Here is a 115,343-nt window from a genome sequence, read left to right as displayed (position 1 = left end):
CGAAGTCGCCCAACCGCGCGTCGAGGTCCTCGGCGACGACCTTGATGCCCGGCTGGACCACCAACGTCAACTCGCTGCCCAGGCCCAGATCGACGTCCAGGTGCACCGTGTCGACGTCGATGACCGCCTCGGTGAAGTCCAGCCGCACATTACCCGCGGTGAGACGGACCTCGATCCTGCGGGAAACGATCCACGGCCCTTCGCGCACGACGGTGCCGAAGCGCCGGTCGATGCGCATCAGGTCGCGCGTCACGCTGTCCGGCTCGGCGACCGGGGCGAGTAGGTCCGCCACCCCGTGGAGCAGCGCCGCATCGGTCTTGGCGAGCGTGTCGGTTCCGGTCCCGGCGTACGTCGTGATTCCCATGCCCATGACGCTACGAAGCGTGGAACCGGGACGGTATCTGCCTGAGCCCACGGTCGGGTGGGTCTAGCCCCACTCAACCATGCGTGCGGGTGCGGGTCGGAGGCGTGCAGGGCGACGAAGATGAGGAGCAGCCTCACGCCGAGCACCGAGCACCGAGCACCGAGCACCGAGCACCGAGCACCGAGCACCGAGCCGATCTGACTGGCCGGGTTGACCACGGCGCTGCCCGCACTCCCCCAGAGCCGCGGCCGGAGCACTGCTCGACGCCGCCACCTGCGTATCGACATCCGCCCAGGGAGTGACGAACTCGTAGGGCCGGATGTCGCCGGCCTGCGGCCAGGGCCATGACAATATATGCGAACGAACCGGAAGAATTGGATCTCAACGGTTTCGCTGGGGCGGCGAAGCACGGTGGGCGCGCGGTGCGGCTGATCGCGTAACTGATCACTGGGACGCGATGCGGCGGTACCGTGTCCGTTCGGGCGGCGCGGCCTCGACGTCTCGGGTGAAGGATGCCGCTGGGGCGTCTGCGAGAAAGGAATGGCCGTGAAGTACATGATCTTGACCTTCGCATCGCAGCAGGACTACCAGGCGATGACCGGACAGGGGTCGAGCCAGCCGGTGTGGACGCAGGAGGACTACGCCGCACTGGGTGCGTTCATGGACGCGTTCAACAAGGAGCTGCTCGACTCGGGCGAGTTGGTGGAGACCAGGGGCCTGAGTACCCCCGTGCACTCCAGGCGGGTTCGGCTTCAAGAGGGCGTCCCGGTGGTGACCGACGGTCCCTACGCCGAGTCCGAGGAGGTGCTCGCCGGGTACTGGGTGGTCGAGTGCGCGAGCTTTGACCGGGCGACCGAGATCGCGTCCCGGCTGGCCAACTGCCCCGGCCCCGATCACCTGCGGGCACGAGCGTACGCGGATGTCCGTCCGATCGACGAGCACCAGCCCGACTTCGAAGGCTGAGCTGAGGCAGGCGGGCCGCGATGGCCAGTCTCGAGGTCGAGGACCTGCTGCGTCGCCTGACGCCGCAGGTCCTCGGCGCGGTGGTGCGCCGCTACGGGCATTTCGACCTGGCCGAGGACGCCACCCAGGAAGCGCTGCTGGCGGCGGCGACGCAATGGCCCCGGGACGGGCTACCGCACGACCCCAGGGCGTGGCTCGTCACCGTCGCCGCGCGGCGGTTGACCGACCTACTACGCGCCGAGCAGGCCCGCCGCCGACGCGAGGAGATTGTCGCCCAATGGGCGCTCACCGAGATCGAGCAGCCCGGAGCCGACCAGGACCGCCCGGCGGATGGGGACGACACGCTGGTCCTGCTGTTGATGTGCTGCCACCCCTCGCTGTCGATGGCGTCCGCGATCGCCTTGACACTGCGAGCGGTCGGGGGCTTGAGCGTCACCGAGATCGCCCGTGCCCTGTTGACCTCCGAGCAGACCATCACGCGCCGGATTACCCGCGCCAAACAGTCGATCAAGAACAGCGGGGTGCCGTTCGCCCTGCCAGCCGGTGACGCCGGTCGCCTCGATGCGGTGCTGCGGGTCCTGTACCTGATCTTCAACGAGGGATACGCCAGCACCGTCGGCACCCAGCTGCTCCGGGTGGACCTGGCCGAGGAGGCGATTCGCCTCACCCGAACCCTGCACGCACTTCTGCCCGGCGACAGCGAGGTGGACGGGCTGCTGGCGCTGATGCTCCTCGTCCATGCCCGGCACCGGGCCCGCACCCGTGCCGACGGTTCACTGATCCCGATGGCCGAACAGGACCGCGGTCTGTGGGACCGGACCGCTATCGAGGAGGGCGTCGCCCTGGTCACGGCCGCGCTGCCGCTGGGCCCAACCGGGCCGTACCAGCTTCAGGCGGCGATCGCCGCGCTCCACGACGAAGCCGGTAGCGCCCAGGCGACGGACTGGGCGCAGATCGCCGCTCTCTACGGCGTACTGCTCCGGCTGGACGACAACCCGGTCGTCGCCCTCAACCACGCCGTCGCGGTCAGCATGGTCGCCGGACCACGTGCCGGCCTGACCCTGCTCCAAGGGCTGGAGACCGACAGCCGGATGACGACGAGTCGCCGTTTCCACGCCGTACGTGCCCACCTCCTTGAGCAGAGCGGCGACCAGGCGGCCGCCCTGGCCGCGTACCAGACCGCCGCCCGGTGCGCCACCAACACCCAGCAGCAGCGCTACCTCAATCAACAGGTCGCCCGGCTGCAGAACCCGACCTGACCCAGCAACAGCTCCGCCATCGCGGGCGCACCTCGTGGACCCAACCGTCCCACCAGCGAGCGGAGCGGCCGGTCAGACGAGCGCCCGAGTCCGCGGAGCCAGGGTCCGGCCGAACCAGCACCGATCGCGCGACGGCATTCGGCCCCGCGCAGGGGTCCGATCCGGATGATCAGACTCGGCGGGGCCGGATGCGATTGCTCTCAGACGTTGCGGACCGGTTGCTTGAGCGACTGCGGGATCAGCCGAAGCAGTTCGGGACGGCGAAGCTGCTACCCGTGCAGTTGTTGGGACGGTTGGCGACGATGACCGACGTCTGATCCACGATGACCAGGGAGTCGCTGGTGAAGATCCCGCCGGCCGTGACCGTCGCGGAGTTCTCGGTGACCTGGGTGGCCGTGAGGGTGACCCTGCCGGACGTGTTGGAGATCCCGCCACCCTGCGAGGCCGTACCGATGGCCTTGTTCAGGCTCACGTGACTGCGCCGCAGCACAACGGTGGAGAGTCGGTTGGCGATCCCGCCGCCGTTGCCGCCGGTGGCGGTGTTCTCGTTGACCTCGCTGTCCTCGATGACCGCGAAGGCTGGCCCGCCGCCGAGGGGGAGAGTGAAGGTCAAGATACCGCCGCCGCCGTCGGTGCCGCCGGCCGTGTTGCGGTCGACCTTGCTGCGTTGCACGTAAACGGCGGCCCCCGACACGCAGAGGATGCCGCCACCGCTGGTACCGGCCGTGTTGTTGGAGACGGAGCTGTCCGTGAGCTTCGTGATGGCGCCCAGAATGGTGGAGATCCCGCCGCCGCCGGCCCCGGCCGTGTTGTTCTCGATTCGGGTGTTTGCGAGTACGGAGGTCGCCAGGTCGCTGAGCCCGCCGCCCTCGGCGCCGCTGTGGTTGTAGCTCACCTCGACGTTGCTGGTGGTCAGGTGACCCTCGTTGTAGATTCCGCCACCGCCGGCCTGGGAGCTGTTGCTGTCAACCTTGCCGAGGACCTGCGCGGTGCCCGTGGCCGTGGTCGATCCACCGCTCTGACCGCTCGATGGCGCCTGCGTCGGCCCGTTGGCGGGTGCGTTGTTGGGCGCGCTGCTGTTGGTCCCCGAGGTCCCGCCGGAGCCCTCGGCTTGACCGAGGACCGTGGTGATGCCGTAGTTGGCGATCCCGCCGCCGACCGCGGTGCTCTGGTTGCGGGCGACAGTGGTGTTGCGGAGGGTGGCCTGGCCCCCGGCCTGGACGAGCAGGCCGCCACCGCCATCGGAGTTGGGTGCGAAGCCGCCGGTGATGGTGAGGTTCTGCAAGGTCAGGTCTCCGCCGGCCGCGACGTTGAGGATGCGGAAGTTGGCGGCGTTGGCGGCGCGCACGATCGTGGCGCCCTGGCCGTCGATGGCGATCGGTTGGGTGATGACCGGCAGACCATCGGTGCCCTGCGTCGCGGTGAGGGTGTACGTGCAGCGAGCGGCGAGCGTGAGCTGAGCCCCGCCGGCAGCGTTCGCGCGCCCGATCGCCGTGATCAGCTTGTCGGAGTCGCAGGGCACCGACTGCGCCGTGCCGTACTGGTCATTGTCGGCCGCTCCGGCTACCCCACTGAACGCGGCGAGAGTGGCTACTCCGGTCACTCCGGCCAGTCCGGCCAGTCCGGCCGCGTACCACCGCCCCCGTTCGCGTCTACGTGGCGGTGCTGGCCGGGCTGCTTCAGCTTCGCTGACAGCCCGGTGTTTCGGCGGATAGTTGGACATCGCTGTTCCTCACCCTCTCGGTAAGCACCATGGGCGCACCACCAAGTTGCGGCGCGGATAGCCGTGAAACGGACGCAGCTATCAAAACCACCATAACGTCAGAATCATTCGCATAGCGCGTCTACCTGAATGAGACGCACCTTTGAGGGAGAAAGTCGTGCACCGACTACTACTTCGGGGACGCCTACGCGGTTGCCCGCGCCTCGCGGGATCAGCCGAAGCAGTTCGGGACTGCGACGGTGCTGCCGGCACAGTTGGTGGGACGGTTAGCGGTGATGACCGACTTCTGGTCCAACGTGACCAGGCTCCTGTTGCTGGCGACTCCGCCAGGCGCAACCGTTGAGGAGTTTCCGGTGACCCGGGTCGCCGTGAGGGTGACGGCGCCGCCTTGGTTGGAGATCCCACCGGCCTGCGAGGCGGTCCCGACGGCCCTGTTGAGGCTGACGTCGCTGCGCCGTAACACCAGGCTCGAAATCCGGTTGTTGATCCCGCCGCCGCTGCCGCTCGCGGTGTTCCCGCTGACCTCGCTGTCCTCGATCACGGCAGCGCAGACCCCGGGCGGAAAGATAGCGGACGCCTCGCCGTCGATCCCGCCGCCGTCGCCGGTCGCCGTATTGTGGTCGACCTTGGTGCCCCGCAGATAGATGGTGCTCGCCTCACAGGCGATGCCGCCGCCGTCCGCACCGGCGGTGTTATCGGAGACGGAGCTGTCCTCAACCTTCGTGATGGCCGAGAAGCTGGTGATACCACCGCCGGCCGCTCCGACAAAGTCGCCGGACGCTGCCGTGTTGTGGTCGACCCGGGCCCTCGTCAGTGCCGCGTTTCCCACGTCGGTGAGCCCTCCGCCCCCACCGCCACTGTGGTTGTAGTCCACCTCGACGTTGTCGCCGGTCAGGCGGCCCTCGTTGTAAATCCCCCCGCCGGAGCTCGCGGTGCTGTTGTGGTCGACCTTGCTGCCGGCCTGCCCCGTACCCGCGTTCCCGGTCGATCCGACGCTCTGACCGCCGGGCGACGCCTGCGTCGGGCCGTTGCCGGATGCCTTGTTGGGCGCGCCGCTGCTCCCTGATCCCTGGCCAGCGCCGCCGTCCTGCCCAAGGATCGTGGTGATGCCGTAGTTGGCGATCCCGCCCCCGACCGTGGCGCTCCGGTTGTCGACAACGGCGGCGTTGCGGAGGGTGGCCTGGCCGCCGGACTGCACCAGGATGCCGCCACCGCCCGGTGAGTCTGGCGCGAAGCCGCCCGCGACGGTGAGGTCTTTCAGCGTCAGATCTCCGCCGACCCCGACGTTGAGGATGCGGAAGTTCGCGGCGTTGGCCGCGCGCACGATCGTGGCGCCCTGGCCATCGATGGTGATCGGCTGGGTGACGATCGGCAGGCCATCGGAGCCCTGCGCTGCGGTCAGGGTGTACGTGCAACGCTCGGTGAGTCTGAGATTCGCCCCACCGGAAGCGTTCGCGCGGACGATCGCCTCGATCAGCCTGTCGGCGGCGCAGGGCACCGATTGTTCGTTGCCGAGGGGGCCCGTCCCGGCTTGCTGGCCGCCGCCAGTGGCGCCCTGGCCGGCGGGCGAGTCACCGTCCACGCCGTAGGCGGCGAGGACCTGCCGCTCGGCGGACGACAAGATGAGGCCGTGCGCTCCGGTCACCCCGGCTACGCCGGCCATGCCGGTCAGTCCCGCCAGCCCGACCGCGCACCATCGCACCCGTCCGCGTGTTCGTGGCGGCGCCGGCCGGGCTGCCACGACTTCGCTGACGCCCTGGCGGTTCGGTGGATCGTTGGACATCGAAGTTACCTAACCCTCTCCGTACACAACGTCGGCGCACGACCCCGAGGCAGCGCGGATAGCCGTGAAACGGACTCAACTGTCGCATACCACCGTAACCATAATATTTTTCGCCTCGGGTCCGGACTCGCTCGAGCAACGCTTTCGGGCCGAATACCCGCCAGGCGGGCGCCGCGAACGCCCAGACGCTGACCACCGGGCGCGCCAGTTGACCGGCGGCGCGATGCCCCCACGGTTCAGGTGCTCAGCGTGGTGACCAGCTTGATGATCTCCGTGGCGATCGGTGCCACCGTCGCGAGCCCCTGGGCCAGCGACCGTAGCCCGTCGGCGTAGGTGGCGACCAGCCTGCGGTTCGGGGCGTCCTGGGTGGCGTTGGCGATCAGGTCGCCCGCGGCCGCGGCGACCGCCTCACCGTCGGCGCGCTGGTCGGCCGGCAGCCCGTCCAGCGCCTCGGCCAGCCGGTCGGCCAGCCGCGACAGCTCCTGCCGGGTGTCGTCGGCGACGCCGCTGGAGTTGATGATCTGCCGGACGTTACGCAACGAGGCGTGGACGTTGAGGTTGGAGTTGGTCACGTTGCCCACATTGATCTGATCGCCCATGGTCGTCCCGCCCAGGTGGAGGTGGATTTCTGGCGCGCCGGCACGGTGCGGCACCAGTTCGGCATCGAGCAACCGGCCCACGGTGGCCACGACGAAGTCGGCACCGCCGGCGGTCTGAACATTCGGCTCGAGGTCCACGAGGGTGCGCCCGGACCCGCGGGCGTGCCGTTCAACCAGTTCCAGCGCGCGTTTGCGGCTGAGATGGCGCAGCACCAGGCGGGTGCCGTCGGCGAGCGTGACGACCACACCGACCGCGCGGAACCGCTTGAAGTACAGGTCGAGCACCGTGCGCACCGCGCCGATGCCGCTGAACGCGAGAGAGAACGCGAACGCGTACGTGGCCGCCTGCAGGTACTGCCGGTCGTGGCGGTACCCGCCGGTGGTGTGTTCCTCGATCGCCGAGGTCGTCGCGGCGGCGAGCGCCTCGGCGGCGGCCGTCGCTTCCTGGGCGGGCATGGGGCCGAAGGGGTTCGCCCGGGCGGAGAACCGGCGCACGCCCGGTTGTCCCACCAGCCCGTACGGCGGCTCGGTCAGCGCGTTGTCGTCCAAAAAAATCTCGTGCAGCCCCAGCGGCCGCAGCCCGGCGGCGGAGGTGAGCCGGTTCCCGGACAGGTCCAGCATCCGCAGCCGGCGCAGGGTGGCCAGCCCCGCCGGTACCTCGGTGAGGGCGTTGTTGGACAGGTCCAGCTGGTACAGGGTGTCGGCGCAGCGCAGGGCGGGCAGCGTAGTGAGCCGGTTGGTGGACAGGTCCAGCCGGACGATCCCGGGCAGCGCCGCCAGCACACCCACATCGGACAGTGAGTTGTCGTAGAGGCTGAGGGTGCCCAGCCGGGTGCAGCCGGCGAGCTGCGGGGGCAGCGTGGTGAGCCGGTTCTCCGAGACGTCCAGGCGGCGCAGCCGGGTGAGCCGTCCGATCGCGGGCGGTAGTGTCGTCAGCCGGTTGGCGGCGAGGTCCAGGCACGTCAGTTGGGTGAGCTCGCCCAGGTCCGGAGGCAGCTCACGCAGCCGGTTGCCGGACAGGTCGAGGACGCGTACGTCACGGGCCTCGAACACCCCGGCGGGTACCGTGCGCAGGCCGAGCCCGCGCAGGTCGAGCACGCCGTCGGCGACCCACCGCCCGGACTCGACGATCTGGGTCGCCCGGGCCACGGACTGGTCGGTCATCCGGCGGACCGTCTCGACCCAGCCGACCCGGCCGACCCGGCCGGTCCGTCATCGGGGCCGGCGAGCGCGCCGGCCGCGCCCAGCAACGCGGCCAGTTCGGCCCGCCCGTGCCGTTCGGCCAGATCCAGCGGGGTACGCCCGTCGTTGGTCTCCTCGTCGACGTCGGCGCCCGCGGCGATCAACGCACGGACGGTGTCGCCGGCCACCTCGGCCGGGCCCACCACGGCCAAGTGCAGCGCCGTCACTCCCAGCGCGGTGGCAGCGTCCGGGTCCGCGCCCCGATCCAGCAACTCGCTGGTCAGCAGGCTATGGCCGGCATCGACGGCCTCCATCAGCGGCGTGAGCCCGGCATGGGTGGGCGCGTCGAGATCGGCGCCGTGGGCCAGCAACTGCCAGGCGATGGACGGGTGGCCGCGGCGGCACGCCATGTGCAGCGGCGTGCGTCCCTCGGCGTCGGCGCGGTCCGTGCGGGCCCCCGCCTCGATCAGCCGTGCCGCCACTTCTATCTGGTCGGCGTCGATCGCGGCCAGCAGCGGGGTGACGCCGGCGCCGGCGGGATGGTCGAGGTCCGCGCCGAGGTCGAGCAGGAACGTCACCAGGTCCGCGTCGCGGGACGCGGCATCGGTCAGCAGCGTGCCGCCGCGCGCGTCGATGGCGGCGTCGAGATCGAGCCCGTGGCCACGCAGTTGAATGAGGGTCGAGCGGCACGCGTCGGCGTTCGAGCTCAGGCACAGGATGCGTTCCGTGGTGCGCAGCGCTCCGGTGACGATGCCCAGCTCGCGCAGCAGCGGCGAGGCGTGCTCACCGCGGGCACCCCGCTCGATCGCCAGGCGGGTGGCCGCGGGGTCGCCGCAGCGTACCCCCAGGGCCAGCAGCTCGTCGGGGTCGGGCGTCTCGGGCGCGTCCTCGCTACGCAGCCGCATCAGTCGCGCGATGTCCTCCACGTGCCTGACGTCGTCGCTGTAGAAGGCGGACCTGGGCGGGTGGAGGCCGATCGCCCGGTAGAGATCAGTCTCATCCCGGCCGAAACGGCCCTCGCGCCACAGCTCGTCGAGCCACCGCGTGGCGTCGGCGGCGGAATCGGATGCCGGGGTGGCCGACCCACCGGGCACCGGCTCGTCGGCGAACCCGACGTGGAACACTCCCCGGTCTGAATACGCGGTGGCCACGCGTGACGGTGCCACGCCGAACACCCGCAGGGCACGCAGAGCGCACCGGGCGGCGGCGGTCAGCCGGATCGCTCCGTTGGCGCTGAACGATAGGTGAGTGCAGACGGTGCCGGCGATGCGGTCCCGGCTGCACAGGACCGTCAGGCCGTCGCTCAGCTCGTGGCGGCGGGGGTCGTCATGGCCGCGCCACGGCTGCCCGATCAGCCCTTGAGCGGTGTCCAGCATGGCCGGTAGGGCCGCCTCCAGAGCATCGACCGTCCTGGCCGTGCTGCCCCCTTCCCGCCGCGAGCTGATGTGGTGGCCGACCTCGTGCAGGGCCGCGCCGGCGAACGCGCCGCTGGAGTGGCGGATCACCTCGCGGCCGACCTCGAATGTGGTGTCCATGTTGCGACCGTCGACCACGCGGGCGCTCGCGGCCATCTGCTGGGCCGCCGAGTGCAGCTGCGCGCTCAGGCTGTACCCGGTGTGGTCGAGTACCAGGCTGCGGTAGGCGAGGACGTCGAGCAGCATCGCCCGCAGCGCCTCGTGCTGGGTCGGCGTGTCGCGCTCCACCAACGACTGGAAGCGGCGAAACGCTCTGTCGTAACCGGCGTCGCCGGCCCGCTCGGAGTACCGGTCGGGCAGCATCAGTCCCTGATCGACCAGCAGCCAGGGGTAATAGCCCAGCGCGTAGGCCCGGGCGATCGCCGGCATCTCGGCGTTCACCAGGTCGGCGGGCACCGCGACGTCGGGTACCGGCGGCCCGTCGGGCTGGAGCTGCTCGGCAACGACGGTGGCCAGCGCGAGGACCGCGGCGAGGTCGCGGTCGAGGGCGAGGGCGCGCAGCGTGCCCAGTGCGCTGGTCGCGGCGGCCCGTCCGGGCGAGTGGAGCACAAGGTCGATCAGAGCGGGGTAGGCCATGAACCATCCCAACGGCCGACAGCAGCCTATGCCGTGGAGTATGGCCAACGCGTTCGGAGGTTGTCGATCGCACATTCGGACGCCGCTACCCCGGCTGTCGGGATGGCGGGATGAACCCAAGCCCCGGAACCGCACAGATCGACATCGAGGTGTTGACGCATGCGAGGGCCTTGAGGGTCAGTCAAGTCGGTAGAGAAGCGAGTCGCGCTGGTCCTGTTCAACCTCGGCGAGTGTCAGGTCGGGGTCGCGTTGGTGAGCGAGTGCGACCTCAGCTGCCGTCGGCTGGTCCTCCTTGCGGGGCCACGCCTCAGGTCGCCACATCTTCGCCCTGACGAATGCCTTGGGACAGTGGACATATACCTCGTCGGCCCGCACCACCAGCGCGGTCTTCGGCGGCTTACCAACCGGGGTCAGTCGAACCAGCAGGTCTTCCTCGGCGGTGATCCAAGCAGCACCGTTCACGCGTAGCGTGGTGTCCCGACCCGGGATGACAAAGTTGAGTCCGGCGTGTCCATTGGCGAGGACATTGCGATAGCTGTCCAGCCGATTGTTGCCGGTCGCATCGGGGATCGCCACATGACGCTCGTCGAGGACCGTCACGAAGCCGGGGGTTCCACCGCGAGGGCCCACGTCACAGCGCCCCTCGGCGTCACTGGTAGCGACAAACACCACGGGCGAGACCGCGATGAGCCGGCGCGACATCTCGTCGAGGTGGTCAAGCTCCTTGCGTACCGCCCGCTGCTTGGGATTCGCGTACAGCTCCCGAAGCTGCGCCTCGCTGGTCAGGGCTCGGAACATCAATGGGTCAGCCACTCTGGTGACCATAGCGTGGCGCGTGAGCAGGGTGCAACGCCATTGTCGATCGCGCTGCTCGCGGGGCGGCGGCGACAGTCCACGGCTCGCCGCGCCCCGCTGTCGCCGATGCTGGCTCATAGCGCGAAGAGTGGGCCCGCCGCGGCCGACCGGCACAGTCCGCGGGTCTCCCCCGTCCACTGTGTACGTGAACGTCGTCGAGGCCCTCATGATTAGAGTATATACCGTGTGACGGTATATACTCTGGCTATGGAGTCGCTAAGTGAACAGTCGTTCCTTATTCTCGCGGCGCTCGCTGACCAACCTCGCCACGGATACGGCCTGGTCACGGAGGTCGCCGCGATGTCTGACGGCCGCGTCCAACTACGCGCGAGCACCCTGTACGCCGCCCTGGAACGCCTTGCCGCACGCGGCCTCATCGCGCCCGACCGCGACGAGGTCGACAACGGCCGGCTGCGCCGCTACTACCGCCTCACCGACACCGGGGCCACCACGGTAGCCGCCGAGACGCAACGCATGACCGACCAGGCCCGCGCGGCAAAACGCCGACTGGCCAAACGTGACCGGCAGGCGGCACCGCGGTACGGAGTGACCGGATGAACCCGCTGGAGCGCCGCTACCGTCGCCTACTGAATCTGCTGCCCGCCGACCATCGCGTCGCCCGTGGTGAGGAACTGCTCGGGCTGCTCCTCGACCTCGACCACGGCCGTACCCGGCCGACCATCCGGCAGACCGCCGGCATCCTTGGACTGGCCCTGCGCCTGCGCCTGGGCGCAGCCGGCTCACTGCTGCTGACCGCGTTCGTTGTCGCGGCCTGCACCGGCGTCTCGGTCAACCTCGGCTGGTACCTCATCCCCAACGACCACCTGACCGTGGTACTGCGCGACGGGCGGGGCCCGACCATGGCGCGACAATGATGCTCCTGGTTCCCTCCCTCGCGTGGTGCGCCGTCGCGATAACCTGGACCCTCGGCGCCTATCGGACCGGACTGGCCGTCTTCGCCGCCCTGATCGCTTACCATATCTACGGCCTCGGCTGGGGCTGGTCGCTCTACGGTCTCAACGACGGCTCACTCGCCCTGACCATCGCGATCCTCGCGGCGCTGGCCGCCGCAGCGCGGTGGCGTTGGACAGCACCGCAGCCGCGCACACCGCTACTAGCCACGATTCCCCTCGCGCTGCTGCTGTGGGCCCTGTGCGTCCCGTGGGGATACCACGCGATCTCCCATCCAACCGTCGCCGCGGGATGGGGCTGGGCGCTCGCCGGCATCGGCGCTCTCACCGGCGTCTACCTCGCCCGCCACCGGCGTCGGCCAGTCATAATCGCGATACTCGTCGTCGCGCTGGCCGCCGGCCTACTCGCGCCCGCGATCCTGCTACACCTGATCGACGGCGTGACCGGCGGCTGGCTCCTGTCCATCACCGCGCTCACCGCCCTGCTCGCCGCCATCGGCAGCAACGTCCTTCACTCCCACTCCTCTCGCGACCGCGACCGTCCCACGAGTCTCGACGACCAACACAGAACTGCGAACACCTGAACGGGCCGGCTACCGGGATCGGGCCGGGCGCGGTCACCCACCCGCCCGGTCCTCCCCCACCACCTCCACCCGCCGCGGCGAACCCGGCACTGCGGGCGGTGAAGCTCTACGCCGCCAGGTCGGCCGCCGCCCGTGCGGGCACGGCACGCTCGCGGGTCGCCTGGCGAAGCATCGGTACCGCGAACACCCCCGTGACAATCAGCCCGAACCCACAGGTCGCCGCGATGGTCAGGCGTACCGGCAGCACGTCCAGCAGGATGCCGCCGGCCAGGATGCCGACCGCCTGCGCGCCGTTGCCCACCGCCGCGTAGACCGCGAACACCCGGCCCCGCAGCTCCGCGGGGGTACGGCGGCTGAGCATCACGGTGGCCGCCACGTTCACCGCTCCGTTTGCCGCGCCGCCGAGCACGAACAGCGGTACCAGCGGTGCGATGGACCTGGCGGCGGACACGCCGAGGATGGCGGCGCAGGTCAGCAGGAGCGCACCGACCATCATCCGGCCCAGACCCGAGTCCGAGAGGTGACGCCTGGTCAGCACCCAGGCACCGAGGATGGATGAGCCGGTCCACACGGCGGTGAGGATGCCGTACATCGTGGTGCTGGAGTGCAGCACGCCACGGACGAAGAAGACGTCGGCCACGTTGACCGCGCTCACCGCGGCGAGCACCGCGCCGAGCAGGACGAGCATCGTCCGGACCAGGTGGTCGTCGCGCAGCCGCCAGGCGGGGACCCGCATCCGCCCGCCCGCGACCGCCGTATCGCTGGTGGCCGCTGCTCCGGCGTCGGTGGTCGCGTCCTTCACCGGGTTCACCGCGACGCCGTGTTGCCGGCGGGTACGGATGAAGAGGCCCGCCGCGACGATCGCCAGGTAGCTGACCGCGTCAAACAGCAGCGGTACCCGCAGCCCGAACTGGCCCACCAGCACGCCGCCCAGCGCGGGCGCGAGGAGCATGCCGACCGAGGTCGCGGTCTGGCCGAGCGCGCTGGCCCGAGGCAGGTCGTCCCGGCGCACCATGGCCGGCAGCAGCGCGGCGAGGACCGGCTGGGTTTGGGCGTACCCGCAGCCCAGCAGGGTGGCCAGGGCGATCAGCGCGAACACGTTCGACACGAACACCATGGCCACGCAGGCCACCGCCTGGGCCGATCCGGTGATGACCAGGAGCATGCGGCTGTCCAGCCGATCGGCAAGCCTGCCGGTCCAGCGGACGAGCACGACGGGCGGTACGGCGGCGGCGAGCAGCAGGGCGGCGACCGCATAGCTGCCGGCTCCTCGCTGCTGGAGCGCCAGCAGCAGAGCGGTGGCGGCGAGGAAGTCACCGCCGGCGGAGAGGGCCCGGGCGCCGGTTGCCACCGCGACATCGGACCAGCGCGAGTCAGATGTGAAGGACATACTTCGAAGTATTCACTTCACATCTTCAGATCGCAAGGCCGTCATGGCGTTCAACAGCCGGTCGCGCACAGACGACGCTCCCGAGCACACTCCTCGATCTGATGCCGCCAGACCTCCGCCGGTCGCCTGGTTCGCCGTGAGGCGCGCCGGATTCATCGACAGGTTGCACGGGGTCGAACGCGCCGTCCCCGCTCACCCACCAGCGCAGGTGTACGCCGCCTGGCTCTTCGAGCATCCGTCGCACCTGGTCAACGTCGTCGAGCCCGGGTGAGGTCTCCGCGACTGCCACGGCGGTCATTCCCGGATGTCGATCGCTTCGACCGGTCGGGCCCGGAGCACTCGGCGTACCGGCACGATCGTGGCCGCACCACCGAGCACGATGACGCTGCCGATCACGGTGACCCAACCGCTGAGTGGAATGTACGGCGTCGCCGTGCCGGTGATGCCCTTGACCATCGGTATCAGCGTGGCGGCGGCGATCGCTCCGCCGAGCACGAGAGACAGGCCGAGCAGTAGCGCCTGTTCCAGCCGGACCATCCGGGCGACCTGCCGGGGCGTAGTACCGGCCAGGCGCAGCACCGCGAATTCACGGCGCCGAGCCAGTGCCGCCGTGAACAGCACGTTGACCGCGGCGATGACGACGTAGACCAACAGGACGACGACGACGACCTGATTCGTCCAGGCGTTCTGTACCAGCTCCGCGCCGAGGCTGGCCTGGTAGGCGTCGCTGGTGAGCACCGATGATCCCGGAGCGAGCTCGGTGAGCGCGGTACGCAGGGCGGCATCGGTGCCGGGCCGGCCGGCGACGAAAATCGCGTCGTCGCTCTGCGCGCTCGTGTGCCCGATCAGGACATCGTGCGGAAGCGTCAGCTGCGCGAAGCCGAGACCGCGGGTGTAGATCGCCACGACGCGCAGGCGGGCCGGTGCGCCGTCGCCGTACCATCCGGTGAACGCATCACCCACCCGCAACCCCAGCCCATCCGCGGTCAGGTCGTCGACGGCCACCGTGTCGCCGCGCAGATCACGCATCGAGCCGTCGATCACACCCAGATCGAGCGTCCGTGACAGACCCTCGGTGTCCACCCCCTCGGCGGAGAGTTCGCCGAGGTCCGAGCCGGTGAACATCGTGCTGTGTACGATGCCGGTCGCTGCCGTGACGCCGTCGGTGCCCCGGATTCCCGCCACCACCGCAGACGAGGCACCCGATGCCGCTGGCGCCACGATGTAGTCGGCGAGAACGCCGGCGCGACTCTGCTGCGATGCCACGTGCGTCTCGGACCCCTGCAGGAACCACAGCGACCCGCCGAGCGCGACGGCGAGGACCACCGAACTCAGGACGGTCGCCAGCTTGCGGGCGGAGGTGGCCAGGTTCGCGTTCGCCAGCCGGCCGGTTTCTCCGAATACCCGGAGAACCTGCCCGAACGTGGCCGCGACGACCCGGATCAGCACCGGGCTGAGCAGGGCGACCGCCACGACGAGCGTGAACACCGTTGCGACCGAGATGCTGGCGGCGCTGTCGCCGTTGGCCGACACCGAGACAACGCAGACCACGATGCCGCCGGCCAGCGCGATCAGGCCCAGCAGCGTACGCACCAGACCGAGGCCTCGTCGTTCGATGGCGGTCTCCGCGAGTGCCTCACTCGGCCGGATCCGGCTGGACCGCAGGCCCGCGATCCAGGCCGCGGCGACCGCGAGCAGCACGGCCGTCGCGCCCGCGACCACCGGCGGAAGCCAGGACAGGTGGGCTTGAAAGCTGTCGGGGACCATGCCACGGGACACGAACTGATCCCGCAGCCATTTCGCGCTGAGGAGTCCGGGCCAGACGCCGGTGGCGGCCGCGAACACAGCGAGCACCGCGGCCTCCCGCACGACCAACCGCCGGACCTGGCGTGGCGTGGCCGCGATCGCCCGCAGCAGGGCGATGTCTCGGTGCCGCTGGGCGACCGACAGCCCAACCGTGCCGGCGATGACGAAAATGGCGATGAGCAGTGCCATACCGCCGAAGACACTCGGGAGGGTGATGGCGAGTACGCGTCCATTGTCGACGGCCGGCGACTCGACGCTGCCACGGTCATGACCGGCGAACACCTGCGGATAAGCGCCGGCGAGATTCTTCGGCGGTGCCGGCAGGGCGGCTCGTACCACGGTGGCCAAGTGATCCGCGGTAACGCCCGGATCGGCGAAAACCCCGATAACTCCAACCGTCCCGGGATGCCCGGACAGGGTCGCGGCCGTGGCGTCGTCGACGAACACGGTGGGCGTGCCACGTCCGGCCTTCGTCGGTGCGGCGATCCCGTACACGGTGAACGTCCGTACACCCGATGGCAACGCGATCCGCACCTGTTGTCCCGGCCGAACTCCGATGCCGGCGGCGAGGTGTTGGTCGAGGACGACCTCGCCAGCCGTGGCGGGCCCCGAACCGGCGGTCAGCGTGAACGGCGTGAGTCGCGCGGCCGACCACGGATGGATCTCGACGGCGCTGGCCGTGCCGCGGGTACTGATCTGGGCCGGAATCGCGGTGTCGGCGACGACGGCGCGGACGCCCGGGGCCGCGGAGATCTTCGGCACCAACGACGCGGCCAGTTGCCCGTGCTCGACCAGCGGAACGCCCTCCACGTCGCGGTCATCGCCGGAGCCCGTCGAGGCCTGGATGCTGGTGGTCGCCACCAGCACCGGCGCCGCGGCGTAACGCTGGACGGAACCGTGATAGCGCACGCCTGACTCGAGCATCGCCCCGCACGTCGTCACGATCGCCACGGCGAACCAGAGCGCCACGAAGGTAGCGATCATGCTGGCCGGCCGCTGCCACATCATTCGCCACGCCAGCCTCACCACTGCGACACACCGCTCTGGGCCCGGCGGCCGGCGAGGCGCACCAGCCGATCCGCGATGGCATCGATCCCGGGCGCCGACAGGTCGTCGACGATCCGACCATCGGCCAGGAACACGACGCGGTCGGCGTAGGAGGCCGCCACCGGGTCATGGGTGACCATCACGACGGTCTGTCCGTCGTCGTCGACGGCCTGCCGCAGCAGCGTCAACACCTGCGCCGCGGTGTTCGTGTCGAGGGCACCGGTCGGCTCGTCGCAGAAAATGACCTCCGGACGCACCGAGAGCGCCCGAGCGATGGCCACCCGCTGCTGTTCCCCTCCGGACAGTTGAGCGGGGCGGCGCCGCAGCCGGCCATCAAGGCCGACCCGCCTCACCACCTCCGCGACCCACGTGCGGTCCGGCCGGGAACGTGCCAGCCGTGACGGCAGCAGGATGTTGTCGCGCACGTTCAGCGCCGAGACCAGATTGAAGGCCTGAAAGATAAATCCAATCCGGGTACGGCGGAGCTTGGTCAGCCCGGTCTCGGAGAGATTCGCGAGATCGGTGCCCGCCAGGGTGACCGTGCCGGCGCTCGGCCGATCGAGACCCGCGGCACACTGCAGCAGCGTGCTCTTCCCCGATCCGGACGGACCCATCACCGCGGTGAAGGTGCCGGTACGAAAGTCGATGTCGATGCCGTCGAGGGCACGTACCTGCGAGCCGCGACGTCCGTACACCTTCTGTACCGCGCGCAGGGCCACCGCCGCCGCGGGCCCGACCGGCCCGGCCTGGATCTGGCTCGTTGCTGAGGACACCGTGGTCTGCCGCCTTCCTGGTTCCCCGGCTGGGGCGAGGATTACAAGATCGACGCTACGCAAATTGGCGTGCGGCCACGATCGTGCAGACCCGACTCTTCAACTGAGGCTAACCCCACCAGGACTACCGGCCTATTGCAACGGGCTGGTAGGGTACGGATCACCGTGACACCGGCCGAGGAGGTGAGACCCATGAATGCTGTACGACGTGGGTGCTCCCCCTTCCCGCCACGGCCGTGCGACTGACGTAGACGTCGCCGGGAGCGCTTCAACAACAAGCACTCCCGAAGGGCAATACGCTATGCATTCTCTGCAGTTCACCGCCGAGTCGTCGTCGAACGGCATGATCGAACGCGACTTCACCGTGGGCGAGGTCCCCGGCGTCCTCTGGTCCCCAGCCTCCGGCATCGAGCGGGCACCCCTGGTGTTGATGGGGCACGGCGGCGGCAATCACAAGAAGCATCCCGCCATGGCGGGCCGCGCCCGCCTCCTCGTAACCGGCCGCGGCTTCCACGTCGCCGTCATCGACGTACCCGGCCACGGCGACCGGCCGCGCACGGCACACGACGAGCGGGAGATCGCCGAGTTGTACCGGGCGAGGGCGGCGGGCGAGCCGGAAGGCCCGATCGTCGTCCGCTACAACGCCCACCTGGCACAGCTGGCCGTGCCCGAATGGCGGGCGACCCTGGACGCCCTCCAGGAACTTCCGGAGATCGGCACCGACGGGCCGGTCGGCTACTTCGGCATCAACATGGGCACCGCGATCGGGATACCGTTCGTGGCGAGCGAACCCAGGATCACGGCCGCGGTCTTCGGCCAGCACTGGCCCGACGTCCTGGCAGAGGACGCGAAGCAGATCACCATCCCGATAGAGTTCGATCTCCAGTGGGACGACGAGCACATCCCCCGTGAGGCCGGTCTCGCCCTGTTCGACGCCTTCGCCTCGACAGAGAAGTCGTTGCACGTCAATGCGGGCAAGCACAAGGAACTGCCGAGATTCGAGGCCGACAGCGCCGTCCGGTTCTTCGCCCGGCACTTCGGCCGGGCGGTCACCTCGCTGATCTGACGCGCGTCGTCGGGGCGTCCGGTTTGCCAGCCGGACGCCCCGACCGCGTACCCGGCCGGGGGGCACGGGACCGGTCGTTGGTCAGCAGCAACTCCGCCCCGTGCCGGGCCTCGCCGGCCGGGTCGGCGCTGTGCTGGACCGCTGCCGTTGCCACGGCCCCCTCGACCAGCAGGTACACCGCGTTCGCGACCCCGGCGGTGTAACCGGCCGCGGTGACGATGCCCGTGATGAGTGCGCGGAACGCCTGCTGGTGGTGATGCACCTCGGCCGCCACGGGGGCGTTGGTGGGACCGAGCTCCCCGTAGGCGTTCATCCACGGGCACCCGCGGAAATCAGGCTCATGGAACCACTCGTCGAGGTAGTCGAAGATCGCCAGCACCCGCTCCTGGGGTGCGGGCAGGTCAGCGACATAGTCCTCGATGGCGCTCATCATGCAGTCGTGGCGACGCCGCAGGAACGCGACGACCATGTCGTCCTTGCTCGGGAACAGCTGGTACACGCGCCTCATCGGCAGATCCGCGGCGGCCCGGACCTCGCTCATGTTCACCGCTTGGATACCGCGCGCGTAGAACACCCGCTCGGCGGCGTCGAGCAGTTGGCCGCGCAGGGCCTCCTGGGCCGCGGTCGTCAGTGACACGGGACCTCCACTAGCGGTGAGAATGACCATTCTCTAGACTACAGGTCGGCAGTGAGAATGACTATTCTCAGCGGGTACCCGGGGCGAGCTCCGTCAACGAGCTCGCTGACACGGCACTCTGGTCACCATCGATCGGCAGGAACCACCGGCATGAACTCTGAGAGTCCTCCCGCACCGACAGACCCGAGCATCAGCGCGCGTCGGCTGCGGCTGCTCACCTTCATCCTCGCCACCGCTTCCGGCCTGTCCGTGGCCAACATCTTCTACTCGCAGCCGCTGCTCGATCTGATCGCGCACGCGTATCACACCACCGAGAGCTCGGCAGCGATCGTGGTCACGGCGACCCAGCTGGGATACGCGGCGGGGATCATCGTTCTGATGCCGCTGGGTGACCTGATCGAGAACCGCGCCCTCGCCTCGCGGGTCCTGGTTGTGACGGCGATCGCGGCCGGGCTGGCCGCGATCGCTCCCAACCTGACCACCTTTCTGATCTTCTCCGTACTGCTCGGCTTCACGTCTGTCGTCGCGCAGATCGTGATCCCGGTCGCGGCACACCTGGCTCCCGACGCGCAGCGCGGACGGTTCGTGGGCCAGGTCATGAGCGGGCTGCTGCTGGGGATCATGCTGGCCCGTACCGCCTCCAGCCTCCTCGCGGACCTGTGGGGCTGGCGCTCGGTCTATGTCGTCTCGGCGGCGCTGATGCTGATCATGTCCGTGGTTCTGGCCACGACAGTGCCTCGACGCAGGCCGGATCACACGGACGGCTACCGCACCCTCATGGCATCGATCGGCCACCTGATACGGAAAGAACCGGCGTTGCGTCGACGCGCCGCTCTGCAGGCCCTGATGTTCGCGACGTTCTCGGCCTTCTGGACATCGATCGCCTATGAGCTGATCAAGCAGCATCACCTCACCCAGGCTCAGATCGCGATTTTCGCTCTGGTCGGGGCCGCCGGCGCCGGAGCCGCACCCGTCGCCGGGCGCCTCGGCGACCGCGGTCTGGGCCGGCCCGCCACAGGTGTGGTCTTCGCACTGGCCGCGGTCGCGATGGCGATCGCCGGGCTCGGCTCACACCACCTCATCGTGCTGGCCGGCGCCGGGATCCTCCTCGATCTCGCGGTCCAGGGCAACCTGGTGCTGAGCCAGCAGGAGGTCTACCAGCTCAGGCCGGATGCCCGGTCCCGGATCAACACCGTCTTCATCGGAAGCGTCTTTGTCGGCGGCGCGATCGGATCGGCCCTGTCCGGACTCTTCTATGGCGGCAACGGTTGGGCCGGCGTCACCGCATTGGGAGTCATCCTGTCGATCGTCGGCTTCGGCCTGTGGTGCGGCTCCGAGGTACTGCGCCGCAAGAACGCCTCGGGCGTGCCCGTCAACCTGACCGATGCGACGGCGCTCGAACTCGCCGTATCGGCAGCCCCGAGCCCGCCGACCAGACCGAACCCGACTCCGAAGGACAAGGACTGACATGCCTCTGCTGGAACGCATCAACGAGCCCGCGGACCTGCGGCAACTGAGCCCCGCGCAGCTCACCGCTCTCGCCGAGGAGATCCGGCACTTTCTCGTCCGGCACGTGGCGAAGACCGGTGGCCACCTCGGCCCGAACCTGGGCGTGGTCGAGCTGACCCTCGCACTGCATCGCACCTTCGACTCCCCTCGCGACATCCTGTTGTGGGACGTCGGCCATCAGGCGTACGTCCACAAGCTCGTCACCGGCAGAGCCGCCGAATTCTCTGGACTGCGCCAACGGGGCGGCCTGTCCGGCTACCCCAGCCGCTCCGAGTCCGCCCACGACCACATCGAGCACTCCCACGCCTCCATGGCGCTGTCCTACGCGGACGGCATGGCCAAGGCCCGCGGTCTCTCGGGGGATTCGGGACGCCACATCGTGGCCGTGGTGGGCGACGGCGCACTGACCGGCGGGGCGGCCTGGGAGGCCCTCAACTCCATCGCGGCGGCGCCCGATCGGCCAGTGGTGATCATCGTGAACGACAACGGACGGTCGTACGCCCCCACCGTGGGCGGACTGGCTCGGCACCTGGCCGCGCTCCGCACGCACGCCGGTTACGAACAGATGCTGAAGTGGGGCAAGCGGGCGCTCGACGGCGCCGGGCCCGCGGGACACACCGTCTACCGCGCGCTGCACGCCGCCAAACAAGGAATCAAGGACGCACTCGCTCCCCAGGCACTGTTCGAGGACCTGGGCCTGAAATACCTCGGCCCGGTGGACGGCCACGACATCGCCGCTCTCGAGGAGGCGCTCGAGCTCGCGAAGGCCTGTCACGCACCGGTGATCGTCCACTGCATCACCCGCAAGGGGCTCGGATACCGGCCCGCCGAGGAGGACGAGACGGACCACTTCCACGGAATCGGAGCCATCGACCCCCTCACCGGCAGCCAACTGCGCCCGAGCGGGCTCACCTGGTCCGCCGCCTTCGGACAGGAACTGGTCACGGTCGCCGCCGAGCGCCCGGACGTGGTCGCGATCACGGCCGCGATGCCCGGATCCGTCGGTCTCACCGGCTTCGCGACGGAGTACCCCGCGCGCTTCTTCGACGTCGGGATCGCCGAGCAGCACGCGGTGGGTTCGGCCGCCGGGCTGGCGATGGCCGGCCTGCACCCGGTGGTGGCGCTGTACGGGACCTTCCTCAACCGCGCTGTCGATCAGGTGCTGATGGACCTCGCGCTGCACCGACTCGGGGTGACGCTGGTGATCGACCGAGCGGGCGTCACCGGGGACGACGGCCCGAGCCACAACGGCGTGTGGGACCTGGCACTGCTCCAGTCCGTCCCGGGCCTGCGCATGGCAGCACCCCGTGACCTCCCCACGCTGCACGAGGAACTGCGCGAAGCGCTGGAGGTCGCCGATGCTCCGACGGCGATCCGATTCCCGCGCGGCGCGGTGGGCCCGGGTGTGCCGCCGCTGCGCCGCGCCGACGGGGTCGACGTGCTGCGGGAGTCACCCGGCGGAGTCCTCGTGGTCGCCGTGGGGGCCCTGGCGCGAACGGCTCTCGAGGCGGCGGACCTGTGCGCCCAGCGGGGCGTGGAGACCACGGTGGTGGACCCTCGGTGGGTCAAACCCCTGTCGCCAGAGCTCCTGCGGCTGGCCGCTCGGCATCAGGTGGTCGTCACCGTTGAGGACGGACTCCGTACCGGCGGGGTCGGAACCGTCCTCCTCCAGGAGCTCGCCGACGCCGGGGTCACCGCCGACGTCCGCGTGCTCGGGGTGACGGACGGTTTCCCTGAGCAGGGCACCCGCGCCGAAGTGCTGGCCGAGGCCGGATTGACCGCGCGCTCGATCGCCGACGCCGTTGTCCGCGCAGTCGCTTCCAGAACGGCCGCCTGAGGTTGGCCTGGAGCATTGGTGTTTGGCTGGCGCCCTATTCGCGTTTCCCCGGCTGGCTGGTACAGGGTGGGGCGGGGCGGCCGGTGAGGGAGACGTAGAGGCGGGCGCACGCCTCCTCCTCGGTGTCGAACCGCTCGCGGGCGTCGTACGTGCCGCGTTCGTAGGGACCGATCTCCCAGCCGCCACCCGGCGAGCGGCGGAGGAACCAAAAGTCGGGAGGGACCGGCACGTGCTCGTGCACGTCCTCCAGTTCGAAGGCGTCCGGAGACAGCCCGGCCGCCAGCAGCGCCCGGTATACCTGGTGCCGGTCCACTCCCGACCTCCTGTCCGCTCAGCTGCACGCGCCCGAGGGCGCCGCCCAACCATCCTGATCCACGCAGGTGCCGTCCAGGTACTCCTCGGTGATGAACTTGTGGTCGATCAGCCACTGCACGGTCACCGTGGTCGTCGCCTGCGGGAAGTACGCCTGGTTGAGCTCGAACTGGGTGCCCCCGCCGGGCTGGGCGAACCACGGTGCGATCGAGCCCGAATCCACGCTGAACGGCTTCAGGATGCAGTAGGTGTGGTAGTTCGCCAGCGGCGCCGGGGCGGTGTCCGGCGGGAACGGCGGCGTGCTCAGGTTCTGCGGCGGCAGCGAGCGAGCGTTGAAGGCCGTGCCGATCGGGGACAGGAACGTGCCTCCGGTGAAGCCGAAGCGGTCGAGGCGGTAGCCGGGGAGCAGGGTCTGTCGGGTCTTTGCCGCCTTGCCGTCGGGGCCGAGCACATAGCCGTTCTGTGGAGGGAAGAACAGCCGGACCGGGGTAGTGCTGGTCGCGGGTACGGTGTAGTTCTTCAGCCATTCGCTCTCGGACTGCGCGCCGAAGCGCTGGTAGCCGGCCAGCAGCGGGCCGACCGGCGAGGCAGTGGGCAGGTTGAGCGGGCCGAACAGCGCATTGTTGTTGTAGAACGCGGTGGTCTGCGGCGCGTTCGGCGGCGCGCCGGGATCGCAGAGACTCTGGGGCGGTGGCGGAGTCGATGTCCGCGGGGCCCCACTGACGGAGTCGCCGGCATCGGCCGCCGCTTGGGCGGTGACGGTGGACGGGCTCGCCATCGATACGGTGCTGGGGACCAGCGCCAGGACCGTGCCGAAGAGTATGGCGAAGAGCCAACGAGGTGATTTCACGTGAAACCTCCCGGTAAGGAACGATAGGCTCCTCAATCGTCCGGACAGTCATGCCCGAATGTGAGGATTTACCGCGTTCGCCACCGGAAGGGCTGACCCGCAGCGGAAGAGGCCCTCCTGCTTCGGTTGGGGCCGATCATCGGTATGTCTGGAGCTTCGGGCCGGCCGCGGAACAACCCACGCGCCAAGCAGGCGAACCCCCCGGCTACCAGGGGATTCGCCTGCTACGTCAATCAGCGACTTCGGGCTAGCTGATCAGCTTCCATGGGCCGTTGGGGTCGCCCGGAGCCTGGTTGCGGGTCCACCACTGGGCCTCGTATACGTGACCGGAGTAGGAGATCTGGTCACCGGCGGTGTATACCGTCGTCGCGGTCCAAGCGGCCGGGCCACCCTCTGGCGGCTGGGGGGCCACTTGCTCCCACGGGCCATTGGGGTCTCCTGGCTGCTGGTTGCGGGTGTACCAGCGCGCCCGGAACGTGTCGCCCTGGTAGACCGCCACGTCACCGGTGTTGAAGATCCGCGATGGCGTCCACAGCGGTACGCCGCCACTGGTTACGGCCATTTCCTGCCACGGACCGTTCGGGTCGCCCGGCTGCTGGTTCTGCGTCCACCACGAGGCCTGGTAGATCGCCCCCTGGCTGCTGACCAGATCGCCATTGTCGTACACCGCCGACGCGCTCCACGCCGGCGCGGTATCGAACTGCTGGGTGTATTGGTAGGAGTCATTGGGGACGTTCGTGTTGAAGTCCCAGGTGGCCCTCGCCGTGTCGACCTCGCTCACCGTCGCCGGCGGCGCGGAGTATGTGCAGGTGTACGGGAAGTCCGCCGTCACCAGCGCGCCGGGGTACAGCGGCGACGCCGCGATTGTGGCTCCGGTACCGCCCGTGACAACGCACTTCGCGTTCGGATCGTTCACCGAGTCGGTGACGGTCACGCCGCTCAGCGGGACGTTGTTGTGGTTGGTGACCGTGATTGTGCCGGAGACCGACCACGTGTTGGGTGGTGCCGCCTTCCCGGTCGATGAAACCGTGATGCCCGAGGGAATCGGCTGCATGGTGGCGTCCACAGTGGTCGTGGTGTTGGCCGTCACCGTGATCGGCGTCCCCGGGTGGTTGTAGCCGATGAGGGCACCCGTGCCCGGTCCACTCGTGTCGCCGTACCACGACGGTAGGTACGTGGCGTTCTGATCGATGAACTGGACGTTGTATCTGGCGCTGCCCGGGTTCACGAGCGGGATCGAGTAGGTGCCGTCACTCGCGCTGCAGGCCTGGTAGGTGGCCGGCGCGTAGTTGTTGCCCCGGTAGGTCGGCAGCGACGACGCCAGGAACACGTGTGCGCAGACGGCGGCCAGCGGGTGGCCGGCGGCGTCGGTGATCCTGCCCGCGATCACGCCGGTGGTTGGTGCGGGCGGCGCCCCGGCGACCACGGTCAGCGTGAGGGTCTGGGTCGAGGAGCCCTGGCTGTTCTGCGCCTTGAGCGTGATCGGGTAGGTGCCGGCGACGAGCGACGCCGGATCGCCCGACAACGTGGCCGTACCGTCGCCGTTGTCCACGAGGCCGACCCCGGCTGGCAACGTCCCACCGTCACCGGCGCCGGTCGCGGTCAGGCTCGCGGCCGGATCGCCGGTCGTCCGCACGGTGAAACTGTTCGCGGATGAGCCGGTATAGAAGCTCGTGTTCGCCACCGAGGTGACGGTCGGGAGCAACGGCCGGTCGAGCCCGTATCCCCATTCGAGCCGGTCGACGAAGGACTGGTTGCGGATGTGCGTGGCGTACGGGTCGTCCGTGGTGCCGCTGCCGGTGCGGGTCGCGACCGACCAGGAATCCGTGCTCCCGTAGTCCCAGTAGATGAGGCCGAGGTGGTTGGCGCGCGCGTAGTCGGTCACCGCGTACACATAGGACACGCAGTTGTTGCCGTCGCGCTGGCCGTCGAAGTTCGTGCCGCCCTCGCCGAGCCCGAACTCGGTGATCACCGTGCGGGACTCCATGCCCGCGATCTGGCCCTTGATCCACTGTGTCCAGGCTGCCTCGGTCGGGAAGTTCAGCCCGAACGAGCAGTACGGATGGTAGGAGAGCAGCGTGCCGTCGAGGCGGTGATCCTTGCCGAGCGTCAGGTAGTAGTCGTCACCGGTGCCGCCGAGGATCACCCGCCCGCGCGGGAAGTCCGAGTACCGCGTCAACCAGGCGGCGTCGAGGTCCGCGAGTTGGGTCGCGGACGGCCCCTCGTAGCCGGTCGCCGTGTCGCTGTAGCCTGCCGCCTCATTGAACGGCATGAGGTACACGTTGCCGTCGGCGGCATAGGTGTCGATCACCTTCTGCCACATCGCCCACCATGGGGCGTAGTCAGACACGGGGTAGCAGCCGTTGAACGTACCGTCCGTGCAGGGAACCGCGCTGCCGGCGCTGCCGTTGGACGGCGACCAGAAGCTCAGGACGACGTTCATGTCCAGGTCCGTCGCGGCCTGTACGACGGCGCCGTAGTTGGTCCACCACGCGCCCGCGACCGTCGCCTCGTTGAGTCCCAACCGGACGGTGTTGATGTTCAGGTTGCTCTTCAGGCTGGTGAGGATCTGGGTGGCCTTCAGGTACACCGTGTCGTAGCTGTCCGTCGCGGTGAGGCCGTCCTGGAGCAGGACCCCGGGCGTGAAGTTGTCGCCGCTGCGCTCCCAGTTCACGCCCCTGAACCGCTCGTTCAGCGGCTCGTCGGCGTGCGACGGCTGTGCGTACACGGCCGCGGTCGCGGCGCGGGCCGGTGCTGCCGTCGCGATGGACGCGAGGCCGACGAGCACCAGACAGAAGCTCAACCAGAGCGCCAGGTGCTGCTTGGCTAACCGATGATCTGCCAACGTAAGCACTCCCCTTTTTTTCCCTGAAGTGGTGCTTGGCGACGTACGGCTGTCGTAGCGGGTACGACTCCCCCGGGTGTCACGGGAGGCATCGACGGGGCGGATGAATCGCAGACGCTGGGGCGAGACGCAGCCAAGGAGAGTCGACGGCCTCCGGTACCGCCACGTGGGGGCAATTGGCGAAGTCTGTGCGATCTTGTGTGACACTGGGGGTGTGTGCGGTAACATCATCACTCCACTGTTTGTTTCGCGCAAGTGTCCAGACACTTCTACACATCAGTGGATCGGTGCGAATGGGTTGACTCGCGAATACCGCGTCGCGCGGCGATGCGGTCCAGTTCGTTGATGAGGGTGTCGGCGGTGAGGGAGCGGACGGCGCCATTGACGACGTGAGCCTGGCGCATCTCCCGCGAGGGCGTCGTTGTCCCCGACCAACCGATAGCCGACGCGGTTGCCACGGCGTCGAGCGTCTGCGACAACTGCTGCGGTCGGCGCGTCGGTTAATGCCCCAGCTCGGGCGGCCCTGTAGTCGATGACGGGATGCAGTTGCTCGATCCGGTCACGGGTGGTGAACATGGTCCAGTAACGGCCGGCGAGTTCGTCGGGGTGGACGGTGGGCAGCGCCGCCGTGGTGGGCAGGTCGAAGGCGAGTCCACCGGAGGTGAGGGCGCGGTGTCCGGCGCTGCCGATCACCATGGCGTTGACGGCGATCGTTCCGACGTAGACGCCGCCGTCCGCGACCTCGCCGTGCGACGCTCGCGTCGGCCGAGCGCGAAGTCGTCAACCCCGAGCACGCGGGGGACCCGCCAGGAATTCACTCACCGAAGGTGTGACGGCGGCCTCGGGTCGAGGTACACCAGGCGGCGGACCCGGACCTGGATTACCACCCGGCTGGATCGGCCGAGCCGACCCAGGCCGACCGGGCGTCGACCAACCGCGCAGGCGCTGCGTGATGCGCTGCCTGCGGCCGGATCGCCGCCCGGTCAACGGTTCTAATGGTTGTACTGGAACCAGGGCTGGGTCCAGCCGAGGTACGGCTTGCCCCAGGAGTCTTCGATCTGGGCGATGGTCGTCTCGGTCAGCGTGCCGTCGCCGTGGATGTCGCTGGATACGAACTTCCCGCCACCGATGGAGATCATCACGTGGCCGGCGCCGCCACCGAAGAAGGCGAGCCCGCCGGCGGGTACGGTGCGGTCGCCCGCGTGCTTGTACTTCGCCGGTACCGCCTGCCAGTGCACCAGCGCCGTGGTGGAGCCGCTGGCCGGGAACCCGTACGCCAGAGCCATCACGTGGTCGCAGCGGTTGTAGTAGTCGGCGTGGTACGCGGTCGTCTCGTGGGACTTGGCCCAGGACACGGCCGCCGCGCAGCCGTTCGGGTCGGCCAGGCCCGCCGCCGAGCACGCCTGGCCCGCGCCGCAGGCTGGCGCCACGGTGCCGTCGGAGCCGGTGTAGACGTACGTGTCGCTGACGTACCCGGTCGAGATCTTGTCCCAGATGTTGCTCTTCCCGTACGTGCCGGTGACCGTGTCGCCGGTGGTCTGGCAGCTGAAGTTGACCGTCGCGCCGTTGGCGACCGAACCGACCGCGGCGGAGGTGGTGTGCGGCCCAGAGCGCACGGTCAGCGACGCACCGGCGGTGTGCACGGTACCGGTGGCGGCGGCGGCCCGGCGAAGGCGAGCATCGCGGCCACGGTACCGGTGAGTGCGGCACCGGTGAGCTGAAGTCCGCGACGCACCCGGTTTCTATCAGGGTTCACGGGCTCTCGTCCCTCATGAAGGTTTCCCGACAGTATGCCGATCAATAGAAATATGTGGCTGGTTCGACCAGCGGGTGCGCATTGGGGCTTGGGTCTGCTCGATTCCTTCACGCGGGCCCCTCGGGAAGGTATGCTCGCCCAAGCCATCCACATACATCAATCAAATTGATCCACATGTATACACGTTGCTCTGGAGCGTTGTGGCTGCGGCGTTCCAGGGGTGCCGGGCGCGGGTGGCTCGGCGAGGGCGTCGTTGGGCGGCGGCGGATTGCTGGGTCGGGGTGTTCCCGACCCGAACCACGTCAGCGGAGCTGCGGCAAGCCCGCTTGGTTATCACCCGATCACGACGTCAGCTCCCGCCCCACAAGTTTGAAGGACCCCGGGAACCATCGATGACACAAGAAGGAGCACCCGGAATGAAGATGCTCCCCCGCGTCCTCACCGGTGCGGCGGCCCTGTTGGCACTCGCCGCGCCGATCCTGCTCTTTGCCCAGCCCGCCAGTGCGGCCTCGCGTGACGGCGTCTGCGACAGCGGCGAATTCTGCTACTACTACAACAGCAGCGAGCAGGGCTCGGTGTCGGACTTCACGAGTTCGGTCAGCGACTACGGCACGACCGAACCGACCTGCTACGACTTCAAGGGCCCGGGAAACGGCCAGGGCACCTGCATCAAGAACAATGCCGCGTCGGTGTGGAACCGCAGCAGCCAGACCGTACGCGTCTACTACAACACCAGCTACGCCGGCTCCTATCAGGACATCACCGCCGGGGCCAAGGGCAACCTCAACGCCACTCTGATGAACGAGAACGCCTCGCACCAGTTCCTCAGCTCAGGCGGCAGCACCTGCTCGACCTCCGGCCTTGGCGACCCGAACACCTGCGCCCAGGCGGTGTCCTGGGCCAAGTCGCACGAGGCCACCACCTACAACGCCGACTATTACGACCGGTGCGACCACGTGGTCGGCCTCGCGTACGGGTGGGGCGCGTCCGGCTCGACCACGGCCTACAACCACTGGCTCGCGGTGCCGTCAGCGTACAAGCACGCGGGTGACCGCAACGTCCCGGCCGGCGGTCTGGCGTTCTTCAGCGGTGGCGCGGGTCACGTGATGATCTCTATCGGCGGTGGCCAGTTCGTCTCCAGCGACATCGGCGGCAACGGCACGCTGACCGTCACCACGATCGCAACGATCGAAAGCCGCTGGGGCAAGCCGTACCTCGGCTGGACCCAGCCCTGGTTCCAGGCGAACCACTGACCGGTCAAGCAACCGGGCCTCGGCTCGCCTCCTCGGCGCGCCGAGGCCATGCGGCGGGCAGCTGGGCTACCCCGGTATGAGAGGTCGTACCGCAGGTACCAGCGGACCGCCACGTTCAGGCGAGCAGGCCGCGGCCGAACCAGTCGCGCGGGTCCTGAACTCCGGGCAGTGCGAAGAAATAGCCCCCACCGTAGGGAGAGATGTAGTCGACCAGCGGTTCGTCGACGAGCCGCTTCTGGACGGCGGCGAACTGCCGTTCCAGGTCCTGGTTGAAGGCGATGAAGACCAGTCCCATATCGAGTTGGCCGTTCGGGTCGACGCCGTTGTCGTAGTTGTAGGGCCGGCGCAGCAGGCGGGACGAGTCCGTCTGCGCAGTGCGCGGGTTGGCCAGCCGGATGTGCGCATTCGTGGGAATGGACTCTCCGCTGGGATCGTGGACGAAGTCGGGCGCGTCGAACTCGCTGCTACCGGTATTCGGGGCGCCGCTGTCCTTGCGCCGTCCGATCATGTTCTCCTGCTCACGCAGGTTCACCCGGTCCCAGAACTCGACGAGCATCCGGATCAACCGGACCACGTGGTACGAACCACCGGTGGTCCAGGCCGGTTCGCCGTCACCGCCGCGGGTCCAGACCAGCTTCGCCATGTCGGCCCCGTCGCTGGTGTCGGGGTTGGCGGTGCCGTCCTTGAAGCCCATCAGGTTGCGTGGGGTGCCGGCTGGGCGAGGGGGCGACACGAAACCACTCTGCCGCCACCGCGGTTGCATGCCACCTCGGGTGGCGCGGCTGATCTCGCGCAGCGCGTGCACGGCCGTGTCGGGGTTGTGGGCGCAGATCTGCAGCAGCAGATCGCCGTCGCACAGCTCACGGCGCAGCGCGTCGTTGGGGAAGTCCGGCATCGTGGTCAGCTTGGCGGGCCGCTGCGCGGCCAGGCCGAAGCGGGCGTCGAACAGGGATGCACCCACCGAGAGCGTGACCGTCAGGCCGTCCGCCGGCACGCCCGGCCCGAGCACGCCATTGTCGGCCGGCGGCCCACTGATGCCCAGATCGCCCGGCGCCCCACCGGCGGTCAGGGCACGGGCCCGGGCGGTGATCGTCTGGAACAACTCGGCCAGTTCGGCCCGGCTGCTCGTTGTGGCGTCGAATGCCGCGACGAGGCCGGACCGCTGCGCCGGGGTCAGGATGCCTTGCTGGTGCGGACCGTGGAACGGAAACGCCGACGGCGTCGCCGCCGCGCCGGAGACGTCCGCGTGCGCGGTCGCGCCCGTCAACGCGGTCGCGCCAAGGGCCCCGGCGCCGGCCCCCAGCACTCCGCTCAGGAACCCTCGCCGGCCGAACGGCACACCACTCATTGCGACGCCACGCGTTCGTCGCAGATCGCCGCGATCGGTGCCAGCAGTTCCACCAGGTTCTCCAGTTGAGCGTCGAGAGTCTCCCGCTGCGCCCGGGTCAGCTCGTCGAGCGGCGTCCAGGTGCCGGCATGATCGAATCCGGTCACCAGCCGCTGGGCGGCGGTGAGCGCGGCCTTGGCCGAGGACAGCTTCGGGTAGCGGTTCACCAGCAGCGCAGACAGCAGATTCAGCGTCTCATTGGCTCCGACCAGGTTGGCTCCGATGGTCGCGAGGTTGCTGTGTGAACCGGCGTCGGTCGTGCCGTTCAGTTCGAACTGGATGGCATTCTCGACGATCTCGTGGGCGCGTAACGCGATGATGTTCGGGTCGATATCAACGGTCGCGAACTGCGTGATCAGCTGATCGACCGCGTGAAGGAGGCCGGCGACGGCGGCTTGCGATGCCGGCGCGGGCGCGCCGGACCACAGCAACGCCTCGATCTTGTGGAAACCGGTCAGGTTAGTGTCCTGCGCGGCCGGCACGTCACTGGCCGGTGCCGCGTTGATGGCCGAGTCCAGATCGCCGAACGCGTCGTAGGCCGCGCCAAGCGTCTCGTAGGTCAGGTGGGCGGTCAGCCAGTCCGCCTTGGCCTTGGCCGTGTCACCGGCGGCAACGTCGCTGGCCAGCACCCCGACCTGGCTCCGGAGCACCGGCAGGCGGCCGGCGACCCACGCCTGATAGGCCTTGGCCACCGGGATGAGATCAGCCTGCGTGACCGGTCGTACCGCCGGCGTCGTGCCGGATATCCCGCTCGCGGCACCGATGGTCACGGTCGGGCCCATGACCGCTGACTCGTCGGCGGGAAAGCACTCGAAGCGGTAACGGCCGTTGCCGAGTGTCACCGTCGTCATCAGGGTGGCGCCGGCGCCGATCCCCTCCAACTCCTGATACACCGCACCATCGGAGGGGTCGGCGAGGTAGACGTCCATCGGCGCGCCGAACTTGTTCGTGACGGCGAACGTCAATGACCCACCATGCGGTGCGCTCCACGCACCACCGCACGCATCGATATTCGTATCGATAGCGATGACCGAACTGCCGGCCGACGACGACCCGCTGCACCCACCCGCGGCGAGGGCGAGAGCGAGGCCGGCCGCGAGCCCGGCTACCCGAACACCCCTCACCCTCACCACGTGGGATCCCCTTCAATGTCGAAAACCATCTGGCGCGGGCCTACTTCGCCGACGTGACCTTCACGATCGCGCTGCTGCTGGTCTGCACCGTCGCACTCCCGGCATACACGGCCTGCAACTTGTGAGAGCCCACCGCGAGCGGCGCGAGCGTCACCGACGCCTTGCCGTTCGCGAGGGTCACGGTCTTCTCCAGGATCGCACCGTCATAGATCTGGACCGTGCCCGTCGGTGTGGTGCCGCTCGCGGTGACCTTGATCGTCAGCGACGGCTGCTGCTTTGTGTTCAATGACGTGTCCGCCACCTTCAGCGTCGTCTTGGACGTGGCCTTCGCTACCGCGAGCGTGACGGTCTTGCTGGTGCTTGCCGTCACCGCCGCGCTGCCGAGATAGGCGGCGTGCAGGGTGTAGCTGCCGGCCGGAAGGCTGAGCGCGACCGTGGCCACCCCCTTGGCCAACTTCACGCTCGTGAGCAGCGTCGAACCGTTGTACACGCCGACCTTGCCGCTCGGCGTGACCTTCTTGGCGGTGACCGTGACGGTGGCGGTCACCGAATCGGGATAGGTCACCGACGGTTGCGACAGGGTGAGCGTCGTGACCGAGGCGATCGGCTTCGCCACCTGCTTCAGAACCTGGATCGTGACGGTCACCGGCGTGGCCGCGATCCCCCGGTCCGAGCCGGTGATCTGCACGGTGTAGGTGCCCGGGGTGCTCGACTCCACGCCGGTCAGGTCCACCGGGTCCAACGCGCCGGACGAGATCGAGGCCGACGTGTCGGCGAGTACCTGATCCGAGGTCAGCGTCGTCCCGGCCGTGCTCGTGATCGCGGACTGACCAACCGTGATGACCGGGATGGCCACCACTGCGATGCTCAGCGTCACCGGGGCGGCGTGCTGGGTGCCGTCCGCACCGGACACCACGACCTCGTACGTGCCGGGCTTGCTGAAGTCCACACCCGACAGGTCGAGTTCATCGAGCGCGCCGTGGGTGATGGCGGCGCCGGCGGCGGTGGCAACCTGCGCCGCGGTGGGCGAAGCGCCGACCGGATAGGACAGCGCCGGCTTGGCCAGCGTGATCACTGGTGCCGCGGACGGTCCAGCGTCCGTCACGATGACGGTCAGCGTCGCGGGGATCGCCGGGACGCCGTTGCCCCCGCCGGTGATCTGCACCTCGTGGGAGCCGGCCTGGGTGAAGTCGATGCCGGACAGGTCGGGTAGGGCCAGCGTCCCGCCGACGATGGTGGCGCCGGCCAGGCTGCGCAGGAAGGTCGGCGACGGCGCCGTACCCGCCGTCACGGTCACCGTTGAGTGCGCCAGGGTGATGAACGGCGCCACCTGCACGGTGATCGTCTGCGGGTTCATGGCGGGCACGCCGCTGTTCGGGGCGGACTGGTCGCCGTTCGCGCCGAGGGCTCCGGTGACGGTGACGCTGTAGGTGCCGACCACGTCGGGCTTGACCGAGGAGAGGTCGACCGACAGGCTGCCCGCCGTGATGGACGCGTCGACGCCGTCAGCGCCGAGGAAGTCGGCCTCGCTGGGCAGGGGGTCTTCGGCGCGCAGTGTCACCGTGTGCCGCGCGGCGGTGATCGTCGGTGCGGCGACGGGTGCGGAGGCGTCGACCGGCTTGGACGCCACCGCGCCGAAGGTCGGGTTGATGCACGTCGAGAAGTCGGTCACGCCCACACAGCTCGCGCCCGGCTTGTACATCGTCGAGTCGAGCAGCACCTCGTTGCCCTGTGGGTGGCTCCAGTCGAAGAAGTCGTCCAGGCTGTTGGCGGTCGCGTCGAACGATCCCTTGACTGCGGAGCTGTCGTCGATCCGGCCCGTCGACCAGTTGTCCTCGATGAACCGCAGCACGCTCGCCTGGGTGGTCATCACGTGGGAGACGTAGTTCTTCTTGGCATAGGGCGAGATCACCAGCAGCGGCAGCCGTTGCGAGGGCCCACACCGGCCGGCGTAGCCATCGAGCATCGGCACCCCGTCGCCCGCGGCCCGGGTGCAGATCGTGGTGTCGCCGGCGGCGCCTGACGAGGAGTTGGTGATGGTCGGGGCGACGTGGTCGTACCAACCGTCGGAGTCGTCGTAGGTCACCACTATCGCGGTCGAGGACCAGTACGGCGACTGTTCGATGTCGTTGATTTCCTTGGTGAGGAACGCCTGCTCATCCAGCGGGCCGCTGTTGCCCGGGTGGGCGTTCTCGGCCGCGGGCGGCTTGAGCATCGACACCGCCGGCAGGCTGGCGCCGTCGACGTTGTTCAGTGCGTCATCGAACAGCGACAGGTCGTACTGGTGGTTCGCCGGCCCGTCATGACCGATCTCGCTGTCGGCGGCCGGTGGGGTGTGCGCCCAGTTCTCGGTCGAGGCGTAGTACTGGAACGGGTCGTGGTGGGCGACGTAGTCCTCCTGCGCGGCACCGGCGACGTTCTGGCTCGTCTCGGATGCCGAGGCGAAGCCGCCCTGGAACCATCCCCAGGAGACGCCCTTGCCGTTGAGCAGATCGCCGATGTTCGCGCCGTGCATCGACGGCGTGGACACGCTCGCCGCGTTACCGAAGGTGTCGCCGTTGGCGTCGGCGTCGCTGTTGACGACGGCGGTTCCGGAGTAGGTGTTGCCGCTGACCAGGTTCAGGTGGCCGGGCGTGGACGGGCCGAAGACCGTGTCCCAGTTGTTGTCGCTCATCGCGTAGTTCTGGGCGTAGTTCCAGAGCCCCGTGACGGTGTTGCCGTCGTAGTAGTCCATGACGAGGCCGGGCGAGGAGAAGGTGCCCTGGGTCGTGCAGGTGCTGTTGGTGGACTGCACGAACTGGTCCAACCCGCCGGTACCCATCGCCTGCTGCTCGGGACCGTATGAGTGGTTCTGGTCGCAGGTGATGGCCTGCGATGAGGTCAGGCGGTCGGGCTGGTAGGTGTTGGGATTCGGCGCGGTGTAGAACGTGGAATCGGTCGGCAGGCTCGCGTTCGGGTTGTGCGCGGCGACCTGGGCGCCCGGGGCGTCGCCCGGCACCAGGCCGGCGTTGAGCATCGTGTTGATGTCGGTCGGCGTGCCCGCCGCGGGGGTGAACGGGGTGCCGTCGGAATTGGCGGCGTACGGGTACGTGCCGAAGTAGTGGTCGAAGCTCTCGTTCTCGTCATAGAGCACCACGACGTGCTTGATCGGCGTCGTCGTGTTCTGTGAGTTGTCCGGCAGTGCCTCGGCCTGCGACTGACCGGGCAGCGCGACCGTGACGCCGGCCAGGCCGGAGACTGCCAGCACGGCTACTAACCCGAGCTGCGGCCAGCGATGCTTGGATCCCGGGCGACGACGCTTGCTGATCATGTTCTGTCCCGCACTCTCGTTCTGTCCCGCACTCTCGTTGACGGTGGCCGGCGTGCTCTCGCGGCTCACTTGACGGCCGTTGTCGCGTCGGAGAACGCGGTGGCCGTGAGATATCCGTCCGCCGCCCCGGTGACGGCGACGGTGATTTCGGTGTTCTGGTACGTGCTGGCGATCTGGTAGGCGGCGCCCGTGGCATGCGGGATCTTCTTGCCGTCCGCGTACCACTGGTAGGAGAACGTCGGCTTCGGGCTCCACTTGCCGGTGGCGACCGTCAGGGTCTGGCCGACCTTGGCCTTCCCGATGATCGTGGGTGTGCCGGCGCGCACGGCGGCCGCCTCGGCAGTCACCGCCGCCGAGGTCACCGACGTGGTCACGTACGCGACCCGGGAGCCGACCACCCGCACGCTGACCTGCTTGCCAGCATCGGCGGCCACGAGCACGTACGTCGCGCTCGTCGCGCCCTTGATCGCCTTACCGTTACGCAACCACTGGTACTCGAAGTACTTCGGCATCGGCGACCAGGCGCCGACGGACACGGTCAACGTGGAGCCCACCGTCGCCGTCCCCTTCACCTTCGGCGTGGGCGCGGTGAACACCCCGGCCCCCACCGTCACCTTCGCCGAGGTCACCGACGCGGTCACGTACGCGACCCGGGAGCCGACCACCCGCACGCTGACCTGCTTGCCGTAGTCGGCGGCCACGAGCACGTAGCTCGCACTCGTCGCCCCCTTGATCGCGGCACCGTCACGCAGCCACTGGTACTCGAAGGTCTTCGGCGCCGGCGACCAGGCGCCGACCGACACCTTCAACGTGGAGCCCACCGTCGCCGTCCCCTTCACCGTCGGCGTGGGCGCGGTGAACACCCCGGCCGCCACCGTCAACGCCGCCGAGGTCACCGACTTGGTCGTGTAGCCCGCGCTCGCCCCGGTCACCTGCACCCGCAGCTTCGCACCGAGGTCAGCCTTGGTCGGGGTGTAGGACGCGCCGGTCGCACCACCGATGGCCACGCCGTTGCGCAGCCAGCTGTAGGCCAGCGTCGGTTGCGGTGTCCACGTGCCCGGAGTGGCCACCAGCGCCTCGCCGACCCGGGCCGTGCCCGTCAGGGTCGGCTTCGGAGCCACGAACGTGCCGGCCGCGACGGTGACCGCCGCGGAGTAGGCGGTGGTGGCCGGGAAGCCGTCGGGCGTCTCCGTCACGGCGACCTGCAGCAGGTGGCCGGCATCGGCGGCGACCGGCGTGTACGTCTTACCGGTCGCGCCGGCGATGGCCACGCCGTCCCGAAGCCAGCTGTACGACGGCGACCCGGCGGGCACCCACGTGCCGGGGTTGGCCGTCAGCTGCACACCGATGCGCGGCTGGCCCTTGATCGTCGGGGTGCCGGCGACCACCGGCGACCCTCCGCCCGATCCCCCGCCCGGACCGGTCTGCGGGTCCTGCAGGACCACGGTCACCGTGACCGGTTGGGCAGCGAAACCGTAGTCGTCGACCGCCGTGAGCGTCACGTCGTAGTCGCCCGCCTTGCTGAAGTCGACGTTCGACAGGTCGACGTCCAGCGTGCCGGTCGTGTTCAGCGACGCCCCGACGTCGGCCAGGAGCTGGTCCGAGTCGACGGGTGTGCCGGTCACGTAGTCGACGCTGGTCACCAGGGCGGTGATCGCGACGACCGGTACGACGTTCACCGTCACGGTCACGGCCCGGCTACCTACGCCGGCGGCGGTGCCGACGATGGCCAGGGCGTACGAACCGGTCTGGGTCAGGTCGGCGCCGGAGCGGTCCAGCGCCGCGGTGCCGTCCAGCGACACCGTCGCGCCGAGGTCGGCCAGGATCTTGGCGTCCGACGGGACGTTACCCACCTGGTACGCCACCGACGTCCGCGACGTGCTCACCGTCGGCACAGCCAGCTCGGGCACGGCGGCCAGCGCGGGGCGTCCCGCCCCGTCCGACCAGGCCCACACCGGGCTGGCGCTGCCGAAGTCCCAGCCCAGCTCGATGTAGCTCTGCTCGTCCGACAGGTCGCCCGCGGCGGTGGGCGTCCCGTCCTGGTCGCCGTGGCCGCTGAAGCTCGCGGCATCGCCGGTGAGATTCGCGCCCAGCGTCGTGTTCGAGCTGACCAGGTTGTCGGTCTCGACCCAGTCGCTCGCGCCGGCGCCGGTGCCTGACACGTCACCGAGCACCAGCCCGGCGAAGCCGGTTCGCGAACCGCCCTCGCTGGCGTACGAGACCGAGCCGCCGAACACCACGTTGTCCGCGAGGTGGACGGTGTTGTCGGTCGTACCGCCGGTGGTCGCCGTGCCGACCGCGCCGAGCACGCCGCCGGCCGAGACCCCGGCGCCCGGCCCGACCAGCGAGTCGCTCGTCGTGTCGACGTCGATCAGGTTCCGTTCGATCGCGACCGCACCCACGGCGGAGGCGACGAGGCCACCGACCTTCCAGCGGCCCGCGATCGAGGTCTGCGACACGCTGGTGTCCGTGATCGTGGTCGTGCCGTTGTCGGACACCGATGACCCACGGTCGGCGTAGTGGTTGGCGAACGCGTCGGCGACGAGGCCGCCGATGTCACCGGTACCTCCCGCACCGGTGGTGCTGAGCGTGGCCGCGATCACCGAGACATCACTGATCGTCGAGGAGTACACGTCGGCGGCCAGGCCCGCGGCGTCGCTGGCGCCCTGGCCGAGGACGTTGTTCACGCTGAGGTTGCGCACCGTCGCGCCGTCCAGAACCCGGAAGAACGCCAACGTGTCGCCGTCCGTGGCACCGTCGGTCGCGTACGTGAGGTTGCTGATCGTGTGACCGCCACCGTCGAAGACTCCGGTGAGCAGGTCGATCCCGCTGAAGTTGTCGCCGGCGTAGTTGATGTCCGCGGTCAGCTGATAGTGCGCGCTCTGGTAGACGGCCGGCCCGCTGTCGAGCGCGGCGACCGCGTTGTCGAGGTCGGCCCGCGAGCCGATCAGCAGCGGGTCGGCCGCGGTGCCACTGCCCAGCAGGGCAGTGACGACGATCGTGGTGTCGACCGTCGTGGTCACGCCGTTGTCCGTCGCGCTGATCGTCGCGGGGTAGCTGCCCGGCAGCTGGAAGTTGACGCCGCCGTCGGTGGGGTCGCCCAGGGTGATGCTCAGGGTGCCGTGATCGGTGACGGCGCCGAACTGCTTGAGCAGGTCGGCCTCATCGGGCTCGGGGGCCTGGGCCGACACGATGATCGACGGGCCGGCCAGCGCCACCACCGGGGCGGAGAAGTTGGCCGGCAGGTAGGACAGGATCGGGTGACTGGCCAGCCCGGCGTCCACCCAGGACCAGGCCGACGACGCGCCGAAGTCGAACCCGATGCCCTCGTAGGTGGCCTGCTGGGCCAGGGCGGCGGGCGTCACCGGGGTGCCGTTGTCCGGGGTCGCCGCGTTGGTGCCCGGGGCGAGGACCACGTTCGAGCTGACCAGGTTGTTCGTTCCGAGCGGGGTGCCCGCGGTGGCCTCCTGCCCGATCGCCGAGGTGGTGTGCGTGCCGGTACCGGTGACCGAGCCGCCGTAGATCACGTTGCCGGTGGCCAGCGCGGGTGCCCCGGAGGCCTCGACCTCACCGGCTCCCGCCCCGGCACCGCTCGTGGTCTGGGCGACGGTGGCGTTGACCAGGTTGTTCGTGAGCTTGCCGGCGCCGTTGCTGGTGAGCGCCGCGGCGTACTTGTTGCCGGTGACCGTGGTGTTCCAGACCATGCTCTGGGTGATCGTGCCCGTGGTCGCCCGGGCCAGGCCGCCGGTGAACGAGTTGGTGGCGCAGGCACCCCGCGTCATGACGACCGACGAATCCACCAGTGCGACCCGGCTCAGCGTTCCGCTGAGTGTGTCCACGACGCCCGCGAGGTAGTTCGTCTGACCGCTCACGCAGGTCACGGCGGCGTCGACGTGCGACAGCTCGAGGTTCTCGATCGTGCCGGTGACGGTGTCGAACATCGCCGTGATCGGAGACGCCGCGGTGGAGGTCGCGTACGCGATGTTGCTGATCGCGTGACCGTTGCCGTCGAAGGTACCGCCGAACCAGGCGAAGTCGGCGAAGGTCTTGGCGCCGTAGTCGATGTCAGAACTGAGCCGGTAGGTCGCCACGGCCGCGCCGGTGTGGGCCGTGTCCTGGTTGATCAGCAACGCCGCCGTGTCCAGGTCCTGGGCCGAGCCGATCAGGTACGGGTCCGCCGCCGTGCCCGAGCCGGGCAGCAGCACGTTGATCGTGGCGGGTACGGGTACGGCGGCCACGCCATGCAGCGAGCCGGTGACGTTGACGCGGTAGCTGCCGGGGGTGTCGAAGTCGACGCCCGACAGGTCCACCGACACCGTGGCCCCCGAGCTGGCATTGCTGATGCTTGCGCCGAGGGCGCTGAGCACGGCCGGTTCGTCCGGGTCGGCTCCCTCGACGAAGGTGACCGTCGGGTGCGCAACGGTGATCACGGGCGTCGGCACCGCCGTCACGGCGAGCTGGAGGTTCACCTGCGTCGCCGGCGCGTCGACCAGACTCACGCTGTAGGTACCCGGCGTGTTCTCGTCGAATCCGCTCGGGAAGACCACGCTCGGGGTGCTGCCGTCGGTCGCGGTCGCTCCCGATCCGGCGAGCACCGCCGCACCGTTGTCAGCGGTGATCGAATCGCCGGCGACGAAGCTCAGCTGCGTCGAGGTCACCTTGATCACCGGCGCGCTCGCGGCGACGACCTTCACGGTCACGGTCGTCGGGCTGCCGGCGACGCCGCGCAGGTCCGCTGTCACCCGCACCGGGTAGGAGCCAGTGGTGGCGGCACCCGCCGCGGTGTTGACGGCGGCGAGATCGCCGGTGTCAACGGCGAGCGTTCCCTGCGCGGCGGTGGCGCCCGAGCGGACGAGCAGCTGCTCCTCGGTGATGCTGTCGGTCGCGTTGAGGTCGAGGGTCGGGTCGAGCACGCTCACCGTCAAGGCGCCCGGGTCGACGATGTTGACGGTCACCGGACGGGGCATCGTCGCGACGCCGCCGTCGGTGGCGGTCACCTCGGCCGGGTAGGTCCCGGCGGTGCCGAAGTCGACGCCGGACAGATCCACGTCGTAGACCGGGGATGCGCCCTGCTGGTCGACAACCGGTGCGGCGGCGGCCAGGATCGCGGCCTTCGCCTGCGCAGCCGACTCGGCGCCGACCGCGTAGCTGAACTGGACCGTGCCGGTCAGCTGCAACAGCGGCGCGGTGCGCAGCACGGGGTGGTTGTCGATGGCGTCCCACGCCCACGGCGTGGCGCCGCCCGTGAAGTCCCAGCCGGCGCCCTCGTAGGTCGATTGCTTGGCGAGGTCGGTGGCGCTGACGGGCGTGCCGTTGCTGGGTGGCGTGTTATTGCCGTTGGTGGACGGCTGGATGGCGGCGTTCGAGCTGACCAGGTTCGTCGGGCTCGTCGCGCCCGCGGCGATGGCGTTGACGGTGTGGGTTCCGCCGGTCGCCGGGGTCGTACCCGTACCGGCGGTCACCGAGCCGCCGAAGATGACGTTGCCGGTGGTGGTCACCGTGCCCGCGGGCACCGCGTCGACGCCGCCGACGGTGGCACCGGCACCGCTGGTGGGCTGGTAGATGGTGGCGTTGACCAAGTTGTTGGTGATGACGGCGCCATTGGCCGGCGCGGCCGCGATGCCACCCGCGTACTTGTTGCCGCCGATGGTGCTGTTCCACACCAGGTTGTTCGTGATCGTCGCGGCGCCCGAGGTGATGCGGACCAGGCCGCCCACGAACGAGTTCGTGGCGCACGCGCCGGTGGTCATGACCACGGACGAGTCGATCAGTTCGACACCACTCAGCGTGCCGCCGCTCAGGCTGTTGACGACCCCGGCGTCGTAGTAGGTCGCGCCGCCGGCACAGGTCACGTTCGAGGTCAGGTGCGAGAGCACCAGGTTCTCAATCGTTCCGGTGTCGGTCGTGAACATCGCGGTGACCGGCGCGGTGTCGGTGGAGGTCGGGTTCACCAGGTTGCTGATGGTGTGTCCGGCTCCGTCGAACGTCCCACCGAACCAGGTGATGCCGGCGAAGGTCTTGCCGCCGTAGTCGATGTCCGCGCTCAACGCGTAGTGCGCCATCGCGGCACCGGTACGGGCCGCGTCGGCGTTGATCGTGGCCGTGGCGTAGTCGAGATCCGCGGCCGAACCGAGCTGGTAGGGGTCAGCCGCGGTCCCGCTCCCGGCCAGCGTGACGTTGACCGTCACCGGCACCGGCGTGGCCGACAGGCCGTTGAACGACGCGGTGACGTTCACCGTGTTCGTGGCCCCGGGCGTGGCGAAGTCGGCGGCGCCCAGCGTGCCGAAGTCGACGCCGAGCGTGCCCTTGTCGGTCGTGGCCTGAGTAGCCGCCAGGATCTGAGCCGCCGTCGGCATCGCACCCGCGGGCACCGAGATCGTGGTGATCGGGACCGAGAGGGTCGGACCCGCGGTCGGCACCGTCACCGTCACCGTGATCGGCACGGTGGTCGTGAAACCGTCCGCGGTGCCGATGAGGTACGCCGTCTGGGTGCCGGCGGTGGCCGTGTCCACGCCACTCAGATCGGCCGACAGCGTGCCCTTGTCGATGCTCGCTCCGGCCTTCGACTCCAGGGCGGCGGCGTCCAGCTGCGAGCCCTGCGTGACGGTGATGCTCTGCGTCGTCGTGGTCACCTTGGGCGCCCGCGACAGCACCGGATGCTGGGCGGTGGTGTCCCACGTCCAGGTCTTGGTGAAGTCCCAGCCGAGGCCGTCGCCGCTGCCGTCATAGGTGGCCTGCGTCGCGAGTGCGGACGGATCGGTGTACGTGCCGTTGTCACCGATGGTCCAGCACTTGCTGCCGGTGACGGGGTCGGCCGTGCCCGTGCAGTTGGTGTAGTCGTAGGGGTGATTGCCGCTCCAGCCGATGGCGAAGCTGCTGCCGTACGGCCAGTCCGCGGGTACGGCGATCGGGCTGGCGGTCAGCCCGAGTTTGGCGTCGGCCGCGATGTTGAGGCTGTTGTTGGCGTTGACCAGATTGTTCGAGATCGTGATGCCGGTGCCGGCGGAGGATCCACTGACCCAGCCGCCGTTGTAGGCGCTCGAGCCGAAGGAGCGCGTGATCGAGCCGGAGTGGATGACGTTGTCCCGGATCGCGACACCCGCGGTGCCCGTGATGCTGCGCACGAGCAGGGTCGCCGTTTCGCCGGCCCCGCTGGCGGTGTTGCTGACCGCGGCCGAGACGAAATTGTCCGAGACCGTCGAGTTCGACCCCACGTTGGCTACCAGGGCGCCGACGTACTTCAGTCCGGTCACCGTCGTGCCGCTGAGGTAGTTGTTGCTGATCGTGCTCGGGGCGGCCTGGGTGCCTGCCACCGTGTCGACGAGTCCGGCCAGCGCGGCGCTGGTGCTCCCGGTGGTCACGGAGACGGTCGAGTCGATCAGGCCGACGCCGGTGATGGTCGAACTGGTCACGGTCCCGGCGAGCGCGGCGACCGGATAGGAGTCGCTGGCCGACTGGTCGGGCGGCACGGTGCTCACCGCGTCGAGCGTCAGGTTCTGCACCGTCGCGCCGCTCAGCGTGTAGAACACGGCGCTCGCGGCGGTGGTCCCGGTCACCGTGACCGTGTTCACCAGGTTGCTGATCGTGTGCCCGTTGCCGTCGAACGTGCCGCCGAACCAGGTGAAGTCGGCGAAGGTCTTGCCCGCGTAGTCGACATCGGTGCGCAGCCGGTAGCTCGCGATCGCCGCACCGGTGTGCGCGGTGTCGGCGTTGACGGCGGCCGCGGCGGCGTCGAGGCCGGCCGCGCTGTCGATGAGGTACGGGTCGGCGGCGGTGCCGCTGCCGCTGACTCCGGCGATGGTGTCCGCCAGGGCGTCCGGTCCGGGCAGTGCCACCACGCCCGTCACGGCAAGCGCGCTGACCGCGAGCCCGGCGAGGAGGGCGCGAACGTTGAAGGACCTCATTTCACGACCCCCGTCTGTGCCGAAGTCACGGTGACGGTGGCGTAGCCGGCCTTGCTGCCGGTGACACTCACCGTGAGCCGTTCACCCTCGAACTTCGCGGCGACCTTGTAGCTCGCTGTGGTCGCGCTCTTGATCGCGTTCCCGTCCGCGTACCACTGGTAGGTCAGGGACGGCTTCGGGCTCCACGCCGCGGTGGTGGCCGTGAGGGTTTGGCCGTGGACCGCCGTGCCGGTGATCTTCGGTTTGGGCGGGGATGCGAACTGGCCGTCAACGACTCGGCTGGCGACCGAGGTCACCGCCTTGCTGGTGAAGCCGGTGGCGGAGGCGGTCACCCGCACGGTCAGTTTCGTTGCGTCGTCGGCCGCGACCACCGCATAGGTCGGCTTGGTCGCGCCGCTGATCGCGGCGCCGTTGCGCAGCCACTGGTAGCTGTACGTGCTCGGCGTCGGCGCGAAGCCGGTGACGGACGCGGTCACGGTGCTGCCGACCTGCGCTGTCCCGGCGATCGTCGCCGTGCCGGCGGTGAACTTCTGTGGCTTGGTGTTGACCGGGTTGGAGGTCGTCGGCGCGGTCGACGGGGAGGTCGTCGGTACGGTCGACGGTGGAGTCGTCAGGGCGGTCGCCGGCAGCTGGAACAGCGTCACGGCGGCGGCGTGATCGGACGGCCAGTCCGTGGAGGGTCCTCCGGGGCCGGTCCAACCGGTGTAGTACGACTCGGCGCCCAGCACGGTGAGCCCGCCCGCGTAGTCGACGTAGTCGATGCGATCGGCCGGGCCCTCGGTGCTGTCGGCGGCCACCGACGGCCAGGTCGGGCCGGCGTCGGTCGTCGGGTCGGGGTTCGCCACGCGGAACGAGTCCGTCAGCCCGGCGCTGTCGAACGCGGCGGGCACGGGCCAGTTCACCGCTCCCGCGTTGCAGTGCGCGGCCGAGGTCGCGCTCGTCCAGTCCGAGCCCGACGGAGAGGCCAGATCGCCGAGCATGATCACCGGCGTTCCGCTGCCAGCGGCGGCGGTGACGTCCGCGCCCATCGCAGACGCCACGGCCTGTGCTTGTGCGTAACGGGTCGTGCCCAGCTCGTGCGTCACGACGTCGGTCGCTCCGGAGCAGGCCCTGGTGGGGCCGTAGTCGCTCTCGTCCAGATGGGTCACCCAGACCCGAACCGGCGCTCCGTTCACGTCCAGCGTCACCGCCGCGGCCGGGACACTCGCCGTCGGCGGGGTCACGTTGCTGATCGGATACGCGCTGACGATGCCCAGATCTCCGCTGCCCTGCGAGGCGGTGGCCTGCCAGGAGTGCCAGCCCAGTTCGTTCGCCAGTTCGCTGGCCTCGAACGCGCCCGACTCCTGAACGCCGAGGACCTGGATACCTTCGCCGGCGATCGTGCTCAGCACCTTCTGCTCCGCGCCCGAGGCCGCGTTCGCGCCGGCGTCATCGAGGTTCAAGCTGGCAACCTCCAGATGCTGCGCCGCTCCGCCGGCCAGCACCGGGACGACGACCTGCAGCGAATCCGACGACGACTGTCCCGCCGCTTGCACGGTGACCACTACCGACTGGTTCGAGACATCGCTCGGCACGGTGCCGGTCACGACGCCCTCGGAGGTGACGCTCAGCCAGTCCGGGCCAGCGACCTTGACGAAGCTCAGGGGTTGATCACCGGTCCACAGCCCACGCACCGGCTGTGAGACGACGCCCCCCTGCGGCACCTGCGCCGCTGTCAGGGCGTCGACGGCGAATCCGCCGTCGGCGGAGGAACCGGACTGCGACGCGTATGCCGCGCCGACGAGGACGCTGCACGTGGCGGCCACCGCAATCGCTGAACCAGCTACGCGCAGTAGCCGAGACTTCGGAACAGGCACTTCAATTCTCCGGTCGGTGCATTATCGGGCGGAACGGAATGCGGTCGGGCTTTCGGTGGATGGTCACCGTTGATCAAGCAGTCGCGTTGACGCGCCCCGCGTAGCGGTGTCGGAACCCGCTGTCCGAGGTGTCGGTGATGATCACGTCGTAGTAGCCGTCCTGGTCGGTCGGCCAGTCCACCGTCGAGGTGGCGCCGCCCGCGACGACCACGGTCTGCGCCGTGCCCGCGTAGTCGTTCGGGGTCAGGTTGAAGACGACCTGGTTCAGGCCTTCGTTGCCCAGGTGGATCCGCAGCACCCGGTTGGCCCCGGTCACCAGTTCCGAGGTCGCGGTCGGTGCCGCGCCGATGCTCATGCCCTCGTGCCGCACCGACCCGGCGAAGGAGCGGATGAACCGGTCCGGGCCGTAGATCGACATCGCGTACTGGCCGCTGGTCACCCTCGAGTCCCAGACGTGGGTACGAGGCGTCCCCTTCACCACCGTGTACGGCGTAGCGCGCAGCGGCAGGTACGCGTCCGGGTAGACCAGCAGGCTGCAGCCGGAGTCACCGTCGTTCGACAGGGTCACCGTCACGGCGCCCGTCGAACCGTCCGCCGACATCACCGCGTTCTGCGCGTACGGAACGGGACGCCGCACCCGCCGGCTCGACGGGTCCTCTGCCGCCGGCACGGGCATGCTCTGCGATCCGACCGGCGGAGGCGCGGCGGTCGGCAGCTTCTGGTCCGCGGCCACGGCCGCGACCAGCACGGTGGCGTCGGGCAGTTCGGGCACCGAGAAGTCGGGATTCGCGAAGTCGAACCCGGACAGGAGATCGCCGCAGACGGTGCGTCGCCAGTCGGTGATGTTCGGGTTGTGGATCGTCTTCCCGCGCGCCTGCTGCAGCCACACCTCGAGGAACTGCGTCACCGAGGTGTGGTCGAAGACCTCGGAGCAGACGGCGCCGCCGTTGTGCCGGGTCCACGGCGAGATCAGCATCAGGGGGACCCGGCCGCCGGGGCCCAGCGGATTGCCCTTGACGAACTCGTCCGTGGTGCCGAGTTCGGCCATCGGCGGCAGGACGTGGTCGAACAGCCCGTCGTTCTCGTCGTAGGTGGTAATCAACAGCGTGGAGTTCCAGACGTCTGGGTTGGAGGCCATCGCCTGGATCACCCGGTAGGTGAAGGCCATTCCCCGATCGGTGCTCGCCGGGTGTTCGTCCCAGCCGTTGCCCGAGTTGATGAACGCCACCTCGGGCAGGGTGTTGTTCGCACAGGCCTCGATGAAGTCGGCCAGGATTATGTCGATGTTGGCCGGGTCGGTGGCGTTGGGCAGCAGGACCAGCGGCGGGGAGTCGACCAACTTCGCCCGCACGGCCTGGTCGCGTACCGCGGGGTCCGTCGACGTGGCTGCCGCGTGGATGCGGGCGAACGATCGCGCCCCCATGTCGTTGGCGTCGCCCGCTGCCGCCATGGCCCGCCAGTCGACACCGGCGTCCTGCATCAGGTCGTAGATCGATGTCCAGGACGGGTTACCGGAGGGCGGGTTGCTCAGCTCCGGACCACCGGCGACGCCGTTCGGGTCGATCGTTCCGCTCCACACGTAGAAGCGGTTCGGGTCGGTGGAGCCGTTGAACGAGCAGTGGTTGTGGTCGCAGATCGTCCAGTTGTTGACCAGCGCCCAGTGCCAGGGAATGTCGTCCTCGGTGAAGTACCCCATGGTCTGCGGGGTCTTGTACGTCGTCCAGGCGTTCCACGCGCCCTTGTTCCACATCGGGACGCCGTCGGTTGCCCAGCCGTGCGGCAACGAGTTCATCCCGAGCGCGTTCACCTTCCCCGAAACCAGCCGGAAGGGCAGCAGGTAGCCGCCGTCCGATCGGGACGGGTCCGGCTGGTGGAAGACGCTGAGCCCGTTCTGGAAGGTCAGTGCCTGCTTGTCCCCGAAACCACGCACCCCGGGAACCATCCCGTAGTAGTGATCGAAGCTGCGGTTCTCCTGCACGAGCACCACGACATGCTTGATGTCGGCGAGCGTGCCCGTCAGGCCCGACGGGGTCGTCCCAGGGCTGGAGCCGGTCCCGAGCCCGTTGGCCGCCGCCGCGGCCGAGTTGGCCAGCCACCCGCCCAGCGCGCCGGTACCGAGAACAGCGGCACTGGCCGTCAGGAAACCGCGACGGCTCAATCCTGGCCTGGCGATCGATGCGAGACGATCGCGGCGGGCGTCCTTGCTCGGGGCCATCTGGCTGTACTCCTCGCGTTGCGTCCGAGCTGGCGTCGAGCGGGCATGGCTCGACCTCACCCGGCTAGCTGGTTTGGCAGTCGGAGTGAATCAGCGGCAAATGAATTTGCCGTAAACCTGATCTTGCGTGTACTGCCGAATCGGAAGGCTAACCAGACTCGACCGGTGCAATAGCCAGAAACGCGATGGTGCGAGGCGCTCTCAGCCAAAATGCGAATTCCTCGGCCCAGACAGCTCGGCTCTGGCAACAGTTCCGTCTCGATGCGCGGCAAGCCCGGCCGTGGATCGCCGTCGCCGAGATCGACCCACATTCAGACAGTCCTCTTCGATGTGTCCGGACGGCCACCGTACCAACGACGGCAAGCTCGCGACTGGACATGCCTTCGGGAACCCGACCCAGATCAACCGTGTTGTTCGCGCTCGCGCAACGCGACAGAGAGCTCGTTCGTTCCGCTCTCGCGCATTTCGGTCCCGCTCGCACCGAAAGCATTTATCGACTTCCTTATCAGGTTCAATCCCTGGTGCAATCGGGTGAAGTTACTACCGATACTCCGCGCTCGATGAAGCGCTACGCGCCGCGGACCATGTGAAGTAAGACCGCCCCCTGGCACAGTCGCGAACGCGCGGCCCGTTTCCCTTATGGCCGTCGATAATGGCCCTCGCCTTTCCATCCCGTCATCAACGGATGGCCCGGCGCGGCAGACGGCCCGCACGCATTACCGCCCCAGCAGCGATTTGGTGGAATTGAGATATTCCGCGACCCTTGACAGCCGGCGGAGACCTGACTAGCGTTCTCGATTGTTACCGTTAACAAAGTTCCACTTACAAACCTTCGTTGCCAGTGACGTACGCAGTTGCTGGCTGGACCGTGGTCGCGAATAACGATCCCATCGGCCGTCGATGAACTTGGCGCCGTGACCAGTCGTGCAATCGTCCGCGCGTACCTGGGCGGCCGCGAGGACAGTCACGGCAGGGTCGCGTCGTGGAGAGTGGTGTACCGGCAGATGGCAGTGGATTTCGAACCCCACGAACTGTGGAGTGAGGCGGCGCGCCTCGACCGCCACGCCTTCTACGCGCGGGTGCGCGAGGCCGGCGAACCGGTACCGCAGACGGACCCGAACTCCGGCCAACGGTTCTGGGTCCTGGCCAGGCACGCCGATGTGCATGCGGGCCTGCGCCACCCGGACCTGGGCCATGAGGTCCGCCGGCACCAGTCGGATCCAGCGCCGGCCCGGGTACTGGTCAGCGAGGCCGAACGCCTCGACTCCCGCCAGCTCATCTGCCTCGATCCGCCCGACCACACCCGGCTGCGCGGCTTCATCAACACGGCATTCACGGCCCGGACCGTTGCCCGCCTGGAGACCAGGATCGAGGCGCTGATCGACGGGCTGCTGGCCGACGCCCGGCAGCGTGGCACCGTCGACGGGGTCGCCGACCTCGGCCACCCGGTACCGGTCGGGGTCATCGCCGACCTCGTTGGGATACCAGCGGAAGACCGCGAGCGATTCCGGGGCTGGTCCCGGGCGATGATCTCGGGTGGGCGCGCGTGGGCGGTGGCGTCCGAGCAGTTCGCGGCCTACCTCGACGACCTCGCCGCCAAGCGCCGCGCGGATCCCCAGGACGACCTGCTCTCCGCGCTCGTCGCGCTGCAGATCGCCGGCGACTCGCTCGACCGCGACGAACTCGTCGCGATGATCCAGCTCCTGCTGGTGGCCGGGCAGGAGACATCCGTCGACCTCATCGCCAACGGCATCCTGGCGCTGCTCAGCAACCCCGACCAGTGGCAGCTGCTGAAGGACGACCCGTCGCGGGCGGCCGCGGCCGTCGAGGAGATCATCCGGTACGACGGGCCGGTCGAGATCGCACCGCCGCGGTACACCTTCCGAGGCATCGAGCTCGGCGGCGGGGCCATCCCCCCGTTTGAGATCGTCGCGCTGTCGTTGCTCGGCGCCAACCGCGATCCGGAGGTCTTCACCGACCCGGACGTCTTCGACATCACGCGCTCCGACGCGAAGCACCACGTCGGTTTCGGGCATGGCATCCACTTCTGCCTCGGCGCGCCGCTGGCCCGGTTGCAGGGACGCATCATGTTCGAGAAGCTCGCCCAGCAGCTGCCCGACCTGCGGCTGCTCGCCGAACCCGACCAGTTGCGTGGCGTCAACCCGCGGCTGACCGCCCTGCCCCTCGCGGTCTGAACCGCCGGCGGGACGCCCCGGCTATGCCGCGCTCCGCGCGGCGTCGCCGGGCTGCTGGGTCGTCGCTCCTCGGCTGGGTCAACTCAGGCGAGGCAGTGCGTAGCGTCGCCACCGGTCGCGGTCGGCGGCGTCGACCGATGTGTCCGGCGAGAACCAGGTCAGGCCATCGGTGGGGTTCCAGGCGGCGAGGAGCACGTCGAGCCCGAGGGCGAGCAGGATCGGCCAGCACGCCGCCTCGGCGAGTTCGACGAAAAGCTGTCGCGCCTCGGCGACCTGAGCGATCTCATCGCTCCCGGTGTAAGCGATGCTCCAGACGTAGCGGTATCCGTCGATGACTGACTCGTCGCCGGCGTCGTCTGCAAACGCGCCGAACCCGTTGATCGCCAGTTCGCCGCCGGTCTGGGCGTCCGGTGCGGTGTGTGCCGGGCGGGCGAGGAAGAGCTTGTCGTCGACCCTGGTCTGAGCCAGCCCGAGGGTCACGGCGAGTTGCTCGGCGAGCCGGTCACGCTCGAGCTCGCTGTTGATGAATATATGTTCAAAATTCGACACGCTGTCGCCTGGTTCCTCAAGGAAGGGTGATGATGCGGCCGTCGCCCAAGATGATACGGACGATGGTGGGTAGTTTCTGGCCGGTTTGTGCGGCTTGGCCGAGCGCCCGTGCGTGGCCTCGGATAGCATCGGCCTCGTCCACGTTCGTTGCCCGGCCGTCCAGGACGACACCGCCGCCATCCGGGACCTGGCCGCCGGCGTCGAGGATGTTGCGGCGGACGCTGTTGCTGCCGTCCTTGCCCGCCAGGGTTTTGAACTCGGTGATGGTCCCTGGATCGTCGGGTCCGGTGCGGACCATGGCATCGGGGTTCGGCTGGCCGGGAACGGTGTGGTCGGCGGGGCGCTGGTTGACCTGTTCACCGTTCTGGGCGAGCCGATCGGCGATGGCGCGCTCCTTCGGGAGGAACTCGTTGCCCGGGTCGTGAACGCCGGGCTCGAAGTGGTCACCGAGCGCACCGTGCTGCATGGCGGGGTCGAAGCCGGGGTCGCCCGGGCGGGGTTCGTGCGGCTCGTGCGGCCCGCCGGGGGACTCACCGTGCCGGACGCTGAACAGCTTGTTGAGCTTCGCGATCAGCTCTTCGAGCTTCCCGATGATCGGCATGAGCCTACGCAGACTGGCCAGCAGTGCCTTCAGGTACCGGCTGATCCTCGCCGCACAGGCGGCCACCGTGGCGGTGACCTGTTCGATCACGAGGGGTGTGGCGAGCCCGAGTGACGCCCCTTCCTCGGCGGCGTAGACGATCAGCCGCGACACGCACATGGCGATGGCGTCGCGCACCAGCAGCCGCACCGTGGCGATGAGCACTCCGGTGCCCTCGGTGACGGCGGCCATCGTGTCGGCGGCCGTGGCCAGCCCGATCAGCGCGCCCTGCTGTTGCCGGGAACGAGCGCGGTACGCGTCGCTGGCCTGGCCGACCCACGCGGACAAGTCCAGGCGCACGTCACCGGCGACGGCCTCGGACTGCTGACGCAACTGACCGGCAATGTTGCGCCAGGTCAGCGTGTTCGCGGTGATCTGCGCGGGATCGCCGGCCAGCCAGTTGAGGGTCTCGGTCAGCGGCCTGACGTGCTCGATGATCCACGCCACGCCGTACTGGAGCAGCACACCGACCGGGTCGGACACGAGCACAAGCCCGTCCAGACCGGCGCCGAGCGCGCCGAGGCTGCCGTCAACCCAGGAGCCGTTCTTGACGCTGGTACAGATGCTGTCGATGTCCTCGGCGATCCAGATCCCAGCCCGTGGATCGATGTCGTCGTCCGAAACTGCGCCGAACCGGTTGCCGCTCACTCGGACCGCTCGGCCGCACGGCGGAGCTGGGCGGCGTTGGCGTCCCTCGTGTACGCGTACTGACTGCCGATTACTCTCAGCGTGTCGGCGGTGTCGTAAAGGGAATGCGCACCGGATGCGACGGCGTCCAACACAACGTCCTGCAACTGGCCCAGCATCTGCGGCACCCACTGGCAGAGCTCGCCGTACGCGCCGGTGCTCGGCCTGGCCGCATACGCGGCCCGCTTCGCCATGTCAATGGCGTTCCCGGTGGCGTCGAGGTGCCCGGCGTGACTCATCAGCTCCGACGCGCGAGCGCTGAGCTCCGCATTACCGCCCATCCGACCCGCCCGTCACACGTGCCTGAAACAACGCGGTGACCGCCCGACCCTCCGGGCTGTCCCGGCCCACGGTCTCGTCCACCGCCCCGCCGATCCGGTCAGCGAGCCGGGCGACCGCCTTCCGCGTCGTGGCCAGAACCTCCTGCGCGATCCACTGCCCGGAGTGCCGCCGGACGGCGTCGTCCATCGTCACGCCGCTCAGTAAGCCAGAGGAGTCGACCGTGATCGTGATCGACCGGTCGGCGTTCGACGCCGTCGCGGTCAGCTCGGCGACCAGCCCCGACAGAGCTCGCGCTCTCGCCGCTCGATCCTCGATCCCGGCCAGCCACCCATCCACCCGGGCACCGGCGTCATCGAGTGCCGCCTCATCACCAAACAGAGGGAACTTCGCAGCCACGAAATTGATGGTACGACGAGGTCTCGATCCGCTCGGTTGTGGCCGCGTGGTCGACCGGCGGCAGTATCGCATCGCAGTCCTCAACGACGGGTTCGGATCATGCCGAAGGCGCTACGCGCGCATCGGATCCTCACCCCAGGCACCCTGCCGCGCTGGTACCGTCGGCTGCTGGCCGCCAAGTGGCGCCAGCCCATGCCAGCTGGCCGGCGCCCACCGCATCCCGCCGCCGGCACGAGGCGACGAAACCTGGACTTTCCTGCGCGCCCAGGCCGACACACTGCTGGCGACCGACTTCTTCCATGTCGACGATGCGGGGGCGGGTCCCCTCACGCCTACGGGCGCCACGTTCGGCCTGGGCGATCCGATGCCCGCGACGATCGCTCTGGTCGTGCGAACTGATGGGCACGAGCACTAGATCCAGGCGAGCACCTTAACGGTGCCGCTCGGCGCGGCCTGTAGGGCGGAGAAAGCGGCCTTCGTACCGCCGGAACCATCTGGCGCCAGCGTGACCCAGCCATCAGCCCGCTCGGCCAACAGCCGGGTCCGATCCGGACTGACAAGCAGCGCCTTGACCGCCGGGGAACCCGGAGCGACCAGCTGCCGCAGCGTACCGGTCCAACGACCGTCCGCCTCACAAACGAGCACGGCGATAGCACCTCCCCGACCACCGGCGCCGGCGCAGGCGATCTGAGTCAGATCCAGGGCCGGGCCGTCACATTCATACGTATAGCTCGCCACCCCACCGCTCGCCGTCGGACCGAGGACCCTGGCCCGAAGCAGTTGTCGGGGGCTGGCAACGATCCGGGCCTGGGCGCCGACGCCGGCCGGCGAGAACTCGACGTCCGCGGCTCGGTCGCCGTACCCGTCGACATCGAACAGGCCTTGGTTGGCCCACACCGGCTGCGCGTGCGGGTGCGCCGGGTCGACCACCGCGGCTCCCGCACCGATACCGTTGTCATCGCCATCCCACTCGACGACAAGCTGGCCCGTCACCGATCGGAACGCCACGTCCTTCAGTCGCGAGCCACGGGGCGCGAGCTGCTCCGAGGCGAGAGTGGCGGTCCAGATGTACATATCCCCGTCCAGCTCATAGAGCATGAGGGTGCCGCTCGGGGTAATCCACGCCAGCCGTGACCAGTCCGGACTGAACTCGCTCCGGTCGAGGTCGGCGGTCGGCAGCCCGATGCTACGGACCTGTCGGCCGGTGCCCGAATCGAACAACCGCAGAGAGGGCCCGGTACCGGCCGTGACGATCGCGGCGACCGCGCTGGCCAAGACCGGTGGCGCCGGCGAGTCGGGCAGGCTCGCACTTGGCATGAGCGGCGGATCGGACCGTTGGGTACAGGCGGCTGCGGTAACCAGGGTGGCGAGGGCCGTAGCGGCAACGATCAGGGCGCGGCTCGTCGACCGGCGCGACCAAGCAGACATAGATGGAACTTCCCCGTTCTTTTTCTGTGACGCAGAACGCTATCAGAGGGCCTCCCGACTGAAGTCCGTCGGTCCGCGCGCAGGGATACGCCACCGGTATGGCGTCCAGGTCGAGCCGGCTCATCGGCCCGCCGCGGGTCGCACCCAGGAGTACTCCGACGCCGTGGCTGGCAAGCTGGATACCCTTTGCGGGTAGGGCCAGGGTGCGGGGCGAGACACTGAGCCGCGCGGCCAGATCGGTCACCGACAAGGGCGTCCCGAGTCGCTGGCCGGCCCACGCGAGCAGATCCTCGAGCGCCGAGGAGGTCTATGTGATCAGCGGCACCTTCAACGATGGCGTGCGCGACTACCCGGCCGGCACGTTCCTGCACGCCCCGGCCGGGTCGTGGCATGTTTCCGCGACCACCACCGGCTGCACGCTGTTTCTGTTCTACCCGCAGGGCTGAGACAGCCTGGGACTCCGGTCGAGGCGTTGACGGATTATCCGCGCAGCGACCGGAAGCCGGCACGGACCTCGGCCGAGAACAACTGCGGCTGTTCCCACGCCGCGAAGTGCCCACCCTTGTCCAGCTTGTTGTAGTAGACGAGATTGGGGTAGGCCTGCTGCGCCCAACTCTTCGGTGCCTGATAGAGCTCGTCGGGAAAGGCGCTGACGGCGGCCGGGACGGTGACGCCCTTGACCGCGAAGAAGGACAACGGGTTCTCCGCGTAGAGGCGAGCGGCGGATACCGCCGTGTTCGTCAGCCAGTACAGCGTGATGTTGTCGAGGATGTCGTCCGCGGTGAGGCCGACGGAACGCCCGGCGAAGGCTTCGGAGATCAACTCCAGGCTGCGCGCGTCGTGGTCGAGCAGGAAGGCCGCCAGACCGACGGGGGAATCCGCGAGCCCGGTCAGGGTCTGTGGGCGCGTGCCCATCATGAGGGCGTACGCGACATGCTTCCAGACGAAATCCAGCTGCTCGCACGCGCGCCGTTCCTCGGCTGACAGGCCGGAGGGCAGCGAGCCGAGCGCGTTGTTCGCTCCGGTGATGTCGCACTGGAACAGGTTGTCAATGTCCGGTGGTACCGCGCCGGGCATGTTGGAGTGGATGCCGACCAGTTCCGGGGGCGCCTGTACACCCATCAGGTCCGTGATGACCGCGCCCCAGTCACCGCCCTGCGCGCCGAACCGGGTGTATCCGAGTTGCCTCATCAGCTCGGTCCAGGCCTTCGCGATGCGCTGCGGGCCCCAGCCGCCCGTGGTCGGCTTGCCGGAGAAGCCGTGACCCGGCAGCGACGGAATCACCAGATGGAAGGCGTCCGAGGCCTCGCCGCCGTGTGCCGTCGGGTCGATCAACGGCTCGATGATCTTCATCTGCTCGATCACCGACCCCGGCCATCCGTGGGTGACGATCAGCGGCAACGCGTCCTCGTGCTGGGAGCGGACGTGGATGAAGTGGATGTCCAGCCCATCGATCTCCATGATGAACTGTGGGTAGGCGTTCAGTTTCGCCTCGATCGTGCGCCAGTCGTAGTCCGCCTGCCAGTACCGTGCGAGTGCCTGGATCGTCGCCAGTGGCACACCCTGCGACTGATCGGCGACGGGCTCCTTCTCGGGCCAGCGGGTCTGGGCGATGCGATCACGCAGCGCCTGCAGATCCGTCTCCGGGATCGAGACCGTGAACGGCCGCCCCGTGGTGCCTGCTGGCGCCACCGTCTTGATCGCCATGCCGGCCTCCCATTCGTCGCGATCCCGTCGCGCGTGCGCGTCGTCGTACCGGCTGACACGCACGGCACGCCCCGGCTGTCTTCCCCCCGAGGGCGCCTTCATGCGCGAAGCACCGATCCGCACCCGACGCAAGATGCCGGGACGTGAGCCCGCCTCGCCGCGGCGGGATGGGCTCGGAATCACATTCGCATCACCGCTCGCTGACCCGGTCGGCGCATCGAGGAGGGGGCGACCTGTGCGAAATCGCCGGCCGCTGCGGGCAACCCGGTGGGGGTGCCAGGTCGTGTCTGGATGAGACAAGAGTGGTGCCGTAGGGAGGCAGCGTGGCGGAGCCGGACGGATTCCGGGAGTACGTGGTGGCTCGGCAGACCGCGCTGCTGCGCACCGCGTGGCTGCTGACCGGGGATTGGCAGCAGGCAGAGGACCTGGTTCAGGCCGCTCTGGCGAAGGTATGGCCACGCTGGCAGCGGTTGACCGCCCAGGGTGAGGGCCCGGAGGGGTACGTGCGGCGAGTGATCGCCACCACGTACCTGACGTGGCGGCGCCGGCGCTGGTGGGCGGAGCGGCCCACCACCTCGGTGCCCGACGTCTCACAGACCGGGGACGTGCTGGCCGGGATCGACCTGCGTGACGCGCTGGGTCGGATACTGCGGCAACTGCCACCCGCGCAGCGCACCGTGCTGGTACTGCGGTTCTACGAGGATCTCTCGGTCGAGCAGACCGCCGCGGTACTCGGCTGCTCCGGCGGCACCGTGAAGAGCCAGACCGCCAAGGCGCTGGACAAGCTCAAGGACGTGGTGTCGATGGGAGAGCTGCGATGAACAGTGCTGATCTCGAACGGCGGGTCGCCTCGGCGCTGCACGACCTGGTCGACGACCCGGTCACCTCCCCAGCAATGTTCGAGCGGGTCGCGGATCGGGTACGCCGTGGCCGCCGTCGTCGTGCGGCGGGTGCGGCATCGGCGGTCGTGGTCGTGGCCGCCTTGGCCACCGGCGGTCTCCTGCTGCGTCCGGCCAGTGATCCGGCGACCGGACCGGCGGCCACGGCATCGTGTCCCGACAAGGATCCCGGAGCGCCACGCAACTCTCGAGGCTCGGACTCAGACGGCGCACTCGTTGCGGGCACCCCAGTGGTGGCCACCATCTGCCGGTACTACGGCCTCAACCAACCCGCACTGCCTGGGACGCTGGCTCGGTCGGCCATGGCCCGCGACGAGGCCGCGGCGGCACTCGCCTCGGCCCTCAACGGCGGCCATCGGATCCCGGAGGGCGCTCGTTACAACTGCCCCGCGGATTTCGGGGCCTCGATCCGGATCATCTTCGGATACCGCCGCGGCGCGGCGGTGACGGTGTGGGTCGACCCCGCCGGCTGCCGCACCGCGACCAACGGTATGACCGCGCTGTTCACCTCGCAGGCGGCCCAGCGCCAGTTGACGAATCTCGTGGGCGAATAACCGTCGCGAGACCCGCGGATCAAGCCGTTGCGCTGCTGTTCTCGCGCAGCAGGAACAGCGGCTCCTCCTCCGGCCGCCGCGCAAGGCCTCGCCCTCGGAGCACAATGGTGCGACTCTATCGGCGTAGACCGCGAGGAGCAGTTCGAGGCGGTCGGGGAAGTGTCAGTACATCGTGGCGTTGCCGATGCCGGCCCTGGCCCGAACCTCGGCCAGTGGAAGTTGATGACACGCCCTTCCTTAGCAGGGAGCTCCCCAGTTACGATGCAGGATAACTGGGGGGCACCCCGTTTATCTCTGTCGCCTGGTGGAGGAGATGTCACGTGTCCGAGGGAGCAAGCGAGGCCGACGTGGTCGCGAGCGCGGCGGAGGTCCACCGGCGCATTATCGAGTTGTGGAGTGCGGGCCGGCAGGCCGAGGCGCTGATACTCGTTGCCCCTGACGCGGTCGACCACCGGGGCGGCGTGCAGGGCGATCGCGTCGGGCGGACAGCTTGGCAGGACAAATGGCAACACATGCATGACGACCTGGAAGGCGTCTCGCTGACGATCGAGCAGAACGTCGCCTCCGGCGACTTCTCGGTCAACCGCTACACCTTCCGCGGCACCCATACCGTCTCAGGGCGGCGCGTCGAAATCACCGGCATAGACATGGTCCGCGTGCACGACGGCGCGCTCGTCGAACACTGGGCCCTGCTCGACTCGACCGCGATGCGCTATCAACTGGGCGCCGGCACGAGCACCTGACGAAGAACAATTGGTGAGGGTTCCGCGGTCGGCGTGTCTGCGCTGGGAACAGCGGCGCCGCCGACGATCGTCGGCCGAGTTCGACTCGGCCTTCGCCCGCATCGCGGGCCGAATCGGTCGGGCCGAGCCGCGTCGGCAGGCCGGCGCCCACCTGTCGGGCCTTCTGTCCGATGTGAACACCAATACGTGTTGGCGGTTGGCCGAGCAGGCCGGAGACCCCACGCGGCACCGGATGTAGCGGCTGCTCGGCGAGGCGGTGTGGGTCGCCGATACGCTCCACGACGACGTGCATGACTACGTCGCCCACCGGGCTGGAGTACTAAACGGTGCCGCACGCGAGCAGAGCAGCCGCCGGCAGCGCGAGCAGCCCATCAACGTCACGGTAGTCCGCGACGGTCTGGTCGTACTCTCGCCGGATCCGGGCGATCATGCTCGGCGACTGGCTTCGCATCATGAAGCCGGCCTTTCCGATGCCGTTGGCGGGTCCGCTCCACCAATCCTCCGGATCGACCCGGTGTATCCAGCTCACGACCTCGCACCGCACATCTTTGAGTCGCGCCTCGCGCAGCAGACCGGACAGCCCATCCTCGGTCCGGGCGAAATCCTTGTCTTCCGGCAGCGCCAGCATGTCTGTCGGTCGTTGAGCGCCGGCGGCGTCAAACACCTGCCCCCACAGCCGCTGCACCGGCGGTTGTGGATCTGGCCAGATCGTCACGGCGATCCGGCCACCGCGACGGACCACGCGCCGAAGCTCAGCAATCGCTGCCGCGGGGTCACCGACGTGATTGATGACGAAGTTGCTCACGGCGGCGTCGAAGCATTCATCCGAGAACGGAAGATTGGGGAGAATCGCGTGCCGCACCTCGGCTGCCGGGACGCGTCGACGGACTGCGTCCAGCATGCTCGGCTCGGCGTCGACGGCAACGACCGCCGCGCCACGCCCTATCGCCCGGGCCGCGACCGTTCCCGGACCTGTGCCAACGTCGAGCACCCGACGGCCGTCCCCGACATCGGCGGCGTCCAGCAGATGATCCGCCGGATAGGCACAGAGAGCACCAACACTGCGCTCGAAGGCTGTCGCCTTGCCCGCCCACATCGACCGTTCGTGCTCGTCGAAACTCGTTGCCATCGCGTCCCCGCCCGCCGCCCATCGAGATTGATCAACAACCGTAGCGGAGCGTCCAGAACCGCCCCCGGGCGACCCGCCCAGGGCTCTGCACGAGCCAGACGGCTACGGCTCACCCACGGGCCCCGAAACGTCGCCCGCGACGATTTCGGGATCCGCCGCGGCGGGCGCAGAATCACCCCACGACTTGACCCTCGACCTGGTCGAGGCAGCAGGGTTCCAGGGTGTGGAGAGCGATATGCGGAGCATCGGCGAGACCGCACGGGCCAGCGGGCTCAGTGTGAGCGCGCTGCGGTTCTACGACCGCGAGGGCGTGCTCGTGCCGGCTCTGGTCGATCCGGAGAACGGCTACCGGTGGTACAGCGAGCCGCAGGTCGACCAGGCTCGCCTGGTCGCCGGCCTGCGCCGGGTCGGCATGCCGGTGGCCGGCATCGTCGCGGTGCTCGGCGCCGACCGGGCAGTCGCGCACCAACTGCTGCATCGGCACCTGTGCCGCCTCGAAGACGGCCTGGCCGATGCCCGCCGCGAGCTCTCCCGCGTCCACGCCCTTCTCGACACGCAGGAGAACCCGATGACCACCGTGACCCTGTCCCGCGCCGTCCTGGCCGCCGCCCTCGACTCCGTACGCTTCGCCGTGGGCAGCGATCCCGAGCTGCCGATGCTGGCCGGCGTCCTGGTCGACGCCGAGGCCGACAGCGTGACCTTCGTGGCCACCGACCGCTACCGGATGGCCATCCACCGCGAGCCGGCCACCGCCGACGGCCCACCCACCCGGGTGATAGCCCCGATCTCCTGGGTCGACCGGCTCCGCGACCACCCCGGGCAGGACGAGTTGGTGGACCTGCACCTGGGGAGTGCGGCGATCGAGGCGTCCGGCGACGGCTGGACGGTCAAGGACACCCCGCTGGCATACGACTACCCCGACTACCGCCGGGCCATCGAGGCGCGCACCGCCGACGGCAGCCCGCGCCCCGCGCCGGTCGACGCGGCCGCACTGCGGGCCACGGTGGGCGGCGCGCCTCGGGTAGTTCACACGCACGAGGGCGTCGACCACGAGCTGGCCATACTGAGCATCGACGCCGAGGGCGGGATCGACGTGGTCGGTGCGGAGCAGTGGCGTGCCGGGCAGGATCGGCACGTCGCGGTCAACCGGGAGTTCTTGCTGGAGGCGCTGAGCGCCGGCGGTGACGGTCAACTCGTGCTCGAGCTGGACGGTCCGATCCGCCCGCTGACCATCCGCCGGCCCGCCGACGACCGCGCCTACTCGCTGCTGATGCCAGTCAAGCCGTAGGGGGTCAGAAAGGTATAAGGCGGGCGGGGTCGGCGAAATCGAGGCCCGCGACCCGGCCCGGTCGCGGCGCCGGGTCCGGACGGTGGCACCGTCCGGACCCGGCCTCGTGGACCGCGCAGATCAGCTCTCCAGGTCGCGCTGCGCTCGGGCGGCGGCGTTGACGATCGCCCGCCGCTGCGCATCGGTGTGCCGGCCGGCGCTGACCCAATCCGCCGAAAGCTGCAGTACCTGCTGGAAGAAGTCCGAGTACTTGGCGAACGGCGCCTCCGCCCAGACCCGGTCGAGGAAGGTCTCGCCGTCCTGGTCGCGTACGCCGTCGTTGGGCACCCCGGAGCCGTACGAGCCGAAGACCACCTCCGGCTCAATCCGCTGCACGTACGGGTGGTAGGCATCGTACTGGCCGGGCACCGGGTCGGAGACGTAGTACGGCCTCAGCGTGTAGCCCTGCGTGGTGAACTGCATCGGCGCCTCGGTCGGCTTGATCGAGCTGGCCAGATCACCATTGAGCTTGAGGTCGCGGTAGAACGTGAAGTTCCGGTAGCTCGGGGTCGCGTCGAGGACCACCATCAGGGTCGGGCCGTACATGATCGACTGGATCGCCTTGTTGTCGATGGCCATCTCCACCCGGAAGCTCAACGGCATCGCAATGTCGATCGTGTCGCCGCTGGCCCAGGTCCGATCGATCGTGACGTAGCTGCCGGGCTTGGCCGCGAGCGACTGCTCTTGCCCGTTGACCCGTACCGTGTAACCCTGCGTCGCCCACGAGGGCACCCGCAGCCGGACCTTCAACTGCCCGGCGGCCTGCTCGAAGATCAGCCGGCTCGCCCCTTCGGTTGGATACTGCGTTTCCTGCGTGATGACGAAGCCGCGGTCCTGCCAGTTGAGGGTCGAGGCGATGAAGAGGTTGACGTAGAGACTCTGCTTGTCATCCGAGTAGAAATAAATCGTCTCCTGGTACTTGGTGTGGTTTTCCAAGCCGGTGCCGGTGCAGCAGCTGCCGTTGCCGCCGTAGCGGCTGTACTCGATGGTGCTGCCGATCTTGCGGGAGTGACCCGGCCACATGTTCTGGTGGTACGTCACCTCGGTGGCCGTGACGCTGTCCACGTCGTGGCGGGAGCTGAGGATGTGGTTGTGCAGGGCCTTCTCGTAGTAGTCCATGTACGCCGGGTCGGGGTCGTGGAAGAAGAGGTTCCGGGTCAGCCGCAGCATGTTGTACGCGCAGCAGCTCTCGGCGTGCCTCGGGTCCGACGACGAGGTGAACCCGGCGGTGATGACGTCGCGCGGGCCGAAGAATTCGCCGCGGCCGGCGCCGCCGTTGCTGAAAATGCGGTGCGGCACCACCATCGACCAGTAATTCTGCGCCGCGGTGTGGTAGTTCTGATCCTCGGTCTGCTCGAAGATCCGCAGGTAGCCGATCTGCGGCGCCATGTACTGGTTGGCGTGGCGCCCGTTGAGCTGGTCCTGCTCGGCGATGGCCGCGTTGAAGAGTGTGCTGAAGGTGAACTTCTTCGCCGTCGCCAGATACTGCGCCTTCTTCGTCGAGTCGGTGGCGTGCGCCGAGAGCTCCGCCATCACCTCGTTCATCGACCCGGCCTCGCCGGCGCTGTAGGTGTTCCACATCTGGTCCACCTGGGCCTGGCTGTATCGGTTGAGCCGCTGATAGGCCCAGTCGCCAATCCGGAAGGCGATGTCGAGGGCTTCCTCGTTGCCGGTCAGGTCGTACGCGTTCAGCAGCCCACGCATGATCTTGTGGCAGGTGTACCAGGGCGCCCAGACCGCGTTCGGCCCGCTGTTGGGCTGCAGCATCGGCGGCTCGATGCGACTGTACTGCCCCTCCGGGAACGCGGCCAGGAACCCGGGGTAGCTGGTGCCGATGATCGTCGCGTCCCGGTGGCTGCCCGAGTAGTCGAGGGCCGTCTCGCCCTCGACGTCGAAGCGGTACCAGGCGACCAGGTCGGCCGGGGACGCGACCGCGGCCGACGGATCCTCGGCCGCGAGCGCCTGCACCTCGGTCCCGTCGAAGGCCCGACGATAGATCCGGAAGTCGTCGACGCTCGAGTTCAGCAGCGGGTCGCTGTCGCTGGGTCCCCGCCCGATCCAGTTGTTGCCGGTGGCGCCGAGCCCGGCCGGAGTGAGCGTGATGGCCGCGGTGCCGGCCTCGACCCCGTTGACGTAGAGCCGGCCGGTGCCGTCGGCGCCGGAGAGGGTGACCGCGACGTGCGCCCATTGCCCGACCGGGATCGGCACGCTGTCGCCGGCGATCCGCTGCTCGCTGCTGGAGCCGTGGCTGGTGATCGCGAAACGTGCGCCGGGGTTGGTCGCCGACACCCGTGCGATCAGCGAGAGGTAGACGTTGGCGCCGGTGCCAAAGCTAAAGATCTTGGCGTTGGTCTGCGACGCCGCGAGGTTCACCCAGGCCGCGAACGTGACGTCCGCGACGTCCGCCAGGATGCCGGCGGGGAGCTGAACGTACTGGTTGGGGTGCGGGTCGCTGAGCTGTACCGCCAGGCCCGACCGGCCCGGGACCCGACCCACCGGCCGGGCGTCCAGCGCCTGCTGGCACTTGCCCAACTCCTCGACCAGGTAGTCAAGCTTGTCGAGGAAAATCTCCTCACCGGTGTCGGCCCAACACTGCGAGAGCATCGACATGTAGTGGCCGCCGAAGTGGCCGCGTAGCAGTTGGGTCGGGGTGTCCCAACCGCCCGGCCAGGTACCCGGAGCGGGCAGACCGGCGTTGACCCGGAACGAGTACAGCATGCGGTCCGGGCCGTCGTGAACCCCGCCGGTGCCGGGATAGTTGCGGGCGTAGTTGAGCATCCGGTCGCGCTTCTGCTGGAAGATGCCGTCGTGCAAGGCGACCTGGTTCAGCGCGAAGGGCCTGACCAGCCAGTTCGGGGCCTCCCAACCCGGCCGCGGGTAGTCGCTTCCGGCGCCGCCCCGGTCGGGGCCACCGTCGGACGCTGACGCGGGCGAGGTTGGCGCGAGGGCTATCACGGCCGGGGCGGCGGCCGCCAACGCGCCGATACGCAGCACGTCACGCCGCGAGAACTGCTTGCTCACGTCAGTCTCCTTGCTTCTGCGTTGTGATGAGGTCGCTGGCCGGGACGGCACACGCCGACCGCCCCAGTCGTCAGGGTGAAATGTGAGCGCTAACATCAGAAGCCGCTCATCTCAAGATGGACTGGTCCTGAACTGGGGCAGGAGTACTAGGGGCGCGTGTTCCTCAAATGTTAGCGGTTCCATGGCTATGGTCAATACGTTCTCCCGCGTCGATGCCGTCGGGCATTCCGTCACCCGGTCGCCGGCCACCGCGGCCGGGTGACGGCGACGTGCGCGCCTCAACCAGTCGCCCCTGAGCCAGTTCGCCCCTCACGCGAAGCGGCGCGGGTCGTGTTGGTCGTCGGTCGCCCAACTACGATGAGTCCCAGCACCGTCCCAGTCTTCAGGCACATCCACCTTCCGCGCGCGAATCTGGAGGCACCTTGAAGCTCTTGCTGACGTCAGGCGGCGTCACGAACCCAAGCATCCAATCGGCGCTCGTGCAGTTGCTCGGCAAGCCGATCGCCGAGTGCCGCGCCCTCTGCGTCCCGACAGCACAGTGGGGTCACCCGATGTGCGGTCCGACATCGGTGCGGGGCTTCGTCGCCGCCAAGCCCGAGCCCGACTGGCAGTACCTGTCCGGCCTGGGCTGGGCATCGCTCGGCGTCCTCGAGCTCACCGCACTGCCCACCATCGGCGCGGAGCGATGGGTCCCCTGGGTCCGGGAGGCCGACGTGCTCCTGGTCGACGGCGGCGACGCGACTTACCTCTGCCACTGGATGCGGGAGTCCGGGCTGGTCGATCTGCTGCCCTCGCTGCCGGACACGGTCTGGGTGGGGGTAAGCGCCGGAAGCATGGTGATGACGCCCCGGATTGGGGACTACTTCGTCGAGTGGCCGTCGGCGCCGGACGACCGCACCCTCGGAGTCGTCGACTTCTCGATTTTCCCGCATCTGAACGCTTTCCCCACGAACACCCCGGCCGACGCGAAGCGGTGGGCCGCCGAGATCGGCGTCCCGGCCTACGCCATCGACGAACAGACGGCCATCAAGGTCGTCGACGGCTCCGTCGAGGTGATCTCCGAAGGGGAATGGACGAAGTTCGAGTCATAGCCGCCCGGTGCTCTGCGGCAATCTGGATCCGCGGTTTGAGCGCGTGACGGTGCGCACGCGCTCAACGGTGCGCACGCGCTCAGAGGTCGAGAACCTCGGCGGTGGTCGCCACGTGTTCGTGGGCCCGGCAGCGGCCGCCGCCCGTGGCGACGCCGCACGACGTACCGCGTTTGGTTGGGGCGCCGCAGAGCACGGCAGGGTCATGGACGTGGCAGAAGCCGGACGGTCGGGCGGTGATCGGGCAGGGCTTGCCGACCTTCGTCTTGGCGCGACACCGACCCCCATCGCCGATCACCGACGCCCGCGGCGCGGCTTGACGACGCGGCTCCGGCAGCGGCGGCACCGAGACGCCGGCCGCCTCCAGTGCCTCGCGCTGGCCGCGAGCCGCGAGCCGGTCGGCGCGTTCGTTCTCCACGTGGCCGGCGTGGCCCTTCACCCAGTGCCAGACAACCTCGTCGTGGTGGGCGACAGCGGCGTCGAGCGCTCGCCACAGGTCCTCGTTCTTGACCGGCTGGCCCTCCTTGGTACGCCAACCGTTGCGCTTCCAGTTCGCCATCCACGACATGATGCCGTTGCGGACGTACGTGCTGTCGGTGTGCAAGTCGACGACCGACGCACGGGTCAGTGCGGTCAGCGCCCGGATGGGGGCGGTGAGCTCCATCCGGTTGTTCGTCGTCGAGGTGGACTCACCGCCGCAGAGCTCCTTCTCGACCTCGCCGTAGCGCAGCAGTGCGCCCCAACCCCCGGGCCCCGGGTTGGGGCTGCACGCACCGTCGGTCCAGATCTGCACCCGCTCCGTACTCAGTTCCGCCACCCTGACAACCTACCGTGACCGTTCGGTCGTGGTCTCTCGCCAGCCCGCCGCCGGGGTTCGCGCCTCGGAGATGGCGTGTCAACGACCTGAACGACGTCCCCGGCGGCGGTCACCAGGGCTGCTCGATCTGCCGGCGTTGGCCGTCCAGCGCCAACTCCCAGACCTTACGGATCTCTGGAACGTTGTACAGCACCAGCAGGTTGGCCACGTGCTCTTCCTCCCGCCTCCGCAGTCCCCCGCGCCGCCCGACCCCGTACCACCACGGCGGGAACTCGCCGAACCCCAGATTCCCGATCCCGTCACGCCCCTCAGCGACGATCGCGGGGCGAAGCTGGCGCAGGTACCGGGACGTGACCCGAGTGAGCGGGAACCCTTTGATGACCAGGATCCGACGGTCCGTCAGCACATACCGGGTGCGGTTCAACGTCACAACACGGAACACGACCCGGCCGATGGTCCCGCACCCGACGAGCAGGATCCCGATCGGCACCAATTTCACGAAGCCCGGCGGCAAGCCTCCGGTCAAACGACCGGAGCAGCAGGCTCGTCGCGCTCAGCACGATGCCCGCTCCGTAGCTCGCGATGGCCCGCCGGTCGTACAGGCGCCACACCTGGTGGGCGACCGGGCGCCCCTCCCACCGGATCTTTTCGCCATCGAGCAGCTTGACCTCGTCGGTCCGCATGCGCCCATGTTCGCCGCCGTTGTCAATGCGGGCCCCGGTCTGCTCGGCGCTGGTGACGGCCAACGCCCAGACGCACTCCACCCGCAGCTACCCGCTGGTCGGCATGCACGCCGTCGCCAGGTGGCCAGTGCCGTCGCCGACATGGGCCAATGGTCCGCTGCTGTCACGAATAGCGCACTCTGTGGTTCCCAAAAAACCGCGAGCTCGATGTCGAGTCGGGGGGAACAGCTCCGACTTGAGAGTGCGAGGCGAGATCCGCCTCGGCACAAGCAGTCGAGCGACACCAAGGAGTAGAGCGGTATGAACACATCTGTTGAGCAGGTGCGGTCGGCCGATGGCACCTCGATCGCACTGGAGGTCGCCGGCAACGGCCGGCCGGTCGTGCTGATCGGCGGCGCGTTCAACGACCGGACAACGACCACCGGCCTGGCTCAGGTGCTCGCCCCCTACTACCAGGCGGTGACCTACGACCGTCGAGGACGCGGCGACAGCGGGGATGAAAGTGTCGACTACTCAGTCGACCGGGAGATAGAGGATCTGCAAGCGGTCATCGACCACGTTGGTGGCGCGGCGTCGCTGGTGGGCCACTCGTCGGGGGCGGTGCTCGCCTTGGAGGCCGCCAGCCGGCGTCTGCCGGTGGAGAACGTGGCGGCCTACGAGCCACCGTTCATCCCGGAGGGTTCCCGGCCGCGGCCAGCCCCAGACGTCGCCGAGCGCCTGGCTCGCCTGGTCAAGGCGGGCGACCGGGACGGCGCCGTCATGCTCTTCCAGACTGAGGTGATCGGCCTGCCATTCGAGCTGGTCGATGGCATGCGCCAGAGCGACATGTGGGGCTTCCTCGCCCGTCTGGCGCACAGCCTGCCCTACGACTACGCGCTGTTCGAGCCGGGCTGCCCGGTGCCCGCTGGCCGGTTGGCGGGCATCCAGGTCCCGACGTTGGTGATCGCCGGGTCGAACACCTTCCCGTGGCTCATGACTGCGGCAGAGGAGGTGGCGCGGGCCGTGCCGAGCGCTCGCTATCTCTCGCTCGAAGGGCAGGACCACGGCGTCCTCCACCAACCCGCCACTCTGCTGAAGTGCCTGAAAGAGTTGGTGCGCTGATGCTCTCCCGTTCACGCACGGGAATCAGCGCCGCGGTCAGCGCGTCCGGGGTCTCGGATCGGTGCCGGTGCTCAGGTGGCCCGCGGAACGAGGTAGTCGCCGTGCTCCAGGTCTTCGAGCAGGGTCCAGTGGGTGGGTGACCAGCCGAGCAACTCCTGGGTGTAGGTGCTGGAGGCGGGCGCGTCGAAGCCGTAGATGGTGGCCATGAACGGGTTGACGAAGTGTGCGACGGCCTCGTCCGGAGTCAGCGAGACGGCGGGCACGCCGAGGCCCCGGCCGATGGTCTCGGCGATGCTCCTGAAGTCGACGCCGGTCTCGCCCACGCCGTGCAGCACGCTGCCGGCGGGTGCCTTCTCCAGGGCCAGGCGGAACAGGACGGCCGCGTCGAGCCGGTTCACCGCGGGCCACCGGTTGGTGCCGTCGCCGACGTAGACCGCCTTGCCGGTTCGGCGGGCGGTGGCAACGAGGTTGCCGATGAAGGCATGGGCTGGCTCGTTGGGGCCGTGCACGGTGGGGGCGAGGCGGACAACGCTCGCGCGTACGCCCCGGTCGGCGAAGGCGAGGCAGGCCCGTTCGCCGGCGACTCGGAAGCTGGCGATTCCGTCCGCGACGGGCTCGTCCTTCTCGGTACTCACCCTGTTCGGGGGCATGACGAGCGTGCCTGACGTGATGACCAGCGGTTTGTCCGAGCCTTCGAGTACACGGCCGAGTGTCTCGATCGCGCCCGTGTCGCGCCGCTTCATATCGTCGGTGTCGGCGAAGTCGCCACCGTAGGCCAGGTGCAGGACGCCGTCCACGGCTTCGGCCTCGACCCCGAGGCGCAGGCTGTCGTGGTCGTCCAGACAGCCGCGGTGCGGCGTTGCGCCCAGCGCTTCGAGCCGTGCGGCGGCGGCATCCGAACGGGCCAGGCCGGTGACGGTGTGCCCGGCGGCGATCAGCTCGGCGACGACAGCGGGGCCGGTCTGGCCGGAACCGCCGGTGACGAAGACATGCATGAGTGATCTCCCGTTTTACGCCAGTGACTGGCGCTTCTTAGCGCCAGTCACTGACTATACGCGTAGCGCCAGTATCTGGCGCAACGTAACGCCGGTCACTGACAAATCGCGCTAACCTCAACGGGTGCCACGAAGCGGAGCCCAAGCGCGCCGCCGCCTGCAGCAGGCGGCCCTAGACCTATATCGAGAACGCGGGTTCGACCAGACCACCGCGGCCGACATTGCCGCACGGGCCGGCGTCAACGAACGCACGTTCTTCCGGCACTTCCCCGATAAGCGCGAGGTGCTCTTTGACGGCGAGGCCGACCTGCGCGCCGCATTGACCCGGTACGTAGCCGAGGCGCCCGACGGCCTGCGACCGGTCCAGGTCCTGCTGCACGCCTTCAGCAAGGCTGCCCGGATCCTCGAGGACAACCGCCCGTTCTCCGAGCCGCGACTGGAACTCATCGCCGCGACACCGGCGCTGCGCGAACGCGACCTGGCCAAAGCGGCTGCGATGGCAGACGCCGTCGCAGAGGCCCTTCGCGGACGCGGTATTCCCGACCGGCTGGCCGATCTGACCGCCCAGACCGGCTGGGCCACCTTCCATCACGCGGCCCAAGCCTGGATCGATGACCCCTCACCAGGCCTGGAGGCCCATCTCCTTCAGTCCTTCGACGCTCTGCAAGCGCTGTTCGCAGCCGCCCAACCGACGACAGCCAACCGCCAAGACTGACTCGGGCTCTGATGCGGGTAGCGACCGCCACCATGCGCGAGGGGGCCCGGCCACCAGGCCGGGCCCCCTGTCGGCACGGGAAACGATCCGCCGTGGCGGGTCGCTCCGTTGATCGCCGTCCTTCCGCAACCCGTCAACGCACGACCCTGATGGCCTTCGAGGCCGTGATCGGCGCCAGTGAGCTGGCGTCGGTGTAGGGGCGCATCGAGTCGTTCGTCACCGACACGGTCACCGTGCCGGGCCGCAGCGCGGTCAGCGTCCGGGTCTGCGGGTCGAGGATCGCGACCTTGCCGTGGTCGCGGGCCGCGTTGATGGCCGCCTTACCGCTGCCGATCGCCAGGTTCGACGAGCCACGCCAGTCGACCGACATCGGGTACTGCAGCGGCACCACCCGAGTACCGGTCGACACGCCCTCCGGCTGCACGATGCTGCCCGACAGCTGTGCGGTCTTGCCCAACCGGACCGAGTCCGGGGTGGTGAGTGTGATGGACTGCGCGAAAGCGCGCACGTCGGCCTCGATCCACTGCTGGCTGGCGTTGCGCTGCGAGTCGACCGACCAGTCGACCCACCCGGTGAAGCCGCCGCGGTCCGGCGTGCCGTACGGGTCCTTGCCCGAGGACGGCAGCACCGTGTACGGGACACCCTCGACCCGGTGGACGTTGGCGATCTGGGCGTGGGAACCGACCATCGCGGCGCCCTTGCCCGTGGAGTCACGGAAGTCCGTGAGCATCTTCTCGATCAGCGACACCTCGTCACGATCACCGAGCTGGCTCGACTTCGCCGCGTCCGGGTCGTCCACCGGGTGATGGGCGAACACCATGACGTTCTTCACCGACGGATCCTTCTCGGCGTCGGCGAGCGCCTTCTGCATCATCGGCAGCTGATCCCACGCCGTACCGTGCAACGTCCCGAGGGAACTGGCGAGCAAAATGAACCGGGTGCCCTTGTGGTCGAACGTCCGGTACGGCTGGCCGAACTCATTGGTGAAGTTCGTCAGGTCCGACTGCACATTGTTCAGACCGTAGGACTCGTGGTTGCCCGGCACGTAGTAGCACGGGATCGACCCCGCCTTCGGGTCCGGCGTGCTGTACTCCGCCGGCTCCTGACCCACGGGGATCAGGTCGCACCCGGCGTCGGTGAGCACCTGGCGGGCCAGCGCGAGGTCCTGCGGCAGGCCACGGTCGGTAATGTCACCGTTCAGGACGATCAGATCCGGCTTAGTCGCGCGGATCCGCTGGATGGCGGCCGTCGCGACCTGGGACAGCGCCGGGTTGTCGGCGGTGAACTGCACGTCCGACAGCGTGGCGAACTTCCACGTGCCGGGCCCGTTGGGCAGCGAGCCGTCGTCCGAGACCAGCGGGTCGGCCTGCAGTGGGGGCGAAGCGGGCAGGTCGATCGACGTCGGGACGTCGGCCTCGAAACGGTCCAGGACGAACGTGCCCGCCTTCTGCTGGGCGACGCTGGTGTTGATGCCCTGGAAACTCTGGATCGCGATCGGGAACGCCGTGTTGGCCGGCAGCGTCCACGTCGCGTACTGCCAGTCACTGCTCGCGGTCAGGCCGGTGCCGTAGACGCCGTTGCTCTTACCATTCGCGTCGACGTAATTGATGTAGGTCAGACCGCTGGGCACGCTGATGCTCGACTTGAGGCGCAACCGCACACGCAGCGGCTGGCCGGGCACCGGGACCCGTTGGGCCGCCGAGGCGGCCGAGATGCCCACGTTGCGCATCGCGTTGAAGTCGATCCGCAAACCGTCGGGGTCCGTGGAGAACGTCGTGGCCGCCGTGCTGTTGTTGCGCCAGCGGGCGAGCACGTCGTCGTTGAAGTCGTAGACCGTTGCGGTCTGCACGCCGATCGTGATCGGAAGCTTGACCGACTTGCCGCCGACCGTGACCGTCAGGATCGTACCCGCGTTGGTGAGCGGGGTGATCTTCAGCTGGCCGTCCACGGGCTGGATGTCGACGACGCTGTGGTCGTAGTCGAGCGAGAGGTCATGCGGGTCGATCGGAGCCGTGTAGCCCTGGTCGTCGCGGCCGGTCACGTTGATGCTGACCGCGTCGTCCGGCGTCGCGTCGGCAATCGACAAACGCTGGGACGACAGCTCAACGCTGTTGACCGGGTCGAGGACAGTGACCTTCTCCTGCGCCGACTGGTTACGCACCTGCGCCTTGACGGTGATCGGACCGTGAGGCTTGGCCGGGGCCGTGAGCGTGCCGCCCTTGATGGAGGCACCGGTCGCGGTCCAGTGCACGGTCTTCGGGTCGACGGTTATCGGCGTGTCGTGGTTGTCAACGCCCTCCGCCACGAGCGCACGGTGCAGCCCGGGGAAGATCTTCACGCCACCATCGGCCGACGCCGCACCCGGCGCCAGCTTGACGAGCAGCTGGTGCAGCTTGCCGTCGCCCTTCGCGACGAACACGCCGACGCCGTTCGGGTCGCTGCGCTCACTGCCGTCGGACGGCACGTTCCGGACGGTCGCGTCGTCCTCGCCGAGCGCGCGGGCGACCATCGTGGTCGAGCCACCACCGTCGAGGTTGACCGCGGTTTGCACGCCCATGGCGGCGAGGTCACGAGCCTCCTCGTCGATGCCGACGCCGCCGTTGCCGGTGCCGCCCGGACCGTCCCAGGTGGCGAGCACGAGCGTGTGGCCGCCGTCCTTGAAGCCGAGCGCGGTGCGCGGAGCGATCGAGGTGTCCAGGCCGCCGACGACCTTGCCGCCCGAAACGATGGTCCCGCCGTCACCCAGCGCGAATTTCATCGTCTTGGCGACGTTGTCGGCGAGCGCGTAGCTGAGTGTCACCGGGTCGCCGGGGTGCAGCGCGCGGATCGCGATCGCCGCGGCGTCGCGACCGACCAGTACGAAGCCGGCGTCCGGGATCGTCCCCGAGCCCGCGGGGCCGTTCGGGGTGACCGACACCACCTTGCCGTTTTCGACCAGGACCTCGGCGATCTGGCTGTTGGCCACCCCGGTCAGGGCGCGGTTTCGGCTGTAGTCGCCCCACGCGGACGTGTACGCGATCAGGCCGTCCGTCGGAGCCCCACCGCCGTCCGCGGCGTTGATTGACAGAACCTTGTGGTCCGTACCCGCGAAGTTCGCTGTCGCGTTGACCGTGAGGTCCACGAGTTGGGCGATGCCGTCATCACTGACGCCGACGTGCTGGCGGCCGCCGATGTCGGCGCTCTTCAGCAGCTGCCCGTCCTGGACTTCGCCGCCGAGGGCCGCATTGGAGTTGCCGATGTCGAAGAACTCGCCGTTGACCCCGGCGACGGCGCCGGCCTTGTTGGCGGACACGCTCAGCGGCCCGCCGGACGCGACCGGTCCCGAAGTCAGCAGGTCCGTGCTGACCGCACTGTTGGACAGGTCCACGGTCAGGAACTGCGCGTCGTACCAGCCCTTCTGGTCGAGCGCCTTCACGTGCTGCAGGTTGATCCCCGGACCGATCTTCTCGGCCGTGTTGACCAGGGGAAGTCCGCCGGTGACCGGCGCCGACTGGCTGCCGCTCGCGTACGCGGCGTTCGGTAGGAACGCCAGTGTGGACAGGGCGGCGACGCCCACCAACAGCGGTCTCATACTCCGATGACCCAGTGCCATCAACCTCATAGAAACCTCGACTCAGCAGAGTGGACGGGGCAGAGAGCTGCCTCGCCACGCCCAGTCCGAGCGAGGTAGCTCGAAGACCATCGAATAGATCGATTCGAAAACGAGGATGATGACATTACAAGCAGACGATGAACCTCGGCGGAATAGGCGATCTCGTCCACCCATCGACCGGGGCCCCGAACGTCCTCCGTGTTCCGGATCTCGTTGCCCAGACGTTCGCGGGCGGCGCCGGTCTGTGTGTCGTGCGCACGCCGAGCCTTCCCGGTCGATGTGACCGTCGCTCACGACCTGCCGGCACGGGACAGCGACTACGGGGCGACGGGGATCGTCTCGGGGGCCGAGAACATGGTGGCCGGGTACAGACTTCGTGCGCGCCAGCTATTCCTGGGCGGCCTGACGGCCGACGACCATCGAGGCGTAGAGTTCCGGGTCAATGGCTTCAGCGATCTGCACGTCGAGCTGCGCGCCGAGGCCGTCGAGTACCCGGGTGAAGAAGCATCGGGCGGCCGCCGCATACACCACGTCGGCGATGTCGGCATCCGACAGCCCCACACCACGGAGCTGATCGATATCGTCCTGCTCCACTGACGCAGCGTCCGTCGCGACCTTCGCGGCGAAGCGGTAAACGGCGCGATCCTGCTCATCGAGGGTCTCGCCGGACGGAGCCTGGGCGATGCGATGCAGCGAGGTTTCGTCGCCGCAGACGTCGCGGAGGAACTTCGAGTGGGCTGTGGTGCAGTACGTCGAACGCAGGGCCCGCGCCGCCGCGATGGTGGCCAGTTCAAACCGTCGGCGGTCCATTCCGCCGCGGACGGCAAGGTTGAGCGCGTTCCAGGCCTGGGCCACGTCCGGCCGCTGACCAAAGGCGCCGGCGTAGTTGGGTAGGAAGCCCCACGAGTCGCGTTGCTGTCGGTAGTACTCGGCGGTCGCCCCGGTCGCGGCGTGCTCGGGGATCGTCTCAATGAACATGGCGTCATTATGCACACGCAGCCAGTGATGGGCGTCCGCTGTACGGGTGGAGCCGTGTCGATGCGCCGCCGGTACTGGGCATCGGCAGCTACGCACCGGGGCCATCGACAGATGGCGCTGCTTCGGACCTGGCACTGTTGTGTTGCGGCGCCGCCCGGCGCCCTGCTCGCGATCACGCCGCGCGCCGGCCTGCCGCTGCCACATCACCGCTTCCGAAACCAGCCCCAACGACGAAGGAACCCCGCCACCACGCCTAGGGCGTGCTGGCGGGGACGCCCGAGAAGGACGGTGCGTCATGGGCCGATCACGAATCCTGAGACACGCCGAGTTGCCACGGTGTCCTGTTGGGGCGAGAATGGTACGAGGTTGATGACCCAGCCGACGCTCCGTAGGGAGATGGCTGGTGTCCGAAATATTTGGTAATGGTGCCCGTGCCCTAGTGCGGAGGCCCGGTCGGCCTAGTTGGTCGCAGCGGTATGTCGGGGGCGCCATCGTGATCCAGTTGGTGGGCGATTTCGATCTGTCGACGGCCGGGGAGCTGCGCCAGCTGCTGATGAAGGTCGCCGAGTCGGAGGCGACCGCGACAATTGTGTTGGACTTGTCGGGCCTACGCTTCATTGATGCCCACAGCATAGGCTTGATCGTGACCGCCTGGGCGGCCGCGAAGTGCCGCGGCCGGCAGTTGCAGGTCGACGGATTGCGAGGTGTGCCGGCGCTGATATTCGGCCTGCTGGGATTGGAGCCGCTTCTGGCGTATGAGGCGGGGAGTAACGAGGCCGGAGGGGATTCGGTTGGGCGAGGCGGAAGGGCAGGCGGCGTTGCCGCGGGCTGGGGTTCCGGTGGAGGAACGAATGCGGCGGGCTGATCTGTGGGAAGCCGGCGCAGACGAGCGAGAGCGGCTGGCCGACGAGCGGGAACGGCTAGCCGACGAGCGGGAGATGCTGGCCGACGAGCGGGAACGCCTGGCTGATCGCCAGGAACACGGGCTGGACCGGCGGGAGGCCGACCGGCCGGTGCAGGACGCACCGGCTGGCGAGGCCGACGATGAGGCTGAGGTGGCCGCGACCCAGACGGCGCTGCGCCGCGCCGAGGCTGCCGTGCGGCGTGCCGAGGCCGAGTTGGACCGGACGAGGCAGGCGGCCCTGCGGGTTCGCTCGCGCGCTACCCGCCGCGTCGCCGGGAACGAGCGCGCCGCGATGCACCGAAACGCGGAACAGACCGCCGATGCCGAGGAACGCGCCTGGTTGGGCGATCGGCGGGACTTTGTCGCCGCCGAACGCGACCGTCAGGCCGACGACCGGGACACGGTCGCCGACCAGCGCGACGAGGCCGCCGAGCTACGCGAGCGTCTGGCCGACGGTCGCGAGCACGAGTTGCTGGAGCGCGAGCGTCGTCTCGACCAGCCCCGATCGACCGGCCGTCGAGTCAGGGCGGTGCGCCTGCCGGATAACCGGGGACCGGCGACAGACCAGAACGTACGCGCCGACGAGCAGCGGCAGCGGCAGCGTGCCGCGGCCAGCCGGCGTGCCGCCGCGCAGGATCGTGGCCGCGCCGCCGCGAGCTGGGGTCCGCGGGAGTACGGGCCGATGTTGCTTGCCAGCTTCGCCCCTCTCGCCCAGCAGCTGTTCGGCACCGAGGATCCGCGCGACGCGCTCGCGCAGGTGGTGAAGTTCACCGTCGACACCGTGACCGGATGCGGCGGTGCCAGTGTCACGCTGTACCGCCATGGCGCCGTCATCGATACCGTGGCCAGCGACGCGGTCGCCGCCGAACTCGACGACCTCCAGTTCGGGACCGGCCTTGGCCCCGGCCCGGAAGCGATGCGAGGCGAAGGCCCCGTCTCCGTATCCGATCTGGCCAATTCACCACGCTGGCCGGTCCTGGCCGCCGCCGCGGCTCAGCTCGGTATGGCCAGTGCTCTGTGCCATGGCCTATTTGTCCATCGGTCGGCGCAGTGGTCGGCGCTCGGTGCGTTCACTCTCTACGGGACGGCACCTGGTGCGTTCAGTGATGAGGACCAGGAGTTCGCGTCGATCCTGGCCGCGTACATGGCCGTGGCCGTGGCCATGGCACACCGCCGCGACGAAGTCGAGCGTCGCGAGGCCGCCCTGCATCGAGGATTGAGTACGCGTGATGTCATCGGGCAGGCCAAAGGTATCCTGATGGAACGCCAACGACTGTCCGCCGGTGACGCCTTCGACCTGCTGCGCCGCGTATCCCAACGGCTGAACCGCAAGCTCGCCGATGTCGCCCAGCAGCTGGCAGAGACCGGAGAGATGCCGACCTAGCTGTCGGAGCCGCGCATCGCACCCGAGATAGCTGGTCAACCAGTCCCGCTGAACGCTGCGCGATTCCATCGAGCCAACGATTCTGATCTCTTGCTCGCTAGAGCGCGAGTTGGAACCTGCGCACAGCCTGCTCGTCCCACTCGATCCCGCAGCCCGCACGGTCGGGGACGATGAGCCGGCCCTCGTCGAGGTCGAACGGCTCGGCGAGGATCGGGTACGCCCAGTCCTCCCACTCCAACCAATGCGCGGTCTCGGTCACTCGTAGCAGGTGCGCCGACACCTCGGGGTAAAGGTGGCTGGACACCTGGATCCCAGCGGCGGCCGCGGCCGGCGCGGCGCGCAGCCACCCGGAGACGCCGCCGATGCGCATGAGGTCGAGCATCACCAGATCGCACGCGCCGGCATCGACGGCCCGCCACAGCTCCCGGGGACCGTAGAAATTCTCGCCCAGCTGGACCGGGGTGGACAGCTCTCCGGCGAGCTGCGCGGCACCGCGCAGGTCGTTGTACGCGACCGGCTCCTCGAACCAACACAGCCCACGGTCATCGAGCGCGTGACACCAGCGCAGCGCGGCAGCGAGCGACAGCCCTTGGTTGAAGTCCACCATCAGGTCGACGGCCGGCCCCACCGCCGCGCGTACCGCGTCGAGCGCGCGCAGGTCGTCGTCCAGTCGATCGCGGCCCAGGCGCAGCTTGATCGCTGTGAACCCGCCCTCGTCGACCAACTCGACCGCCTCGCGTCCCAGCCGCGAGACATCTGTCAGCCACAATCCGTTGCTGTTATATGCGGGTACGGGGCCGATCGTGCCGCCCAGGAACCGGGCCAGCGGCAAGTCCGCGGCCTTGGCGAGGGCATCCCACGCGGCCATGTCCAGGCCGGCGATCGCGATCATCGCGACCCCCTCGTACCCGACAATGTTGAGCAGCTTGCGGGACTCCGAGAAGTCGTCCAGCGGCCTGATCGGCTTGCCCGTCCGGCCCGCGGCCAGGTCCTCGATCGCGTTCACAAGGTACTTCAGCGACCGCGTCAGGTATGGCTCGAGATAGGCGCGGCCGACGACGCCCTCGGCCGTACGGAGATCGATGAGGATCAGCGGCCATTCGCGGTACACGCCGACCTTCGACACGACCGGGCGCTTGAGCGGGACGCAGACCGACCGGACCTCCACCGATTCCAGGGTGAGTTCCTGACGCGACATGGGGATCTCCCGCCCAGGGTGCGACACGGGTCTGCGGAGGCCTACCCGGCGGGACGAGCGGCTAAACCGAGCGACCAGGTCGGTGGGGCCACCGACGCTCAATGCCCGGATCGATCCGGGCATGCCTGCGGCGCGCGCTGGCCGAGCGCACACCACGGTCTCGGCTCGCCCACCCGTCCATCACGCGCCAGCACGGCGTCGAGGCGCCCCGCGTGAGACCTCCTCCAGCTGTCGAAGGGCTGGGTGCTGGTCGCGGACCGGGCTCAGCGACTCCAGCAGCGAGGCGAGATACAGGATCGTCGACTCCGCATGCCAGTCGGCGGCGACCTGCACGGCGATCGGCATTCCGTCGCTGCTGGTGCCGAACCGCATGGACAGGGCCGGCAGTCCCGTCAGGTTGAACGGGACGGTCGTCGACGACACGTGGAAGGCTTCCACCGTCTGGCCGTCGAGGGTGAACTGCCCGAGCTGGTGCGCGTGCGCGGGGATCGTCGTCACCGGGAGCAGCAGCGCGTCGTACCGCTGGAAGTACTCGGCGAAGCCGTCCCGGAGCCGCTCGATGCCCTGCTCGGCCATGACGTAGTCCTGCACGGACGTGTCGGGTGTGGAGAGCATCGTCTTCGAGTACGTGAACATCTGGTCCTCGTGGCCCGCGGTGGCCTCCCGCATCGCCGGTTTCAGCTCCATGACGTGCTGCAGGGTGAACAGTTGGAGAGGGTTGTCCCGTTCAAGAGCTGGGATGTTCACGGGCTCGACCTGCACCCCTGCTGCCTGCAGGGCGTCGGCGGCCGCCTGAACAGTTGCCGCGACCTCCGGGTCGACCGGACCGAGTCCCGAGTCGACCAGCCAGCCGAGGCGGACGGGCCGGTCCGGCGAGGCGCCCAGGCCGGTGTCGAACTCGCGCGGGACGGTGGAGAAGCCGTCGGCGCCGTCAGGACCGGACAGCAATGAGTACGCCAGTGCGAGATCGCGGATGGTGCGGGCCATCGGACCGGCGTGCCAGTCGCGGCGCGGCGCCCGCGGCCAGACCCCCGTCATCGGGATGCGCCCGTGCGTCGCCTTGAGGGCCGCGATACCGGTGTCGGCCGCCGGCCCGCGTAACGAGATGGACAGGTCGCTTCCCAGACCGAGCGGCGACATCCCCGCCGCGATCGCCGCGGACTCCCCGCCGCTGGAACCGCCGGAGCTGCGGTCGAGATCCCAGGGATTGTTCGTCCTACCCGTCAGCAGGTTGTCGGACTCGATCCAGTACGCGAACTCCGGAAGATTCGTCTTCGCCAGGAGGATCGCACCGGCGCGTTTCATGCGCGCCACGCTGGTGGCGTCCGTGTCCGGGACCCGCCCCGCGAAGATCGGCGACCCGCGCTGGGTGCGCACCCCGGCGGTGTCGAACGAATCCTTGACCGTGAAGGGCACGCCGTGCAGCGGCCCCACCTCCCCGCCCGCCGCGAGTTGCTCATCCGCCGCCCTCGCGGCCTCCAGTGCACCATCGGCGAGCGTGACGATCGCGTTGATCCTCGGATTGGTGGCCTCGATACGGTCAAGGTGCGCCTGAACCACTTCAACGGAGGAAGCCCTCCTGGTGCGGATCAACTCGGCGAGTTCGGTCGCGTCGCAGCGGTTGAGGTCGGTGGCCATCATGGATTCCTCTCTAGGCCGGCCCGCGCTGGCGAGCCCGGCAGGACAAACGACCCTGCCCTCCGCCCGAATACTCGTGCAGAGAGGCGTCGAAGAACGCCGCCATAACGATGATCAGGTGAGCGGCCGTAACCAGTTGGTGACGGCGCAGGCCGCCGCTGCGGAGTCCCTGCTGCGTGGCGGCATCCGGTCCGACCTGTCGGGGTCGGACGTCGGCTGGCTGTCGAGCATCCTGGGCCGCCGACCCCACCGCCTGGACGCGGCAGACCTGCGCCACCTGGATCGCCGCTCTCGGCCGCATGCGCGTCAACGCCTAACTTCAGCGTACCGCCGGCAGCCGGGACCGGATGGGCAAACCTTCAACCGCGGGCAGCATGGCCGGACAGGTCACCGCGCCGCGCGCGACAGCTACACGGAAATGTGGTCGCCGCCTCCGGATCGACCTCGTGACGCCGTCGATTCAGGTGGTAGCTGGAGTGGTGTTACTCCTCGCTCGGGACGACCCGACTGCGCTGCCGGTACTCGCTCGGCGTAAGCCCTACCAGCGCCCGGAAGCGGCGCGCGAAGTAGGTCGGGTCGGCCCAGCCGACCGCGGCGCCGACCTGGGCGGCCGGCAGGGTCGAGTGCGTCAGCAGCAAGGCGGCGCGCTCGGCCCGCGTACGCGCCAGGAAGTTCATCGGAGCCAGCCCGACGTGCTGGGTGAAGAGCCGGCCGAGGTAGACCATCACGGTCCGCACGTCAACGGTCGCGTCGACCCCGGCGGCCCGCGGCCGCGTGCGCGGCTCGTCCGTGCCGAACGACCAGCGCGGCGCCGGCAGCGCATCGGTCCATGGCTGCGGCCGCACGGCGAGGTCACACACCTGGTGGTGCGCATCGACCAGCACTTTCTCCTCCTCCACTCGCCGTCAGCGCCCACCACTCGCGCGCAACCGGATCCGCGGTGACCACCGCCAGGTCCGCTGCGAGGTCGGTGCCACCGCTACTCGTCGCAGGCGAACAGCAGCCCGTCACGCTCGCAGAGCCAGCGGTTCGTGAGTTGCGGCGCGCCAGCCGCTCAAGTACCGCGGGCCACCGTCCACGTGCGGCTATTGGTAGCGCTCTACCTGCTCGGGCTGAAGCCGGACGACGAGCCGCACGGTGGCCTCCCGGACGTCGTTGCCGCGATTTCGGCCCACGTAGTAATCCGATGTCCGGCAGACCGACGGTCCGCCGCGACGAGAGGCAGCACCGAGGCGGTCAGGGCGCGCAAGCTCATCAACCTGCTCGACCCGCGCCGAGGCGACCGCAGGACGATCGATGTTCGTGGCTATTGAACTGTCGTACCGTCGAACCCGAAACCGCGGCTGGCGTGGACGGATCGCGCCAGCTGACTGCCCTGTCGCATGGAGCATTCGCAAGCCACCGCTCTTGCCGTGACGCCTGCTCCCTCGGCGCCGCTTACGCCGAGGTGTCCGTCTCGATCGCGATGGCGCGAAGGGCGGCGGCGAGGCGGGCGACAGGCTCCGGTACGGGCCGAGAGAGTCGGGCGAGCAGGATGCGTCGCTGTTCTCGCGGCCCGCCGCGGACCGGCAGGATCCGCACCCCGGGCGGCATCACGGACGCGAGCGCGGTAGGTACGGTGGTGATGCCACAGCCCGCGGCCACCAGATGCAGTTTGGCCAGCCAGTCACGGGCGGTGTGCGCGATCTGCGGCCGCTCATCCACGCCGGGCCACACCCCCATCGCCTGCCGATCGCCCGGGTCGGCGATCCAGCGCTGGCCGCGCAGGTCGGCGATGTCGATGAACTCACCGCGGGCCAGCGGGTGCGTGTCGGGCACGGCGACGCGCAGGCTGCGCTCGGCAAGCGTGTGCAGTTCCAGCGGGGGCGTTTCGGTGTCGAGGGGGCGGTACGGCGGCGCCGACGCCAGCACCGCCAGGTCCAGGGTGCCGGCGCGCAGCGCCCGCACCAGCGCCGGCGTGCTGCCCTCGCGGGTGATCACAGTGATCGCCGGATGGGTCCTGCGCAGTTCGGCCAACGCGCGGGGCAGCAGCCACGCCCCCGCGCTGGCGAACCAGCCGAGCCGTACGATGCCGTGCTCCTCGGGCAGACCCGCCAAATCCCGAGCCGTGGCATCAACCTGGTCGATCACGGTGGCCGCGCGGCGCACCACGATCCGCCCGGCGGGGGTGAGCCGTACCCCGTCGTGGCGCCGCTCCAGCAGCGGCGTGCCCGCCGCCCGCTCCAACGACGCGATCTGCCTGGAGACCGCAGACTGCGTGTACCCGAGCGCGGTTGCCGCGGCGGTGAGCGTACCGCGCTCGGCCACCTCCCGGAACACCCGCAGCGCGGTGAGGGAAGCGTCGGTGAAGGCCATGACATATACGCATACCACAGTTGAGAGATTCTCGTTGGTGACATACCCTTCGGCTGCCTAGCGTGGCTGGTATGAGCTTGATCGAAACATCCTTCGGTTTCGCCAGCACCGTGGCCGACGTAGCTGCGGGCATCGATCTGACCGGCCGGCGCGCGGTGGTGACCGGCGCACCCTCGGGCCTCGGCCTGGAGACCGCGCGCGCCCTGGCCGCCACCGGTGCCGAGATCACCCTGCCCGTCCGCGACCGCGCCGAGACGGTCGAGCGCCGCAGCGCAACCCTGCACGGCGTGGCCCGCTATGCCCTAGACCCGGACAATGCCCAGCGCCTGTGGACGCTGTCCGAAACCCTGCTCGCCGCAGCCTGAACCGCCGCCCAACGACAAGGAAGAACATGACCACCACACCGAAAATCGCCCTGGTCAGCGGAGCCACTCAGGGACTGGGCCTGGCTCTGGTCGAAGGGCTCGTGGACCGTCTCGGCCCCGCGGACACCGTCTATCTCACCGGACGCGACACAGAACGCGTCGCCCAGGCCGTCGAGGCCATGCCCGGTGGCGGCGCCCAGGTCCGGGGAGAGATCCTCGACGTCGCTGACCCCGAGGCCGCCAGTCAGCTCGCGACACGGCTGAAGGAACGCCACGGCGGCGTCGACATCGTGTTCAACAACGCCGTCATGCGGGTCGGTCCCGACGACGACCCCCGGGCGATCGTCGAGGCGTACGCCGAAGTGAACAATTTCGGCACCACGCGCGTGCTGCGCGCCTTCGCCCCGTTGCTGCGCGACCACGGCAGGCTGATTGTCGTGGCCAGTTCGCTGGGCACCCTGCACTATCTGGCGCCCGTGCTGCACGACCACTTCGATCGTCTGGCGTCACTGGATGACGTGGACAAGCAGGTCGCCGCCTGGCGCGATGCCGTCAAGGACGGCAGCGCCCGCGCCGGTGCCTGGCCCGGGTTCGTGAACATCCCCTCCAAGATCGGCCAGGTCGCCGCCGTGCGTACCCTGGCCCGGCAGCGACGCGAAGACGACACCGCACGCGGCATCCTGCTCGCGTCCGCCTGCCCCGGAATGATGAACACCCCCACCTCCGCCTTGTGGTGGGACGTCAGCACCGCCCCCAGCCCCGCCCACGCCGCCGTCGCGCTGCTGGACCTAGCCCTCCAGCCAGTCAAACCCAGCCACTACGGCGAACTCGTCCGCAATGGAGAAGTCCTCCCCTGGGCGCCCAGCCGATGAAAGAGCGCGTGACCCGAAATTCGGCTGCCTGTCCTGGTCCAGGACGTGCTCACCGGGGTTGACCGCAGGATCGGTGACGGCGACGGTCGTAGCGCTACGACCGGCTCGGGCCGGCGTTCATCGTGTCGTGATGCCCAGTGGATCGTGCGCCAGGGCCAGTAGCGTGAGCCGCTCGGTGGTCGGGGTTCCTGGCATCGGCGAGAAGACGGCAAGGAGGTGCGAGCGTTGCTCGTCGAGGAGGAACTGGCAGTCGAATTCGAGCAGCCCGACTTCGGGATGCCAGATCCTTTTGTAGCGCCGGCGCAGCTCGGCGACGTCGTGCAGCTTCCAGAGCGCAGCGAATTCGGGACTTTCGGCCAGTAGGCGTGAGACCAGCGCCTGGGCGGGAGCATCACCGCGGCGCGTCACCGCGGCACGCAGATCGGCGACCAGTGCGCGGGACTCCGCGGCGTAGTCCTCGACGGGGTAGCCGGCTCGTGCGGCGGGCTCACGGAACCAGCGGTAGATGAAACTCGCCTCCGGGCCAATGTTTCCAGTGTGAGGACCGAAGACGGCACGCGCCAAGTTGTTCTGTACGAGGGTCTCGCCGAGATCGGTCATGACCTGAGCCGGGATGTCGGTCAGCGCGTCGAGGACACTGAGCAATGCCGCGGCGACATGCCGGTCGTCAGTGTGGCGTTCGGGAATACGGTGACCAGCCAGCCGGTAGAGGTGGTCACGCTCGTCTCGGCTCAGCCGTAACGCGCGGGTCAGCGAACGGAGGACCGGCTCGGATGGCACGGCGGTCGCCCGTTGCTGCTCGAGCCGGGTGTAGTAGTCGGTCGAGATCCCGGCCAGAGCGGCGACCTCTTCGCGCCGTAGGCCGGGGGTCCGTCGCCGGCCGGCCGCCGGGAGGCCGACCTCGCCGGGGCTCAATGCGTTCCGGCGAATCTTCAGGAACTCTGCTAGCAGAGGGGCATCCATTTTTACAATATACGCACCCATATACCCGCTTTGGCAGAGTGAAGCTCACTCTGCCAAAGCCGCCGGGAAGACCCGCAGGCTGGATCACGAACGATCCGACCGATCTTGGGAGCAGCACTATGTCCACCTGGTTCCTCACCGGCGCGTCCCGCGGGCTCGGCGCCCATTGGGCCGAAGCCATCCTGGAACGCGGCGACAACCTCGCCGCCACAGCCCGCGACGCCGCGACGCTGAAAGCGCTGACCGACCGCTACGGCGACCGGGTACTCGCGCTCGAACTGGACGTCACCGACCGCGCTGCCGTCGACGCCGCAGTCAATAGGGTCGAGCAGCACTTCGGTGGTATCGACCTGCTGGTCAACAATGCCGGGCACATGCTCCACGGGGCGGTCGAGGAAGTCAGCGCCGATCAGGCCCGCGCGCAAATGGACGTCAACTACTTCGGCTCGCTGTGGACCACCAAGGCCGTGCTGCCCGGCATGCGTCAGCGTCGCCAGGGCCGGATCATGCAGGTTTCCTCCCTTGGGGGCCTGGTTGCCTATCCGGCATTGGGCATCTACCAGGCGTCGAAATGGGCACTCGAAGCGATGAGCCAGTCGCTGGCCGCTGAGGTCGCCGCCTATGACATCCACGTGACCCTGATCGAACCGATCATGTTCCCCACCGGCCTGGCCGCCGCCTCACCACAGTCCACGCCAGACCCCGCATACGCACATGCCCGCGAAGCCCTCTACGCAGGCGCGGCCGGGTTCGTCCCCGGAGACCCCGCCGCCACCGCCCAAGCGATCCTCGCACTCGCCGATGCCCCGAATCCGCCGCTGCGGGTGCTGTTCGGCATCAACGGACTCGAGGCGCTGCGAACCGAGTACGCCGGCCGGCTCGCCGGACTGGAGAAATGGGAGCACCTCTCCCGCCTCGCTCAAGGCAACCCAGCTCAGAAGTGATATGACCGACGGAGCTTCCGGCCGCGCGGCGGGGACCGGCCACGTCCAGACTCGGTGAGGGTCCGGACGAGCGGGCCGGTCTTCGCGGCGCCGGCGTCGCGTCACAGGGGGATGCGGTACCGGCGTCGAGGCGCGGCGCGGACGCGTTGACGTAGCCGTTCTCGACTGCGTACGCGGCGAACGACGCGAACTCCTCCGGACCCCCTAGCCGGCGCGGGTTGAGGAACACGGCGCCCGGTGAGGCGATCTGGTCGGTGGAGGTGTAGCCGTCGAAGATGGGGGTGTCGAATCGACGCCCGGCCCCGCCGAACCGGCGACACCACCGGATCGCCGACACTCGCCGGATCGCCCGCGGCGCCCACCGCGACGGCGCCGGCTGGTCGCGCCCGCAGCACCGGTGGGTCCTCTCCTACACCCGGGGTTGCGAGGATCCGTTCTGTACGGACGGATCGTGGCCCGTGGTCGCGAACGCCCGTCGGTAGGCGGCAGGCGTCTGACCTACCCGGCCGGCGAAGAGCCGGCGGAAAGTTCCCGGGTCCGAGTATCCGACGGCGTGCATCGCCTGGTGAACGCTTGCCCCGGTCTCCAGCACGTGCTTGGCGTGCGCGACCCGCAGGTCCTGGAGATGCTCGAGGGGCGATTGGCCGCACGCTTGGGTGAAGCGGCGCAGCACCGTACGGGTACTCACGTGGAAGGCCGCCGCGAGACGGCCGAGCTGGTAGGGGTCGGCGAGCCGGGCGGCCAACCAACGCCTGACGTCTTCGGCGAACTCGTCAGCTGCGAGGTGAGCGGTTGAGTCGATATAGGGCGCTTGGCTGGTCCGGTTGTCGGGGACGAGGGTTACCCGCGCCGTGCGCCGGGCGATCCCCTCACCGGTGCAGCGGCGGATTATCTGCAGGGCCAGGTCGTGCGAGGCGCTGAAGGCGGCGGCGGTGGTCACCGGCCCGTCGGTGACCAGCATCCGGTCCGCCTCGAGCCGGACAGCCGGATAGCGCTCGGCGAAGGCCGAGGCGAACAGCCAGGAGGTGGTCGCCCTGCGGCCATCCAGCACGCCGGCCTCGGCCAGCAGGAACGCTCCCCCACACGCCGACGCCAGTCCGCTCCCGGACCGGCGCAGCCGCCGGATCAGCCGGAGTTCGGGCTTCAGGCCGGCGAGGATCGCGTCGATGTCGGCTTCGGGTACGAGGTCGAACCCTGGCACCACGAGTAGGTCACAGGTGGTGGGCGCCGCCGTCGGTGTGATCACGACATCGCCCGCGGCCGTGATCCGTCGTTCGGGCCGGGCCACGAGGATGGCCGGTTGGAATGGCTGGGGCTGGCGGGCCGAGGCGGCCACCCGGTTGGCTACCAACAGCAGATCGTGCAGCGCGAAGGTGCCTGCGGCGAAGCATCCCGGGTAGGCAAGCACGCCCACCCGCAGTGGTTCGCACCGGGTCTCGTCGATGGCGAGAATACTACCTAAACGGGGCGGTACCGCCACTAGCACGGCCGGCATTCGGTGATGGACAGTCGCGGTGTGAGGATCCGACCTCGATACGGCACCGCCCCGGTCATCACCTACGAGGATGACCTGGCCTCGGTGGCCGCCCCCGCCGTCCGCCAGCGGCTGCGGTTAGCGAAGACCGTCGCACGGTTCGGCCCCGCACAGTGGCAGGCGCCGAGCAGGTGTGCGGGCTGGACGAACCGTGACGTGGTAATCCACCTCGCCTCGGTCAACAGGTTCTGGATCCACTCGATCAACGAAGGTCGCCGTGGCACGCCGACCCGGATGCTCGACGCCTTCGACCCTGTCGCCACCCCCGCGGGCCTCGTGGCGGCCGCGGGCAATCCGTCTCCCGCGGACGTGCTGGATGCCTTCCTCGGGTCGACCCACGCACTGACGGATCTGCTCAGCACCCTGACTGACGACGAATGGTCCATGCTCGCCGAAAGCCCGCTCGGCCATGTCAGTATCTCGGCCGTCGTGCGGCATGCATTGTGGGACGCCTGGATCCACGAACGCGACATCAGCCTCGGGCTCGGCGACCTGCCGGTGGTCGAGGCCGATGAGGTCGATGCCGCGCTGCGTTGCGTTGCGGCGCTCGGGCCGGCGTTCGGGGTCCTCCTGGGCACCCTCGACGATCGGCAGCTGACAGCGACGCTGACGACCGCCGATCCCACCGTCGCATTCACCATCGCGGTGGCTCAGACGGTACGAGTAGCCGCGGGCGTCGATCCCGCCGCCCCCGTGGCGGTTCACGGCCGCGCAGTCGCGGTCCTCGAAGGGCTCAGTCAGCGGACTCCGCTAACCCTGCAGCCCGAATGGCACTGGTTGACAGCCGGCCTGGAACAGGCATTCGAGACCGGGTAGCCGGGCGGGCGTTGTCGCGTTATCGGATCAGACGACACGTTGCGCCGGTGGCGAGGCCCGAGTTCAGATCAGTTCATGATCATATCGGTCGAACCCGGATGATCGTCTTCCCATTGGTCCGCTCGGTCGGATTGAAGGCAGCGACAGCGTCATCGAGGGTCGCGACGTGGCCGATGTTCGTCCGCAGCCGTCCGTCCCCCACCCGCCGGGCGATCTCACCCAGTTGCGCGCGATCGGACACGACAACGAAATCGACCGCCAGACCGTCGGCCGGCCGCGCCTCGGCCGGGCCGGCGACGCTCACCAGTGTTCCGCCGGTTCGAACCAGACCCGCGGACCGCCTTCCGATGTCGCCGCCGAAGACATCGAACACCAGATCGACCCCGCGGACGCCTTCCAGCGCGTCGTTCTCGAGGTCCACGAACTCATGCACACCGAAGTCGAGCGCCGCCTGACGGTGGCCGGCGCGTCCGGTACCGATGACGTAGGCGCCGGTCTCACGTGCGAGTTGTGCCGCCATCGAACCGACTGCGCCGGCCGCGCCGTGCACGAGGACGCTCTGGCCGGCCCGGAGGTGGCCGTGTTCGAACAGACCTTGCCACGCGGTCAGTCCCGTCATCGCGACGCTCGCGCCCACCGTGAAGTCGACGTCGCCCGGCAGCGGCGCGAGGTTGCGCGCCTCGACGACGACATACTCCGCCAGCGTGCCGTCGCGGGTCCAGTCCGTGAGCCCGAACACCCGTTGCCCCACCGACAGCCCCGTTGCCCCATAGCTGAGGGCGGTGACCACACCGGCCACCTCGTGGCCGGGGATCGACGGTGTCCGGTCACGGCCTAGGCGATCGATCCAGGTAGATGGCCACTCCAGCTCATTCCCGGTGAATCCCGACGCATGAACTTCAACGACGACATCGCCATAGTTGGCGCCCTCAAGACTGGCGAGCCACGCCGCGTCCGGCTCGGGCCGCTGCGCCAGCGTCATCCCAGCCGTTCCCGCGGCCCGGTCCGTCACCACGATCGCTTTCATCTGAATCCTCTTTGCAACAGTCTTCGCCAACCCCGTTACGACATAACAGAGGTCCCCGTTGTCCGCGTCCTTCTGGACGAACCCGGATGGTCGTCTCGCCCTTGGCCCCTTGCGGCGGATGGAAGGCGGCGGCGACATCGTCGAGGGCCGCGACGTTGCCGATGTCCGTCCACGGCCGACCATCCGGGCCGCTGGACGGCTCGAACCATGTCTGAACGCCGGACGGCTACGTCAGGTCGTGCTCGAACGCGGCGAGCTGCTCGTCGCCCTGGGCCCCCGTGGGTTCGTGCTGGGGGTGGGCACCGGCCCCGGGATGAACCTTGTCGATGAGGTCGAGGTATTCCGGGTTGCGGGCGATGAACTCACCCACGAACGGGCAGATGATGGTGATCTTCTTCCCGCTCTCGCGGACCTCATCCAGCACCCGAGCGACGAGTTCTGTCGCCACCCGATGGTTGCGGTAGGCGTGGTTGACCCAGGTCGAGAGCAGCACGACACGGCCGCCGACGATCCGGTACGTGAGCTCGGCGATCGCGTCAGCGCCGAGGGCGGCCATCCACCGGCCGTGCTCCGCGTCGTTGATGACATCGAGCTCCCAGCTGGACTCCACCTCGCTGAGACCTGGCTTGTCCAGAGCGGCGATGAGCGCCACGTTGTTCTCTTCGCGAGTGACCGCCCCGGCGTCAAGATTGATCGTCATCGTCACACTTTCTGTCGAGGGAGGCCCTTGGCCACTCCCGGGTGTTCGGGGTCGATGAGGTCGCCGTACGCCAAGTCCTTACGGGCGAATGCGGATGATCGTTTTCCCCTTGACCCGCTCGGTCGGATTGAACGCCGCAACGGCATCATCGAGGGTCGCGACGTTTCCGATGACCGTCCGCAGACGTCCGTCCCGCACCCGCTGGACAACCTCGCTCAGTTGGGCCCGATCGGACACGACGACGAAGTCGATCGCGAGGCCGTCCGCGGGCCGCGCCGCCGGCGGGCCGGCGATCGTCACGAGTGTTCCTCCGGCTCGAACCAGCCCTGCCGACCGCGTCGCGATGTCACCGCCGATCACGTCGAACACCAGGTCGACTCCGCCGATATCTTCCAGTGCGTCGTTGTCGAGGTCGACGAACTCCTTCGCGCCGAAGTCGAGTGCCGTCTGACGGTCGGCAGCGCGTCCGGTACCGATGACGTAAGCGCCCGCCTCACGCGCGAGCTGGGTAACCGACGATCCGACGCCGCCGGCCGCACCGTGCACAAGCACGCTCTGGCCCGGCTGAAGACGACCGTGCTCGAACAGTCCCTGCCAAGCGGTCAGGCCCGAGATCGGCAGGCTCGCGCCCACCGTGAAGTCGACGTCGCCCGGCAGCGGCGCGAGGTTACGCGCCTCGACGGCCGCGTACTCCGCCAGCGTGCCGTCGCGGGTCCAGTCCGTGAGCCCGAACACCCGCTGTCCCACCGACAGCCCCGTCGTTCCATAGCCGAGGGCGCTGACCACGCCGGCCAACTCGTGCCCAGGGATCGACGGCGTCCGGTCACGGCCGAGGCGATCCGTCCAGTTCGACGGCCACGTCAACTCTCCAGGAGTGAAACCCGAGGCATGCACTTCAACGAGCACATCGTTGCCCGCGGCCTCCGGCTCGGGACGCTCGGCCAGCGTCATCCCGGCCGTTCCCGCGGCCTGATCCGTCACCACAATCGCCTTCACCCGGCACCCCCTCTATCCAGTCCTCACCGCCACACTCTCTGGACGGCTCTTTGGACTATATCGTCCAACACCACCAGGCTCTACGCCGGGCGGGGCGGCCGCCATGAAATGCCCGAGCACCCTCGGCGCCGGCACCGCCGGCGGCCGATGATCCGCATCTGGCTCCGTCAGCTGAAATCCGATCGATGGCACCACCTGGGATTCCGTCGCCTGCCGACGGATCCAGGCGCACAGGTCCAAGATCTCGACCAATCAAGCGCCCTGGTATTACCCACCGACGCCCCGTTCACCTCAGGCTTGAGCGTGGAAGCGCACGCCTTGCGCGATACGGGCAGTCTCACCACGTGGCGGCCACGTGTTCAGGCGGGCTGTCGCACCGCCGTCCCGAGATTATTGTCGATCACGTACCGCCAGAACCCATCCGCGCCGCGACGCACGACATCGCTCGCCGAGCCTTCCAGACGCACGTGCTCGCCGTCGGGCCCGGTGCCATCAATCGACCAGTCCAGCACGAGCAGGGCGGTATCGCCGGCAACGAACACGTGGCGCGCCTTGGCCTCCAGCGGCAGGCCATACTTGAGATCGGGCTCGAGCTGCGCAGCGATCTCGGCATGACCAGTGACGGTTCGTCCGTCTTTCACGACGAACACGGCCTCCGGCTCGTACAAGGCCAACATCGCGCTGACCTTGCCGGAGTTAAACCGCTCAATCAGCGACGCGACGACGTCTTCGGGTTCGGTGGGGAGTGCATAGGATTCGGACATTACGGCTTCCTGTTCGGGCTAGCTATCGGACCTCAACTGGACCAACTCGTCCAGTGTAGCAAGGGTCGCCGAGCGGGCGCCGGGGGCGAGGTCGCAGCGGGCCGGACGCCCTCGGGCGGGGAATGCGCACCATGGCTGATGGGGCGCCGCAAGGGACACCGATGGTTGAGTCGGCCTCCGACACGAAGTCGTCCAGGTGCGGCGAGACGGCCGCACCTCTCCACGAGTAGCACGGGACGGTGGAGGAGAGCTCGCGGACGGCCGCGGCCGCGCGGTTGACGGCGCGTGCGCCCAAGACGAAGTTCAAAATCGTCGCTAACGCTGCCGCCCTGATGCGGGTGCGAGGATTCGATGGAACGACTCTGGACGATGTCGTCTCGCGATCGAGGCAGGCCGGGTTCCCGGTGGTTCAGTGGCAGAGCCAGCGGAGCGGGACGGAATCCGCGTTGGCCAGATTCGCCTGACCGCCGATGACGTGCCCGTCGTCGCTGATGGTTCTTGCCCCGGAACCGACGCCGCCTATGGTCCCGGCCGGCAGCGGCAACGCAATCACCTGGCCGTTCTCCTCAACGGCCGGGTTGGACCCGGTGGAGCTGCCAGCCATCCAGCCGTACCGGTTGATGCCCCAGGAAGGCGGGCTCAGCTTGGCGGGGGTGGACTTCCCGGTACGTAGGTCCCACTGCACGATGCCGCAACGGTTGGTATGGCTGGCCCTACGGCAAAACGTAGGGACTGCCGGATGTCGATGAATGTGCGGGCCGAATAGCGTCGATACATGGAAGCGTCAACTCGAGGGTTACCAGCCATGGACCGTCCACAGTTGAGACCCGATGCGCGGATCGGCGACATCGATGCGTTGCGCGGCTTGGCACTGCTGCTCATCCTGCTCGTGAACATCGCCTTCTTCGCCTCCGGGTACCCGTTCCAGCTGGTACACGATCCGGCGGACAACGGCTTCGATCGAACAGTGTCGCTCGCGGTCGAGCTGCTGTTCGCGATGAAGGCGTACCTGCTCTTCTCGTTCCTCTTCGGCTACAGCTTCACGTTACAGCTCGAGTCGGCCGCCCGGCAGGGCGTCGAGTTCACGCGGCGGTTCCGGCGCCGGCTGTTGGGGCTGTTCGTGCTCGGCGCCCTGCACGCGGTGCTGCTTTTCCAGGGTGACATCCTCACCACCTACGCACTCCTCGGTCTCGTGCTGCTCGCCGCCCGACGCATCCAGCCCCGCACCGCACTGATTGCCGCGGCCTGGATCGTCGGCATCATCGCGTTCTTCATCGGAGTGGCCGCGGTGCTCGGGGCCACCCTCGTACCGGACCAAGCCGCCGCGATCGAAGCCGGCGCCCGCTCCACCGCGGCGCTCCAGGGCGGCCTCGGCGACGTCATCGGGGAGCACCTGCGCTCGCTACCCGCCATGCTCGGCACCCTCCTCGTCCAAGGACCACTCGCCCTGTCCGCATTCCTCGTCGGGCTCGCGGCCGGAAAGCGGCGGATGCTGGCCGACCTCCCCAGCCACGCGTCCCTGCTACGTTGGGCCGAACGTGTCGGCTACCCGGTCGGGCTGGCCGGCGCAACGGTGTTCGCGATCGGGGGCGGCACCGACAATGTGACCGGCCTGATGGTCAGCGTCATCACCGCCCCGTTCCTCGCCGCCGCCTATGCCTCGACGGCATTGCGCCTCTTCCAACGGCGATCTCGGATCGCGCACACGCTGGCAGCCGCGGGTCGGATGTCGCTGTCCAACTATCTCGGCCAGTCCCTCGCCGGTGTCCTCATCTTCACCGGCGTCGGGGCCGGACTCGCCGGCCGCACGTCCCCCGCACAGGCCGTCCTCATCGCGTTGGCCGTCTACGCAGTCCAGGTCGCCCTGAGCGTGTGGTGGGTGCGCCGGTTCCGGTACGGGCCAGTGGAATGGCTCCTTCGGGCCTGGACGAACCGCGAACGACCAGCGATGCGGCGCTGACCGTCAGATCGCCGTCGAGGGCCGGCGGATGGCGCTGGCCCTCGCGGGGTCACTGCGATCAGTGACCCGGGTCGCGAAAGCGTTCGCGCCGGCGGCGCCCGCCGGGGATGCTCAGCATTGTTCGATTGCCCGAGGGATGCCTCGCGCATCACCGGGATGACCTGGATCAAGCCGTCGTTCCGGTGGCTGATGCATCGCAGCGACTGGGCCCGCAAGGCCAACCAGGAGCGCATTCTCGCCGTACGGATCACCCGTCAGGGTTGGGAACTGGCACTGTCCCTGTCGGTGCCGACCGTGCCCAGCGCCGGAAGCGAGGAACGGGGCAGGACACTTGCCGGTGCCGCCGTACATGTCCAGTGGGATCCCGAGCGGTCATTGCGCGGTGCGGCCTTGCACCACTACAGCATCCAGCTAGTGCCGTGTCAGCGAACCTTCGCCCTGTCGCAGTGATCGGTGCTGCACGAATGTGGCTTGAGCTGGGTATTCGTGGTCGTGGGCGGATGTTGTCGTACCCGTGTGGTGGAGTGCCTGATGTGCCGAGGCGTCGCGGTCCGGATGCTGTTCGGGTGGTGCATCGCACCGCCCGCGTTGGTCTGCGGCTGACTCGTGGGCAGCGGCGGCGGTGTTTCGGGTTGCTGCGGTCCGCGGGTGATGTGTGGGCCTGTCTGTTGGAGATCAATCAGTGGCGGTGGCGTCGTCAGGCACCCCCGTTGGTCGGGTATCAGGAGTTGTGCCGGGAGTTGACGGCGGCGGGTTCGGGCACGTTCGGTGAGCTGTGCACGGTCGGGGCGCGGTCGGTGCTGCGCCGGTTTTCCGACGCCTGGTTCGCGGCGGCCAAACGCCGCCGCGACGGCGACACCCAGTCACGGTTCCCCCGCCGGCGGCGTGGGTTGATGCCGGTGCGCTGGTATCACGGCACGTTCACCCTGGTAGGGCGGCGGCTACGGGTGCCGACCGCGGCCGGGTGCCCCGCGTTGTGGCTGCGGCTGGACCGGGAGATCCCCTACCCGGCCGAGCAGGTCAGGTCGGTGACCCTGCTGTACGCGCAGGGTCGGCTGGTCGTGGAGGTCACCGCGGAAGTACCCGTGGCCGCCTACCCAACCGGCCAGGGGCCGGACCCGGCCCGGGTGGCCGGGGTTGACCTGGGCGTCATTCACCCCTATGCGGTCGCCGGCCGTGACGGTGCGGGGCTGTTGGTGTCCGGGCGGGCGATCCGCGCCGAACACCGCATGCACCTGACCGATACCCGTCACCGTAACCGGGCGGTCGCCGCCCGGGCACCGAAACCGGGGCAGCGCGGCTCCCGGCGGTGGCGCCACTACCGGCGTCGCCGCCACCAGGTCGAAGGCGCGCATCGGCGTCGGGTCCGTCAGGCCCAGCACGAGGCCGCGAAGACCGTGATCGGCTGGGCGGTGCAACACCGGGTTGGCACCCTGACCGTCGGCGACCCCCGCGGCGTCCTTGAGCAGTCCGCGGGGCGGCGGCACAACCTGCGGCTGCGTCAGTGGCAGATCGGCCGGGCGATCGCGGTGCTGCGGGACAAGGCCGAACTCGCCGGGATCACCGTGCACCTCGTTGATGAACGCGGCACTTCGTCAACCTGCCCCACCTGCCGCAGGCGGATCAGGAAACCGAGGGGCCGGACGATGACCTGCCCCCACTGCCAGACGACCGGGCACCGCGACCTTGTCGCGGCGGCCATCATCGCCACCCGCACCCCGGGCGGCGGAACTCCCACCTCCGGCAGCATTCGGCTGCCGGAGGTGATCACGCACCGTCGAGCCGGCCGGCACCTGCCCGGTGTCGGCCAGTCCCGGCGTGACCCCCGCCGCCGCACCCTAGCGCCGGCACCAGGGTCCGTTGGCCAGCCGTGGCCCGCCCCACCACCCGTGGTGGGGAGTCGCTCGACCGCCACCAGGCGGCGAGGATCCACAACCCCCACCCGAGAGGGCAAAGGTTAGTGGATACGGCACTAGGCATCGGACGCGCGCTGATCCGCGAGTACGCCGAGCAGTTCGTGGCTGCGGGTAGCGATCGGTTGGCCCACGAGGTCCTGTCCACACCGGGGGCCTCAGTCGATCCCCGGCTGAGCCCCCAGGGTCGGAGCCGGTCCTTCCTCCGGGACACCGCCGCCCCCCGCCTCCGCCACCGGGAGCCCGCCAGTCGACCGGATCCGTCCCCACGGCTTGAACACGGCAAGCAACAGCGCGACGATCAGCGCGATCGGCGAGACGATCGGCGGGTAGATCATGCCGTGCAGCGCCGCGTCCACGTGCTGCCCCGCGGCCAGTTCCCGACCCACCCGGGCCAACTGGGCAAGGCCCGGACGCAACGCGAGCAGGACCAGCCCGGTGAGCAACAGATTCAACGCCAGCTTCGTGGCGACCCACCAGTACCGCAGAAGCCCATACTTACTACCGAGCCCAAGCAGCAGACCGGTGGCGAGGCACACCAGGCCAGCCGCGAACAACGGCCAGACGGCGACCAGTTCCAGTACCTGATAGCACAGCGCCACGGTCGCGGTGTCGCCCCTGCTGGCCAGCGAGGTAAAGATCAGCACAGCCATGACGACGTCAATGCCGAGCCACGCGCCAGCGGACGCGATGTGCACGACCAGCGTCCACTTGCGAGCCCGCACACCCAGCCGCCACGGTCGCGGCCCACCCGAGCCTACCGAGCCCCCCGGCGCGATGATGGGCTGCACGAGACGTTCTGAACGCATCCGCCGTCCCTCCCTGATTGCTCCGGCTACCCGCCCAGCATCTCGAATCCGGACAGTCGCCGCATACCACCAGGGAAGGATTTCGGCATACCACATTGGGCGTAGCCGGATTCCCAGTCGATCATGAAGACGTCGGCTGGGGACCAGCGCACGCTATACCCACGATCAAGCTGGTCTCGCTCCAGCTGCCGGCGCGGACGACCCCCTCGTCGCGCTCGACCAGCTCGGTGAGTCCGGGTATGGCCGTGGTAGCACCCATCCGAACTGGTGGCGGAGCCGCACGGCCGCGGGTTCGAGATCCATCGCTTGCTTGTGCCGCTGGCCCGGGACGGTCGCGGTCCCGGGCCAGCGTGGAGATTTGTTCAGGCGGTCAACTTCCAGGGCCCATACGGATCACCCGGCACCTGGTTCCGGGTCCACCACTTCGCCTCGTAGACGTGACCGTGGTAGATCGCCACCTCACCCGTATTGAAGATCCGTGACGCCGTCCACAGCGGGACACCGTCGGAATTCACGGTCAACTCCTGCCACGGACCGTACGGGTCACCGGGCGCCTGGTTCTGCGTCCACCAGGAGGCCAGGTAAATCGCCCCGTGGTAGCTGACCAGGTCGCCGCTGTCGTAGACCGCCGAAGCCTTCCATGCGGCCGGGACGTTCAGCGTGACCGGCGTCGACTCGCTGCCGAGGTTGATGACGTCTCCGCCATAGACAGCGCGTAGCACGTGGGTGCCCGCGGCGAATGTCGGTGTCGTGAGTGAGGCCACCTTCTGGCCTTGCGCGAGGCTTGTGCTTCCGAGGACGGTGGAACCGTCAAGGAAGGTGACGGTGCTGCCGGCAACCGGTGTGCCTCCGGCTACCGTGGCCGTCAAGGTGACCGGCTGACCGATCGGTGCGGGATTCGTCGACACCTGCAGGGTCGTGGTCGTCGCGACGGTGGGCTGGGTGATGGTCGCCGGCACGATCCGCCACAGTTGGCCCTTGTTGGCCGGGACCATCCAGTCACCGTTGGACGGCGCCGCTGGCGCTTCCTGCTCCACGACGGCGTTGGGGCCGGTGCCGGAAAGCGCCAGCACGTTGCCCGTTGCCTTGTTCGTGATCATGTAGAAGCTGCCGTCGCCCTTGGTCACCAGCGGCGGCGCGGTGCAGTTCGCCGGGGTGTCGCCGCAGTCTCCGACGCTGAGGACGTCCCATTCCTGGGCGGCGTCCGTTCCGGTGGTCGCGAGGACGTCGGCGCTCTGCGGATTCTGCACGACCGGGCTACCGCTGCCGGTGAGCCCGTCGGTGTCAAGGACGTTGACGCCGCTTGTCTTGTTGGCGTTGACAATCTGGAAGAAGCCGTCGCCGCGATGGTCCATGGGTGTGGGGTACGTTGCCGCGTTCTGGTGCGGATCGGCTCCTTGGGCCAAGATCTGCCACTGCTGGTGCGGCCCGGTGATCCCGGTGTCGGGCCCTGTCCGCAGCGAAGCCCCCGGTGCGGCCGACCCGGAAGCTGTTTGCAGCACGCGCCCGTCTGCGGCGTTGACAAACTTGTAGGAGAGCGTCGGATTCAGCTTGCCACCCATGGCGGCCAGGACCGGTAGTGCGGCGTTGTCCATGGGGTTCGCGGCCGTCGTCGAGGCATCGAAGAGGCCGATGCCGGGAGTCGCCCAGAAGCCCTGGGCCGCGGTGATTCCGGGGATGGAGGTTGCTTCGCCCGCCCACCATTCCATGCCGAGAGCCAGATGGTTCGGGATGTTCTGCTCGGCCTTGGTGAGATCGATCATTCCTTGGCGCGAGAGGTCGCGGGACGGACCTGACGGGTTCACGCCGTACCACGGGTCCTGCGGGCTGCCGCTCGTCGTGTATGCCACGCCATCCTCGATGGTGAAGATGGGCAGGCCGAGGCCGTTCGCCTCGGTGGCGAAGTTCGTCTCCTCGACATGCTGCCTGCTGGTGCCGCAGTTCGCGGTGTTACAGGGGTGCCAGTCCTGCTGAGCCTGGGTCAGCGGTCCGTGCCAGCCGGGGTAGTAGCTTGAGCAGGCGGCGTCCAGCGGGATTCCGTTGGGCCCGGTCGCGCCGGCGAAGAAGGTCTGGAGATCGGGATTGCCGTCGACGTGAATGCAGGTGAGCGGCGGCGGCAGCGGCCGACCGAGCAGCCCAGGGTTGGACGTGTCCGCCGCGGCGTCGGCGATCGCTCGCATGGCCGCCTGCTGGATGCGCGGGAAACAGTTCGCCGTCCCGGTACCACCACCGGTCGCCGTCGGGGTGCAATTCGTGCCCGAAGGCGAAAGGCCACCGGCGCCCGTGGTCGTGAACATACCGTCGTTGACTTCGTTTCCGATCGAGACCATGTCGGGCCACGCACCGTTGGCTCGGAACAGCTCCATCTCCTGCTTCACATAGTCGTACATGAGCCCTGGGGTCTGCGAGTCGCCGGCGAGTTGGTCGACCGTTTTGCCGGCCCAGTTTCCCGGAGTTTCAGAGGTGTTGTCGCCGGAGTAGAACAGGGTGACGTTGACCGCCATGCCGAGTTGCTTCGCGCGCTTGGCCAGATCGACGGCTGACCAGTCCGTCTGGGCGTGGTTTCCGCTACTCGTTCCGCCGGGGGACGCCGAGTTGGCGCTGGCCGGGATGATCTGGCTGGCGGGCGGTGGTGCCAGCGTGTAGTTGTTGTAGGGCGCCGTGGTGATCGGGAACGTGACGCCGTCGTGGACGACGGTGGTATTGATCGAGGCCGGGCGGACCCGAATCATGTTCATTCCCTCGGCCTTGAAGATCTGCAGCAGGTCCTGCCCCGGCAGATAGCCCACATGCCACCATGGCGGGCTGTTCGCGGCCACCGTACGATCAAACTCGGCCTTCTCCTGCAGGCTCGAGTCGTTGCCGAGGAAGTAGGTGGGGCGCAGCAACCAGGACTGTGTCGCCGAGGGCGCGCCGACAAGCGGCGACTGGATCAGGGCCGTGTCCGGGTCCGAACTGGAGTCAGACACATCCAGCACGAGGTGAGTGCCGGCGTTGATGATGACACTGTAGCCGTTGGTGATGTAGGTAAAGTCCCACTCTTGGGTCGATACGCCGCTGGCGCATCGGTTCTGAACCGTCCAGGTGGTTCCGGCCTCCGATCGGCTGTCGAGGCAAAGTCCGTTACCGACGTTGCTGATCAGCCAGTTGCCACTCGGTACCTTGGTCACGGACCATCGTTGGCCGAGGTCGCTGAAGTTGCGAAGGCTCTGACGGACGTTGTCGCCGTCCTTCGTCGTGGCGCCATTGCCGCCGGCCTGGAGCCCGGACGCCTGGCTGACCAGATAGTACGACTGGCCGTTGACGGGGCTCGGGTCAATGGGAGACGGCGGCTGGACAGCCGTGGCCAGCGCCGGCGCGGGGGTCGCGACGACGACGCCAACGACCAGCGCGACCGCGGCCAGGACGGGCAAGTACCTGCGTCTCATCCACCTGCGTCCCATGGGCATCCTTTCGAGACCTGAATTCGGCGGTGGGGATGAAAGGCGTCGCGGCCACAACGGACGATGCGGTCGGGACGCCCCGGATAGTTACCCGCTGATCGAGCGAGTCGTGACGGTGCCGGCGGAACCACTGGCCGGCTAGCTGATCGACTTCGACGGACCATTGGGGTGGCCCGGCGCCTGGTTACGGGTCCACGACTTGGCCTCATACACCTTGCCGCAGTGCGACATCTGATCGCCGGTGTTGCACACCGTCATCGCCGTCCACGCCGCGGACGGGTGGCGAGGCCAACTGCTCCCACGGATCGTTCGGTTCACCGGGAACCTCGTTGCGCGTGTACCAGCGGGCTCGGAACGTGTCGCCCTGGTAGACCGCGACATCACCGGCTTCGCAGATGCGCGCCGCCTGGCTCGCTGCGCCGTGAGCAGCACCAGGGCCAGGATTGAATCCGCGACGACGGCGCAGCGGCGGAAAGACAGGCGATGGACGAACGTCATTGACCTGCTCCTCATCAAGGAGTGGTCGCGGGTCCTCGGTTGTTCCGGCGAAGGAATAGACCTGCGAACCTTGGCATGGAACGCTTGAGCCAGAGCGTCAAGATGCGGCGATGACGGATTGCCGCTCGGACGAACTCCGTCGGGTGCTGACGTGCGAATCGGTGCGCGGGATCACCAACCGGGGTTGTTCCCGCGGATGGTGCGAGTGGAGATTCCTGCCTCACGTGCCAGTGCCATCGATACCTCACCCGCCATCCTTGGACCGGGGCGGCTCGCGCGGATCGGCCGCCGCAGACCGTCGTGAGTAGGGCCTCCGTCGAGCCGGCGTCGTCCCTTCCTTTGGGAGCGTTGGGCGACTTCGCCAGCATCAGGCTTTCGATTCAATAAAATAGACGTATCTAAACAGATCCGCAAGACTTCAAACCGCCGACGTCCGGATTGACCAGATCAATCCACTTCTATAGGTGGCAATTTACGTCTTTTCGGCGGGGTTCCGGACCTACTTAGTTGAATTATGTTTGATCGATCATCAGGACCCGCGCCAACCCACGTATTCGCCCCACGCGCGGGAGCAAGTTTCGTTGGCGCTCGACGGTGACTCCTATGGGCTTGGCTGGCGGCGACGATTCTTGTCGGCCGTGCCGCACGTCGCCATGTCGCACCACCGGCGACGGCCGGCTTTCGAGGTGTCGAGGAAGATCCATCCGCAGCGCTCGCCCGGGCATCTGCGGATGCGTTCGCGTGGAAGGTCGATGAGCAACTCGACCGCGGCGGCGGTCAGCGTGCGCCGCACGACCGACAGCGCGGGCCCGGGCTGGTCGTGCCGCAGGCGGAACGGGGTGGACGACAGTTCCAGGTGTACGTGTGTTGCGGCGTGCCGCCAGTTCGCCTGCAGCGTTGCGGCGGCGGACCGGGGCACGGGGACGTCGTCCAGTACGGCCGTCATGGTCGCGTGCAGCGCCTCGCGGAGTTCTCGGCACCGCCGCATCTCGGTTTGGGCGTCCGCCCGGTCCGCCTCGACAGTCGCCGCGCCGGCGGGGATGGTCAGCGCGCTCAACGACGCCCAGCGCAGCAGCGTGGCGTAGCTGTCGAGCCAGTCCTCAGGTGCCGTGGTGTTGCGGGCGGTGACGGTGTTGACGAAGTCGATGACCGGGTGGCCGCCCCGGAAGTCACGTGAACGGAACTCGTGGGGCGTCCGGTTCGGGCTTGTAGCGGTGACCATGGCGCGATGATATCTGGCCTTGCGCCGTTGACTACACCGGTGAAACACTTTTTACCGGTGTAGCTCACAACGTGAGGAGCAGCATGGCCAACCATGACCAGACGAACGGTCTCCTCCCGGTTGAGGTGATCTGTGTGCCGTGGAGCCTGGGCCTGCGACCGGATGCTGGCGGAGCCGAGCCGGGGACCTGGAGTGCACCGCGTGCGCTTTGCGAAGCTGGCCTCGGCCGGCGGCTCGGGGCGGTCGCGGTAACCGAGCTGCCCCACCCGCCGTACCAGGCCGAGGCGCAACCGGGCACCCGGGTGCGCAACGGCGTGACGTTGCGCGAACACAGCCTGCTGCTGGTCGACGCCGTCAGCGACGCGATCGCCGGCGGGCGGCTGCCGGTCGTCCTCGGCGGTGACTGCTCCCTGCTGCTTGGCTGCCTGGGCGGTGCCCGCCGGCACCACGAGATCGCGTTGGTGCACATCGACGGGCACCCTGACTTCACCCATCCGGGAAACCACGACTTCGCCACGCTCGGTGCGGCCGCCGGCATGGACCTGGCCCTGGCCACCGGCCGCGGAGAGCTGATTCTGACCCGCTGGCCAGGCCTTGACGGGCCACTCGTGGAAGACCGCCACGTCGTCCAACTCGGTGACCGGACCGGCCAGGCGCTACCTCCTGGCCTGCTGGTCATCGGCATCGACGAGATGCTCGCCATGGGCATGGATGCGGCAGCACGCCGGGCCGTCGAACATCTCCGAGCCACGCACCCGATCTGGGTGCACGTCGACCTCGACGTACTCGATGCGGCGATCCTGCCGAGTGTCGACACACCGGGAACACCCGGCCTCACCTTCGAGGAGTTGACCCGGCTGCTGTCCCGGCTGCGCCAAACAGGTCGCATCCTGGGCGTCGATGTCACGATCTACAACCCGCACCTCGACCCGGACAGCGCCCACCCATCCCCGATCGTCGGCTGTGTCGCCGCGGGACTGCAAGGAGAGCTGGCATGACCTCGATCCTGTCGCACGCGCCGGACACCCGGCACGCCGCTGACCTGCGGCTGTTCGGGCAGTTCACCGGAGCATGGCAGACGCGTGTCACCTATCTGCGCCCCGACGGCTCACCGGCCCGCCACATCACCGGCGAATGGGAGTTCAGCTACGCACTGGACGGCCGCGCCGTGGTCGACGTGTGGCGCGTCCCGGCCGGCACCATCCCGTGCGCCGACACCCAGCGCGAAGTCGGCCTCTGCGTGCGGATCTGGGACCCGCGTCTGCGGCTGTGGCGCTTCACCTTCCATTCCACCGCCACGACGACCGTCATCCACATGTACGCACGGCAGGTCGGCCCCGACATCGTCCTCGAACGAGCCGAAGCCGACCGGATCGAACGCTGGGTTTTCCACGACCTCCAGCCCGCCACCTTTTCCTGGCGCAACGAGATCTCCCGCAACCACGGCCCCTGGCGGACGGTACAAACCGTAAGAGCACAGCGCACGGCCAAGACCTGAAGCCCAAGGACGTCGCAACCCGGCCGCCATCGGCCAGTCCCCCACGCGAATTTCCCGGCGTTGGTGGACCCCAAGGTGCCGGCCGAATCGCCCACCCTCGGGCTGGGTCACCTGCGGTTCGAGGCACGTCCCGCGGGCTCGTCAAGGCGCAGGATCGTTTCCTCGATCTCCGAGTTCCGCCCGTTGGCGAACGAGATCTCCGTGCCTGTGATGGCGAATCCTGCCTTCTGTAGCACCTTGAGCGATCCGACATTGTCACTCGCGGCACGGGCGAACACGGGCCGTACCGGGACCAACTCCAAGAGCAGGGCGAGCGCTCGACTGGCGATGCCCCGCCCCCAGCAGGATCTGTCGATCCAGTACGTGACTTCGGTGTCGTCCTCGATGACGAAGCTGGCGATGCTGCCGACGAGCCGTCCATCAACCGTGATAGCGCGGTTGGTGGCTCCAGGCGACGTCCTGACCCTTGCCATGTGGGCATCGAACGCGGCGCGGTCGTCGGGATCCTGTGCAGTGAAGGCGGCCATCCGGACCGACTCCGGATCCCGCATCTGCTCGAATAAGGCATCGAGATCAGAGTCCTCAACCGGCCGCAGCGCCACCTCAGCCACAAGCATCCCCAAACCTGGTCCCGCACCACTCGGCGAGGGCTCAACATACCAGCGGCATTGGGCGATCGGTAAACATTGGATCTTAGGGCGATCCGAACCGTTCCGTGTCGTCCCTGGTTCTTAGCAGGAGCTCCCAGGTCACCCGGAGTGTTATGGTCTCGTCTCTGGACGAAGGCGGACGGAGGTCGTCATGCACAAGTTGGTGGTCCTGTATTCCAAGCCCGCCGACCCTGACCACTTCCGCGACTACTACGTGACCAACCACCTTCCACTGGTCATGAATCTGCCCGGCCTGCTTGCGTGGCGCTACAGCTTCGATGTGGCGGCGACCGAGGGAGAAGCGCCGTATTTCGCGGTCTTCGAAGGCGACTTCGCTGACGCCGCCGCCATGGCCGCGGCGCGGGCGTCGCCGCAAGGCCAGCGGGTGGGCGCCGATGTCGCCAACTACGCCACCGGCGGTGCGGTCATCATCCACTATCCGGTGCAGGACGGCACCGGCTGAGGCAGGCCGGTACTCCGCGGGAACCTCCGTCGGGCACACCCCGAAGGTATCCGACCCGGCCGAGTCGACGAGGACGTGCACAAAAATCGTGGTGTCCGCCTGGTCGAACTGCTCGGCCCTCGCGTTGCGGGCACAGGTCGCTCCCGTCCCCGGCAAGAGCACGTCGATGAGCACGGTGTCCGGCGATGGCCCCGGCTTGACGGCACTCACCTGCACCGCGTAGCTCTTCCAATCCTCGGACACCGACGGCCCTGGGGTCACATGCCCTGGCGAACCGGCCCCGGCCGCGCTCCCGGGCTGGGCACATCCGGCGAGTATCAGCCCCAGGGCCAGCATCACACCGACGCACGCCGTCTTCAGAGACAACCCCCGTCGCATCATCGATTCAGTATCGCCCATATCAACAGGATCCACGCTTGCCCGGGAGTCGTTCGGCATCGCGACGGCCGACCCGCGATCGAGAGGCAGTGCCAAAAGTGGTGGCGGCCTTCCGGCCCGCGACCTGGCTCGCTTGACCGTCATCTGGTTCACGCAATCGACAGGACGGACCTGAGGTAGCCCGGCTCAGGTCCTGGCCACGAAGGTGAACAGCCGCTGGCCGGGCGTCAGCGCGGCGGGCTCGCCCGTCAGCCGGTGCGCGCCCACCGACATGAAGCCGTCGTGGCTGGTGTCGAACGCCTCCTCGCGGAAGCCCGCCTCCCCGAACCAGGACCGGATCGCGGGAGTCAGGTCGGGCGGAACGCGGTGCCTGGTCCAGAGGACCAGCGCACCAGGTGCGCACAGGCTGGGCAGCGCGGCCACTGTGACCTGAATGTCGCTGCCGGTGATGTTGCCGAAGATGCCACACGCCACCACTATCTCGGCGGGTACCGCGCCGATGCAGGCATCGGTGATCCCGGCGTCGGCCTGCATCACCTCAACGCCGTGCAGCCCAGCCGCCTGCGCCGCCTGCCGTGCGAGCGCGACGTTGCGCTCGTCCAGCTCGACCAGCCGGGCGCGCACGTCGTCTCGGCGCGGATGTCCGGTCAGCACGCCGATCACGTCCCGGCCCTGCCCGGCGCAGAGGCTGATCAGGCGGACGTCCCCGACGGGCGCACGTTCGAGCTCGGCGCGCAGGTGCCCCCGCACGAGTTTCCCCCGCCGCGAGAGCAGGGAGTCGGGATCGTCGTAGTCTCGGTGCCATTCCACCCAGTCGCGCTGCGCCACTGGGCCAGCCTACGGCCACCGATTCAATGCGCGACCTCATCCTTCACGACCACGGAAACCCAGTTCAGCGGCTTGCGAAAGCCTCGATCGTCAGCGCGATGCCGGTCATCGGTTCTCCTCCCCTGGTGCCAGCGCCAGAACCTCGGCGGCGGCCCGTTGAAGCGGCAGTCCTCGTCGGAATCGGTCGAGGAACGCGGCGAAGCCGTCGACGTCGCGCTGCTCCGGTTCGGCCACGCTGCGTGAACCGTCACGGAACACCTCCCGCGCGAGGAAGTCGGTCAAGCCCTGTGCTGGCGCGGCATGAAGGTAGGCGGCCAGCAGTGCGATGCCCCACGCACCGCCCTCGCCCGCGACGCCTGCCACCGCGACCGGTGCGCCCATCGCGGTGGCCAGCAACTGCTGGGCGGCTCCCGGGGTGCGGAAGAGCCCGCCGTGGGCGACCAGCGTGTCCACCCGGACCCCTTCCTCGGCAAGCACGGCCATGCCGAGGCTGAGCGTGGCGAAGACGGAATACACCACCGTGCGCATGAGGTTCGCGAGGGTAAGTCTGCTGTCGGGGGTACGCGCGAACAGCGGCCGGCCGTCCGCGAGGCCGACGATCGGCTCGCCGGACAGATAGTTGTAGGCCAGCATCCCACCACCGTCGGGCTCACCGGCCAAGGCCTCGGTCAGCAGCGCCGCATAAACGGCGTCCGGGTCGGTTGGAGTGCCGGTGGCTGCGGCGAAACGCCCGAAGACCCCGGCCCACGCCGCCAGTTCGGTCGCGCCGTTGTTGCAGTGCACCATGGCGACCGGGTCGCCGGCAGGCGTCGCCACCACGTCCACCTCGGAGTGGACCGCGGCCAAGGGCTTCTCGAGCACGACCATCGCGAAGACGCTCGTGCCGACGCTCACATTGCCGGTGCGCGGCGCGACCGAATTCGTGGCGACCATTCCGGTGCCCGCGTCCCCCTCGGGCGGACAGAACGGGATGCCCGGGCGCAGGGTGCCCGTCGGGTCGAGCAGCCGGGCGCCCTCCACGGTGAGCGCTCCGGCCTCCTGCCCCACCGGCAGGACCTGCGGCAGGAGGTCCGTCACCGTGGCGCTGGGCACCCGGTCGGCGATGAGCCTATCGACCTTGGCCAGCAGGCTCGCATCGAAACCGCCGGTCTGCGGGTCGATCGGGAACATGCCGGACGCGTCCCCGACGCCCAGCACCGAACGCCCGGTCAGCCGCCAGTGAACGTACCCGGCCAAGGTCGTCAGGGTCGCGATCTCGGGCACGTGGGGTTCGCCGTCGAGCACGGCCTGATACAGGTGGGCGATAGACCAGCGCAGCGGCACGTTGACGCCGAGCATGTCGGTCAGCTCCGCGGCCGCCGGACCGGTCGAGGTGTTCCGCCAGGTACGGAATGGGACCAACAATTCCCCCGCGGCGTCGAAGGCGAGGTAGCCATGCATCATCGCGGATACCCCGATGGCGCGGTAGCCCGTGGGTCGAACGCCGTAGCGCTGCTCGACGCTGGTGAGAAGGTCGGCGTAGCAGGCCCTCAGTCCCGACCACACAGCATCCAGCGAGTATGTCCAACGCCCGTTGACGAGTTCGCTTTGCCACTCGTGGCTGCCGATGGCGATCGGAGCGAAATCCGGACCGATCAGGCACGCCTTGATCCGTGTCGAGCCCAGCTCGATGCCCAGGATCGCCTGGGCATCCGCGATCATCTGCCGGACGCCGCCGTCGCCCGACGCGGTGGCGTCGGACACGGTGGAGTCGGACGCGGTGGGGTCGGACGCGGTGGGGTCGGAGTGCACGTCAGCGGTCATTGCTGGCCCGTCACGGACGCGGCGGTCCGGGGGACCCAGACCCGCATGGTGGACGGCCCACGGTTGGCCCAGGCGTGGTACGGGATCAGGCGGGCGGTGATGGCCTGCCGCGGGTCGCCGCCTGGCGCCTCGGAGCGGTAGGGCCAGGCGGTGTCGTGCTCAGTGCGGCGCAGCACAGTGAGCTGAGCGCCGTCCTGGTCGGTGACCAGGCTGGCGGGGTCTGCCTCGATGTCGTTGACGCTCCATCCTCCCGGCAGATCGGTGGACTCGAGGGCCAGCACCAGGGGTCCACGCTCGACGGCGAAGTCGCCGCGGACCGCGTCGATGCGCGGATCGGGGTAGGTCGCCCGCGCGGCCAGGGGGAACTCGAGGCGCAACGTCTCGCCCGAGCGGAAGACGCGGCGCAGTTCGAGGTGACCGGGATGCCGCTGTGCCTTCTCGGATACGGTGATCGTCTCGGCGGCGGCCCAGGACGGCACGCGCAGGCGCAGCGAGATCTCCGTCTCGGGTGCCTGGAGGACGGTGAGCTCCACCGCCCCGTCCAGGGGGTAGCCGCTGGCGATCAGTAGTCGCACCGGCCCGGCGTCCAGGGCAGTGCTGATCTGATACTGACCGTACTGGTGGATGTGGATGGCGTCCGCGGTGGCGGTGGCGAAGTAGAGGCCCACGCTAGCCAGGGTACGGGCCACGTTGGTCGGGCAGCAGGAGACCTCGAACCACGGTGCGCGCAGGCTGGACTCGGCCCGATGGGACAACTCGTGCTCATCCGGCATTGCTCCGGGGGTGCGCTGGTGAAGTGTGTTGGCGTAGTAGAACGCCTTGCCATCCTCGCGCGGGGAGGCGAGCACGTTGTTCAGCAGAGTGCGCTCGATCAGGTCGGCGTACTTCTCGTCCCCCGTGTTCAGCAGCAGCCGCCAGCTGAGCATGACCGAGGCGATGCCGGCGCAGGTTTCGGAGTAGGCCCGGTCCGGCGGCAGCTCGAAGTCCTCGCCGTACGCCTCGTCCTGGTGGTGGGAGCCGACTCCCCCAGTGAGGTAGGTGCGGCGCGCGACCGCGTTGGCCCACTGCGTGGTGATGGCATCCGTGAGTTCGGCGTCATTCGTCTCGTCCGCGACGTCCAGAGCTCCGGAGGCCAGGTACAGCGCGCGCACCGCGTGCCCACGCATGGTGGTCGTCTGCCGCACCGGGATGTCGTCCTGGAAGTAGTCCTGTCCGAAGCGGCTGGTGCCCAGGAGGCCCCTGCCGCGCCGGTCGACGAACAATTCGGCCTGCTCGAGGTAGCGCTTGTCACCGGTGGCGCGGAACAGCTCGACCAGGCCCATCTCGATCTGCGGATGCCCGCAGACGGCGACGCGGCCGTCGGGTCCGAACACGGCGTGGACGTGGTCGGCCAAGCGCCGGGCGACCTGCGGCAGCAGGTCGTCGTGGCCGGTGCGCAGCCGGGCGACAGCGGCCTGGAACAGGTGCCCGAAGCAGTACAACTCGTGGCCGAACTCAAGGTTGGAGTAGCGCTCCGGCTGGCCGGGACGGCCGAAGCTGGTGTGCAGGTAGCCGTCTGGTTCCTGCGCGGCGGCCACGCGGGCCACCAACGCCTGGTAACGCTCCGCCAGCTCGGGATCCGGCTGCCGGCCGAGCTCCCAGGCCATCGCCTCCAACAGTTTGTAGACCTCGGAGTCGACGAACTCGATGCCGGCATGCGCGTCGACGATGGTCCCGGCGGCGGCGCGGTCGAAGTTGCCGATCCAGCCGATGCGCTCCATCCAATCCTGGCAGTGCGCGATGGACGCCCGGCCGTTCACCCGCTGCTTCTCACCCCAGAACCCTCCGGTGATCGTTATCTCATCCGGTCCCAGCGGGCGCAGCAACGCGTGCGAGGGGCGGACGGGGCCGCCCGTGCTAGCGGATGACATTCAGAACCTCGGATCCTTCGGTGACGTAGACGGGGATGTGGTCGATCGGGGTGGCGGCGGTGACCGACTGACCACCGGGGTACTGCTGGCCTGTGGCCGCGTCGACCCAGGTGCGGCCGGCCGGCAGGTAGACCTCGCGTTCACGCGCGCCGGGCCGCAACACGGGGGCGATGAGCAGGTCCGGACCGAACAGGAACTGGTCCTCCACCGCCCACGCCCGTGCGTCGTCGGGAAGATCGACGAACAGGGGCCGCATCGGCGGCATCCCGACGGTGGCGGCCTCATGCATCTGTCGATGGATATAGGGCCGCAGCCGCTCCCGCAGGGACAGGGCTGCGGTGAGGTGCGGGTAGGCGTTTTCGCCGTAGGACCACACCTCGTTGGGTCCTCCGGTCATCGCGTACCCGGTGGGAACCCGCGGCTGCCGGTCGCCGTGGAGGCGGAACAGGGGGCAGAACACACCGTACTGGAACCAGCGCACCATCAGCTCCTGGTAGGCCGGGTCGGCCGGGTTTCCGCCGTGGAACCCACCGATGTCGGTCGTCCACCAGGGAATGCCGGAGATCGCGATGCTCAACCCCGCGCGCAACTGCTGTCGCAGGGATTCCCAGGTGGCTGGGATGTCCCCGGACCACACGGCGGCTCCGTACTTCTGCGAGCCGGCCCAGGCGGAGCGGCACAGCAGCACGGTCGGCTCCTGGCCCGCGGCGGCCATGCCCTCGGCGAACAGCCGGGCGTTGTCCCGGGGGTAAATGTTGATCGTTTCGGCGCCGGGGCCGGCGTAAAGGCTGAGGTTGCCGGGCTGCGCCGGGTTCAGCTCCGGTTCGGAGGCGTCCAGCCAGAAGACGCGGATGCCGCGGGAGAGATAGTTGTCCTTCACCAGGCCCCACACGTACTCGCGGGTGGCCGGGTTGGTGGGGTCGTAGAACGCGACCGGCTGCGGGGCCGCCATGCCCTTGTCCTGGATGGTCTGCTGGAACTCGACCCCCTGGTCGGCGCCCACGAGCAGGCCCCGGTCGTAATAGGTGTCGTAGTTCTCGGACAGTGGCGAGACGGTCGGCCAGACCGAGACCATCAGCTGCACTCCGAGTTCATTCAGCTCGGCAACCATCGCATCGGGGTCGGGCCATTCGTTCTCGTCGAACCGGTAGTCGCCCATCGCCGACCAGTGAAAGAAGTCGGACACGATCACGGACAGGGGAAGTCCTCGCCGCTTGTACTCGCGGGCGACCGCCAGCAGTTCTTCCTGCGTGCGGTAGCGCAGCTTGGACTGCCAGAAGCCGCTGGCCCACTCCGGCAGCTCGGGCACGTGTCCGGTGGCGTCCGCGTAGCGGGCCAGGATGTCCGCCGGGGTCGGCGCCGCGGTGAACCAGTAGTCGATTTCGCGGGCCTGGCCGGCCTGCCACCGGGTGGCGTTCTCGGCGAATTCCACCCGTCCGACGGCCGGCACGTTCCACAGCAGCCCGTAGCCGCGGCTGGACAGTACGAAGGGAATGTTCACCTCGCCGTTGCGCTGCACGAGGTCCAACGCCAGGCCCTTGAGGTTGAGCCGACCGTGGGTGCGCTGGCCCAGCCCGAACAGCCGCTCACCGGGGTGGGCGGCGAACTCCTGGTGGATCTCATAGGCCCCGGTACGGTTGCCGGTGTAGACACGCGCGCCGGGCATCCAGAAATGCTCGCGCTGCTCGGCCAGCAGCACCTCCCCGTCGGCGGTACGGAACGTGAGTAACGGCTCGGGGTAGGCGGCGGCCGTGTCGAAGTCGACCTCGACGCGCAGCCTGCCGGTGGTGAGGCACGCGCTCGTGCCGTCGATGCTGATCTGGCCGGTCTGGCCGGGCGGGGACAGCTCGAGGGCCCCGTGGCTTTCAACCGGGAGCCGGTGCTGGGCGGCGCGCACGCGCACGCTGTCCGCACCCCAGGCCTGGATGCGGATCACCTCGTGCCGATGCCGGACCTCCAGGGCGCCGTCAACGACGTTGTAACTCACCATGCGGGTGTGCTCTTCCGATAGGCGATCGGACAACGCCGGAGCGGCGTTCTCGTGACCGTGAGGGGCTGGGGGTCAGTCTTTGACGGCGCCGGCGGTCACCCCGGCGGCCACGTACCTCTGCGCGACCACCAGCAGCACCGCGGCCGGGATGGAGGCGACCACGGCGGTGGCCATGATTGAGTTCCACTCCTGGTTGTTGTTGCCGATGTACGCGTAGATGCCGAGCGTGATCGGTTTCAGTGCCCCACCGCCGTCCAGCGTGTTGGCGAACAGGAAGTCCGACCAGGCCCACAGGAACGAGAACAGCGACACCGTGATTACCGAGTTGCGACTGACCGGCAGCACGACCGAGACGAAGGTCCGCCACGTGCCGGCGCCGTCGACCCGGGCGGCCTGCATCAGCTCGTCGGGGATCCCGCTCATGAACGCAGTGAAGATCAGGACCCCGAACGGGACCGCGATCGTCGAGTCGGCAACGATGAGGCCCCAGACGGTGTCCAGGATGCCCAGGCGGACGTAGATGGTGTAGAAGCCCATCGCCATGATGATGGCCGGGATGATCTGAGCGATAAGTAGCACGAAGCGGAGCGCTCCGCCTCCGCGCGGGCGCAGTTTCGCCAGGGAGAACGCGGCCGGAGCGGCGAGGATCAGCGTGACCGCGACCGTGCCGGCACCGATCAGTAGGCTGGTTCCGAGGAATGGCAGCTGCTGGTGAACGACGATGGCGTAGCCGTGCAGGGTGCCGCCGATCGGAATGATGTTCGGCGGGTCCTTGCGCATGTTGGAGTCCTTGGTGAAGGACACGTTGATCATCCAGTAGATCGGGAACAGCATCAACGCGGTCAGCACGATGCCGATGCCAGTGAGCCACCAGGGGCGGCGGCGCGTCATCTCAGGCCGCCAATCTGCGCTGCACGCGCGCGTACGCCAGACCGAAGATCAGGGCTATGACGATCAGGACGTTGCCCACGGTCGCCGCGGAGCTGAAGTCCGGCAGGAGAGACCCGACTCCGAGTTGGTAGGACCAGATCGCGAGGGTCGTCGAAGAAGTGGCCGGCCCACCGCGCGTCATGATCCAGATGATGTCGAACACCTTCAGCGTGTAGACGAAGCCGAGCAGCAGGGTGATGGCGGTCACCGGCCGTAGCAGCGGAAAGGTGATTCTCCAGAACCGCTGAAAGCCGTTGGCGCCATCGATCGAAGCCGCCTCGTACACATCCGCGGAGATGCTCTGAAGGCCCGAGTACATGATGACGAGGTTGAAGGGGATGCCGATCCAGATGTTCGCGATGAGCACTGCGACCAGCGACCAGTGCGGGGAGGTGAGCCAGTTGATCTGGCCGATACCGAACGCCTCGAGGAAGGCGTTGACGATGCCGGAGTCGCTGTTGAGCATCCAGGACCAGGTGGAGGCGGATACCAGCAGCGGCAGCAGCCACGGCACCAGGAACAGGGCACGAAGCAGACCGGAGAGGCGGAAGTGCTTGAAGAAGAACACCGCCAGGGCCAGCCCGATCGCGAACTGAAAGGCGATGGAGACGAACACGAAGATGCCCGTGTTCACCATCGCCGGCCAGAAGGTGGAACTGGTGAAGATCTCGGTGAAGTTCTGGAAGCCCACGAACGGGGCCGTGCCATCGATGAAGGAGCGGACGGTGTAGTGCCGGACACTCAGGTCGATGTTCTTGTACAGCGGGAACGCGTAGAACAGGACGAGGTAGACGACCAGCGGGGCGATGAAGCCCCAGGCCACCCATTGTGCCTGCCGGCGCGCGCGGGAGCGGTTGCCCCGGGTCGAGGCGGCGTCGACCGCCCCGACCCGGTTGCGCGCGGCCGACAAGGTCCTCGACGCGGTCGCGTTCGTGTCGACTTTGGACATCACGTTACTTGTTGAGCTTCGCGTCAACGGCCTGCTGGGCGGCCGCCAGCGCGGCGGTGGGCGACGCGGCGCCGCTCTCAGCCTTCTGCACCGCCGTCCACAGCTGCTCCGAGATGACCGGGTATTTCGTGCCGAGGTTGTCGCCGGTGCGAGCCTTGGCCACGCCGACCGCGTCGACCCAGGTCTTCATGGTCGAGTCGGTCGACAGCTGCGCCTGCTGGCCGGACTGGGTGGCCACGACGTAGTTCAGCGTGTTGTCCGTCTTGACGATGTTGTCTCCCGAGGACAGGCACTCAACGATCTTCGCCGAAGTCTTGTAGCGTGCTGCGTCCTTCTGAACTGGAATCGTGAAGAACTCGCCGCCGGTCGGCACCGGGGCTGGGCCGCCGTTCTCGGTCTGGATCGTGATGAGTTGGGCGCCCATCTGCGCGGCAGACGCCTTCTGCCAGGTGCCGTTCTCGCCGAAGGCGAACTCGCCGGTCTGGAACTCCTGCCAACTCGTCGTCTGGGTGTCCTGGATTACGGAGTTGGGGGCGTAGCCCTGCTTGATCCAGTTTGTCCACAGGGTCAGCGCGGCGATCGCCTGCGGCGAATTCAGCTTGGTCAGATCCGCGCCCGCACCCCAGAACCACGGCAGGAACTGGAAGCTGCCTTCCTCGGTGTTGATGCCGGCGAAGGTGATGCCCTTCTTCCCGGCCGCCTTCACCTTGGCCAGCGCGTCGTCGAGCGACGCCCAGTTCTTGATGGACGCCGGGTCGACGCCGGCGGCCTGCAGGACCTTCGGGTTGTAGTACAGCGCCAGGGTGTTCGCACCGATGGGAACGCCGTAGGTCTTCCCATCCAGCACGCCGGCGCCCAGGATGTTCTGCGCGATCGTGCCCGTCGACAGGCCGTTGTCCGTCGTGTCGGTGAGGATGCCAGCGTCGGCGAGGGTGGAGACGACGGGGTTGTCCACCAGCAGAATGTCCGGCGAGTTGCGCTGCTGCCCGGCCAGCAGCGCCTTGTTGGTCAGGTCGGTGGTGTCGTAGCCGGTGCGCTTGACCGTGACCCCCGCCTGGGTACCGCATTGCTCGATGAGCTTGGCCCAGTCCGAGGAGGCATCGTACTGCGGGTACGGGTCCCAGAAGGTGTAGGTGCCGCTGTCGGCGTTGGATCCGCCACCGGTGCTGCCCGAGCAGCCGGTCAGAGTCGCGACGACACCGGCGGTCAGGAGCAGGACACCGATGGCGCGCGCTTTGCGGGTGGTTTGCACAAGTATTCCTCTCTGAGATGCGTCAAGACTCGGTTAAGACATCGTCGAACCGGTTCGACTTTGGCCCTGCCGGTCGACAGGTTGGAGCTGAACTACTTGGTGCTGCCTCGGTACTACTTGGTGCTACCGCGGTCCGTGATCTGCGGCGCGATGAGTTCGACCCGGTGAGCGCCGGCGCGCTCCGGGTCGAGCATGTGCTGCACGAGTGCCTGGACCGCGAGACGGCCCAGTTTGTCGGGCGAGGTCTCCACCGCCGTGTACGGCAGGTTGAAGAGTTGCCCAAAGTCTTCGGAGAAGATGCCGACGACCGACAGTTCGTCGGGAACCCTGACGCCGCGCGCGTGCAGGACAGACGGCAGTGCGGCGATGACGGCGTCGTTGTGCACGATCATGGCCGTACCCACGTTCGCGTCGAGGATCTCACCGATCTGTCGGTTGACGGCGGGCTGCTGCGTCTCACCGTGGAACCAGTGCACGCGCATGCCGTAGCGGGCGGCCTGCTGGAGGGCCGCGTTCTGGAACCGCCAGGCGTATGCGCCGCCGCGGTCGTACACATCCTTGCGAGGAGTGATCAACACTATCTCCCGGTGGCCTCGCTCGGCGAGATGATCCACCAGGACCCGCCCGGATTCCTCGAAATCCAGGTCGAACACGTCGAAGCCCTCGGTGTTCTTGGGAAGCCCCACCATGGACCCCGGCTGGCGAATCTTGCGCATCACCGGTAGACGGGGATCCTCGTGAGCGACGTTGAGCAGGACGACACCGTCGACCATCTCCGAACTCGAGATGCGCTCCAGCGCCTTCGGCCCGTCGGTCTCCGTGACCATCAGGATGTCGTAACCGGCCTCTCGAGCGGCGTCGGCGATCGGCAGCACGTACTGCAGCATGGCCGGCGAGAACTCGTCCTGGAAGAAGTGGACGAACAGCCCGATCACCAGGGTCTGGGAGGTAGCCAGGGCTCGCGCACCGGCGTTCGGGGTGAAGCCGAGCTCACGGATGGCCGCTTCGATGCGCTCGCGCGTCTTGCGCGAGATAGCGCGCTTGCCGGACAGAGCGTACGAGACGGTGCTCCGAGATACCCCGGCGCGCTGCGCCACGTCCTGGATGTTCGCCATTGATTTGCCTTCTCTACGTCGAACCGGTTCGAAGGACGCTATCAGCACGTTCGAACGAGTTCAAGACCGATTCGACAACAGCTGTCCCTCTTCTGGCCAGGGGTGCGAGCGCATCGCGCCCGCACCCCTGCCGGTGGTGCTACTTGGTCACGTTGACCGTCAGCGGGTCGCTCGAGACGGTGCCGGCCGGGTTCGTGAAGTCCACCCGGTAGGTGTATGAGCCGACTGCCTTACCGGCCACCCTCAGGGTCGCCGTCTGGGCGTCCGGGGTGTTCGCGGTCAACTCGCCCTGGCCCACGAGCACATTGTTCTCGTAGAACTTGTACGAGGTGGCGTTGGTGCCCCACCACAGGTTGGCGGTGACGGTGTAGGAGCCGTCGTTGTCGTAGTTGTCGGAACTGAGCACGGGCTTACCAGGGTTGGCCTGAGTGACGGTCACGATGTCGGAGCCGGTCGCGGTGGCGCCCTTGCTGTTGATCAGCTCGCCCGTGTACGTGTAGCTACCGTTGTCCTTCCCGGTGACCGGGACGGTGACCGACTGCTGGCCGACGCCGGAGAGGCTCAGCTGCTTGGTCGCGATGAGCGTGCCGTTCTCGTACAGCTTGAAGATTGACCCGGTCTCGCCCCACCACAGGTTCATGGTGACGTTGTACGAGCCGTCCTGCAGTCCGGTGTCCCAGCCGTTGTCGTTGGAGAGCGTTCCCTTGCCGGGTGCCGCGGTGGCCCCGTCCGGGATGGTGACCTTACCGGTGGCACCGGAGGGAGCGCTCTGACCGGCGGGGTTCACCGCGGTGACGGTGAACTGCGCGGTGTCACCCGGCCAGAGGCCCGTCACCTGCGCTGAGCTGGTGTCCGCCCCGACGCTGGCCACCGGTTCGCTGGTCCCCTCACGGTAGACCTTGTATCCCGTGATCGCGCTGCCTCCGTTGGAGTTCGGCGCGCTCCAGGTGACGTCGACGGACTTGCCGTCGGTGTCGAGGGCGGCCGCGGCAGCCCGCGGGGCGCCCGGGGCGTTCACGGCGTGCAGCGTCCAGAAGTGGTCGGCGGTTGCCTCGTCGCTGGCGGAGGTACTGGTGGTGCTGGCCGCGCCGACGATGACCGTGCCGCTTCGTCCGTTGCCGGAGGAGTCGACCACGTTGGTTCCACTGTCCTCGTCGAAGGTGTAGTGGACGACGTCTCCCGCGCCGACCCGACCGCCGGCCAGGGCCGCGACCTCGGAGGCGCTCAGCGCACGGTCGTAGATGTTGAGGTCGTCGACCGCCGCGTTCAGGGCCGGGTCGCCCCCGTACTGCGACTTGCCGATGTAGTTCTGCTTGGTCGCCCCCAGGGCCGACGGGTGCACGGTCATATTCGAGTTCGACCCGACTGCCTTGCCATTCACGTACAGCGTGCCGGTGGTGCCGGCGAGGGTCACGGTCACGAGCGACCACTGGTTCAGCGGCAGGGTGCCGTTGCCGATGATCTGCTGCTCTCCCCCGGCGCCGCTGGTGGTGATGGCGTACCGCACGTTGCTGCCGTCGTTGACGGTCAGGAACATGTACGCGTTCGTGCCCGTGCCCAAATCGAACAGCCTGGACCACTGCGCGTTCGCGGCCGGGTTCACCCACGCGGAAACGGTGTAGTCGCCGGTAACGCCGCTGACCACACCGGTCGGCAAGCTCACGTAGGAGGTGGTGCCGCAGAGGTTCAACGCCTTGCCCAGCTTGCCGGGCTGCCGGGGACCGCTCGGGGTGCACCCGTTCGTCGCGGTTCCGTCCGTCCACTGCACTACCTGCGCGCCGTCGGCCGTGCTCATCCCGGTCACGGCCAGCACCAGCCCGGTGCCGTAGTTGGCGAAGCGGTAGTCGCCCCTCCCGTCCGGCATCAACTGCCACAGGTGGTCCGCCGTTCCGGTGTCGCCCCACTCCAACACCGGGGCGCCGTTGCTGGTGGAGATGTTTTGAACGCCCAGAACCAGGCCGCTGGCGGCATTCTGAATCTTGTAAAGACCGGAGCCGGCGTCGACAAGCTTCCAGGTCTGCGTCGTACCGTCGGTCACCTTGGCCTGATCGACCAGGGTGCCCCAGTCATCGCCAGCGGAGGCGGTGTCGAGGGCGAGGCCACTGTTGACGTTCGTGACCGTGTACACCCCGGCGAGGCTCTTAGCCGATGACGTGGCCGGGGTGACGACGAGGTGGTAGCCGTAGGCGGGGTTCATCACGATCGGCACGCTGATCGACCCGTCCGAGCCGACCTGGTAGTCGGTGTCGGAGATCGTGGTCGGGCCGGAGACCGCGGTGGTGCGGCCGTAGGACGGCGTGTACTCCAGCTTGACGTCGACGCGCTGCCCCACCGCGAGCTTGTCGAGCCCGTCGATCGTGATCGCGGTGGGCCCGGCGGCGCCGCCGGTGACGACATCCAGTTCCCTCTTGTCGGAGGTGACCGACGCCGCGGCGTCGAAGGACCCGTCGGCCGAGGGCGGCGTGGTGGTGACCATGTTGCCACTCATGTCCGCGTACCATTTGTAGAGCCAGTAGGCGCCGTTAGGGTCACCGCCCTGGCCCGTCAGCAGGTCGCCAAGGGCACCCGACTGGTTCCAGAATGCCA

At 68.7% G+C, this 115,343-nt stretch carries 89 protein-coding genes (2 of these 89 running past the window's edge); 30 read left to right on the top strand and 59 right to left on the bottom strand.

Translation table 11 applies throughout. The features are described from left to right. Window positions 1–364 carry the 5' portion of a hypothetical protein gene (locus ABEA87_RS16830; RefSeq protein ID WP_345630583.1) on the bottom strand. Its footprint begins 143 nt before the window's first position, so the window shows 364 of its 507 coding nt (coding positions 1–364); the start codon lies at window positions 362–364; the stop codon falls past the left edge of the window. 555 nt (window positions 365–919) lie between these two features. On the opposite strand from ABEA87_RS16830, the gene ABEA87_RS16825 reads away from it, so the two are divergent. Next, the gene (locus ABEA87_RS16825) at window positions 920–1,327 is read left to right on the top strand and encodes a YciI family protein (RefSeq protein WP_345630675.1); all 408 of its coding nucleotides are present in this window, start codon (window positions 920–922) and stop codon (window positions 1,325–1,327) included. A 20-nt stretch (window positions 1,328–1,347) separates the two neighbouring features. Further along, complete coding sequence (locus tag ABEA87_RS16820; RefSeq protein WP_345630582.1) at window positions 1,348–2,586, top strand: RNA polymerase sigma factor; 1,239 nt, start codon at window positions 1,348–1,350, stop codon at window positions 2,584–2,586. Between the two features lie 238 nt (window positions 2,587–2,824). Here the strand turns inward: ABEA87_RS16820 and ABEA87_RS16815 are convergent, their stop codons facing one another. The 5 genes from ABEA87_RS16815 to ABEA87_RS16795 all read right to left on the bottom strand — a co-directional run bounded on the left by ABEA87_RS16815 (window position 2,825) and on the right by ABEA87_RS16795 (window position 10,737). Then, window positions 2,825–4,189, bottom strand: coding sequence for a hypothetical protein (locus ABEA87_RS16815; protein ID WP_345630580.1), 1,365 nt, complete (start codon window positions 4,187–4,189; stop codon window positions 2,825–2,827). Window positions 4,190–4,520: 331 nt separating this feature from the next. After that, window positions 4,521–6,092: a hypothetical protein gene (locus tag ABEA87_RS16810; protein WP_345630578.1), complete on the bottom strand. Its 1,572-nt coding sequence runs from the start codon at window positions 6,090–6,092 to the stop codon at window positions 4,521–4,523. Between the two features lie 236 nt (window positions 6,093–6,328). After that, complete coding sequence (locus ABEA87_RS16805; protein WP_345630576.1) at window positions 6,329–7,855, bottom strand: leucine-rich repeat domain-containing protein; 1,527 nt, start codon at window positions 7,853–7,855, stop codon at window positions 6,329–6,331. Further along, window positions 7,852–9,924 carry an ankyrin repeat domain-containing protein gene (locus ABEA87_RS16800; protein WP_345630574.1) on the bottom strand — a complete coding sequence of 691 codons (2,073 nt, stop codon included), beginning with the start codon at window positions 9,922–9,924 and terminating at the stop codon, window positions 7,852–7,854. The genes ABEA87_RS16805 and ABEA87_RS16800 overlap by 4 nt, the downstream gene beginning before the upstream one ends. A 177-nt stretch (window positions 9,925–10,101) precedes the next feature. Next, window positions 10,102–10,737, bottom strand: a complete 636-nt coding sequence (locus ABEA87_RS16795; protein WP_345630572.1) for an MSMEG_1061 family FMN-dependent PPOX-type flavoprotein — start codon at window positions 10,735–10,737, stop codon at window positions 10,102–10,104. 249 nt (window positions 10,738–10,986) lie between these two features. Here ABEA87_RS16795 and ABEA87_RS16790 point away from each other — a divergent pair, with 249 nt between their 5' ends. From ABEA87_RS16790 to ABEA87_RS16780, 3 genes are read left to right on the top strand one after another with little or no spacing between them, the layout of a single operon-like run. Further along, on the top strand, window positions 10,987–11,337 hold the full coding sequence (locus tag ABEA87_RS16790) for a PadR family transcriptional regulator (protein WP_345630570.1): 351 nt from the start codon (window positions 10,987–10,989) through the stop codon (window positions 11,335–11,337). Then, the gene (locus ABEA87_RS16785) at window positions 11,334–11,654 is read left to right on the top strand and encodes a hypothetical protein (protein ID WP_345630568.1); all 321 of its coding nucleotides are present in this window, start codon (window positions 11,334–11,336) and stop codon (window positions 11,652–11,654) included. The genes ABEA87_RS16790 and ABEA87_RS16785 overlap by 4 nt, the downstream gene beginning before the upstream one ends. Then, window positions 11,651–12,274: a hypothetical protein gene (locus ABEA87_RS16780; protein WP_345630566.1), complete on the top strand. Its 624-nt coding sequence runs from the start codon at window positions 11,651–11,653 to the stop codon at window positions 12,272–12,274. The genes ABEA87_RS16785 and ABEA87_RS16780 overlap by 4 nt, the downstream gene beginning before the upstream one ends. A 106-nt stretch (window positions 12,275–12,380) precedes the next feature. Here ABEA87_RS16780 and ABEA87_RS16775 read toward each other — a convergent pair whose 3' ends face one another. From ABEA87_RS16775 to ABEA87_RS16765, 3 genes are all read right to left on the bottom strand, one after another. Further along, window positions 12,381–13,664 carry an MFS transporter gene (locus tag ABEA87_RS16775; RefSeq protein ID WP_345630563.1) on the bottom strand — a complete coding sequence of 428 codons (1,284 nt, stop codon included), beginning with the start codon at window positions 13,662–13,664 and terminating at the stop codon, window positions 12,381–12,383. Window positions 13,665–13,958: 294 nt separating this feature from the next. Then, window positions 13,959–16,499 (bottom strand): ABC transporter permease, encoded by a 2,541-nt coding sequence (locus ABEA87_RS16770; RefSeq protein ID WP_345630562.1) that lies wholly within the window; start codon window positions 16,497–16,499, stop codon window positions 13,959–13,961. Next, window positions 16,493–17,290: an ABC transporter ATP-binding protein gene (locus ABEA87_RS16765; protein ID WP_345630561.1), complete on the bottom strand. Its 798-nt coding sequence runs from the start codon at window positions 17,288–17,290 to the stop codon at window positions 16,493–16,495. Before ABEA87_RS16765 ends, ABEA87_RS16770 begins: the two co-directional genes overlap by 7 nt. A gap of 196 nt (window positions 17,291–17,486) precedes the next feature. Between ABEA87_RS16765 and ABEA87_RS16760 the strand changes: the two genes are divergently transcribed. Next, on the top strand, window positions 17,487–18,356 hold the full coding sequence (locus ABEA87_RS16760; protein ID WP_345630560.1) for an alpha/beta hydrolase family protein: 870 nt from the start codon (window positions 17,487–17,489) through the stop codon (window positions 18,354–18,356). On the opposite strand, the gene ABEA87_RS16755 is transcribed toward ABEA87_RS16760, so the two are convergent. Continuing rightward, the gene (locus ABEA87_RS16755) at window positions 18,340–18,993 is read right to left on the bottom strand and encodes a TetR/AcrR family transcriptional regulator (RefSeq protein ID WP_345630559.1); all 654 of its coding nucleotides are present in this window, start codon (window positions 18,991–18,993) and stop codon (window positions 18,340–18,342) included. The genes ABEA87_RS16760 and ABEA87_RS16755 overlap by 17 nt on opposite strands. Before the next feature lie 150 nt (window positions 18,994–19,143). Here ABEA87_RS16755 and ABEA87_RS16750 point away from each other — a divergent pair, with 150 nt between their 5' ends. Continuing rightward, the gene (locus ABEA87_RS16750) at window positions 19,144–20,460 is read left to right on the top strand and encodes an MFS transporter (protein ID WP_345630557.1); all 1,317 of its coding nucleotides are present in this window, start codon (window positions 19,144–19,146) and stop codon (window positions 20,458–20,460) included. 1 nt (window position 20,461) lies between these two features. Then, entirely contained in the window at window positions 20,462–22,339 is a 1,878-nt protein-coding gene (dxs, locus tag ABEA87_RS16745; RefSeq protein WP_345630556.1) for a 1-deoxy-D-xylulose-5-phosphate synthase, read from the top strand. A 34-nt stretch (window positions 22,340–22,373) separates the two neighbouring features. On the opposite strand, the gene ABEA87_RS16740 is transcribed toward dxs, so the two are convergent. The 4 genes from ABEA87_RS16740 to ABEA87_RS16725 form a co-directional block, all read right to left on the bottom strand. Next, window positions 22,374–22,652, bottom strand: a complete 279-nt coding sequence (locus ABEA87_RS16740; RefSeq protein WP_345630555.1) for a hypothetical protein — start codon at window positions 22,650–22,652, stop codon at window positions 22,374–22,376. 18 nt (window positions 22,653–22,670) lie between these two features. Then, on the bottom strand, window positions 22,671–23,501 hold the full coding sequence (locus ABEA87_RS16735; protein WP_345630554.1) for a TNT domain-containing protein: 831 nt from the start codon (window positions 23,499–23,501) through the stop codon (window positions 22,671–22,673). A gap of 247 nt (window positions 23,502–23,748) precedes the next feature. Further along, the gene (locus ABEA87_RS16730; protein WP_345630552.1) at window positions 23,749–26,346 is read right to left on the bottom strand and encodes a carbohydrate-binding protein; all 2,598 of its coding nucleotides are present in this window, start codon (window positions 26,344–26,346) and stop codon (window positions 23,749–23,751) included. A 992-nt stretch (window positions 26,347–27,338) separates the two neighbouring features. Continuing rightward, complete coding sequence (locus tag ABEA87_RS16725) at window positions 27,339–27,989, bottom strand: hypothetical protein (protein ID WP_345630550.1); 651 nt, start codon at window positions 27,987–27,989, stop codon at window positions 27,339–27,341. A 529-nt stretch (window positions 27,990–28,518) separates the two neighbouring features. Between ABEA87_RS16725 and ABEA87_RS16720 the strand changes: the two genes are divergently transcribed. After that, window positions 28,519–29,355 carry a peptidase inhibitor family I36 protein gene (locus ABEA87_RS16720; RefSeq protein WP_345630549.1) on the top strand — a complete coding sequence of 279 codons (837 nt, stop codon included), beginning with the start codon at window positions 28,519–28,521 and terminating at the stop codon, window positions 29,353–29,355. 115 nt (window positions 29,356–29,470) lie between these two features. Here ABEA87_RS16720 and efeB read toward each other — a convergent pair whose 3' ends face one another. From efeB to ABEA87_RS16690, 6 genes are all read right to left on the bottom strand, one after another. Further along, the gene (gene efeB / locus ABEA87_RS16715; RefSeq protein WP_345630548.1) at window positions 29,471–30,703 is read right to left on the bottom strand and encodes an iron uptake transporter deferrochelatase/peroxidase subunit; all 1,233 of its coding nucleotides are present in this window, start codon (window positions 30,701–30,703) and stop codon (window positions 29,471–29,473) included. Continuing rightward, window positions 30,700–31,512 carry an EfeM/EfeO family lipoprotein gene (locus ABEA87_RS16710; protein ID WP_345630547.1) on the bottom strand — a complete coding sequence of 271 codons (813 nt, stop codon included), beginning with the start codon at window positions 31,510–31,512 and terminating at the stop codon, window positions 30,700–30,702. The genes efeB and ABEA87_RS16710 overlap by 4 nt, the downstream gene beginning before the upstream one ends. Window positions 31,513–31,915: 403 nt before the next feature. Continuing rightward, window positions 31,916–35,122, bottom strand: coding sequence for an alkaline phosphatase family protein (locus ABEA87_RS16705; protein ID WP_345630545.1), 3,207 nt, complete (start codon window positions 35,120–35,122; stop codon window positions 31,916–31,918). A 128-nt stretch (window positions 35,123–35,250) separates the two neighbouring features. Beyond that, entirely contained in the window at window positions 35,251–43,089 is a 7,839-nt protein-coding gene (locus ABEA87_RS16700) for a beta strand repeat-containing protein (protein WP_345630544.1), read from the bottom strand. After that, window positions 43,086–44,894: an endonuclease/exonuclease/phosphatase family protein gene (locus ABEA87_RS16695; protein ID WP_345630543.1), complete on the bottom strand. Its 1,809-nt coding sequence runs from the start codon at window positions 44,892–44,894 to the stop codon at window positions 43,086–43,088. The genes ABEA87_RS16700 and ABEA87_RS16695 overlap by 4 nt, the downstream gene beginning before the upstream one ends. Window positions 44,895–45,018: 124 nt before the next feature. Beyond that, window positions 45,019–47,160, bottom strand: coding sequence for an alkaline phosphatase family protein (locus ABEA87_RS16690; protein WP_345630542.1), 2,142 nt, complete (start codon window positions 47,158–47,160; stop codon window positions 45,019–45,021). A 914-nt stretch (window positions 47,161–48,074) separates the two neighbouring features. Between ABEA87_RS16690 and ABEA87_RS16685 the strand changes: the two genes are divergently transcribed. After that, window positions 48,075–49,355, top strand: a complete 1,281-nt coding sequence (locus ABEA87_RS16685; protein ID WP_345630541.1) for a cytochrome P450 — start codon at window positions 48,075–48,077, stop codon at window positions 49,353–49,355. A 78-nt stretch (window positions 49,356–49,433) separates the two neighbouring features. On the opposite strand, the gene ABEA87_RS16680 is transcribed toward ABEA87_RS16685, so the two are convergent. The 5 genes from ABEA87_RS16680 to ABEA87_RS16660 all read right to left on the bottom strand — a co-directional run bounded on the left by ABEA87_RS16680 (window position 49,434) and on the right by ABEA87_RS16660 (window position 53,226). Then, a complete protein-coding gene (locus ABEA87_RS16680; RefSeq protein WP_345630540.1) occupies window positions 49,434–49,904 on the bottom strand; it encodes a hypothetical protein in 471 nt (156 codons plus the stop codon). Between the two features lie 16 nt (window positions 49,905–49,920). Continuing rightward, window positions 49,921–51,192 carry a WXG100 family type VII secretion target gene (locus ABEA87_RS16675; RefSeq protein WP_345630539.1) on the bottom strand — a complete coding sequence of 424 codons (1,272 nt, stop codon included), beginning with the start codon at window positions 51,190–51,192 and terminating at the stop codon, window positions 49,921–49,923. Next, window positions 51,189–51,470, bottom strand: a complete 282-nt coding sequence (locus ABEA87_RS16670) for an ESX-1 secretion-associated protein (RefSeq protein ID WP_345630537.1) — start codon at window positions 51,468–51,470, stop codon at window positions 51,189–51,191. Before ABEA87_RS16670 ends, ABEA87_RS16675 begins: the two co-directional genes overlap by 4 nt. A gap of 31 nt (window positions 51,471–51,501) precedes the next feature. Then, window positions 51,502–51,909, bottom strand: coding sequence for a YbaB/EbfC family DNA-binding protein (locus tag ABEA87_RS16665; RefSeq protein WP_345630536.1), 408 nt, complete (start codon window positions 51,907–51,909; stop codon window positions 51,502–51,504). A 411-nt stretch (window positions 51,910–52,320) separates the two neighbouring features. After that, a complete protein-coding gene (locus ABEA87_RS16660; RefSeq protein ID WP_345630534.1) occupies window positions 52,321–53,226 on the bottom strand; it encodes a hypothetical protein in 906 nt (301 codons plus the stop codon). 422 nt (window positions 53,227–53,648) lie between these two features. On the opposite strand from ABEA87_RS16660, the gene ABEA87_RS16655 reads away from it, so the two are divergent. Further along, on the top strand, window positions 53,649–53,783 hold the full coding sequence (locus tag ABEA87_RS16655) for a cupin domain-containing protein (RefSeq protein WP_345630532.1): 135 nt from the start codon (window positions 53,649–53,651) through the stop codon (window positions 53,781–53,783). 34 nt (window positions 53,784–53,817) lie between these two features. Here ABEA87_RS16655 and ABEA87_RS16650 read toward each other — a convergent pair whose 3' ends face one another. Continuing rightward, on the bottom strand, window positions 53,818–55,044 hold the full coding sequence (locus ABEA87_RS16650; protein ID WP_345630530.1) for an epoxide hydrolase family protein: 1,227 nt from the start codon (window positions 55,042–55,044) through the stop codon (window positions 53,818–53,820). Between the two features lie 323 nt (window positions 55,045–55,367). Here ABEA87_RS16650 and ABEA87_RS16645 point away from each other — a divergent pair, with 323 nt between their 5' ends. The 3 genes from ABEA87_RS16645 to ABEA87_RS16635 all read left to right on the top strand — a co-directional run bounded on the left by ABEA87_RS16645 (window position 55,368) and on the right by ABEA87_RS16635 (window position 57,240). After that, the gene (locus ABEA87_RS16645) at window positions 55,368–55,865 is read left to right on the top strand and encodes a SigE family RNA polymerase sigma factor (protein WP_345630528.1); all 498 of its coding nucleotides are present in this window, start codon (window positions 55,368–55,370) and stop codon (window positions 55,863–55,865) included. After that, window positions 55,862–56,497 carry a hypothetical protein gene (locus ABEA87_RS16640; protein ID WP_345630526.1) on the top strand — a complete coding sequence of 212 codons (636 nt, stop codon included), beginning with the start codon at window positions 55,862–55,864 and terminating at the stop codon, window positions 56,495–56,497. Before ABEA87_RS16645 ends, ABEA87_RS16640 begins: the two co-directional genes overlap by 4 nt. A 320-nt stretch (window positions 56,498–56,817) precedes the next feature. Next, window positions 56,818–57,240, top strand: coding sequence for an ester cyclase (locus tag ABEA87_RS16635; protein WP_345630524.1), 423 nt, complete (start codon window positions 56,818–56,820; stop codon window positions 57,238–57,240). 319 nt (window positions 57,241–57,559) lie between these two features. Here the strand turns inward: ABEA87_RS16635 and ABEA87_RS16630 are convergent, their stop codons facing one another. After that, window positions 57,560–58,369, bottom strand: a complete 810-nt coding sequence (locus tag ABEA87_RS16630) for a class I SAM-dependent methyltransferase (protein WP_345630523.1) — start codon at window positions 58,367–58,369, stop codon at window positions 57,560–57,562. Between the two features lie 235 nt (window positions 58,370–58,604). On the opposite strand from ABEA87_RS16630, the gene ABEA87_RS16625 reads away from it, so the two are divergent. Further along, window positions 58,605–59,657 (top strand): DNA polymerase III subunit beta family protein, encoded by a 1,053-nt coding sequence (locus tag ABEA87_RS16625; protein WP_345630673.1) that lies wholly within the window; start codon window positions 58,605–58,607, stop codon window positions 59,655–59,657. A 120-nt stretch (window positions 59,658–59,777) separates the two neighbouring features. Here the strand turns inward: ABEA87_RS16625 and ABEA87_RS16620 are convergent, their stop codons facing one another. After that, window positions 59,778–62,717: a beta-L-arabinofuranosidase domain-containing protein gene (locus tag ABEA87_RS16620; protein ID WP_345630522.1), complete on the bottom strand. Its 2,940-nt coding sequence runs from the start codon at window positions 62,715–62,717 to the stop codon at window positions 59,778–59,780. Between the two features lie 422 nt (window positions 62,718–63,139). Between ABEA87_RS16620 and ABEA87_RS16615 the strand changes: the two genes are divergently transcribed. Then, on the top strand, window positions 63,140–63,808 hold the full coding sequence (locus tag ABEA87_RS16615; RefSeq protein ID WP_345630521.1) for a Type 1 glutamine amidotransferase-like domain-containing protein: 669 nt from the start codon (window positions 63,140–63,142) through the stop codon (window positions 63,806–63,808). A 79-nt stretch (window positions 63,809–63,887) separates the two neighbouring features. Here the strand turns inward: ABEA87_RS16615 and rnhA are convergent, their stop codons facing one another. Both rnhA and ABEA87_RS16605 read right to left on the bottom strand, forming a co-directional pair. Beyond that, window positions 63,888–64,622 carry a ribonuclease HI gene (gene rnhA, locus ABEA87_RS42645; RefSeq protein WP_425570897.1) on the bottom strand — a complete coding sequence of 245 codons (735 nt, stop codon included), beginning with the start codon at window positions 64,620–64,622 and terminating at the stop codon, window positions 63,888–63,890. 109 nt (window positions 64,623–64,731) lie between these two features. Next, window positions 64,732–65,064, bottom strand: coding sequence for a hypothetical protein (locus tag ABEA87_RS16605; protein WP_345630519.1), 333 nt, complete (start codon window positions 65,062–65,064; stop codon window positions 64,732–64,734). Window positions 65,065–65,626: 562 nt separating this feature from the next. On the opposite strand from ABEA87_RS16605, the gene ABEA87_RS16600 reads away from it, so the two are divergent. Next, complete coding sequence (locus ABEA87_RS16600; RefSeq protein WP_345630517.1) at window positions 65,627–66,406, top strand: alpha/beta fold hydrolase; 780 nt, start codon at window positions 65,627–65,629, stop codon at window positions 66,404–66,406. 71 nt (window positions 66,407–66,477) lie between these two features. Here the strand turns inward: ABEA87_RS16600 and ABEA87_RS16595 are convergent, their stop codons facing one another. Beyond that, window positions 66,478–67,401 (bottom strand): SDR family oxidoreductase, encoded by a 924-nt coding sequence (locus ABEA87_RS16595; protein ID WP_345630515.1) that lies wholly within the window; start codon window positions 67,399–67,401, stop codon window positions 66,478–66,480. 124 nt (window positions 67,402–67,525) lie between these two features. On the opposite strand from ABEA87_RS16595, the gene ABEA87_RS16590 reads away from it, so the two are divergent. Continuing rightward, window positions 67,526–68,116 (top strand): TetR family transcriptional regulator, encoded by a 591-nt coding sequence (locus ABEA87_RS16590; RefSeq protein WP_345630514.1) that lies wholly within the window; start codon window positions 67,526–67,528, stop codon window positions 68,114–68,116. Between the two features lie 133 nt (window positions 68,117–68,249). Here ABEA87_RS16590 and ABEA87_RS16585 read toward each other — a convergent pair whose 3' ends face one another. Continuing rightward, window positions 68,250–71,687 carry a phosphodiester glycosidase family protein gene (locus tag ABEA87_RS16585; RefSeq protein ID WP_345630512.1) on the bottom strand — a complete coding sequence of 1,146 codons (3,438 nt, stop codon included), beginning with the start codon at window positions 71,685–71,687 and terminating at the stop codon, window positions 68,250–68,252. 408 nt (window positions 71,688–72,095) lie between these two features. After that, window positions 72,096–72,686, bottom strand: coding sequence for a carboxymuconolactone decarboxylase family protein (locus ABEA87_RS16580; RefSeq protein WP_345630510.1), 591 nt, complete (start codon window positions 72,684–72,686; stop codon window positions 72,096–72,098). A 493-nt stretch (window positions 72,687–73,179) separates the two neighbouring features. On the opposite strand from ABEA87_RS16580, the gene ABEA87_RS16575 reads away from it, so the two are divergent. Both ABEA87_RS16575 and ABEA87_RS16570 read left to right on the top strand, forming a co-directional pair. Beyond that, on the top strand, window positions 73,180–73,551 hold the full coding sequence (locus tag ABEA87_RS16575) for an STAS domain-containing protein (protein WP_345630508.1): 372 nt from the start codon (window positions 73,180–73,182) through the stop codon (window positions 73,549–73,551). Further along, window positions 73,538–74,974 (top strand): ANTAR domain-containing protein, encoded by a 1,437-nt coding sequence (locus ABEA87_RS16570; protein ID WP_345630506.1) that lies wholly within the window; start codon window positions 73,538–73,540, stop codon window positions 74,972–74,974. Before ABEA87_RS16575 ends, ABEA87_RS16570 begins: the two co-directional genes overlap by 14 nt. 97 nt (window positions 74,975–75,071) lie before the next feature. Here the strand turns inward: ABEA87_RS16570 and ABEA87_RS16565 are convergent, their stop codons facing one another. The 5 genes from ABEA87_RS16565 to ABEA87_RS16550 form a co-directional block, all read right to left on the bottom strand. Continuing rightward, complete coding sequence (locus ABEA87_RS16565) at window positions 75,072–76,172, bottom strand: enolase C-terminal domain-like protein (protein WP_345630504.1); 1,101 nt, start codon at window positions 76,170–76,172, stop codon at window positions 75,072–75,074. A 180-nt stretch (window positions 76,173–76,352) separates the two neighbouring features. Beyond that, window positions 76,353–77,810 carry an amidase gene (locus ABEA87_RS16560; protein WP_345630502.1) on the bottom strand — a complete coding sequence of 486 codons (1,458 nt, stop codon included), beginning with the start codon at window positions 77,808–77,810 and terminating at the stop codon, window positions 76,353–76,355. 13 nt (window positions 77,811–77,823) lie between these two features. Then, window positions 77,824–78,111: an NACHT N-terminal helical domain 7-containing protein gene (locus ABEA87_RS42640; RefSeq protein ID WP_425570896.1), complete on the bottom strand. Its 288-nt coding sequence runs from the start codon at window positions 78,109–78,111 to the stop codon at window positions 77,824–77,826. A 181-nt stretch (window positions 78,112–78,292) separates the two neighbouring features. Continuing rightward, complete coding sequence (locus ABEA87_RS16555) at window positions 78,293–78,694, bottom strand: helix-turn-helix transcriptional regulator (protein ID WP_345630500.1); 402 nt, start codon at window positions 78,692–78,694, stop codon at window positions 78,293–78,295. Window positions 78,695–79,247: 553 nt separating this feature from the next. Continuing rightward, complete coding sequence (locus tag ABEA87_RS16550; RefSeq protein WP_345630497.1) at window positions 79,248–80,165, bottom strand: LysR family transcriptional regulator; 918 nt, start codon at window positions 80,163–80,165, stop codon at window positions 79,248–79,250. 71 nt (window positions 80,166–80,236) lie between these two features. On the opposite strand from ABEA87_RS16550, the gene ABEA87_RS16545 reads away from it, so the two are divergent. Continuing rightward, a complete protein-coding gene (locus ABEA87_RS16545; RefSeq protein WP_345630496.1) occupies window positions 80,237–80,530 on the top strand; it encodes an SDR family NAD(P)-dependent oxidoreductase in 294 nt (97 codons plus the stop codon). A gap of 26 nt (window positions 80,531–80,556) precedes the next feature. Continuing rightward, the gene (locus tag ABEA87_RS16540) at window positions 80,557–81,402 is read left to right on the top strand and encodes an SDR family NAD(P)-dependent oxidoreductase (protein WP_345630494.1); all 846 of its coding nucleotides are present in this window, start codon (window positions 80,557–80,559) and stop codon (window positions 81,400–81,402) included. A 117-nt stretch (window positions 81,403–81,519) separates the two neighbouring features. Here ABEA87_RS16540 and ABEA87_RS16535 read toward each other — a convergent pair whose 3' ends face one another. Next, window positions 81,520–82,365: a helix-turn-helix transcriptional regulator gene (locus ABEA87_RS16535; RefSeq protein WP_345630493.1), complete on the bottom strand. Its 846-nt coding sequence runs from the start codon at window positions 82,363–82,365 to the stop codon at window positions 81,520–81,522. A 119-nt stretch (window positions 82,366–82,484) separates the two neighbouring features. On the opposite strand from ABEA87_RS16535, the gene ABEA87_RS16530 reads away from it, so the two are divergent. Then, window positions 82,485–83,309 carry an SDR family NAD(P)-dependent oxidoreductase gene (locus tag ABEA87_RS16530; RefSeq protein WP_345630491.1) on the top strand — a complete coding sequence of 275 codons (825 nt, stop codon included), beginning with the start codon at window positions 82,485–82,487 and terminating at the stop codon, window positions 83,307–83,309. A gap of 409 nt (window positions 83,310–83,718) precedes the next feature. Here the strand turns inward: ABEA87_RS16530 and ABEA87_RS16525 are convergent, their stop codons facing one another. Then, the gene (locus ABEA87_RS16525) at window positions 83,719–84,804 is read right to left on the bottom strand and encodes a GlxA family transcriptional regulator (protein WP_345630489.1); all 1,086 of its coding nucleotides are present in this window, start codon (window positions 84,802–84,804) and stop codon (window positions 83,719–83,721) included. 21 nt (window positions 84,805–84,825) lie between these two features. Here ABEA87_RS16525 and ABEA87_RS16520 point away from each other — a divergent pair, with 21 nt between their 5' ends. After that, the gene (locus ABEA87_RS16520) at window positions 84,826–85,659 is read left to right on the top strand and encodes a maleylpyruvate isomerase N-terminal domain-containing protein (protein ID WP_345630488.1); all 834 of its coding nucleotides are present in this window, start codon (window positions 84,826–84,828) and stop codon (window positions 85,657–85,659) included. Window positions 85,660–85,738: 79 nt separating this feature from the next. On the opposite strand, the gene ABEA87_RS16515 is transcribed toward ABEA87_RS16520, so the two are convergent. The 5 genes from ABEA87_RS16515 to ABEA87_RS16495 form a co-directional block, all read right to left on the bottom strand. Then, window positions 85,739–86,686 carry an NADP-dependent oxidoreductase gene (locus ABEA87_RS16515; protein WP_345630487.1) on the bottom strand — a complete coding sequence of 316 codons (948 nt, stop codon included), beginning with the start codon at window positions 86,684–86,686 and terminating at the stop codon, window positions 85,739–85,741. 226 nt (window positions 86,687–86,912) lie between these two features. Next, window positions 86,913–87,386 carry a GNAT family N-acetyltransferase gene (locus ABEA87_RS16510; RefSeq protein WP_345630485.1) on the bottom strand — a complete coding sequence of 158 codons (474 nt, stop codon included), beginning with the start codon at window positions 87,384–87,386 and terminating at the stop codon, window positions 86,913–86,915. A gap of 78 nt (window positions 87,387–87,464) precedes the next feature. After that, window positions 87,465–88,382: an NADP-dependent oxidoreductase gene (locus tag ABEA87_RS16505; protein ID WP_345630483.1), complete on the bottom strand. Its 918-nt coding sequence runs from the start codon at window positions 88,380–88,382 to the stop codon at window positions 87,465–87,467. A 359-nt stretch (window positions 88,383–88,741) separates the two neighbouring features. Beyond that, entirely contained in the window at window positions 88,742–89,146 is a 405-nt protein-coding gene (locus ABEA87_RS16500) for a YybH family protein (RefSeq protein WP_345630481.1), read from the bottom strand. Window positions 89,147–89,555: 409 nt separating this feature from the next. After that, on the bottom strand, window positions 89,556–89,831 hold the full coding sequence (locus ABEA87_RS16495; RefSeq protein ID WP_345630479.1) for a hypothetical protein: 276 nt from the start codon (window positions 89,829–89,831) through the stop codon (window positions 89,556–89,558). Window positions 89,832–89,966: 135 nt separating this feature from the next. On the opposite strand from ABEA87_RS16495, the gene ABEA87_RS16490 reads away from it, so the two are divergent. The 3 genes from ABEA87_RS16490 (at window position 89,967) to ABEA87_RS16480 (ending at window position 93,067) form a co-directional block, all read left to right on the top strand. Beyond that, the gene (locus tag ABEA87_RS16490; RefSeq protein WP_345630477.1) at window positions 89,967–91,106 is read left to right on the top strand and encodes a DUF418 domain-containing protein; all 1,140 of its coding nucleotides are present in this window, start codon (window positions 89,967–89,969) and stop codon (window positions 91,104–91,106) included. A 156-nt stretch (window positions 91,107–91,262) separates the two neighbouring features. Continuing rightward, the gene (locus tag ABEA87_RS16485) at window positions 91,263–91,556 is read left to right on the top strand and encodes a DUF4291 family protein (protein WP_345630475.1); all 294 of its coding nucleotides are present in this window, start codon (window positions 91,263–91,265) and stop codon (window positions 91,554–91,556) included. A 14-nt stretch (window positions 91,557–91,570) separates the two neighbouring features. Next, entirely contained in the window at window positions 91,571–93,067 is a 1,497-nt protein-coding gene (locus ABEA87_RS16480) for an RNA-guided endonuclease InsQ/TnpB family protein (RefSeq protein WP_345630473.1), read from the top strand. Between the two features lie 110 nt (window positions 93,068–93,177). On the opposite strand, the gene ABEA87_RS16475 is transcribed toward ABEA87_RS16480, so the two are convergent. From ABEA87_RS16475 to ABEA87_RS16460, 4 genes are all read right to left on the bottom strand, one after another. Further along, window positions 93,178–93,828 (bottom strand): hypothetical protein, encoded by a 651-nt coding sequence (locus ABEA87_RS16475; RefSeq protein ID WP_345630472.1) that lies wholly within the window; start codon window positions 93,826–93,828, stop codon window positions 93,178–93,180. Window positions 93,829–94,190: 362 nt separating this feature from the next. Beyond that, entirely contained in the window at window positions 94,191–97,256 is a 3,066-nt protein-coding gene (locus tag ABEA87_RS16470) for an RICIN domain-containing protein (RefSeq protein WP_345630470.1), read from the bottom strand. A gap of 153 nt (window positions 97,257–97,409) precedes the next feature. Next, complete coding sequence (locus ABEA87_RS16465) at window positions 97,410–97,589, bottom strand: carbohydrate-binding protein (protein WP_345630468.1); 180 nt, start codon at window positions 97,587–97,589, stop codon at window positions 97,410–97,412. A 781-nt stretch (window positions 97,590–98,370) separates the two neighbouring features. Continuing rightward, on the bottom strand, window positions 98,371–98,991 hold the full coding sequence (locus tag ABEA87_RS16460) for a CGNR zinc finger domain-containing protein (protein ID WP_345630466.1): 621 nt from the start codon (window positions 98,989–98,991) through the stop codon (window positions 98,371–98,373). Window positions 98,992–99,074: 83 nt separating this feature from the next. Between ABEA87_RS16460 and ABEA87_RS16455 the strand changes: the two genes are divergently transcribed. Both ABEA87_RS16455 and ABEA87_RS16450 read left to right on the top strand, forming a co-directional pair. Next, window positions 99,075–99,989 carry an arginase family protein gene (locus ABEA87_RS16455; protein ID WP_345630465.1) on the top strand — a complete coding sequence of 305 codons (915 nt, stop codon included), beginning with the start codon at window positions 99,075–99,077 and terminating at the stop codon, window positions 99,987–99,989. Then, on the top strand, window positions 99,986–100,489 hold the full coding sequence (locus tag ABEA87_RS16450) for a hypothetical protein (protein ID WP_345630463.1): 504 nt from the start codon (window positions 99,986–99,988) through the stop codon (window positions 100,487–100,489). Before ABEA87_RS16455 ends, ABEA87_RS16450 begins: the two co-directional genes overlap by 4 nt. Before the next feature lie 107 nt (window positions 100,490–100,596). Here the strand turns inward: ABEA87_RS16450 and ABEA87_RS16445 are convergent, their stop codons facing one another. Beyond that, a complete protein-coding gene (locus tag ABEA87_RS16445) occupies window positions 100,597–101,106 on the bottom strand; it encodes a GNAT family N-acetyltransferase (protein WP_345630462.1) in 510 nt (169 codons plus the stop codon). A 184-nt stretch (window positions 101,107–101,290) separates the two neighbouring features. On the opposite strand from ABEA87_RS16445, the gene ABEA87_RS16440 reads away from it, so the two are divergent. Continuing rightward, entirely contained in the window at window positions 101,291–101,602 is a 312-nt protein-coding gene (locus ABEA87_RS16440) for an EthD family reductase (protein WP_345630460.1), read from the top strand. A 564-nt stretch (window positions 101,603–102,166) separates the two neighbouring features. Here ABEA87_RS16440 and ABEA87_RS16435 read toward each other — a convergent pair. From ABEA87_RS16435 to ABEA87_RS16395, 9 genes are all read right to left on the bottom strand, one after another. Then, window positions 102,167–102,808 carry an SAM-dependent methyltransferase gene (locus tag ABEA87_RS16435; RefSeq protein ID WP_345630458.1) on the bottom strand — a complete coding sequence of 214 codons (642 nt, stop codon included), beginning with the start codon at window positions 102,806–102,808 and terminating at the stop codon, window positions 102,167–102,169. Window positions 102,809–102,913: 105 nt separating this feature from the next. Beyond that, window positions 102,914–104,611, bottom strand: coding sequence for a xylulokinase (locus tag ABEA87_RS16430; RefSeq protein WP_345630456.1), 1,698 nt, complete (start codon window positions 104,609–104,611; stop codon window positions 102,914–102,916). Next, window positions 104,608–106,521, bottom strand: a complete 1,914-nt coding sequence (locus ABEA87_RS16425; protein ID WP_345630453.1) for a glycoside hydrolase family 127 protein — start codon at window positions 106,519–106,521, stop codon at window positions 104,608–104,610. Before ABEA87_RS16425 ends, ABEA87_RS16430 begins: the two co-directional genes overlap by 4 nt. Continuing rightward, the gene (locus ABEA87_RS16420) at window positions 106,508–108,511 is read right to left on the bottom strand and encodes a glycoside hydrolase family 31 protein (protein WP_345630452.1); all 2,004 of its coding nucleotides are present in this window, start codon (window positions 108,509–108,511) and stop codon (window positions 106,508–106,510) included. Before ABEA87_RS16420 ends, ABEA87_RS16425 begins: the two co-directional genes overlap by 14 nt. A gap of 72 nt (window positions 108,512–108,583) precedes the next feature. Continuing rightward, on the bottom strand, window positions 108,584–109,402 hold the full coding sequence (locus ABEA87_RS16415) for a carbohydrate ABC transporter permease (protein WP_345630450.1): 819 nt from the start codon (window positions 109,400–109,402) through the stop codon (window positions 108,584–108,586). Between the two features lies 1 nt (window position 109,403). Then, the gene (locus ABEA87_RS16410) at window positions 109,404–110,390 is read right to left on the bottom strand and encodes a carbohydrate ABC transporter permease (protein ID WP_345630448.1); all 987 of its coding nucleotides are present in this window, start codon (window positions 110,388–110,390) and stop codon (window positions 109,404–109,406) included. 4 nt (window positions 110,391–110,394) lie between these two features. Continuing rightward, on the bottom strand, window positions 110,395–111,642 hold the full coding sequence (locus ABEA87_RS16405) for a sugar ABC transporter substrate-binding protein (protein ID WP_345630446.1): 1,248 nt from the start codon (window positions 111,640–111,642) through the stop codon (window positions 110,395–110,397). Between the two features lie 113 nt (window positions 111,643–111,755). Then, window positions 111,756–112,739 (bottom strand): LacI family DNA-binding transcriptional regulator, encoded by a 984-nt coding sequence (locus tag ABEA87_RS16400; protein WP_345630444.1) that lies wholly within the window; start codon window positions 112,737–112,739, stop codon window positions 111,756–111,758. Between the two features lie 157 nt (window positions 112,740–112,896). Further along, window positions 112,897–115,343, bottom strand: partial view of a LamG-like jellyroll fold domain-containing protein gene (locus tag ABEA87_RS16395; protein WP_345630443.1) — the 3' portion only. It continues 634 nt past the right edge of the window; 2,447 of the gene's 3,081 nt are visible here — the last part of the coding sequence; its start codon lies beyond the right edge, outside the window; it ends in the stop codon at window positions 112,897–112,899.

Origin of the sequence: Rugosimonospora acidiphila, from assembly GCF_039543385.1 — a bacterium.
Taxonomy (GTDB): Bacteria; Actinomycetota; Actinomycetes; order Mycobacteriales; family Micromonosporaceae; genus Rugosimonospora; species Rugosimonospora acidiphila.
The sequence above is the reverse complement of the archived record's forward strand: the minus strand, read 5'-3'. Positions and strand labels throughout refer to the sequence as shown.

Coding starts and splice junctions, on each gene's coding strand:
- ABEA87_RS16825 (WP_345630675.1), top strand. CDS start 920: ATGATCTTGACCTTCGCATCGCAGCAGGACTACCAGGCGATGACCGGA.
- ABEA87_RS16820 (WP_345630582.1), top strand. CDS start 1,348: ATGGCCAGTCTCGAGGTCGAGGACCTGCTGCGTCGCCTGACGCCGCAG.
- ABEA87_RS16810 (WP_345630578.1), bottom strand. CDS start 6,092: ATGTCCAACGATCCACCGAACCGCCAGGGCGTCAGCGAAGTCGTGGCA.
- ABEA87_RS16805 (WP_345630576.1), bottom strand. CDS start 7,855: ATGACCGACCAGTCCGTGGCCCGGGCGACCCAGATCGTCGAGTCCGGG.
- ABEA87_RS16800 (WP_345630574.1), bottom strand. CDS start 9,924: ATGGCCTACCCCGCTCTGATCGACCTTGTGCTCCACTCGCCCGGACGG.
- ABEA87_RS16790 (WP_345630570.1), top strand. CDS start 10,987: ATGGAGTCGCTAAGTGAACAGTCGTTCCTTATTCTCGCGGCGCTCGCT.
- ABEA87_RS16785 (WP_345630568.1), top strand. CDS start 11,334: ATGAACCCGCTGGAGCGCCGCTACCGTCGCCTACTGAATCTGCTGCCC.
- ABEA87_RS16780 (WP_345630566.1), top strand. CDS start 11,651: ATGATGCTCCTGGTTCCCTCCCTCGCGTGGTGCGCCGTCGCGATAACC.
- ABEA87_RS16775 (WP_345630563.1), bottom strand. CDS start 13,664: ATGTCCTTCACATCTGACTCGCGCTGGTCCGATGTCGCGGTGGCAACC.
- ABEA87_RS16760 (WP_345630560.1), top strand. CDS start 17,487: ATGCTGTACGACGTGGGTGCTCCCCCTTCCCGCCACGGCCGTGCGACT.
- ABEA87_RS16750 (WP_345630557.1), top strand. CDS start 19,144: ATGAACTCTGAGAGTCCTCCCGCACCGACAGACCCGAGCATCAGCGCG.
- dxs (WP_345630556.1), top strand. CDS start 20,462: ATGCCTCTGCTGGAACGCATCAACGAGCCCGCGGACCTGCGGCAACTG.
- ABEA87_RS16720 (WP_345630549.1), top strand. CDS start 28,519: ATGAAGATGCTCCCCCGCGTCCTCACCGGTGCGGCGGCCCTGTTGGCA.
- efeB (WP_345630548.1), bottom strand. CDS start 30,703: ATGAGTGGTGTGCCGTTCGGCCGGCGAGGGTTCCTGAGCGGAGTGCTG.
- ABEA87_RS16700 (WP_345630544.1), bottom strand. CDS start 43,089: ATGAGGTCCTTCAACGTTCGCGCCCTCCTCGCCGGGCTCGCGGTCAGC.
- ABEA87_RS16690 (WP_345630542.1), bottom strand. CDS start 47,160: ATGGCCCCGAGCAAGGACGCCCGCCGCGATCGTCTCGCATCGATCGCC.
- ABEA87_RS16670 (WP_345630537.1), bottom strand. CDS start 51,470: ATGAGTCACGCCGGGCACCTCGACGCCACCGGGAACGCCATTGACATG.
- ABEA87_RS16660 (WP_345630534.1), bottom strand. CDS start 53,226: ATGCCAAGTGCGAGCCTGCCCGACTCGCCGGCGCCACCGGTCTTGGCC.
- ABEA87_RS16650 (WP_345630530.1), bottom strand. CDS start 55,044: ATGGCGATCAAGACGGTGGCGCCAGCAGGCACCACGGGGCGGCCGTTC.
- ABEA87_RS16640 (WP_345630526.1), top strand. CDS start 55,862: ATGAACAGTGCTGATCTCGAACGGCGGGTCGCCTCGGCGCTGCACGAC.
- ABEA87_RS16630 (WP_345630523.1), bottom strand. CDS start 58,369: ATGGCAACGAGTTTCGACGAGCACGAACGGTCGATGTGGGCGGGCAAG.
- ABEA87_RS16625 (WP_345630673.1), top strand. CDS start 58,605: ATGCGGAGCATCGGCGAGACCGCACGGGCCAGCGGGCTCAGTGTGAGC.
- ABEA87_RS16595 (WP_345630515.1), bottom strand. CDS start 67,401: ATGCATGTCTTCGTCACCGGCGGTTCCGGCCAGACCGGCCCCGCTGTC.
- ABEA87_RS16585 (WP_345630512.1), bottom strand. CDS start 71,687: ATGAGACCGCTGTTGGTGGGCGTCGCCGCCCTGTCCACACTGGCGTTC.
- ABEA87_RS16580 (WP_345630510.1), bottom strand. CDS start 72,686: ATGTTCATTGAGACGATCCCCGAGCACGCCGCGACCGGGGCGACCGCC.
- ABEA87_RS16570 (WP_345630506.1), top strand. CDS start 73,538: ATGCGGCGGGCTGATCTGTGGGAAGCCGGCGCAGACGAGCGAGAGCGG.
- ABEA87_RS16565 (WP_345630504.1), bottom strand. CDS start 76,172: ATGTCGCGTCAGGAACTCACCCTGGAATCGGTGGAGGTCCGGTCGGTC.
- ABEA87_RS16560 (WP_345630502.1), bottom strand. CDS start 77,810: ATGGCCACCGACCTCAACCGCTGCGACGCGACCGAACTCGCCGAGTTG.
- ABEA87_RS42640 (WP_425570896.1), bottom strand. CDS start 78,111: ATGCGGCCGAGAGCGGCGATCCAGGTGGCGCAGGTCTGCCGCGTCCAG.
- ABEA87_RS16550 (WP_345630497.1), bottom strand. CDS start 80,165: ATGGCCTTCACCGACGCTTCCCTCACCGCGCTGCGGGTGTTCCGGGAG.
- ABEA87_RS16545 (WP_345630496.1), top strand. CDS start 80,237: ATGAGCTTGATCGAAACATCCTTCGGTTTCGCCAGCACCGTGGCCGAC.
- ABEA87_RS16540 (WP_345630494.1), top strand. CDS start 80,557: ATGACCACCACACCGAAAATCGCCCTGGTCAGCGGAGCCACTCAGGGA.
- ABEA87_RS16535 (WP_345630493.1), bottom strand. CDS start 82,365: ATGGATGCCCCTCTGCTAGCAGAGTTCCTGAAGATTCGCCGGAACGCA.
- ABEA87_RS16530 (WP_345630491.1), top strand. CDS start 82,485: ATGTCCACCTGGTTCCTCACCGGCGCGTCCCGCGGGCTCGGCGCCCAT.
- ABEA87_RS16525 (WP_345630489.1), bottom strand. CDS start 84,804: ATGCCGGCCGTGCTAGTGGCGGTACCGCCCCGTTTAGGTAGTATTCTC.
- ABEA87_RS16515 (WP_345630487.1), bottom strand. CDS start 86,686: ATGAAAGCGATCGTGGTGACGGACCGGGCCGCGGGAACGGCTGGGATG.
- ABEA87_RS16510 (WP_345630485.1), bottom strand. CDS start 87,386: ATGACGATCAATCTTGACGCCGGGGCGGTCACTCGCGAAGAGAACAAC.
- ABEA87_RS16500 (WP_345630481.1), bottom strand. CDS start 89,146: ATGTCCGAATCCTATGCACTCCCCACCGAACCCGAAGACGTCGTCGCG.
- ABEA87_RS16485 (WP_345630475.1), top strand. CDS start 91,263: ATGACCTGGATCAAGCCGTCGTTCCGGTGGCTGATGCATCGCAGCGAC.
- ABEA87_RS16480 (WP_345630473.1), top strand. CDS start 91,571: ATGTGGCTTGAGCTGGGTATTCGTGGTCGTGGGCGGATGTTGTCGTAC.
- ABEA87_RS16475 (WP_345630472.1), bottom strand. CDS start 93,828: ATGCGTTCAGAACGTCTCGTGCAGCCCATCATCGCGCCGGGGGGCTCG.
- ABEA87_RS16470 (WP_345630470.1), bottom strand. CDS start 97,256: ATGAGACGCAGGTACTTGCCCGTCCTGGCCGCGGTCGCGCTGGTCGTT.
- ABEA87_RS16460 (WP_345630466.1), bottom strand. CDS start 98,991: ATGGTCACCGCTACAAGCCCGAACCGGACGCCCCACGAGTTCCGTTCA.
- ABEA87_RS16455 (WP_345630465.1), top strand. CDS start 99,075: ATGGCCAACCATGACCAGACGAACGGTCTCCTCCCGGTTGAGGTGATC.
- ABEA87_RS16450 (WP_345630463.1), top strand. CDS start 99,986: ATGACCTCGATCCTGTCGCACGCGCCGGACACCCGGCACGCCGCTGAC.
- ABEA87_RS16445 (WP_345630462.1), bottom strand. CDS start 101,106: ATGCTTGTGGCTGAGGTGGCGCTGCGGCCGGTTGAGGACTCTGATCTC.
- ABEA87_RS16440 (WP_345630460.1), top strand. CDS start 101,291: ATGCACAAGTTGGTGGTCCTGTATTCCAAGCCCGCCGACCCTGACCAC.
- ABEA87_RS16430 (WP_345630456.1), bottom strand. CDS start 104,611: ATGACCGCTGACGTGCACTCCGACCCCACCGCGTCCGACCCCACCGCG.
- ABEA87_RS16425 (WP_345630453.1), bottom strand. CDS start 106,521: ATGTCATCCGCTAGCACGGGCGGCCCCGTCCGCCCCTCGCACGCGTTG.
- ABEA87_RS16420 (WP_345630452.1), bottom strand. CDS start 108,511: ATGGTGAGTTACAACGTCGTTGACGGCGCCCTGGAGGTCCGGCATCGG.
- ABEA87_RS16415 (WP_345630450.1), bottom strand. CDS start 109,402: ATGACGCGCCGCCGCCCCTGGTGGCTCACTGGCATCGGCATCGTGCTG.
- ABEA87_RS16410 (WP_345630448.1), bottom strand. CDS start 110,390: ATGTCCAAAGTCGACACGAACGCGACCGCGTCGAGGACCTTGTCGGCC.